Genomic DNA, 113,597 nt, shown 5'->3' on the forward strand with positions numbered 1-113,597 from the left:
ACCGAAGGCGAAAGCAAGGTTCGCATCGTCAAGTCCGGCGGCGTCATGCCGAACCAGGTAATGATGATGCCGCCGCAAGCGCCAACCCATTACGCAGCCGGCGGCGCTCCTGTCGCCGCACCGGTCGCCGCGCCTGCCGCCGCTCCAGCTGCCGCCGAGCCAACCGGCCACGTTGTGAAGTCCCCGATGGTGGGCACCTTCTACCGCGCTTCCGCACCTGGAAACCCAGCCTTCGTTGAAGTGGGCGCCACCGTGAAAGAAGGCGACACCCTGTGCATCATCGAAGCGATGAAGCTGCTGAACGAGATCGATGCCGACAAGTCCGGCACCATCACCCAGATCCTGGTCGAGAACGGCCAACCGGTCGAATTCGGCCAGCCACTGTTTGTGATCGGCTAAAGCCGGGCCATGGCTGCGATGGATACCCAGGCAGCCAGCACACACACATCCCACACCGAATCTGCCATGTTTGAAAAAATCCTTATTGCCAATCGCGGCGAAATCGCCCTGCGCATCCAGCGCGCGTGCCGCGAACTGGGCATCAAGACTGTGGTCGTGCACTCCGAGGCCGACCGTGACGCCAAGTATGTGAAGCTGGCCGACGAATCCGTCTGCATCGGCCCAGCACCTTCGGCCCAGTCCTACCTGAATATGCCGGCCATCATTTCCGCGGCCGAAGTGACCGACGCCGAAGCGATCCACCCGGGCTACGGCTTCCTGTCCGAGAACGCGGACTTTGCCGAGCGCGTGGAAAAATCCGGTTTCGTCTTCATCGGCCCGCGCGCCGAGTCGATCCGCATGATGGGCGACAAGGTGTCGGCCAAGCACGCGATGATCAAGGCCGGCGTACCTTGTGTGCCAGGCTCCGAAGGCGCCCTGCCGGATGACCCGAAAGTCATCGTGCAGATCGCACGCAAAGTCGGCTATCCGGTCATCATCAAGGCCGCAGGCGGCGGCGGTGGCCGCGGCATGCGCGTGGTGCACACCGAGGCTGCCCTGCTGAACGCCGTCACCATGACCAAGTCGGAAGCCGGCGCCGCCTTCGGCAATCCGGAAGTCTATATGGAGAAGTACCTGGAGAATCCACGCCACGTGGAAATCCAGATCCTCGCCGACGAACACAAAAACGCCGTCTGGCTGGGCGAACGTGACTGCTCCATGCAGCGCCGCCACCAGAAAGTGATCGAAGAAGCGCCGGCACCAGGCATCCCACGCAAGCTGATCGAAAAGATCGGCGACCGCTGCGCCGAAGCCTGCCGCAAGATCGGCTACCGCGGCGCGGGCACCTTCGAATTCCTGTACGAGAACGGCGAGTTCTATTTCATTGAAATGAACACCCGCGTGCAGGTTGAGCATCCGGTGACCGAAATGATCACCGGCATCGACATCGTGCAGGAACAGATCCGCATCGCCTCCGGCGAGAAGCTGCGCTTCCGCCAGCGCGACGTGATGCTGTCCGGCCACGCCATCGAATGCCGTATCAACGCCGAAGACCCGTTCAAGTTCACCCCGTCGCCAGGCCGCATTACCGCATGGCACGTACCAGGTGGCCCAGGCGTGCGTGTTGACTCGCACTCCTATGCAGGTTACTTTGTACCACCGAACTACGATTCGATGATCGGCAAGGTCATTACCTACGGCGCAACGCGCGAGCAGGCGATCCGCCGCATGCAGATCGCGCTGTCGGAAATGGTGGTTGAAGGAATTTCGACCAACATCCCGCTGCACCGCGAGCTGATGGTTGACGCGCGCTTCATCGAGGGTGGCACCAACATCCACTATCTGGAACAACGCCTGGCAGAGATGCCTAAGGCGGGCAAGTAAATAAGGCAGGTAAGTAATCAATGAGCTGGACTGAAATCGTCATCGAAGTAGCACGTGAACACGCCGAGGCACTGTCCGAGGCGCTGATGGACGCGGGCGCGCTGTCGGTGTCGGTGGAGGATGCCGACGAGGGCACCGACGCCGAAAAACCCCTGTTCGGCGAGCCGGGCATGGAGCCGACCGAAGCGGCATGGGATCATAGCCGCGTGGTCGCGCTGACCGATGACGAGGAAGACCAGGCCCTGATCGTGGCGGCTGCCGCCGGCGCGATCGGGCTGGCTCACCTGCCCAAGTTCACCACCCGCAAGGTGGAGGACGCTGACTGGGTGCGCCTGACCCAGTCGCAATTTGAGCCGATTCACATCGGCAAGAACATCTGGGTCGTGCCAAGCTGGCACGAGGCGCCGGATCCGTCCGCGCTGATCCTGGAACTGGACCCGGGCCTGGCCTTCGGTACCGGTTCCCACCCGACCACCAAGCTGTGCATGGAGTGGCTGGAAGCCCATCCGGCGCCGGGCAAGTCCGTGCTGGATTACGGCTGCGGTTCGGGCATCCTGGCCATGGTGGCACGCAAGCTGGGTGCCACCACCGTTGCCGGTGTGGATATCGATCCACAGGCTGTCGTGTCGGCCAACGACAATGCGCTGCGCAACCGCGTGGAAGACATCCAGTACTTCGTGCCGGACGATTTCGCCGAATCCGCGTTCGCCGCGCAGCGTTTCGATATCGTGGTCGCCAACATCCTGTCCTCGCCGCTAAAGCTGATGGCGCCGATGCTGTCCGGCCGCGTGGCGCCGGGCGGTTCGCTGGTGCTGTCCGGCGTGCTGGCGCGCCAGGCGGAAGAAGTTGCCGCGGCTTACGCGCCGTTCATCAAGCTGAGCGTCTGGGCTGAGCACGAAGGCTGGGTGTGCCTGTCTGGCACGCTGGCATAAGGTTTCTTCCCGACTGATGGCGCTCGCCACTAAATGCCCCCATTGCAATACGATCTTCAGGGTCGCGGCTGACCAACTGAAACTGCGCGGGGGCATTGTCCGTTGTGGCTCTTGCGCGCTGGTTTTCGATGGCAATGCTGCGCTGGTCGAACCTGCTGCCAAGCCGACTCCTGTCATTCCTGATGTAGTTGCCGGAACGCCGACTGCGAAGCCGGCGGTTTCTGACTACGTCCAGGGCTCGCCGGTCGATTTCGAAATTGACTTTAGCGAGGAGCCGGCTGCGGCCGCGCCACCGCCTGTTGCTTCTCCGGCCGAGGCTGCCCCTGAGGATGCCGCTCCCTCGCCCGCCGTTTGGCGCACGGCAAGCGCGCCCGCAGCTGAGCCGGCATCCGCTGCTGCCCAGCCACAAGTCAAACCACCCTCGCCCGACGACATCGCCATAGCCGCGGTGTCCCGTGCATTCGCCGCCGTGACTGCGCACCCGGCCCAGGCGGCGGCGCCGCAACAAGTCGTATCGTCGCGCGCAGCCGAACCTTCGCCAGCTCCGGCGACGGCCCCCGTTGCCGCTCAGCCAACAGCCAGGGCACCGGCATCGCCTGCCACGCGTTCGCTGATCGACGTCGTGTCGCCAGATGCCGCTTTCACGGCTGCGGCCGAACCATCACCGCCACTGGTGCCCGACGCGGCGGCCATGCCGCCGAACACCAAGGCAGGTTCGCCTGCTGCGCCGTCTTCGCTGGCTGACCTGGTGGCGCCTGATGCCATCTTCTCGGCTACCGCGGAACCGTCGCCGCCACTGGCGCCTCCGCCGGGCAGCAAAGCACCATCCCCAGCCCGCCCGGCCCCGCTTCTGGATGTGCTGTCGCCGGATGCCACTTTCTCGGCAGCCACCGAAACAACACCTGCCGCCGCACCGGCGGCTGCCCCAGTCGAACAAGCAGCAACGCCAGCGGATGCCGTACAGCCTGTCGCCGCCACCGAGGAAAACGCGCTTCCATGGGCGAGTGCCCCAGCGATCGAAACGCCATCGCCCGTCGGCCCCGAGGATGAGCACGTCGACTTTGAAGTACAGCCTCTTGGCGAAGAGAAGTCCGCCGAGCCTGCACAAACGGCCGAAGAGTCCCCGCTCCCGCCGCAGGACGCTCTCGCATTTGAAGCCCCATCGCCGACCGGCCACGTGGATGCGCCTGCCGACTTTGAAGTGCTGCCGCCTGGCGACGAAACCCCAGCCGAACTTGTGCAAGCCGCGGAGGAGCAAGCCCTCCCATCCGAGGCAATCGCATTGGAAGCGCCATCGCTCGCCGGCCACGTGGATGCGAATGTCGACTTTGAGGTGCCGCCGCCTGGCGAAGAAAAGTCACCCGAGCCTGAGCAAGCTGCCGCGGAGCTCGCCCTTGCGCCGGAAGCTCGTGCACTCGAAGAGCCGCTGCCGGCTGGCCAGGTGGACGTGCCTGTCGACTTTGAAATACTGCCGCTGGAAGAAGATCAAGCAGTCGAGCCAATGCAAGCGGCCGAAGAGCCCACGCTTCCGCCGGAAGACGTTCTCGCAGTTGACACGCCATCGCCGGTCGAGCACCTGGCTTCGACTGTCGACGAAGCGCACACTCCAGAGCAAACCAGCGAACAGGCCGGCGCCTCCCTGGTGGATGCGATCGACCAGTGGTCCGCCGACAATACGCCCCCTGACGGCCGCCTCGAGCCCTCCCTCGACACGCCACAAGAACACCTGGTCGTTGCCGCCCTCGATGACGCGCACCACTTTGAAGACTTGCCATCGGGCGAACAGCCCGCACCCGACGCGCCGGCCGCCGCGGCGGATGCAAACGGCCTGAGCGAACCCTCGCTGGATGCAGAACCCTGGCCCGCGCCCAACGCGGAGACCGCCAGCACGCTCTCGCCGGCCAACGAGCCATGGAGCCTGTCCGAGCCGGACGAAACCGCCCTGCACGCCGTAGCAGCCGTCAACACCGACGCCCCGGACGACGGTGCATCGGTGACCGATGACGAGCAGGCAGCCGAGCCGCCAGCCAAATCCCGCCGCGAACGCGCCCTGAAACGCGCCAAATCGCGCCGCGACACCAGCGCCCCGGCCGCTGAACACGAAGTCTTCGCCATCGAAGAGAACGGCCCCGCACAAGACACCAGCGAAGAAGACGCTGCGGCCCGCATGCGCGCCATCGCCGGCGTCGATGAAGCTGCAGCCGAGGACCTCGACCACTCCGACCTGAGCTTCGTGAAGCGCGTCGACCGCAGCCAGAAGTACGGCAAAGCCCTCACCATCACGATGGCAGTTGGCGTACCGATCCTGCTGGCCGGCCTGGTGGTGCAGGCCGCCACCACTTTCCGCGACACCCTGGCCGCCAATTATCCGCAATTGAAGCCGGCCCTGGCGGCAGTCTGCCAGCCGCTCGGCTGCAAGATTGCCCTGCCAACCCAGCTCGACGCACTCAGCGTCGAACCAGGCGAACTGGCCAGCATGACTGAAAACACCTTCAGCTTCAGCACCGTCCTGCGCAACCAGTCCAAGACCCCGCAAGCCTGGCCGCATATCGAGCTGACCCTGAACGACAACGCCGACAAGCCGGTGCTGCGCCGCGTGTTCGCCCCGCGCGAATACCTGCCGTCGCCAACCGAAACCGATAAAGGCTTCGGGCCACGCAGCGAGCAAAGCATTAAACTGTACTTCGAGCTGAAAGAGCTCAAAGCTTCCGGCTATCACATCGCCATTTTCTACCCTTAAAAATACTATGACTAAAACCGCGCTTGTCTGTGGCTCGCTGGCCATCGACATCATCATGCAGTACGAAGGCCGTTTCGGCGACACGCTGCTGGCAGACCAGCTGCACAAGGTCAACGTGTCCTTCCTGGTGCCGACCATGCGCACCGAGTTTGGCGGCTGCTCCGGCAATATTGCCTACTCGCTCAAGATGCTGGGCGGCGACCCACGTATCGTCGGCGTGCTGGGCCAGGATTGCGCGGCCTACCTGGAACGCTTCCAGAAGCTCGGCATCTCGACCGACAATATCCTGATCAAAAAAGATGCCTACAACGCGCAGTGCTTTGTCACCGCCGATGCGGACCACAACCAGATCAACGCCTTCCACCCTGGCGCGATGTCCTTCGCGCACGAGAACCCGATCGAGAAGGCCGGCCCGGCCCGCATCGCGATCATCTCGCCGGACGGCCACCTGGGCATGCTGCAGCACGCGGAAGACCTGGCGCGCCTGGGCGTCCCATTCATCTTCGATCCGGGCCAGCAAATGCCGATGTTCACCGCCGAACAACTGATCGGCTTCATTGAGCAGGCTACTTATGTAACCTGCAATGACTATGAAATCGAGCTGCTGATGTCGCGCACCGGGCTGACTATTCCGGCGATCGCCGCCAAGCTGGAAGCGCTGATCGTGACGCGCGGCGAGAAGGGTTCGGAGATTTATACCCAGGGCAAGCGGATCGATATTCCTGCCGTGCTGGTCGATTCGTCGCTGGACCTGGATCCGACCGGTTGCGGCGATGCGTATCGCGCTGGTTTGCTGTTTGGCCTGGTCAACGACCTGGGATGGGAATCGACTGGCCGGCTGGCCAGCTTGCTGGGCGCGATCAAGATCGTCACCAAAGGGGCGCAGAACCATGTGTTCACCCCTGCGGAGATTGCCGACAAATTTGAGGCGGCGTTCGGGTACCGTTTCTAAACCCGGCAATTCCGGGGAGTGTCTGACCCTTGGGTCAGACACTGATTGACCGGTTTAAAAGCCGGCCAACATCGTCCAGCGTCACCCCAGTCACCTCAAGTAGTTTCTTCTTATTGGTCTGTCCATGCGTCAGCGTCACCGCGCTGCGCGACACCCCCAGGGCCCCGGCCAGCCACTTCACCAACGCCTCATTCGCCTTCCCTTCAATGGGTTGCGCGGCCAGCTTGATCTTCAAGGCATCGTCCAGCACCCCGACCACCTCGGTCTTTTTCGCATTCGGCTGGATCTGCACCGCCAGGCGCACGCCGCCCGGCAGTGGGGAGCACCACGAACGGCTCATTCAGAATCCGAACAGCATGCCGACCAGCTTCTGGCAGATCAGCAGCAAGACCATCGCCACCATCACCGACAGGTCCAGGTTTCCGACCAGCGGCACCACCTTGCGGATAGGCCTGAGCAGCGGCTCGTTGAGCGCGTGCACGAACGGCGCCAGCGGCGCGTGGGGATTGATCCAGCTAAAGATGACCTCGATGATCAGCAGCACCATGAAGCCAAACAGTATCCACATCAGGAATTGGTACAGGGCTTTTATCAGCACGAATTCCACCGACCGCCCAATCAGGAAGTCGATCGAGGTGGCCAGGATCACGATCAGGAAGGCCCCAATCAGGCTGGCCCAGTCATAGCCCCCCATGCCGGGGACGATGCGGCGCAGCGGGCGCACCAGCCAGTCCGATAATTGAAAAGTAAACTGTGCCACCGACGAAGGCGGGCGGACGCGGATAGCCTGCATCCAGAAGCGCAGCAGCAGCACGCCGCCAAGGAGGCTCGCTACAACATCGACGATCAACTTCAGAATATCAAACACGAGTTCACTCCAAATAAAAAAACCGCTGTGCGATTGTCTCACACAGCGGTATTTTCGCCATCCGGCACCAAGCGTTTAAAGGCTTAGGCTGGACGGGTGCTGGTCGGGAACGGCCAGGCGGCTGCCGGGGCGATCACGGTTTTAGCTGCCGGAGCGGCGGCCGGAGCTGGAGCGGCTGCAGCAGCAGGTGCTGGTGCGGCGGCTGGCTTCACAGCTTCCTTCTTAGGAGCAGCTGGTTTCTTGGCAGCGGCCTTTTTAGGGGCAGCTGGTTTTGCAGCCGGAGCTGCAGCCGGTGCTACGGCTACTGGCGCAACAGCTGGCTTGGCTGCTGGCTTAGCCGAGGCTTTTTTTGGGGCGGCCTTTTTAGCTGCAGGCTTGGCAGCTGGTTTTGCGGCGGCTTTAGGAGCGGCTTTTTTAGCAGCTGGCTTGGCAGCAGCTTTCTTGGCAGCTGGCTTGGCAGCAGCTTTCTTGGCGGCTGGTTTTGCAGCAGCTTTAGGAGCGGCCTTCTTGGCAGCTGGCTTGGCAGCGGCTTTCTTGGCGGCTGGTTTAGCAGCAGCTTTCTTGGCGGCTGGTTTAGCAGCAGCTTTCTTGGCGGCTGGCTTGGCAGCGGCTTTCTTGGCGGCTGGCTTGGCAGCAGCTTTAGCTACGGTCTTTTTAGCTGCTGGTTTAGCTGCGGCTTTCTTGGCTGCTGGCTTAGCTGCGGCTTTCTTTGCTACTGGCTTAGCTGCTGCTTTTTTAGCGACGGCTTTTTTAGCTGCTGGTTTAGCTGCGGCTTTTTTAGCTGCTGGCTTAGCTGCTGCCTTGGCGACGGTTTTCTTCGCTGCTGGCTTAGCTGCTGCTTTCTTCGCTGCTGGTTTGGCAGCGGCTTTCTTCGCTACTGGCTTAGCTGCTGCTTTCTTGGCGGCTGGTTTTGCTGCTGGCTTGGCAGCGGCTTTCTTAGCTGCTGGTTTAGCGGCTGGCTTGGCAGCTGCTTTCTTGGCGGCTGGTTTAGCAGCTGGTTTAGCTGCGGCTTTAGCGGCCGGCTTAGCGGCAGCTTTCTTTGCTGGAGCAGCTGCTTTAGCGGCTGCTGGTTTCTTCTTAGCGGCGGTTGCCATTTTTAGTTCTCCTTCATCTGGGATGGGAAAAATTCACGCACAAATTTAAAACCCGTCCGGCCCTGCGCTGGACCAGGCGAATTATTCATCGGCACAAACAGGGTTGCGGTTTGCGCTAATGAATTCGGCACCCAGCTGAACTGCTGCACCTCCTCACAAGTGCAGCGCTTCAGCCATCGATTCCTGCGCCGGTGCTTGGCAGCGCAGGACTCAAATTCTTTGTCGCGACGATTGCGCGGGTGGGGCGTAAATTCAGCTCCTCGACCCCTCGTCGGGCCACGTGATACGACCAGCGTTCAAAGAAAAAACCGCCCGGCCTGATCGAGTGATCAGGAGAGCGGCTTTGCTGTCGTCGTGTGGTCTTTAAGCATACTTATGCGTTTTTGGTTCCCATTATTCTTCGATTTTTGCGGTAACAACACACTCAAAAAACAGTGCTTGCAAATTCACGCGATTTCAAGTTCGCAAAGTACACGAAAGCTTGTCGATGCGCAACCAGCACGAATGATTTTCTTCTTCTTTTTTTGCGTCGATCTGCGAGTTCGCGCACATTGAAACGCGCTTCGCGAGCCGCCCGCGCGCTTCGGTCGGCTATCGCGCTGTCGCGCACCTTCGCATAACGCCTTTAGGTAAAGGCTGTATGAAAAATGAAGCGCCCCGGCCCGCGCTTTCGCGCGAGACCGGGGCGGCTGATGGCGGCGTTTGAAATTTTTTTTTCGTCGCGATTACGCGACATGCAAAATTCGCTTCATCACGCGTTCGAGATCGAGCAAACAGGTGCTGTGCGTGCTTCCATCTGTTTGCGGAAGCTCCACCACCTCATGCGATTCGGCCGACAAGCCTTGCGCCGTCACCGAGGTCTTCATCAGCGAGGGCGCGGCGAAACGCTTGCCGTCATCGACAGTGACGATGTCGGCCACCGCGTCGACCAGCAGGCCGTAACGCCCTTCCTCGCGCTCGATGACGAGCACCTTGCCCGTGCCTTCGCCTGCTTCCATGCCGTACAGGCGGCGCAAATCGACCAGGCTGATGAGCTCTTGGCGCAGGTTCAGCACGCCACACAGGTAGTCCGGCATGCCGGGCGGATGGCTGATGTCGCCCGCGTGCTCGATGATTTCGCGCACTTGCTTCAACTCCAGCGCAAACAGTTCAGCGACCCGGAAGCTCAGGTAGACCGTGCGGCCGGTGCGCTGGCTGGCCGCCTTGGCTTGCGCCGAGGTTTGAGCCGAGGTTTGAGCCTGATACAGCTGGCGGTGGCCCAGGTCCATCTCGCCGATCTCGCTGCGCGAGAAGATGCCTTCATGGTCCAGCAGGATCACATCCGCCTCTCCAGCCCGCGCTACGCAACCGGCAAACATGGCACTGCGTTCTTTGCTCAGCAAAGGGATGGGCAGTACTTCATCGCTGGTGAAATGCAGGATGCTTTCCACCTCGTCGACCAGGAATCCGAGCGTTGCCTCGCCGATGCGGGCGACCAGGATGCGCTGGCCGGCCTGGGCTTGCACCGGCTGGCCGCCGGCCAGCGCGGCAAAGTCCACCACCGGCACCTGCAAGCCGCGGAACTGCATGCGGCCGCGGCACAGGGGACCGGCCAGGATCGATTCGGCCAGCTCGGGCACGCGGACGATCTCCTGGATCGCCTTCATCTCCATCGCAAAGCGGGCACCGGATGCGCGAAAGCTGATTGCGTGGCGGCGCTCGCCGGCTACACGCAGCTGGCGCCGCATTTCGGCGCCGCTGGCGCGCATCGATTGCACTTGCGGCACGTTCTCGATCTGCACCAGGCGGTCGACGTCGAGCACTTGCACCAGTCGCTTGCCTTCCTCCAGCAAGATGGTGCCGGCTACTACCCCTTGTGTCGAACCCTCTGCATAACGCAACCGGCTGCGTTGTTCGGGCCGCACGCGCAGGATTTCGCCGGTTGCGTGAACCAGCAAACCGACCTGCACTTCCTGGTAGTCGATGATGGCGATCTTGTTCGACGCTTCGGCCGCCGGCGCCGCCGGGTCGAACAGGCGCCCCAGGTTCACCACCGGAATCACGCTGCCGCGCAAGGTGAACATGCCTTCCAGGTACGGCGGGGCAAGCGGCAGGCAGGTCATGGGTGCAGGGAAGTTAACCACCTCCCGGATGCACAGGGCGGGCAGCGCGAACTCGTCCCCGTCCAGCATGAAGGAGCCGAAAAGTTCGACCGTTGCCCCGGCGTTCGCCTGCGGCGACGCCGGCACCACACGCAAGGCTTCCATGGCTTACACCACGAAACCGGCGACCAGCTTGTTCAGTTCCCCGGCGCGCGCGTTCAGGCTGGCAGTCGACGAGGCAATGCTGTCGCAGCTGCCGGCCGACTGCTCGGCTGCTTCGGCGATATGGTTGATGGCCACGCTCACCTCGCGCGCCGACAGCAGCTGCTCCCGGGCCTCATGCGAGATCTCGGCAATCGCTTCGCTGGTTTTGCCGACGCCCTTTACGATGCGGTCGAAGGCGTCGCTGGCCTGGTGCGAGATGGCCGTGCCGGTATTCACGCGCTTGACCGACTCGCTGATCAGCTTGGAAATCTCCTTGGTCGCCTGCGAGGAACGCTCGGCCAGCTTGCGCACCTCGTCCGCCACCACCGAGAAGCCCAGGCCATGTTCGCCGGCGCGGGCCGCCTCGATGGCCGCGTTGAAGGCCAGCATATTGGTCTGATTGGCAATATCGCTGATCACCTTCACGATTTCGCCGATGTCTTCCGAAGAACGGTTGATCAGGTCCATCGCTTCGATCGAACGCGCCACTGCCTTGGCGCCCGCCTCGGCTTCGTCCTGGGTGGACCTGGCCAGCTCATTGGCATGGCCGGTACTGGTGGCAATCGCATCGATCGAGCGGGTCAGGCCATCGACCGTGGCATTCATTTCCTCCACCGTGGCGCCCAGCTCCTGCGAGCCGCCGGCCACCACGCCGGCGCGGTTGGCGATCTCCCCGGCATCGTCGGCAAAGGCGGTGGCCGACATCACCACCTGCCCGATCACACCGCGCAAGTCTCCCATCATCTTGCCGATACCGGCGCCCAGCTGGTCGAGCGCCTCCTCGCCGGCCAGTGGCACTTCAGCCGTCAGGTCGCCTTTTGCCGCGCGCGCCACCGCATCGAGCAGGCGCTCGATCTTGGCGGCATCGCTGGCGGCCTTGTCCTTGATGCCCTGCTCCATCAGCACCTGCTCGGTGATGTCGCTGGCGAACTTGACGATTTTGAAAGGCGTGCCGTTCATGTCGAGGATCGGGTTATAGGTGGCCTGGATCCAGATCGTCTTACCGCCATTGCCGACGCGCTTGTAGCGGCCGCCGTCGAACTCGCCGCGGTTCAGTTTTTGCCAGAAGCGCTTGTAGTCGACGCTGGAGGCGTAGTCGCTTTCGCAGAACATGCGGTGGTGTTCGCCCTTGATGTCTTCCAGCGTATAACCCATCGCATCGAGGAAGTTGCCGTTCGCGGTCAGCACGTGGCCGCCCATGTCGAACTCAATCACAGCCTGTGCCTTGTCCATGGCGCTGACCTTGCCTTCGTACTCCGCGTTGCGCAGTTTGGTGGCCGTGATGTCGGTGGCGAACTTGATTACTTTATAAGGCTTGCCGTCTGCATCGAACACCGGGTTATAGGATGCATTGATCCAGATCTCGCGCCCGCCTTTGCCGAATCGCTTGTACTCGCCGTGCTCGAAGTGGCCGCCGCGCAGGCGTTCCCAGAATTGCCTGTAGGCGTCGCTGGCGGCAAAGGCACCGTCGCAGAACATCGAATGATGGCGGCCCTGCACTTCATCCAGCGTATAGCCGACCGCACGCAGGAAGTTGTCGTTGGCGTGCAGGATGGTGCCATCGAGCTGGAATTCGATGACGGCCTGGACGCGATTCAGCGCGGCGTTGATGGCCTGCAGTTCGACTTCTTGCAGCTGGCTTTCCTGGATGACTGGGCTGTTCATTTTGGGTGAGCTCCTGAAGGGGATTGTTGCCACTGAGAATTTTCAGTATAGGCAGCGCCCTGCGCGGTAAACTCACCCTTTGTAACCGTTGTCGCCCCACAACGAACAACGCCCGGCGTACCGGGCGTTGTCTGTTTTTTACTCCTCGTGGAAGGCCTCTTCCCTCTTCTTGCGCAAGGACGGCGACAACACCACCGCCAGCGCCAGACCGGCCAGCACCAGCAGAGTGGCACTGATCGGACGGTTGATGAATACCATCGGGTCGCCATGCGACAGCGTCATGGCGCGGCGCAGGTACTCTTCCAGCATCGGCCCGATGATAAAGCCGAGCAGCATCGGCGCCGGTTCGGCATCGAGCTTGGCGCAGATATAGCCGAACACGCCGAACAAGGCCATCAGCCAGACATCGAACTGGGCGTTATTCAGGCTGAACACGCCAATCGCGCAGAACAGCAGGATGGCCGGGAACAGGCGGTGGTAAGGCACGGTGATCATCTTCACCCACAGGCCGATCATCGGCAGGTTGAGCACCACCAGGAACAGGTTGCCGAACCACATCGATACGATCAGGCCCCAGAACAGATCCGGCTTCTCCGTCATCACCGCCGGCCCCGGGGTGATGCCCTGGATGATCATGGCGCCGATCATCAGGGCCATCACGGGGTTGGACGGGATGCCCAGCGTCAGCATCGGGATGAAAGACGTCTGGGCGCCGGCATTGTTGGCCGATTCCGGCGCCGCCACGCCTTCGATGGCGCCCTTGCCGAACTCTTTGGCGTTGGGCGACACCTTCTTCTCCAGCGAGTAGGAAGCGAAGGAAGCCAGCATCGCGCCGCCGCCCGGCAGGATGCCCAGCGCCGAGCCGAGGAAGGTGCCGCGCAGAACCGGCGCCAGGATGCGCTTGAAGTCAGCCTTGTCGAGCATCAGGCCCTTCACCTTGTCCATCAGGATATGGCGCTCCTCGTCGTGCTCCAGGTTGCGCACGATCTCGCCGATGCCGAACATGCCCATCGCCACGATCACGAACGAAATGCCTTCAGCCAGCTCCGGCATATCGTAGGTATAGCGCTGCTGGCCCGAATTGACGTCGGTGCCGATCATGCCCAGCAGCAGGCCCAGGATCACCATGCCGATCGCGTTCAGCAAGGAACCGCTGGCCAGCACCACGGCTGCCACCAGGCCCAGCACCATCAGCGAGAAGTAGTCGGCCGGGCCGAACTTCAGCGCCAGGTCGGCCAGCGGCGGCGCAAAGCACGCCACCACCACGGTTGCCACCGTGCCGGCAAAGAAGGAGCCCAGGGCCGCCGTCGCCAGCGCCTTGCCGGCCTGGCCCTTGCGCGCCATCTGGTAACCGTCGATGGCGGTCACCACCGAGGATGATTCGCCCGGCAGGTTGACCAGGATCGCCGTGGTGGAGCCGCCATACTGCGCGCCGTAATAGATACCGGCCAGCATGATCAGCGCCGCCACCGGCGGCAGGCCGAAGGTGGCCGGCAGCAGCATGGCGATGGTGGCGATCGGGCCCAGGCCCGGCAGCACGCCCACTGCGGTGCCGATAAAGACGCCGATCAGGCAGTACGCCAGGTTGGTCAGGGTGAAGGCGGTTTCAAAGCCCAGACCCAGGTTGCTCAGGATTTCCATGCGTTCCCCTTAGAAACCAAGCCAGGGACCGAGCGCAGGGATCGGCAGGCCAAGCAGTTTAATGAACAGCACGTAGGCAAACACTGCCAGGCCGGCGGCCAGCAGCGCTGCTTCATGCCAGCGGAACTTGGGACTGGCATACGCGCTGACCGGCACCAGCACGACGGCAGCCGGCACCAGGCCGGCGCCGCGCATACACACCCCAAACAGCACCACGGCCAGCGTGACCAGGGCCAGCGGCTTGAGGTGCAGCTTCTCCATCGCTTCGCCGTGGCGGATGAAGGAACGCACCACGCCGACGGCGCCGATCAGGGCCAGCAGGACGCCCAGCACGACCGGAAAGAAGGCCGGCCCCATGCGGAAGGAAGTTCCCATGTTCAGGTCGCCGCGCGTGAACACGGCGCCAAGTCCAATGGCGATAAAGATCACCCCGATCCAGAAATCCTTCGGGTGACGGATTGCGGAAGACATCAGCTACTCCTTGGCCGGCGCTTAGTCAGCGTAAACGCCGGCTTTGCTGATGATCGGGCCCCAACGGTCGATATCGGCCTTCAGGTGGGCACGCAGGGCTTCCGGCGTAGCGCGTTTGGTGTCGACCGGCTCGGTGCCGAGGTCGGCGAAGCGCTGCTTGACGGCCGGATCCTTCAGCGCCACTTGCAACGCGCCGACCAGGGAATCGATCACTGGCTTCGGCGTTCCTTTCGGTGCGTACATGCCATGCCACACCGCCACTTCAAAGCCCGGCAGGCCGGCTTCGTTCAGGGTCGGCACGTCCGGCATCGACGCCACGCGGGTCTTGGTGGTCACGCCATAGACCTTGATCTTGCCGCCCTTGATCTGGCTGGTGGTGTTGGTGGTCTGGTCGCACATGAAGTCCACCTGGCCGCCCAGCAGGTCGTTCATGGCCGGGCCGGTACCTTTATATGGCACGGTGGTCAGGTCGGTCTGGATGGCCGACATGAACAGCATGCCGCACAGGTGGGAAGCCGAACCCAGGCCGGCGTTGGCGTAGGTGACCTTGGCCTTGTTGGCTTTTACATAAGCCAGAAACTCCTTGAAATCCTTGGCCGGGAAATCCTTGCGCGCCACCAGGGTCATCGGCACGTCGGTCACCAGGCCGATCGGCTCGAAGCTGTCGATCGCGTTGTAGCTCAGCTTGCGGTACAGGGATGGCGCGGTGGAATGGCCGATGTGGTGCAGGAAGATGGTGTAGCCGTCCGGAGCCGCCTTGGCCGCGCGCGCCGCGCCAATGGTGCCGCCGGCGCCGCCGACGTTTTCCACGATGATCTGCTGTTTCAGCTTGGTGCCCATGGACTGCGCCAGCAGGCGTGCCACGGTGTCGGTCGGTCCGCCGGCAGCGAACGGCACGATCATGGTGATCGGCTTGGTCGGATAGCTCTGTGCCTGCGCGAGGCCGGCGCCGAACAGGGGCAGGCATGCCATTGCGGTGATGAGGGCGCGTCGTTTCATGTGGTTCTCCAGTTGCTGATTAATTGTTGGATTTGCGCTACTAGTAATGTTGTACCAGCAATTATTGGAGGACACAAGTAAGGCCCTTTACTTTGATTGACTTCGACCGCCAAGGCGCACATGATTTGCTGACCATGCCCTCCAAACTGCAACTTGCCGCATCGATCCTGGCGCTCCCGTTGGCAGCGTCGGCGGGCTCGCTACAGCTGTTTACCGAGTACACGCCGCCCGACATCATGCGCGAAGGTGAAAGGATTGTCGGCATTTCGCCGGACAAGGTGAAAGAAATCATGGCCCGCGCCGGCATTGGCTACACCATGGAGATCATGGCCTGGCGCCGGGCCTACGAACTGGCCTTGCGCACGCCCGATTCCTGTGTGTTTTCGACGTCGCGCACGCCGGAGCGGGAAGCCTTGTTCAAATGGGTGGGGCCACTGCGCGAGGTGGACTGGACGCTGTATGGCCTGGCCAACCCGCCCTTCCATCTTGCCACGCTGGATGACGCCAAACGGCTGCGCATCGGCGGCTACAGCGGCGACGTGCGTGCCCAATACCTGGTGGCGCGCGGCTTTACGGTGGACACGGCGCCGGACAATTTCTCCAACCCGCGCAAGCTGCTCGGCGGGCGCATCGACCTGTGGGTAACCAGCCACCAGTTGGCCAACGGCGTGCTGGCGCAGGAAGGACTGCTCGGCAAAATTGTTCCCCTGCTCACCTTCCACACCTCGCGCGCCTACCTGGCCTGCAACAAGGCGGTGCCGGATGCGCAGATTGCCGCGATGTCGGCGGCCATGACGGAAATGGTGAAAGACGGTACCTCGACTGCGATTGACCGCAAGTACGCCAACTGGCGGCCCTCCACTCGTTGAAGAATTCAAAACCCTTGATGAATTCCTTGGTTGCCTCCGGAGTTCCCTCAATATTGTCGATCAGCGAACCATGGACGCGGCCTGCACACAACTAAATCTAAGTTGCAGCGATGCCATTGTGCTTTTCTTTGGCAGCGGAAGAAGACAGCCATCCGCAGTACATTGCGCACGCGTTGTCGGAAGTTTGACGATGCAAGGCGAGCCGCCTCGATCAAAATTTGGTACGGTCACTGTAACTGATGGCGTGGACGCAGGCTCAGGATTTGGCTGTGCCCCTGCGCACGTACTCATACACAACATCAGCCACAAATGCGATGTCCTCTTTCGGGGACTAATAATCACTTGAACCAAACAAATTTAGGACGAAAAGGCGTACTTCTTCTTGATCTTCATTTCCGAACGCGGCAAGGCGGCCATCGGGTAGTTGCTGCGGGCTGGCCCAACGAAGGATTTTTTGCCGGCGTTGATCGTGATCTTGCCCGGGCATTGAATGGTGATATTGCCGCCGTCGATGGTGATATTCGCGCCGCCCGCAGTGGACAGGCTGAGTTTTTTGGCTGAGGCAAAGTCGACATGCGCGTTTGCGCTCTTCACATCGACCATGCCGTGGGCCTGCACGCCCAGTGTCCCAGCCTGGGCCTGGACGTCAATCGGATCGCGGGCTGCAATGAGCTGCACGCCGATATCCTGCTGGCCGGGTGCAACCGCGCCACCCAGCACGCCCAGCGCCTGACCGGTATGTACGCGAAGCTGGCCGCCAGTGGCGAACTGGCTATCTTGCCCGCTCGCGACAGCGGCCACCTCACCAGCTGCCACTTGCAAGTCCCGTGCAGCCGTCATGGCCATGCCATCCTTGGCCGAAATCGCCACGATCGGATCACTCACATGCGGCAACTGGCCGGTGCCGGCCGTTGTCTTGCGCTTGCCGGCATCGTTGAGCGCAGCGTCGAGGTGCCGCTCGCCGACCATGCCGGACACTGAGGTCAGCAGCGCTTGCAGCGGCGCCTCCTTCCCATCCAGCGCGCTGGCCCTGGACTTGCGCGCGCCCATGTGCGCAGCCATGCCAACCGTCTGGTGTTTAAGGGCAGCATCGCTGAAGGTTTCCGCCAGCTTGACTGCCTGCTTGACCATCGCGATGCCGGCAGCGTTGTCGCCGGCAGGATCGCGCTGGCCGGCGCCATGCTGGATCCGGTAACTGGTGACCAGCAGGCCCGCGCCCGCCCGCACCGCGCCATAAGCATCGCTGCGCAACTCCGCCCCCTGCCCGCGCAGGCTGCCGCGGAAATTGTCGGCGCTGTGCACCAGGTGCCCCAGGTTCAGTTCCGTCGCCGCGAGGGTGGTGCGCATCTGGATGCGGCCCTGGTTGTCGGTGTCGTCGAACAGCAGCTGGTTGTAGCCCTCGCCGCCGAATTCCTTGCTGCGCACGCCCCACTGGGCTGCCGCATTGCGATGGCCGGGAGTGCCGCCGGCCGCGCCATGCCATGCCGGGCTATGGCCGCCCGCCAGGTTGCCCTGCCCTGAAACGGCATGGTCATGCGCCTGGCCGAAGGCATCGGCCGCCTGTGTGCGTGTCTCGCCGCCAGGCGTGTGCGGAACGCCGCCTTCGCCCTGGCCGTTGTACAGGGCACCGACAATCAGTGGACGGTCGATATCGTTTTCCAGGAACTGCACCAGCACCTCCTGCCCAATGCGCGGCAGGAACTGGCTGCCCATGCCGCCACCGGCCAGGCGCTGCGCCACGCGCACCCAGCACGTGGCATCGGCTTCGTCCTGCCAATGGAAGCGGATGCGCACCCGCCCCAGGCTGTCGCAGTAAATTTCGTCGGCGCCGGCCGGCCGGTCGTTGCCATCGGCGCCCACCACGATGGCGCTCTGCGAACCCAGTGCCGTGGGTTTGGCATGCTGGCGGCCCTCGCCGCTGGCGTGCATCGGCCGCCATGGCAAAGCAGCGTCCAGCGCGGTGAAGCTGTTGGCGTAACCGCTGCCGGATGCCTGCGCCAACGTGGCGCTGAAGTCTTCCGGCATGCCGGCAAGAGGCGCACCCAGGTCCTCCAGCAACTCCGGGATGGGGCCGAACAATTCGGCCAGCCCTTGCCTGACCGCCACCGGCAAGTTATTGACGCCGACGCTAATGACGCGCAGCACGACAAAATGCTCGCCGCCGGCGGACGTTTCGAGCGGGCCCTGGGTCAGGGTGAAGCGGGTGCCGGCGCGCAGCGTGCGCACCGTCGAGCGGGCTTGCCATAGCTGGCTATGCGCCTCCAGTGCCTGCATATGGAGCGTGGCATACCGTTCGGCCTCGCCGCCGTCGGCGTAAAAATATTGGCCGGGATAGTCGAAGCTCTCCGGCAACTGGGCGTGCTTGCCGAAGTTGTGCAGCCGGGTCGGCACGCTCTTGCTGACCGCCTTCTTGGCTTTGTAGTCGTAGCTGGTCACAGACACCGTGCCGCTGATCAAGCTGCGCGCACTGTTCAGCGACTGGATGCTGTCCTGCTGCTCCCCAGCGCGGGCGGCATGGTAGCGCAGGCCGCAGCCAGCGGCGCTGCCGGCGTCTTCCGGCGTGGCCTCCTTGAGCGTGCTGTCGGCGAACAGCATCATGGTCTGTTCTTCTTCGCCGTCTTCGAAACGCCAGCCGATGCCCTCTTCCGTCAGCAGCCGCCGCACGAACTCGTAATCGGATTCGCGGTATTGGCAGCAGTAGCTGCGCGGTGGGACCGACTGCATGGCAGTACGCGCGTCTTCGCTCCACTGCCATTTGGCATGCGGGGAATATTCGGAGAAGACGGCGTCGATGATGTCGGCCACGCTCTTGTCTTGCCACACCCGGCTGTTGCGGCGCTGGGTCGCCAGCCAGAGCCAGGGGGTAAGGCGCAGGCGATAGCGCGCCAGGCCGCCTTCGCTGCCCAGCATGGCGGCGCCGCTGATGTAGCCGTGGAAGCGGGTCCGGCTGGCATCGGCCAGGCTGGCCTCGACGGTGGCGCGCTGGCCGAGCAGCGCTTGCAGCGAGACCTTGGCACTGGTGGACAGCACGATGACATCGCGCGCGCCAACCTCCTGCAAGGCGTCGTCGGCCAGGAAGGCTTCCACCAGCAAGCCGCCGGAGCCATATTCCCCATCCGATTCCAGCTTGAGTTCATACAATCGGCTGGCACTGGAAAACTGTGCCAGGCCAGCGTAAACCTGGGTAAGGAGTTCGGTCCGCATCGCTGCAATAATTATCAAAACGAAAACGATAACAGCATTGCAGAAATTCGATCGCACTGTTGGGTTAGTACCGCGCCGTGCGCGTCAGGGCTTCAGCGTGAAGCGCCGGAAGCGGTGGCGCCGATGCTCCTCGTTGTCCAGCGAAAGCGAGGACTTGATCATGTCGCTGCGGCTGATCACGCCCACCAGTTGGCGGCCGGCTGCATCGGCCACCACCGGTAGGCGTTCCACGCCGTGCACCGCCAGCCGCACCGCCACCGTGCGGCAAGTCTCGCCGCGCAGGGCCACGATAGGCGCATTCACGCCATACAGCTCGCGCACGTGGACAGCATGGCTGGCCTGCTCCAGCGTAGCGCGATCGAGCATGCCAAGCACCATGCCGTTGCTGGTGACCGGGTAGGCGCGATGGCGCTGCGTGGCGCCGAAATGCGAGGCCAGCACGTCGGCCACCCTTGCATCTGCGTCGATCGCCACTGGGGCTGCCGTCATCACCTCTTCCACGCTATGCCGCTCCAGGGGATCGATGCCGTATTCGCGGTAAATATGGTGGCCACGGCGGGCAATCTTTTCAGTCAGGATCGAGCGGTGCATGGTGATCACGGTGAAGCCATACGCCACCACCGATGCTGCCAGCACCGGCAGCAGCGCATTCGCATCATGCGTCAGTTCATAGGCAAACACGGTGGCCATGATGGGTGCGCGCATCATGCCGCCCAAGGTGGCGGCCATGAACACCAGCGGCCAGACTGCCGGCGAGCCGCCCGGCAGGTAAGGCCCAAGCACCGTGCCCAGACCGGCGCCCAGCATCAGCAAGGGCGCCAGCACGCCGCCGGAAGTGCCCGAACCCAGCGCGATCAGCCACATGATGGCCTTGGCCACCAGCAGCGTCGCCACCACGCCGGCGGCCAGGTGGTTTTGCAGCAGGTCGCCGATCACGTCGTAGCCAACACCCAGCGCGCGCGGCTGGAGGTAGCCACCGATACCGATGGCAACGGCACCCAGCGCCGGCCACCACATCCAGTGGATTGGCAGTTTGTGGAAGCCGTCTTCCACGCGGTACAGGGCGGTCGACAGCAGCCACGCCATGGCGCCGCACAACACGCCGGCCACCACGCAGGACAGCAAGGCCACCGGCGGCAGCACCGGGCTTTGCTGAGGGAACAGCGGCCCCGCTTCCATCAGCAGCGGCCGCAGGAAGCCGGCCACCGCGCAGGCAATGGCAACCGGCAGCAGGCTGCGCGGGCGCAGTTCGAACAGCAGCAGTTCGACCGCCAGCAGCACTGCCGCAATCGGCGTGCCGAAGACGGCCGTCATGCCGGCCACCGCACCGGCCACCAGCAGTGTCTTGCGCTCGGCATCGCTCAAATGGAAATGCTGGGCGAACAGCGAGCCGACGGCGCCGCCGGTCATGATGATCGGCCCCTCGGCGCCGAACGGTCCGCCGCTGCCGATGGCAATTGCCGACGCCAGCGGCTTGAGCACCGCCACCTTGGGCGACATTGCGCTGCGCTTGAACAGGATGGCTTCAATCGCCTCCGGAATGCCATGGCCGCGGATCTGTTCCGAGCCATAGCGGGCGATCAACCCGATCACGATGGCGCCGATGACGGGCACCACGATCACCCAGGCGCCCAGCCCATGGGCGGCCGGCGATTGCGGCGCAACAGACAGAGACTGGAAGAAGAACAGGTTGGTAAACAGCGCGATCGCCTTCAGCAGCACCCAGGCGGTGCCGGTACTCAGCGTGCCGATAAAGGCGGCCATTGCGCCGATCTGCAACAGGCGCGCGTCGCCGCTGAAGTCGCGGCGTGGATCATACGGTTTCATGGTTTGGGAGGCAGGTTGGGAACAGTGAAAACGCCGTGCAGCGACTGCAGTTCGGCGCGGTGCATGGCTGCCAGGCGCGCCAGCACTTCTTCGCCGGCAGGCAGCAGGTGGACTTCGACCCGGCGCCGGTCTTGCACATGCGGGCGGCGCTGCACCAGCCCGGCCGCCTCGCAGCGGCCCAGCAAGGCGACGACGCCATGCTGCTGCGCCTGCAGCCGTTCGGCCAGCTCGCCGACCGTTGCCCATTCGCGGCCGGGAAAGCCTTTGATATGCAACAGCAGCAAGTACTGCAACGGCGTGATGCCCTCGGCCTGGGCCGCATTTTCGGAAAAGCGCTCGAAGCGCCGCATCTGGTAGCGGAATTCGGACAGGGCCATGAAATCGGCCTTGGCCAGTGAATCTGGTGAAGACGGCATTTTTTATATCATAATATGATGTAATTAGCCGATCATCATACCACCATCAGTAAGCGGACCACTTTTCCGCAATTTGCTGCAATTCGCCGTGCTCGTCGAGATGGCTTAGCGCCTGCCCGATTCTGTCTTCCGTCTCCTTGTCGACATGCCTTCCCAGCACCATGTAAAACACCTGCGTGTCGAACACCGAAGGCAGTATCCGCACCCTGCGTTCCTTGCCGGCCTTCCTGATTTCCGAGTTCAGGCCAGGGACGCGGTAATAGAAAAAGCGCCCCCGGCCCGCCAGCAGCTTGCCGATGTTCTGCGCGGCGGTATTGGCCGTGCTGTCCACTTTCAGCTTGCCCGCTTTCCTGAGCGCCGCGATAGCGCCGCTGCCAGCGTTGACGAGGACGACGCCTTCCTGGTTCAGATCGCGCACGTCGTCGAAGTTCTTCACATTCACCGGATCATCGGCGCGCACCAGCATATGGTAGTTGACGGAAAACAGGGGGGTGTCCGGGATGTTGTAAGCGGCAATGCGCTCATCGCTTCGCACCAGGCCGCAAGCGGCATCCAGCTTGCGGCCCACGATCAGGGCCTCGATGCGCTTGAGCGGCATCCACTGCTGCTCGCCGACGAACTTGAGCCGGGGGTCCACCTTTTCGATCGCGCGGAAAATATCGATGCAGCTACCGGTGACCGCAGCGCCTTGCGCGACAAACTTCGGTTCGGAGTCGGCCTGCGCCGCAACGCGAATCGCAACCGGCTGCGCGGCCCAGCTTGAAGCAACAATCAACATCCATGGAAGCATGGCCAATGCCTTATCTCGCTGGCGAAACGATGTGCGGTTGCTGCGGCTCCTGCGTGAAATGCGGCGACATGATCTGGACGCCCTCGCGATTGAAGACATCGACCACCTTCTGGTGCAGGAGGCTAATCAGCTCGGCACGACTGCTGGGCGAGCTCAATACCGAACAGGCCACGAGCTTGTACTCGATATAGAAATCGGACAGCGCGCTCTGGATCACATACGGCCGCGGCTCGGCAGCAATGCCTTCGGTCATGGCAGCCGCTTCCTCCAGCATGGCGTAGACCTGGCGCCAGGGCGTGTCGTAGCCGATGGTCACGGTGGTATCCAGCACGTAGGCGCCGGGGACGGCGCGCGAGTAGTTGTTGATGGTATTCGACAGCACCCATGCATTCGGCATTGCCACGTCAACGCCCATACCGGTGCGCACGCGGGTATCGAAGATCCCCGGTTCCACCACGGTGCCCTGCACGTTGCCGATGCTGACGTAATCGCCCTTGCGCAGCGCCCGCGTGTACATCAGGATCAGCCCCGCGGCGCCCTGGCCGACGATGCTGGACGCACCAATCGACAGCATCAGCCCAGCCAGCACCGTCACGCCCTGGAATGCCGCAGTGTGCGAACCGGGCAGGTAGGGATAGGCCATGGCCAGCGCAAACAGCCAGATCACCGCAGTTCCCAGCCGGCGCGTCGGTACGGCCGTATCGCGATCGAGCCAGCCGAAATGCAGCTCGCCGCTTTCGATGCGCTTGAAGACGGAAGCCAGCGTGGCGCTGGCAAGACGGGCCAGGACCACGATCACAGCGACCAGCAACAGGCCGGGAATGGCACCCGCCACGTTGTTGCCGATATCCGCAGCGGTATCGAGCAGGAACTGCTGCAGGCGCTCGCCCCAGTTGCGCGCGAAAGGAATCCGCGCCAGGACAAAGGCCAGCCAGACGTAGGCCGCCAACAGCCCGAGAAACCAGACCACAACGTCCATGGTGAGCCGCATGAAGTGAACCAGGTGCTCCGCGTCCAGGACGCGCACGTTGCGGACCCGGACCTGGGCCAGGCGCCGCCCCAGGATCGCCTCCAGCCGCCGCCTGCCCTGCCGGCGCAGCGCCGCGAGCATCCACAGGAAAACCGCAAGCGCGCCGGTTGCCAGGGCGCACAGGGCAAGCGCCTGGGCAATGTAGGCCGGGCTGCGCTGCTCGCGGCGCTCCAGCAGCGCCTTGCCCAGTTGCGCCGCGCTTTCATGGGCGAGGAGATCGGTGGTATCGCCTGCCAGGGCGTTGACGTCGGCGGGGGACACCAGGAACAGCAGTGAACCGTCCAGCAGGACTTGCGTGCCTTCGTTGATCGAGCAAATGCTGGCCTGCTGCGGGCCGCCTTGCGCGAGCGCGCGTTCGAGGCGTTTGTCCGCGGCCTCGGCGCGGTCTTGTGGGGTGTAGCCACTCAACATTGCGCGGAACACGAAGACGGTCCGGTTGCCGACGGCGAGCCGCGCGGCCGGCGCTTCCGGCTGGGCCGGGGGCTTGGCCGCTTGCAGGGCATGGCTTAGCGGGCTAAGCACGAGCAGGAAAAGACAGAAAAGCGTGCGTGGCAGCATGGATTCCTTTGTGTCAATTTGCGTGCCATCATTGCACACAATACTGTACAACTCAATCCGTGCCCTCGCGACCGCCCAGTATGAAACCGCTTCGCCTGCTCGTCCTTGGCTGCCTGCTGCTGTTCGCCCCTGGCGGATGGTGCGAGGAGCTTGTCGTGCTGGTCGACCGTGCGGCCGACATGCCCATGTCGCGTATTGAAAATGGCCGCCTGACCGATGGCGTGCACAAGATGCTGGGAGAAGCGCTGGCCCGCGGCACCGGGCGCGAGCTGCGCTTCCTGCTGTTGCCGCGCAAGCGGATTGCCAGGGCGCTGCAACAAGGCGAGGCAGACATCCTGTGCGGCTATACGCCGGAATGGATCGAAGGGGACTATTTATGGACGGAAACGGTGTTCACGGCGGAGGAAGTCGTGGTCACCGATGCCGGCCAGCCGCAACCGCACGCCATCGCCGACCTGCGCGGACAGGCCATCGGCACCATCCTCGGCTACCAGCATCCTGAAATCGAAAAGATCCTGGGCGCCGGCTTTGTACGCGACGACTCCCCCAATATGGAAACCAACCTCGAGAAACTTGCGCGCGGCCGGGTCCACCATATCCTGATCGCGCGCGGCGTGCTCGAATACCGGCAGCGCCTGCGGGCGATTCCGCTGAAATTGCACCCGCCCTTGTCCGCGGCAAGCTTCAATACCCGCTGCGCAGTTTCACGCAAGGGCCATCTCAGCCTGGAAGAGGCAAATCGCGCGATCGCTGCCGCCGCCAGGGACGGCACGCTCGCACGGATCCTGGCCCAGTTCCGTTAGGTGCCCGTCCGGCTTTACGAGCCCACGTCTTTCAGCTCTTGCGGCATCAGGTAGGTGAAGCTCTTTGGATCGAACATCACCTTCCAGGTTTTCGCTTCGACCTGCGCACCGCCTTGCATGCCGGCCTTGCGCGTGATGTACAGCGGGGTGAAGGTCGAGTCGCTCACCGGATCGGTACGGTACGACCATTGCAGCTGGGTGCAGCGGGGCGGAACGATTTCGTACTCCTCTTCGGCTTCCTCGTTCGAGGCTTCCTGGGCGACTTCCCCTTCGGCCGGCGCAGCCTTCTTTTCACCCTTTGCTTTTTCCCATTCAGCGTACCGGTTTTCGGTTTCCTTGCAGTCGCCCCCACCCAGGACCTGGAATGCCGCGTTGAACTCGGTCAGCACGGCAATCTGTTCGTTGCGCGGCGCCAGCACCACGTTGCTGGTGGTCGTGAAATGTTCGCCCACGCCAGACTCATTGGAGATGGTCTTTACCACCCACCCCCACACATCGGCGCTCAGGGCTTCGAAATGCACGCGCTCCGGGGTGACCGGGTCGACACCGCTCGGGCGGCGCGGATCGCTGTATTCATAAAGCTGTCCGTCGCGGTAGCGCAGTTGGAACACGCCATAGAACGAATCGTCTTCGTCCTTGTTTGCGACGGCACGGCCGCTGGTCACCAGGTAGAGCTCATCACCTTCCTTGCCGTCCACTTTCTTTTGCTGCACAACAGTCACAAGGTAGGTGACGTGGCTGGTTTCATCGACGTAGAGCCAGCCTTGCTGGGTCTCGGAGTACTTGCCATAGTTGCGCGTCATGACGCCGTCGATGGCTTCGTTGGCATCGAAGGTGCGCGCAGCTTGCGGCTTTTCACGCAGCGCCATCACGGCGATCAGCAGCGAGAACAGCAGGCCGACTGCGGCAAAAATGTAGATGGCAATGCGGCCCAGATTCCTGGCGCGCTTCGATTGTTCGGGGTTGGTGGTTTCTTCCATGTTGTATATCTGCAATATTAATAAACGCGCAATTATACAAAAGTTAAGGAAACCTGATTTCAGCCGTGCGCGGCTAAGGACCGCTGTTCGCTCATTGCAAAAAGCAAAAGCCCCTCGGTTCTCACCAAGGGGCCTTCGGATCCATCACGCGACGACGGGCATCGCGTGAGGACGGCGATTAATCCCAGCTCAGCGCGCCGCCGGTCTGGTACTCGGTCACGCGCGTTTCGAAGAAGTTGCGTTCCTTCTTCAGGTCGATCATTTCCGACATCCATGGGAATGGATTCTCGTCCTGGTCGAACAGGGTTTCCAGACCGATCTGGGTGGCGCGGCGGTTGGCGATGAAGCGCAGGTAGCCTTTGAACATGGCGGCGTTCAGGCCCAGCACGCCACGTGGCATGGTGTCTTCCGCGTAGCGGTATTCCAGTTCCACCGCTTGCAGGAACAGGCCTTTGATCTCTTCCTTGAAGGCTGGAGTCCACAGTTGTGGATTTTCCAGCTTGATGGTGTTGATCAGGTCGATACCGAAGTTGCAGTGCATCGACTCGTCGCGCAGGATGTACTGGTACTGCTCGGCAGCGCCCATCATCTTGTTCTGACGGCCCAGCGCCAGGATCTGGGTGAAGCCGACGTAGAAGAACAGGCCTTCCATCAGGCAGGCGAACACGATCAGGGACTTCAGCAGTTGCTGGTCGGTCTCCAGGGTGCCGGTCTTGAACGCTGGGTCGGTCAGCACGTTGATGAACGGGATCAGGAACTGGTCCTTGTCGCGGATCGACGCTACCTCGTTGTAGGCGTTGAAGATCTCCTGCTCGTCCAGGCCCAGGGACTCGACGATGTACTGGTAGGCGTGGGTATGGATCGCCTCTTCGAACGCCTGGCGCAGCAGGTACTGACGGCACTCGGGAGCGGTGATGTGGCGGTAGGTGCCCAGCACGATATTGTTGGCTGCCAGGGAGTCGGCGGTGACGAAGAAGCCCAGGTTGCGCTTGACCAGGCGGCGCTCGTCTTCGGACAGGCCGTTCGGGTTCTTCCACAGCTCGATGTCGCGCTGCATGTTCACTTCCTGCGGCATCCAGTGGTTGGCGCAGCCGGCCAGGTATTTGTCCCAGGCCCATTTGTACTTGAATGGCACCAGTTGGTTGACGTCGGTCTGGCCGTTGATGACGCGCTTGTCGTCGGCGTTGACGCGCAGGGCGACTTGTTCGGCGGTGGCTTCGTCAGCGGCGCCCGGCGGTGGGGTTTGGCGCGGTGCTGCCGCGGCTTCATCATCCCAGGATAGCATTGGTTTTTTCCTCTTTGATTGACTCTTTTTAAACCGGTAAACCGGTGTCTGACCCGCAGGGTCAGACACCGTCTGCTCGACGGCCAGCGGTACCTTTCAGCGCCGCAAACTTTGCACAGACGGTTTTAACTATGACTATTGTATTACTGGCAGGCTTCGCATTCCTCGAAACCTGGGTCACCAGGACGCAGGTAGCAGGCGGCGCCTTCGGTTACCTCGGCAGTCACTGCTGCTGGGGCATCCGGCACGTTCGCGGACACGGCGTTCAGCGCGCCGGTACGGGTGGTGGATTTCTCCATGTGCGACGCAGCGATAGTGCGCAGGTAATAGGTGGTCTTCAGGCCACGCAGCCATGCCAGCTTGTAGGTTTCGTCCAGCTTCTTGCCGGATGCACCTGCCATGTAAATGTTCAGCGACTGTGCCTGGTCGATCCACTTCTGGCGGCGCGATGCCGCTTCCACCAGCCAGGTTGGCGACACTTCGAACGCGGTGGCGTAGATGTCGCGCAGGTCTTGCGGTGCGCGGTCGATCTTGCTCAGCGAGCCGTCGAAGTACTTCAGGTCGGCGATCATCACTTCGTCCCACAGGTCGCGTGCCTTCAGGTCGCGCACCAGGTAGGCGTTGATCTCGGTGAATTCGCCGGACAGGTTGGACTTCACGTACAGGTTCTGGAAGGTCGGTTCGATGCAGGCCGACACGCCGATGATGTTCGAAATGGTTGCGGTCGGGGCGATCGCTACGCAGTTCGAGTTGCGCATGCCGAACTTGGCGATGCGTTCACGCACCGGAGTCCAGTCCATGGAGGAGGACAGGTCCTGCTCCAGGTAGCCGCCGCGCTGCTCTGCCAGCAGGCGCACGGAGTCTTGCGGCAGGATGCCGCGCGACCACAGCGAGCCTTCATACGATTCGTAACGGCCGCGCTCTTCCGCCAGCTCGGTCGAAGCCAGGTAGGCGTAGTAGCACACTGCTTCCATCGAGGTGTCGGCAAACTGCACCGCTTCCATCGAAGCGTATGGCACGCGCATCATGTGCAGGCAGTCCTGGAAGCCCATCACGCCCAGGCCGACCGGACGGTGGCGCATATTGGCGTTGCGCGCTTTCTCAACCGCGTAGTAGTTGATGTCGATCACGTTGTCCAGCATGCGCATGGCGGTGCGGATGGTCTTCTGCAGCTTGACGTGGTCGATCTTGCCTTCCTTCATGTGGGCCGGCATGTTCACGGAACCCAGGTTGCAGACGGCGATTTCGTCGGCGTTGGTGTTCAGGGTGATCTCGGTGCACAGGTTCGACGAGTGCACCACGCCCACGTGCTGCTGCGGCGAACGGATGTTGCAAGGATCCTTGAAGGTGATCCATGGGTGGCCGGTTTCGAACAGCATCGACAGCATCTTGCGCCACAGGTCCAGCGCTTCGATCTTCTTGAACAGGCGCAGTTCGCCGTTGGCTGCCTTGGCTTCGTAGCCCAGGTAGGCTTCTTCGAATTCCTTGCCGAACTTGTCGTGCAGGTCAGGCACGTCCGATGGCGAGAACAGGGTCCAGGTGCCCTTTTCCATCACGCGCTTCATGAACATGTCCGGAATCCAGTTCGCGGTGTTCATGTCGTGGGTGCGGCGGCGGTCGTCGCCGGTGTTCTTGCGCAGGTCGAGGAATTCCTCGATGTCCATGTGCCAGGTTTCCAGGTAGGCGCAGACGGCGCCCTTGCGCTTGCCGCCCTGGTTCACTGCCACGGCGGTGTCGTTCACCACTTTCAGGAACGGCACCACGCCTTGCGACTTGCCGTTGGTGCCCTTGATGTGGGCGCCCAGTGCACGCACCGGGGTCCAGTCGTTACCCAGGCCGCCGGCGAACTTGGCCAGCAGTGCGTTTTCCTTGATGGCGTCGTAGATGCCTTCCAGGTCGTCGGACACGGTGGTCAGGTAGCAGGAGGACAGCTGCGAACGCTGGGTGCCGGAGTTGAACAGGGTCGGGGTCGACGACATGAAGTCGAAGGTCGACAGCAGGTTGTAGAACTCGATGGCGCGCGCTTCGCGGTTGGTCTCGTTCAGGGCCAGGCCCATGGCGACGCGCATGTAGAAGGCCTGCGGCATTTCGATGCGCACATCGCGCACGTGCAGGAAGTAGCGGTCGTACAGGGTTTGCAGGCCGATGTAGCCGAACTGCAGGTCGCGGTCGGCCACCAGGGCCTTGGCCAGCTTGGCCAGGTCGAACTTGCCCAGTTCTTCGTTCAGCAGTTCAGCGGCGATACCTTTGGCGATGTACTGCGGGAAGTACTCGATGTAGGCAGCGGCGGCGCCGGCTTGCGGCACTTCCTTGCCGAAGACTTCCTTACGGATGGTGTGCAGCAGGATGCGGGCGGTCACCTGGGAGTACGCAGGGTCCTTTTCCATCAGCGCGCGGGCAGCCAGGATGGCGGACTTGTGCAGTTCTTCGACCGGCACGCCGTCGTACAGGTTCTTCACGGTTTCGGCCAGGATGGCGTCGGCATCGACGTGCTTTTCCAGGCCCTTGCAGGCGGCGCCGATCAGGTCGCGCACTTCCTGCATCACCAGTGGACGGGCTACGCCGTTCTCGGTGACGTTGATCTGTGGCTCAGCGGCGGCGGCGGCGCCGGCTGCCTCTTTCTTCAGGCGGCGTTCTTCCATGTGCTTGGCGCGGTACAGCACGTAGGAGCGAGCCACGTCGTGTTCGCCGGAGCGCATCAGGGCCAGTTCAACCTGGTCTTGCACGTCTTCGATATGGAAAGTGCCGCCGGTTGGCTGGTGGCGCATCAGGGCAGCCACGACTTTCCCGGTCAGTTCTTCCACCAGTTCGCGGATGCGGGCGGAAGCCGCACCCTGGCCGCCGTTCACCGCCAGGAAAGCCTTGGTCATTGCCACAGCGATCTTGGTTGGCTCGAAAGCTACCACGGCGCCATTGCGGCGGATGATGCGGTAGTCGGCCAGTTGGCTAGCGGAAACAGCGACGCCGCCGGCAGTTTCGCCAGCGGAAACAGGCACGTGAGGCGCCTGAGTGGTGGAAATATCTTGATTAGATTGCATTTATGCTCCGCGTATTCAGTATTTGTTTATGACCACTATATCTAGTGAACCATCGAATTCCGTCCACTAATTGTAGTGACGGGATCTGGATACTACAAGGTGAAATTTTTTCGTTTAGACCACGAAATCTATTGACTTTTGATAGCCCCCATCGCTACAGGCGATCGGCGGTGTGCGAGCACTAACACTGCTTTTTGCATGCTGAGTTAATAAGCAATGTTGCAACGCAGCACGGGGTTGTGCGTTGGCGAAAACGCTACATTAACGTGGGGGTTTTTCGCGGCGGACCGGGATTATAGACCATTCGGGCGGCGGCTGCCCCGCCGCCCCGAAGCGCTAACCCGGGTCCTGGATGTTCAGCTTCTGCATCTGGTAGCGCAGCTGGCGGAAGCTGATGCCCAGCAGCTGGGCAGCCTGGGTGCGGTTGTAATTGGTCTGGGCCAGGGCACGGGTGAGGATGTCGCGCTCGACCGCTTCCAGGTAGGCCGGCAGGTTGCTCGGCAGGACGTCGAATACCGGCAGCGGCGGCATGGCCGGCTCGCTCGATGGCGCCACCTCCGGCGCCGCGGCCTCGGCCGCCTCGCTTGCCGCCGGCACGCTGGCAGCCGGGCTGGCGGGAGCGGCCGGCGCGGCCACCGGCACGGCCGGCGGCAGGCTGCCGCCCTTCAGCGCCAGGTCTTCCGCCGAAATCACGCCATCGTTGGAGAATGCCAAGGCGCGTTCCAGGATGTTTTCCAGCTCCCGCACATTGCCCGGGAAGGAATAGCCCTTCAACACCTCCAGCACGCCGGGCGCCAGCACCACCTTGTGCTCAAAACTGCCCAGCCGCGCCAGGATGGCTTCGACCAGTTCATCCAGGTCATCTAGCCGCTCGCGCAAGGGCGCCAGGCGCAGCTCGATCACGTTCAGGCGGTAGAACAAGTCCTGCCGGAACAGGCCCTGCTCCACCAGCTTTTCCAGGTTCTTGTGGGTGGCGGAGATGATCCGCACGTCGACCGGCTCTTCGGCCGTGGCGCCGATCTTGCGCACCCGCCGTTCCTGGATCGCGCGCAGCAGCTTGACCTGCATCGCCAGCGGCAGGTCGGCCACCTCGTCCAGCATCAGGGTGCCGCCATTGGCTGCCTGGAAGAAGCCGTCGCGTTCGTCGGCCGCGCCAGTAAAGGCGCCCTTGCGGTAGCCGAAAAACTCGGCCTCCATCAGTGCTTCCGGAATGGCGCCGCAGTTGACGGCGATGAATGCCTTGTCGGCGCGCGAACTCTGGGCGTGGATTTCGCGCGCTGCCAGCTCCTTGCCGCTACCCGACTCGCCATTGATGGCAATCGGCGCCATCGAACGCGCCAGCCGTGCAATCTGGGCACGCAGCGACTGGATCGCCGCCGAACTGCCGCGCAGCCGGCTTTGCGGCTGTCCGCGCGCCGGGGCGGCAGCCGGGGCGCTGTCGCTCACCTTCAATGCCGACTGCACCAGGATGCGCAACTGCTCGAGCTGCACCGGCTTGCTCACATAGTCGAAAGCCCCCGCTTTCAGCGCCACCACCGCATTTTCGGCGCTGCCAAAGGCCGTTACCACGGCAATCGGGATATTCTTGCCGCTGGCCGTCACCTCGCGCACCAGGTCCAGCCCAAGGCCGTCGGGCAGGCGCATGTCGGTCAGCACCAGTTGATAATCTTTTTCGGCAAAGTGCTGGCGCGCTTGCTGAAGGGTTTCGGTGCTGTCCACGTCCAGCCCCATCTTCAGCAGGGTAATTTCCAGCAATTCGCGCAGGTCGGCTTCATCGTCAACGACCAGGACACGTGGAGAAGTCATGTGTTTTTCGCAAATGTAATGACAAAGCGGCCGCTCGACTTGCGCGCGCCGCCCTCTGTCACACTGGCTTCGAAGCGGTGTTCGTAATCCAGCATGGCATCGTTATTCAAGCACAATTCACGCGCCAGATACAGGCCCAGGCCCGTGCCCTTGCTTGATGTTGTGTAGAACGGCTCGAACAGGTGGGCCCGCACCTGCGGCGAAATGCCGGGGCCATCGTCCTGCACGTGCAGCTCCAGCGGCCGGCCGGCCACCTGCACGATGAAGACGCGGATGCTGGCCGGCGTGCCGCTGGCATAGCGCACCGCGTTGTTGAGCAGGTTGATCAGCACCTCGCGCAGGTGCAGCGGATCGAAGCGCACCATCACCTGGGTCATGCCGCCCAGGCAGACGATCTTGCGGTCGAGCTTATGGGTTTCGTCGAACTCCGCCTTCAATTCATTGAGGAAGGATTCCAGTTCCATCGGGTCGTGGTGGCTTTGCGCCTTGCGCGACAATTGCAGGATGTCTTCCACCATGCGGTTCACGCGCGCCACATTGTCGCTGATGATCTTCAGCAGGCGCTTTTGCACCGGCGTTTGCAGATCCTCTTCCAGCAGGGAATTGGCGTGGCCGATGGCCGACAGCGGGTTGCGCACCTCATGCGCGATGCTGGCCGTCAGGCGTCCCATCGAGGCCAGCTTGAGCTGCTGCGCCTTTTCCTCGATGCCGGTCACGTCTTCCAGGAAGATCACGTTGCGTTCCACATCCAGGCCGTTGGTGTCGGCGGCGGCAAAGCGCAATTTCAGGTGCAAGGCCACGTCGCGCCGAGAATTCCAGGCCGCCGTCAGGTCGGCCTGCCCGGGATCCTCGAACGGCTTGATGGTGATGAAGGCACTGGCCTGTTCCGGGTCGCCGCGCCAGGCTTCGTAGGCGACTGCGATTGGCTGCAGGGTAGCGCCATCGAGCATCTGTGCCGCGCCGCCCAGCATTTGCTGGGCGGCCGGGTTGCTCATATGGATGGTGCTGTCCGCCCCGACCACCAGGATGCCGTCGGCCGAATGGGCGATCACCAGGCGGTTGACGGCCTGCTGCACGCCGATTTCGATGCCGCGCTGCGCCGCCAGTTCTTCCTGGCCGATCAGGCGTGCCGCCATGCGGTTCACGATCAGCACCACGGCAAACCAGGCAACGCCATACAGGCCAGCCTGCAGAACCAGCGACTCGCCGCCGGATATGGCGAGGTAGGTGCTGTCGGCCAGCATGAACAGCGTGGCCAGCGAAGCGCTGAACAGCGACAGCACCAGCGGCGCCAGGATGGCGCAGCCGGCCAGCGGGAACAGGTACAGGATGGCCAGCCCCGAGCGCAAGCCGCCAGCGGCAAGGTAGAGCAGCGAAATGCAGGTCAGGTCGACGGCCACCTGCGACATCAGCTGCAGCATGAAGTGGCGGCGCCAGCGCATGGCCAGCACCTGCATGGCCACCGCCGCCAGCAGGTAGGCCGCGCATACCTGCACCGTCAGTTCATGGAACGACAGCTTGCCGGCGCTGAAGTACAACGCCAGCACCAGGGTAATCACGATGCGGGTGGCGCCGAGCGCCTTCAGCGAGCGCCAGAAGGTGTCGCGCGAGGCGGCCGACAGGGTATGGAGACGGGCAAACACGCTGGGCTTAATGCGGGGCGTGCGCCGCGCAGCAGTAGTCACGGCCGTTGGCCGGCACGTTTTCGGAGGCAGGGAAATGCACGCCGCAATGGGCGCATTGCAGCATCTTCTCGGCCTGCTGCGGCTCGGCCGCGCGCGGCTGCTGCGGCGCCGGCGAGTGGCCGCCTTGCTGCGGGCCGCTCATCTTGCGCAGTTTGCTGCGGATGGCGGCGATCACCAGGAAGACCAGCGCCAGCCAGAACAGGAGTCGTGTCATGCCAAACCTCGATGTAAAACCACTTCCAGGACAAAACGGCTGCCGACATAAGCCAGCAGCAGGGTCGCAAAGCCCGCCAGCGTGAAGCTGAGGGCCGTCTTGCCGCGCCAGCCGCGGAAGTGGCGGCCGGCCAGCAAGGCGGCGAACAGGACCCAGGACAGCAGGGTGAAGACCGATTTATGGTCCCACTTCAGGGCCCGGCCAAACAATTCTTCGCTGAACACGATGCCCGACAGGACGGTCAGGCTAAGCAGCACGAAGCCGAAGCCGATCAGGCGGAACAGCAGCTTTTCCATCGTCAGCAAGGCCGGCAACTGGTCCAGCGCCGTGGCAAAAAAGCCCGGGCTGTCGCTGCGCGTATGCAGGCGCGACTCCTGCAGCGCCATCAGCACGGCGTGGAAGGCGGCAATGGTCAGCGTACTGTAGGCCAGCGTGGCGATGGCAATGTGCCAGCCCAGCATGACGGAGCGGCCGGCAGTCGGGATCAGCGAACCGGGGAAGCCGGCCTGCAGCGCCACCGCCAGGGCGGCCACCGGCATCACGATGCGGCGCAGGCCGTCCAGCGGGAAGTTCTGGTTTTCCAGCCAGTAGGCGCCGACCGAAATCCACAGCGCCGACGACAGCATGGTGGCAAAGCCGATGCGCAGCGAGCCGGGCACCATGACGTCGACCCACAGCGCGGCCCCGTGCAGCAGCCAGGCGCCGGCCGTCAGTGCGGCGATAGGCACGGCTTTGCGCGACGGGAGGAAGCCACAAATCAGGTAAAGCAGCGTTGCTGCGAGCAGGAAATAAGTTTGCATCCGGTAAGTTTAACACCCGAACACCGTGGGGTCAGGCACACAACATGAAACACGCTGCGCGTGTCTCATGTCGGAGCCAGACCCCGGCTAATCGACTGCCGCCGCACGCAGCTCGGCGGTGTGGTGGCGTTGTTGTTCTTCCATCACCAGCTGCCCCAGTTCGCGCTTCAGGGCATTGAACTCCGGTGCCGACGGGTCGCGCAGGCGCGGCATGTCGACCAGGATGTCGCGCTTGACCGTGCCGGGGCGGTAAGTCATGACCACGATACGGTCGGCCAGGTAAATCGCTTCCTCGATGCTGTGGGTGACGAAGATGATGGTCTTTTTCTGTTCTTCCCAGATGCGCAGCAGTTCGTCCTGCAGGTCGCGCCGGGTCAGCGCATCAAGTGCGCCGAACGGCTCGTCCATCAGCATGATCGGCGAATCGAGCGCCAGCACGCGGGCGATCGCCACCCGCTGCCGCATGCCGCCCGACAGGTCTTTCGGGAAGCGCTGGCGGAAGTCCTGCAGCGACAGGGTCTTGAGCAGCTTGTCCACCGTGGCTTCGATCTGCGCCTTCGGCATGCCCTTGATTTCCAGCCCGAAGGCCACGTTGTCGGCCACCGTCATCCAGGGGAACAGCGCATACTCCTGGAATACCATGCCGCGCTCAGGGCCCGGGTCGGCCACCGGCTTGCCGTCGGCGATGATACTGCCGCTGGTGGGCGGCGAAAAACCGGCGATGGCGTTCAGCAGGGTCGACTTGCCGCAGCCGGAAGGCCCCAGCAGGCAGACGAACTGCCCGCGCGGGATTTCCAGGTTGATGTCCTGCAGCGCCACCACCGAGGTGCCGAACACCTTGCTGACACCCTTCACTTCAATATGTGCAGCGCTCATTCAGCCCTCCAGGCCGCGGTGCCAGCGCAGCAGGTGGTTGTTCAGGCGGTCCATGGCGACGTCGATCGCCAGGCCCAGGAGGCCGATGGTGATCATGCCGGCAATGATCTTGTCCGACCAGAAGTACTCGCGCGCTTCGCTGATGCGGAAGCCAAGTCCGTTATTCACCGCCACCATCTCCGCCACGATCACCACGATGAAGGCGGTGCCGATGCCGATCCGCACGCCGGCCAGGATCGAAGGCACGGCCGCCGGCAGTATCACACGCAGGAACATGGTGGGGCCCGAAGCGCCCAGGTTGCGCGCCGCGCGCAGATAGATGCCGTCCACCTGGCGCACGCCGGCGATGGTGTTGATCAGCACCGGGAAGAAGGCGCCCAGCGAGATCAGGAAGATGGCCGGCGGGTTGCCCAGCCCGAACCACAGCATCGACAGCGGGATGTAGGCAATCGGCGGCACCGGGCGGATGATCTGCACCAGCACATTGAACAGGCGGTAGGCGTGGGCGCTGGCGCCCATGGCCAGTCCCATGGGTAGCGCCAGCCCGGCGCCGATGGCGAAACCAAGCAGCACGCGGTACATGCTGCCGATCGCATCGTGGATCAATTCACCGGAAAAAGCCCATACCAGCCAGCTGCCGTTGCCGTCATATGGCTGCAGCGGCAGCAGGTATTCCACCCACTTGCGCGCCACCGCCTCCGGCGATGGCAGCGCCTGCGGATTCACCCAGCCATGATAAGTCACGAAATGCCAGACCAGCACCAGCGATGCCGGCACCAGCAGGCCGACGCCAACATCCCGCCACGCGACCTTCATTTGACGCCCAGCGATTTCTTGGCCTGCTCCAGCAGGTCGGTCTTGACCCAGTCCTTGGCCAGCGGCGGTTTGGCCATCTTGCCGACGCCGGTTTTTGCCATGATGTCGGTGGTGACCTGGATATGCTCCGGCGTCACGTCATACGAATATGGCGAATTGCCGATCGCATCCTGGAAATCGTCGCTGGTGATCTGGCCCTTGAACACGGTCTCGCGCACATATTTTTCGGCGGTGGCCGGCTGGTCGATGAAGGTCTTGGTCGCCTCCACGAAGCAGCGCATGAACTTTTCCGCCACCGGGCGGCGCTCCTTGTAGAACTTCTCGGTCATCACCATGGTCCGGATCGGCTCGCCGATCGGGGTGTTGTAGGGCTTGAGGATCTCGACCCCGTAGCCTTTGTTGATGGCCTGCGAGGATTGCGGCTCCGACTGCATCATGGCGTCGATATGCTTGCCGAGCAGGGCCTGGTTCAGGTCCGCGTAAGCCAGCAGCACGGTCTGCACGTCCTTGCCCGGCTGCTCGGAGACGGTCAGGCCGGCCTGCTGCAGCTCCGCCAGCAGCAGCACTTCCTGGATGCCGCCGCGCGTGACGCCGACTTTCTTGCCCTTCAGGTCCTTGATCGATTTGATATTCAGGTCGCTGCGGCCCACCAGGCGCGCGCCGCCTTTGGCGAAACCGGCCACCACATAGATCGGCGCCCCGCCGGCGCGGCCGGAGATGGCCGCTTCGGAAGCGGTCGCGCCCACGTCAAGCTCGCCGGCCAGCACGGCGGACATCACGTCCAGGCCCTTGGCGAACACGCGCTCTTCGACCTTGATGCCGCACTTCGGGGCGATCTCCTTGATATAGGACACGGCACCGTAGTGGGCGAATTTCAGGTTCCCCAGCCGCACCACTTCCTGCGCCTGCGCGCCGCCAGCCAACATCAGCGCCGCGAGGGCCGCAGCCTTGCCGATACTTTTCAGTTTCATCCAGCTCTCCTTAATGAATAGTTGGCCTGCGCGGCCGCGCCCATCATACATTGAAGGCAGTGGCGCTTAAAGAGCGCTGCGTTCGCGCTGTTGCGCCAGGCGTTCCGCGCACGGCGGATGGATCGAGAGGTAGGCGCGCTCGGCGCCGGTGGTGCCGGCCGCGCCGCCCAGCGCCTCCTGCACTTCGGCCAGGAGACGCAAGGACAAGCCGTTATGTTCCAGCAGGTCGGCCGCATAGTTGTCGGCTTCGATTTCCGCCTGCTGCGGCCACTTCAGGTGCGGGGCTCGCGCTGCCATGCTGGAAACCAGCCAGCTGGTGTCGCCCAGCACCACACCGGCCACCGCCGGCAGCAAGGCTTCCTGCACCAGGCGGCGCAGCATGTGGCGCTGCTGCTGGTGACCCAGTTCGTGCGCCAGTACCGCCAGCACCGCCCCGTCGTCGGGCAGCGCCAGCACCAGGCTGTCGGTCAGGATGATGTCGCCCGAGGGCAGCGTGAAGGCTGCCGCCCCCAGTTGGCTGCTACGGAACAGCAGGCGGTGGCGCGGCGCTCCCTCGTGCGGCGCCTGCAGGCTGGAGAACACCGCGCTGATGCGGGCCCGGTGCGTTTCCGACAGCTCGCTGGGCTTCAGCGCCTGCAGCTCCAGTTGCTGCAGCATGCCCTGCCCCAGCTGCATCTGCAGCGCCGGCGGGAAGGCGTCGGCCAGCTGGTCGACCACAGCCGGGCGGGCCAGGTGCCAGCCGCCGTACAGCGCAAGGCAGGCTGCTGCCGCTGCCGCGGCCAGTCGCCAATGGCGCAGTGCGCGCCGCCGGCCGGGCGCGAATAAATTGATCAGGTTTGGTACGGCCAGCGTTTGCACAAGTTCATCCATAAAATTAATTTATGAACAAGATGCATGGAGGTCGCATCTCTTGTCAAGAAGAAACTTTGTTTATTTCGCAAATTTGTGCACGACAGTGACATTTCGTGAGAGACCGGCGGTCACCGCCCGCGCCTGCCGCCGACGCCAGCTACTAAGGTAGAATGGCGGGATTTTCCGCATATCGCACCACTCTTATTAATTAGTAGGCCACCAATGCTAGACAACCTGACTACGCGCCTTGCCAAAGTCGTCAAGACGATGCGCGGCGAGGCCCGCCTGACCGAATCCAACACCGCCGAGATGCTGCGCGAGGTACGCATGGCGCTGCTGGAGGCCGACGTCGCCCTGCCGGCCGTGCGCGAATTCATCGCCAAGGTCAAGGAAAAAGCCCTCGGCGAAGAAGTGATTTCCTCGCTGACCCCGGGCCAGGCCCTGGTCGGCGTGGTGCAGCGCGAACTGGGCGCCCTGATGGGCGCGGACCTGGGCGCGGAAGCTTCACAGCTGTCGTTCGCCCAGCAGCCGCCTGCCATCATCCTGATGGCAGGCCTGCAGGGTGTGGGTAAGACCACCACCGTCGGCAAGCTGGCCAAGTACCTGAAAGAACAAAAGAAGAAGAAAGTGCTGACCGTATCGGCCGACGTGTATCGTCCTGCCGCTATCGCCCAGCTGCAATCGGTAACCGGCCAGGTCGGCGCCGATTTCTTCCCGTCCAGCGCGCAGGACAAGCCGGTCGACATTGCGCTGGCCGCCTTGGACTGGGCCAAGAAGCACCACCATGACGTGCTGATCATCGACACCGCCGGCCGCCTCGGTATCGACGAAGAGATGATGAAAGAGATCGCCGCCGTGCACGGCGCGGTCAAGCCGATCGAAACCCTGTTCGTGGTCGACGCCATGCTGGGCCAGGACGCGATCAACACCGCCAAGGCCTTCAACGACGCGCTGCCGCTGACCGGCGTGGTGCTGACCAAGCTCGATGGCGATTCGCGCGGCGGCGCGGCGCTGTCGGTGCGCCACATTACCGGCAAGCCGATCAAGTTTGCCGGCGTGTCGGAAAAGCTGGACGGCCTGGAAGCGTTCGACCCGCAGCGCATGGCCAACCGTATCCTGGGCATGGGCGACATCCTGGCCCTGGTCGAGGAAGCGCAGAAAAACGTCGACGCCAAGGCGGCAGCCGAGTTGGCCGCCAAGGTCAAGTCGGGTGGCAAGTTCGACATGAACGACTTCAAGGCGCAACTGGCGCAGATGAAGAAAATGGGCGGCATGAGCGGCCTGCTCGACAAGCTGCCGGCCCAGTTCCAGCAAGCGGCGGCCGGCGCCAACATGGACCAGGCCGAGAAGCAGGTGCGCCGCATGGTTGGCATCATCGACTCGATGACGCCGCAGGAACGCGCCAAGCCGGAACTGATCAAGGCGGCCCGCAAGCGCCGTATCGCGGCCGGCGCCGGCGTCCAGGTGCAGGAAGTGAACCGCATGCTGACCCAGTTCGAACAGATGCAGACCATGATGAAAAAGCTGTCCGGCGGCGGCATGATGAAGATGATGCGCTCGATGAAGGGCATGATGCCGGGCATGCGCTAAGCCCCGCCAAGCCGCAAAAAGCCGCCTCCGGGCGGCTTTTTTTGTGTTTAAGTCTTGTTTCCCTTAAAAAACCCACAAAAACACTTGCACAAGCTGCAAACCCCCGCCAATATTAGCCGTGCGATAGTATTGCGCAATTATCCATTTGTTTGTTAAGGAGGCTCGAATATGGCAACAGCCAAGAAAGCAGCACCAGCAGCAAAGAAAGCCGCCGCCAAGCCAGCAGCAAAAAAAGCTGCTCCAGCAAAGGCAGCCGCCAAGCCAGCAGCAAAGAAAGCAGCAGCACCAGCCGCACGTAAGCCTAACGCAGCCTTCATGAAGGCGATGACACCATCGAGCGCACTGTCCGCCGTAGTCGGTTCCGCACCGCTGCCGCGCACCGAAGTGACCAAGAAAGTCTGGGACTACATCAAGAAACTGAACCTGCAGGACGCCGCAAACCGCCGCATGATCAATGCGGACGACAAGCTGAAAGCTGTCTTTGGCGGCAAAGCCCAGGTTTCCATGTTTGAAATGACCAAGCTGATTTCCGACCACCTGAAATAAGCTGCTTCTGGCTGTTGCAGCCATTCGAGGTAAGAAGTCGGGGTCAGGTCTGGCAATCGGACATTTTGCTGCGCAAAATGTCCGATTGCCAGACCTGACCCCGACTTTTTTTTAATTTATGCATCCACGCCTGCACCTTACCCTGTCGCTCGCCAGCNTCAGGAAGGCAGGGTAGGGTTCCTGCTGCTTCAGCATCGCGTCGATTGCGCGCCGCATCGGGACATTTTGCTGCGCAAAATGTCCGATTGCCAGACCTGACCCCGACTTTTTTTTAATTTATGCATCCACGCCTGCACCTTACCCTGTCGCTCGCCAGCCTGGCCGCCCTTGGCCCGCTGGCGTTTGACGCTTTCCTGCCGGCGCTGCCGGCACTCGGCAAGGAGTTCGGCCTGTCGCTTCCCGCCGCGCAGTCCTTGCTGGCCGTGTATATGGCGGCCCTGGCTTCGGCCCACCTGCTGTCGGCCTGGGCTGCCAATGCCTTCGGCAAGCGCGCGGTGCTGATGGCCGGTGCCCTGCTGCTGGCTGCCGGCAGCGCCATCTGCGCACTGGCGCACGCACCGTGGGAACTGCAGGCCGGGCGCATCCTGCAGGGCCTTGGCGTCGGTGCGCCGGCCGCACTGCTGCCACTGCTGATGCGAAGCCATTCGAGCCGCGGGCTGCGCCTGCTGGTCAACGGCGCGATCCCGATCCTGGCGCCGGCCATCGGGGCGCTGTCGGTGCTGCTGGCGAGCTGGCGCCTTGGCTTCTGGCTGGCGGCAGCAGCCTGCCTGCTGGTGCTGGTCCTGCTTGCCATCGCCCCGGCCGCCAACAACAAGGCGGGCGACAAGTTCCAGTTCGGCGAGTTGATGGGAAACCTCACTTATTTGCGCTATACCGCCTGCCATGCCTTGTGCTTCGGTGCCATCATGGCCGGGGCCGCCACCCTGCCAGTCATGGTCGCGCTGGACCTGGGACTGGGCGCGGGCCATATCGCCTTGCTGCAGGCGCTGGGCGCCTCGATCATGCTGATGCAGTCGTTCAGCACAGCGGATTCGCCGACCAGGCAACAGGTCACTGGCGGCATCGCTGCGATGATCTTCTCCGCCGCCGTCATCATCGTATGGCGCGCACCGGAAAGCGAGGCCGATCCCTTCTACCTCCTACTCGGCTGCTGGGTGGTGCTGTGCGGCGGTTTCTCGGCGTGCGCGATGCCGCTGGCTGCCGGCGCCCTGAAAGCAGCCGGCCAGCATGCGCGCGCCGGCCTGTCGCTGCTGCAGTTTGCCAGCCATGCTGCGGCCGCTGCTGCCATCCAGTTCACCGCCAAGGGCAATGTGGAAGACGCCGCGCTCATCACCTTCGGCAGCGCGGCCCTGATGGTGATCGCCGGGGCAGCGCTGCTGCCTCTCTTTATCTGGCGTTCAACCTACGTCGAACATTAGCGAGCCGCCATGCAAGCACTGCACCGCCTTGCCATTCCCCTCGCCAGCCTGACAGCACTGGGCCTGCTGGCCTCGGACTTGTACCTGCCTGCGATCCCGGTCATGGCAGCGGAGCTGGGCGCATCCATCCCCGCCGCGCAGGCGACCATGGCCTTGTTCATGGCGGCACTGGCCCTGTCGCAGCTTGCATGGGGCTGGGCGGCCGACCATTTCGGCGACCGCCGCACCATCATGGCAGGCACCGCCCTGCTTGGCGGCGGCAGCCTGGTGTGCGCCATGGCGCCGGGAATCGACTGGATGCTGGCGGGCCGCCTGCTGCAGGGACTGGGGGCCGGCGCGGCCACCGTCGCCGTCCCGGCGCTGATACGGCGCCGCTTCAACGAAGCCGATGCGGTGAAGGCGCTGGCCATGGTCGCCATCGCCGAATCCACCATTCCCGCACTGGGCCCGGTGGCCGGCGCCGCGATCGTGCTGTATGCCGACTGGCGCACCACGTTCTGGCTGATCGCCGCCATGTCGCTGCTGCTGTTGCCAATGGTGGCGCGCATCGTCGGCCGCGCGCCGCATGCCGCCCCCGCCGCAGCGCCTCCCCGGCGCGGCTACGCCCCGCTGCTGCGCAACCGCCTTTACCTGCGCTACGCCTTGAGCTACGCCGTCATGTTCGGCGCCCTGCTGATGTACGTTGCCAGCGCGCCAGTCCTGGTCACGCATGCCCTCGGGCTGGGGATCGAGGCCTTCGCCATCCTGCAGATTTGCGGCGTGCTGGCCTTCATGATCGGCGCCTCGGCCGCGGTGCGCATGGTGAAGCGGCTTGGCCAGCAATGGCTGGTGCGCAGCGGGACACTGCTGCAGTTCCTGGCAGGCGCGGGTTTGATGGGAATGGCCTTGGCCGGCTTGGCCGGCAACCGCGGCCTGGTGGTACTGGCCGTGCTGGCGGCGCTGTTCTGCGGCGGCCTGGGCCTGCGCGGATCCGCCACCATGGGCGGCGCGCTGCATGCGGCCGGGGATGATGCCGGCAAAGGCGCGGGACTGCTGATGTTCCTGGCCTTTGCCTGCGTTGCAGGCGCCACGCAACTGGTGGCGCCCTTCCTGCATTACGGCTTGCTGCCGCTGGGCGGGCTGCTGTTCGCGATGGTCAGTGCCAGCGCAATGCTGCTGCCCCGGTAAGACTTACTTCGCTTGCTTGCGGCGGCGAACGCCGGCCAGCGCCAGCAGGCCCAGGCCGAAGACCGCCACCGATGCCGGCTCCGGAACGAATTGCGCGGTACCGCCGGTGGCGTCGGCAATGTAGTCCAGGTAGCTATGCAGCAGCATGCCGCCGAAGTAGCTGCCGAACGCGCCCTTGGTCAGGCCGCGCGGCGTGCCGCCGAACGTGTTGGTGGCGATCAGCATCAGTTCGCCATACATTTCCACAAACGATGGGCCGCCCGAATCGCCGCCGCCGATATTGGCTTCCACGTCGTTCGGCAGGACCGGCGTGCACACGCCTGCGTTCTGGCACCAGAAGTCCTTGCCAGCGCCATCGAAGTCGCCGTACCAGACCTCGCGGCGGCCGGTGTAGCCGTGCTCGTCGTCCGCATCAAAGACGTCGGCATAGTTTTCGCCACTGCGCTTGACGCGGAACTGCGGGGAAACCGTGTAGCCATTGATGCCGTCGCCGGACGTACCGTAGCCTGCCATGATGAGACGGCTGCCGGCCTGCAGTTCGGTGGTCGCGATCTTGTAGATTTTCGCTTCCTTCGGCGCGTCCTGGCTCAGGGTTACCACCGCCACGTCGTCATTGACGCACTGGTCGTTGGGGCCATAGCCGGCTGGGCAATTACCGAAGCCTGCGTAGTCGCCATGCATCGAAATCTTCGAGGCGGCGATGACCTGGGAGCCCGGACCAGACGAGGTAGCGTTGAAGACCACGCGCACAGAATTGCCCGGCTTGTTCAGGTCGATCAGGACGCCATGGTCGTTGGAGTCGACGCAGTGGCCGGCGGTCACCACCTGGCGCTTGCCCACCAGCGTGCCCGAGCAGATGAACAGCTGGCCCTCGTTCTCGATGGCCAGGCTCACCACGCCCGAGAAGCGCGACGAAGCGACGTTGGAATCAACGCGCGCTTCCGGCGAATCCGGCGGCGCGCCAGCGCTGATCATTGGCTTGACCCCGGTCATCTGGGCCACTGGCCCCGCGGATGCGCTGCCGACAGCGCCAATTGCCAGTACGATGCCAAGCAGCTTCTTGATTACGGTATTACCCAAAATTACTTTCTCCCTTGATGGTTATGTTTAACTACTACAACATTTCCAAGCAGGAATCATGCCAAAAAGAAAATTATCTTTACTTTCAGTTATTTAGGGTAAGGGCCAATGTTCAGAATTAGACAAATGTAAAGATTTCCGACAAATCAATACATTTTTAAATACTTTAAGACTTTAGGTTATTTGCCAAACGAAATATTCTTGATGAACTGGAAGCGCTCGTCATCATCCGGTCCCGCGATGCGGCCGGCATTGCGCTCGGTCGCGATGGTGGCGGTAACCGGCTTGCCTTTCAGCTTGGGGTTCAGCTTGACGGACTCGCCTTCACCAGCCTCAACGAACCAGTCGCCGCACTTGCCGACGCAGTAAGCCTCGATTTTCTTGCCCTGGTCGGAGAGGATGGTCACGGACACATCGTCATTGCCGCCGCCGCCCACCAGCTTGCCCTTGACCAGCTCGCCAGGAGCCGCCCCTGCGTTGAGTGCAACGGCCAGGCTGGCCAGGGTGAATGCTAATTTCATGGAAGGCATAATTCCTCAGTCATAAGTCGATTGGGTTCGGGCGTGCGTGCCCCATGCAAGCCGCGCCACCACCAGCAGAAAAGCGAAACGCGGCAGCAGCAGGAACCAGCCGAACTGGCCCACCTTGGCCAGGGTCTCGCTCCGGGTCGGGTTGTGCCGCTCCGGAAAGGCATATTCCGCATGGGTGATTTTCAGTGCAAAGTACTTCCCTGGCGAGATGTCCGGCGCCGTCATGCCATGGCTGAACATCCATGCCAGATAGGGGCTCATTTCGACTGCGAATTGCACGGCAAGGCAAACCAGGATCAGGAAAGCAAAGTCGATGCTGTCGCCATAACGCTGCACCCGGTGCGGCGACAGCACATAGCCCGACACCGCACAACACCCGACCACGGCCGCGCCCACCGGTATCAAGGCATACATCTGGAGGGAAAAGATGCTCAGCCCGGTCTTGTCCAGGATCAGCTGATGGAGAACCAGGGTCAGCACAAAGCTGGCAAGACAGGCTCCCCAAAGTTTGAAACGTAACTGCAGCGACGAGGAATCCATGGCGAAAAAACGAGCGTTAAAAAATCGCTAATTCTAAAGCCTGGGCAGCGGACTTCAAAGCTTCCACTTATTCCACGCCGCCAGCACCGCGTTCGGATATTCGGGCCGACCGCGGCTGCCGTTGTAACGACCGAGGGCGAGGTAGAGGTTGCCCTGCTCCATGTCTATATACATGCGCAGGATCGAGCAGCCATAGCGCAGGTTGGTCTGCATATTGAACAGCTTGGCGCGGTCGCGGTCGCCGATCACATTGGTCCAGAACGGCATCACCTGCATATAGCCGCGCGCGCCGACAATCGACACCGCGTATTTGCGGTAGGCCGATTCAACCTGGATCAGTCCCAGTACCAGGCCCGGGTCGAGGCCGGCGCGGCGCGCCTCGTACCAGGCGGTTTCGAGGAATTCGCGGCGCGTGAATTCGTCCGGCAGCTTGCGCTTCAGGCGGTCCGACATGGCACCATACCAGGCGTCGTACTGCGCACGATCGGTAGGCGTGAGCAAGACCGGCTTGGGCGGCCGGGCATCCATGATGGCGTTGGACAGCGCCAGCCGCACGCTGTCGGCCAGCGCCTCTTCTTTCTGGTTGCCGGCAAAGCCGAACGGCGCGCACAGCACGCCGCTGGCAAAGGCCAGCGTATGCCACCAGCGCAGCGGACGCGCCCACCAGCGGCGGCGGTCACGTCCCTGCTTTGGCAAATGACTTGCCATCGCGATCACTTCTGGATTTTGCCCTTGATGAAGGCCAGGGCATCGGCCACCGGTACGGCAGTCGCTTCGGTATCGCGGCGGCCCTGGTATTCCAGGTTGCCTTCCTTCAGGCCACGCTCGCCGATCACCACGCGGTGCGGCACGCCGATCAGTTCCCAGTCGGCGAACATGGCGCCTGGGCGCTGGCCGCGGTCATCCAGGATGACGTCGATGCCGGCTTCCAGTGCCGCGTTGTACAGCTTTTCGGTTTCGGCTTTTACCAGCTCCGAGCGGTCCATGCCCATCGGGCACAGCACCAGTTCGAACGGCGCCAGGGAGGTCGGCCAGATGATGCCCTTGTCGTCGAAGTTCTGCTCGATGGCGGCGCCCAGGATGCGGGTGATGCCGATGCCGTAGCAGCCCATTTGCAGCGGGGCCGGTTTCTGGTTCTCGTCCAGGAAAGTGGCCTGCATCGATTCGGAGTACGCGGTGCCCAGCTGGAAAACGTGGCCCACTTCGATGCCGCGCTCGATCGCCAGCACGCCTTTGCCGTCCGGCGAAGCATCGCCTTCCACGACGTTGCGCAGGTCGGCCACCAGGGCTGGTTCGGCCATGTCGCGGCCCCAGTTGGCGCCGGTGAAGTGGTAATCCTCTTCATTGGCGCCGGTCACGAAGTCGGCCATCAGCGCCACGGTGCGGTCGGCCACCACGGTCACCGCACCCTTGGTGCCGATCGGGCCCAGGTAGCCAGGCTTGCAGCCGTAGACTTCCAGGATTTCGGCTTCGGTCGAGAAGCGGTTCTGCGCCAGGCCCGGTACCTTGCTGGCCTTGATTTCGTTCAGTTCATGGTCGCCGCGCAGCAGCAGCATGAAGTGCTGCTTGGAGCCGTCTTCCTTGTCGGCGGTCAGGGCGATGGTCTTGACGGTCTGCTTCAGGTCGATGCCCAGCAGCTTGGCCACGTCTTCGCACTTGGCTGCTTTCGGGGTCGAAGTCTTGGCCAGGGCGGCGCCGGCGGCGGCGCGAGCGCCGGTGGCGACCGCTTCCGCCGCTTCCATATTGGCCGCGTAGTCGGAGGTCGGGCAGTACACCAGGGCGTCTTCGCCGGTGGAGGCGATCACGTGGAATTCATGCGAGCCGGTGCCGCCGATGGCGCCATTGTCGGCTGCCACCGCGCGGAACTTCAGGCCGAAGCGGGTGAAGATGCGGGTGTAGGCGTCGAACATGATCTGGTACGACTTCTGCATGCCTTCCAGGTCGCGGTCGAAGGAATAAGCATCCTTCATGGTGAACTCGCGGCCGCGCATCAGGCCGAAGCGTGGGCGGCGTTCATCGCGGAACTTGGTCTGGATGTGGTAAAAATTCAACGGAATTTGGCGGTAGGATTTAATCTCGCTACGCACCACATCGGTGATCACTTCCTCGGAAGTCGGCTGGATGGCGAACTCGCGGCCATGGCGGTCTTTCACGCGCATCAGTTCCGGGCCCATCTTGTCCCAGCGGCCGGTTTCCTGCCACAGCTCGGCTGGCTGCACCAAAGGCATCAGCAGCTCAATAGCACCGGCATTATTCATTTCTTCGCGAACGATTGCTTCGACTTTTCGGATCACTTTCAGGCCCATTGGCATATAGGTATAAATGCCGGAACCGAGGCGTTTGATCATGCCCGCGCGCATCATCAACTGGTGGCTGACGATTTCCGCGTCAGATGGAGCTTCCTTGAGGGTTGAAATAAAAAAACGAGATGCACGCATATCGGTGAATTCTTTTTAAAAAGAGAGAGTTATAATCAACCTAATTTTAAAGGATTAGCTGGCCCGATGCGTCCAAACTTTATACAAAGAGCGCTATTGCAGTTGGATTTGTAGTCAAAAATATAAGAGGACGCCTCGGCCACAGAAAGTTTGAGGTGCAATATGCTCGATCGTGAAGGGTTTCGCCCCAACGTCGGCATCATCCTGCTGAACTCGCACAACGAGGTCTGGTGGGGCAAGCGGGTGCGCGAGCACTCGTGGCAGTTCCCGCAGGGCGGGATCAAGTACGGTGAAACGCCGGAGCAAGCGATGTATCGCGAGCTCGAAGAGGAAATCGGACTGCGTCCGGAGCACGTCAAGATTATCGGCCGCACGCGCGACTGGTTGCGTTACGAGGTGCCAGACCACTTCATCAAGCGGGAAATCCGCGGCCATTACCGTGGCCAGAAGCAGATCTGGTTCTTGTTGCGCATGTGCGCGCGCGACAACGACGTAAACCTGCGCCTGACCGACCATCCCGAGTTCGACGCCTGGCGTTGGCATGATTACTGGGTTCCGCTGGACGTGGTGATCGAATTCAAGCGCGAAGTCTACCAACGCGCCTTGCAGGAGCTATCGCGCTTCCTGACCTGGCCGGCGCATGGCGACCGCCGCCATTCCTCGCGCTACCTGCGCCAGCCACATGGCCAGCGTGGACAGCGCAGCAGCGACAAGCCGCAGCAACCAGCGGTGACGCCGCCGCCGACGGAACTGGTAACAAAGGAATAACAGAAGGGGCAGCCTGCGAGGGCTGCTCCTTTTGTCTATATAATGCCGGGCTATGTTTACACCGTCTTCCCACGACGTCCGCCGCTTCTTCTGCGACGTCTACCGCAAAGCCAACGCCAACGAAATCATGGATCCGATCGAACTGATCGCCCGTGACTGGATCATGGCGCACCCCGAGTACCACGACCAGTTGCAGGACGTGGAGGCCGCCATTGCGCGCGACTACTCGGTGGAGGGCAGCGAGGCCAATCCCTTCCTGCACCTGTCGATGCACCTGTCGATCACCGAGCAGTTGTCGATCGACCAGCCGCGCGGCATTCGCGAGGCCTTCGTAGGCCTGGCGCGCAAGCTTGGCACCGAACACGCGGCGCACCATGAAATCATGGAATGCCTGGGAGAGATGATCTGGAATTCCCAACGCCGCGGCGTGCCGCCGGACGGCGCCGCCTACGTGGAAGCGGTCAAACGCCGGATTTGAGCAGCAGGCGCACGGCGCCCGCCAAGCCATAGCCCGCAGCCAGCAGCAGCGCATAGCGCACGTCGGACATGGTTCGCGTCAGCTGCCACACGATCGCGGCCAGCACCAGCATGATCCCTGCCGTTCCAAACAGCCCCAGGACAGCACGTTTTCGGCTGACCGTCCGCGATTGCCAGATCCCCAAGGCTGCCAGGCAGAAGGCAGTCAGGTAAGCCATCACACCTCGTCCACGCGGACAATGGGCATGTGCCAGATCAGAGCGAATACCAGCGGGCTGGCGACGGCCGCGAAAATCACTGAGCGCATCAGGTGGTCGGAGCCCACCGCCAGGGCCGGGCCAACGTTGATCAGCCATGGCAGCGTGGCTGCCAGCAAAGCTTGCGATTTGCGTCCCAAGCGGGCGATCAGGCACAGCATCAGCACTGCCACACCGGCCAGCAATGCAGTAAGCAAGTACATCATCTGTCGGCACCTCCGCGATTTCTTGATACGGCCATCATAGACCAATAGTTCTACCGGGAAACTATCCAAAAATCGCGAAGTGGCAAATATTTATGCCGGCTTCCTGAACACGCAATAACCGCCTGCCAGGCGTGCATCCGGCGTCGCAGCCAGATGGCCGTCCGACAACAGGTAGATGCAGGAGCCCGCGCAAACTTCCAGGTGCGCCAGCATTTCGGGCAGCGTCGCGTCGGCCGCAAAGTCCTGCCACGCAGCCCCGGCACCGGGACCGCCGCGCGGCGCGACGATCGCATGACTGGATCCAAATGCCGACGCCAGCCGCAGCGCAAGCCCTGCCAGGGCGGCGCGGCTGCCGACCCGCTGCAGCACACACGGCCAGCAGAACGCATCATCGCGCAGTTCAAGCGCCACCATATGCTGGCTGGCTTGGCGCACACTGGCCGGCAATCCCCCTACCCGGCCCAGCGCCTTGTCAACTCGCCGCTGCAAGCCTCGCGGCGGCAATGAATGGCTGACGTAGATTGTCGAAGTTTCCATGTTCGTTTCCTCCATGCATCTAGCTTTACTTCAGCATAGACCATGGATGCCACACAGAAACTATCCAATCATTGCAGCCGCACCCCCGCTTTGATCAATGGCAAATCGGTGAAGCGCTTGCCGGTGGCGGCGAACAAGGCATTGGCAAGGGCTGGTGCCAGCGGGCCAACCGCTTCCTCGCCGACGCCGCCGGGCGCTTCGTTGCTGTCGATGATGGCGACCTCGATGGCCGGGGCTTCGGCCAGCGACAGCAGTTTGTAATCGCTGAAGTTCGACTGCTCCACCGCACCATCCTTGACCGTGATTTCGCCGTAGAAGGCCGCGCTCAGGGCGAAGATGATGCCGCCTTCCATCTGCCCGCGCACATTGCGCGGATTGACCGTAATGCCGCAATCGAGCACCGTGGTAACGCGGTGCAGCTTGACGCGAGATGCCGCGTCGACCGACAGCTCGACCACCTGGCCGATGTAGGTGCCGTTGGCCCAGGTGAAGGCCATGCCGCGATGGCGTCCCTCTGGCAGGTCGCGACGCCAGCCGGAACGCGATTCCAGCTGGTCCAGCACGGCGCGCTCGCGGCTGCCGGGCTTCACCAGGCTGCGCCGGTAATCGAGCGGGTCTTGCCCGGCGCGCAGAGCCAGTTCGTCCACAAAGGACTCGGTGGCGAAAATGTTCTGCGATGCCGCGACCGAGCGCCAGTAACCCAGCGGCACGCCAGCTTCGACGGTATTGGTGCGGTGGACGTAGCCCGGCAAGCCGTAGTAGCGGGTGAACAGGACCCCGACTGCGCTGCGGTCGAAGGGCTTGGCGTACTCCTTGTCCGCGCCGAAGCGCGAATAATTGAACAAGGTGTCGCTCGCGCTGTCCATGCGCACGGCCGTCACGGCGCCGCCGGCGTCAAAGCCTGCGCGCAGGCGCAATACCGCTGCCGGTCGATGGTAGCCGTGACGCATGTCTTCTTCGCGGCTCCACAGCAGCTTGACCGGCACTCCGGCTTCCCTGGCAACCAGGGCTGCCTGCACCGCGAAATCGGCCTCGATGCGGCGTCCGAAACCGCCGCCGGAGAGCGTAGTGTGGATCGTGACGGCGCCCGGCTCGATGCCCAGTGCCTTGGCAACGCAGGTGCGGGCCGTGTCCTGCGCTTGCGTGGGAAGCCAAAGCTCCGCCTTGCCATTCTTGACGCTGGCGGTGCCGTTCATCGGTTCCATCGTGGCGTGCGCCAGCAGCGGCACAGTGTAAGTGCGGTCAAGCCAGGTGCTGGCTTTGGCCACGCCGGCTGCGTGCGCTGCGCTGATGTCTTCCGCCTTGCCGTTGCGCGGCACCACGAGATCGCCCTCTTTCTGCACGGCCTCATGCAGCATGTCGCGGTAAGGGGCGCTGGAATGCTTGCTGGCGGAGGCAAGGTCCCATTGGGGCTTGAGTGCATTGACTGCTTGCTGCGCGCGCCAATAGCTGTCGGCCACAACCGCCACGGCATCCGGCAGGCGCACGACTTTTTTCACGCCGCGCTTTGCCAGCGCCGGCTGCGGATCGACTGCCGCCAGCTTGCCGCCGAAATGCGGGCATTGCACGATCGCGGCGTACAGCATGCCGGGCACTTTCACGTCGATGCCGTACACCGCGCTGCCATCGGTCTTGGCCGGCAGGTCCAGGCGCGCCACGTCCTTGCCCATGTGGCGCCAGCGTTCCTTCGGCATCAGCGGCGGATCGGCCGGTACCGGCTGCACCGCTGCCTGTTGCACCAGCTTCGCGTAGGGCAGCTTGCGGCCGGTGGGCTTGTGCAGCACCGTACCGGATTGCGTGTCGCATTCGGCCGCGGGGACTTTCCATTCGGCCGCCGCTGCGCTTACCAGCATCGCGCGCGCCTGGGCGCCAGCCTTGCGCAATTGCGGGAACTGGCGCGCCACGCCGCCGCTGCCATAAGTGGCATATTCTCCCCAGCCGGCGTTGATGAACTGCTTTTCCACCGGCGCCATTTCGATGCGCACGGTTTTCCAGTCCAGGTCCATTTCATCGGCCAGCAACTGGGCGATGGCAGTGCCGGTGCCTTGCCCGATTTCGCTGGTGTTGGAGAGGATGGTGACGCTGCCGTCCGGCGCAATGCGCACCCAGCCCGGCGGGGGCGGAACCGCCGCTGGCGCCGCGCCCGCAACTGGCGCATCGGCAGCAGCAACGACCGGGCCGACCGCCACCAGCAGGCCGCCGGCCGCCAGCGCCTTCAGGAAATTGCGACGATTGCTCATGCCACCTGCTCCATTTGCATGCCGGCAGCGCGCCTGATCGCACGCCGCACACGCGGATACGTGCCGCAGCGGCACAGGTTCGTCATGGCTTCCTCGATCTGCGCGTCGCTCGGCTTGGGATGGGATTTGAGCAGCGCGGCTGCCGCCATCAGCATGCCAGACTGGCAGTAGCCGCACTGCGGCACCTGCTCCGCAATCCACGCCTGCTGCAAGGCGTGCGAACGGTCCGGCGACAGCGATTCGATGGTCCGCACCTTGCCCTTGCCCACTGCGCTGACCGGCATCACGCAACTGCGCACCACCTGACCATCGACGTGCACGGTGCAGGCGCCGCAAATACCGGCGCCGCAACCGTACTTGGTGCCGGTCAGGCCCAGCGTATCGCGCAAGACCCACAGCAGCGGCGTATCGCCCTCGACCTCGGCGCTCCTGGCCGCACCATTGATATTCAGTTTGTAAGCCATGTCTCCCCCATAAGGTGGAGGAAGCTTAACAGCGGCCCGGCGGCGTGGATTGCGGCTGTGACGAAAGCCGGCAACGGCGGTTTAAGCGAGGCCTTGCCCCAGGGCCGGCGGCAATAAAAAAAGCCCGCACATCGGGCGGGCTTCTCTCCAATCGGCGCTGGATCAGCGCTTCAGGACCAGCGAACCTGGCAGCGAATGCAGGTAAGCGGCGATGTCCTGGATGTCCTTGTTGGTCAGTGCCTTGACCTGGCCGGTCATGATCGCGTTGGAGCGGCCGTTCGGTGCGTCGCCGCGCTTGTAGGCGGTCAGCGCATGCTGCAGGTAGTCCTTGTGCTGGCCAGCCAGCTTGGGATAGCTCGGGTCGATCGGGGAGTTGTAGTCCTTGCCGTGGCAGGCGAAGCAGCTGTATTTTTCCGTCAGGGCCTTGCCATTTTCGATGTTGCCGCCAGCCAGGGCGCTGAACGAGACTGCGGAGCAGAACAGAGCAATAATCAGTTTTTTCATGGTTCAGGGCCTTATTTCTGCTGGGAGTAGAACGCGGCGATGTCGGCGATGTCCTGGTCGGTCAGGCTGACAGCGATACCCTTCATGGTCGGGTGCTTACGCTCCCCCTTCTGGTAGCCCTTGAGCGCGTTTTCAATGTATTTGGCAGATTGGCCGCCGATCATCGGCACCTGGAAAACTTCGGGGAAAGTCGCTTTGTAGCCTGGAATTGCATGGCAACCGATGCACATCTCGATCTTGCCTGTTGCTTTCTTGGCGTCGCCGACGATGTCCGCGGCGATGGCTGCCTGCGCAACTGCGGTCAGCGCGAGGAGTGCGAAGATTTTTTTCATAGGTGTGGGCTTTAGTCAGTTGAAATCGGACACTGCATTGCGCAACAAAACCGCTCCTTTGCGCCCTCAACCTGCGATTTTACCTTAGGAGTTGGCCAATCGTCCATAAGATGGATCAGGGTTCGAGCACTTCTTTCGCATGAGTTTCGAAAATGTGTTGTATGGCTTCCGCTTTTTTGCAGGTCGAAAGCAGATACTTTTTGTTTCCATATGGCAATTGATGGTAAATTGGCCAGCCAAATTTAACTAGCTTGCCTTTCCACCACTTTTACCATGCCCTTTTACCTGTCTGAACAACGCCGGCCCCTGCTGGCGACCATGGCTCTGGCCTTGCTGCTGACCGCCTGCGGCGGCGGTGGCGGCGACAACAAATCCGGCGATTCCAGCGCCGGCACGCCACCCGCCCAAACCTCGCCGGATGCGAAATCGTCGCTGGATGCCGCCCTGCCAAACGGCGATGTGAGCAAACTGAACGACAACAACGTCGAACTCTTGAAAGCCATCAAGGCCGAATTCTCGCTGCGCGAAACCGAACAGTCGGACTTGCTGGCCCAGGTCTGGGGCAGCGAAGCCATCGCCTACGCGCCTGGCGCCAACAGCCAGTTGCTGGTGCCGCAGACCACGCGCGAATCGGCACGCACTTATCCATTGGTGGTCGGCAGCGGTGGTGAAAGCCTGGCCATGGCCGGCAAAGTACAAGGTGCCCGCGTGGCCGCCTTTGGCGCCAATGTGATCGGCGGCGACTTCCCTGCCATGGTGGCGCCGGTGCGCCGACTGCTGTCCTGGCTTCTGTCAGGCCAGCAGAAAGACATCGGCGGCGCGCGCGAAATCACCCTGCTGCGCTATTCCTCCGGCGAGCAAACTGCCCTGAAGGCATGGTTCAAGACCCAGTTCCCGAACTGGACCGTGACCACCTGCGCCGACGACAACCAACTGGCCACCTGCACCCAGAACAGCCAATTGCTGCTGGTTGGCAGTAGCGGCACCAGCCTGAATGATGGCAATGCCGCCCTGCTGGCCTTCCTGAACAAATCGCTGGCAGCCGGCAAACCCCTGCTGTACCAGCACACCGGAAGCTGGGGCGACGGCGGCTTGCCGCAAATCGCCGACCTGCTGGGCCAGGCCGCCTTCCCTTACGCCGGCAACTACTTCGACAAGGACAGCGCCAACTGGGCCAACAGGGACGCCATGATCGCCGCCCAGCCGGGCGCGCTGAAGCCGATGCAGTCGATCAGCCGCGTGGTCGACCACCTGGCGGCAGGGGATTACAACTTCGACCTGGGCGCTTGCGAAGACGACCGCCGCTGCGCCGCAGTGCCTGCGCTGAACACCGATTTCTTCCAGGGCGCGGAACAATTGCAATCCTGGATCGCCAAGGTGGAAACCGCCGGCAAGCGCCCATTTGATGCGGATGCACCGAAACTGTTGAAATACCTGGTGCTGCTGGGCGATTACTTCCGCAGCCACGCCAGCTACCCGATGGCGAAGGGCACCACCCCAGTCAACACCTTCCTGAGGGCGCTGTTTGCCGACCACGCGCTGGCCAACAGCCGCGACATCCAGCCGGCCAGCAACCTGCAAGGCAGCAGCTTCCCTTCGCTGTCCGGCAGCACCGCCGACAGCACGGTAAGCCGCAGCTTCTCGACGCGCAAGATAGCGTTCACCACCAGCGCAGCCACCTATGCACTGCCCGGCAGGACCTTCAGCGTGACGCGCAGCGACACCAGCGCCGCCAAGGTCACGGTGTTCGTCAACCAGATCCGCAACGGTTCCGCCCATATCTTCGACAAGCAGTATGACCGCCCGCAATTCCTGTGGAGTAATGAGATCCCGCTCGAACCGGGGCAGACGCTCAAATTGAGCAGCCCGACCGGCGGCATCATCTACGTGCGCATGCAGGGAACCGATACCCCCCTGGGTGTCGCGCTGCAGTTCAGCAGCGTCGGCCAGCAAGCGGCTTACACCGGGCCGGAAAGCGCCGCTACTTTCGCCAGCGCGGTACGCAGCAGCACGATCGGCTGGTCTGAAATCATGACGCCGGAATTCCAGGTCCACTCCACCACGGAGAAGATGCGCGACACCCTGACCGAATACAACGACAACGTCGGCAAGCTGCTCAGCGACTTCGACACCTACCTGTACAAAGACATCTACAACCTGGCCGCCTTCAATGGCCGCGACCTGGCCCTGCCGGCTGCCGTCGCCAGCTTCTGCCAGAACAAAGGCTGGGATTGCACGAACTGGGATATCCACGGACTGGGCGGCGTGCAGCACTTCAATGCCGACCGCGCAAACTGCGGCTATATGTGCTCCGGCCAGCCGATCGACAGCTATGGCGCCTTCTCGCCATTGGGCTGGGGCGAATCGCACGAAGTGGGCCACAACCTGCAGCGCGGCCGCCTGAAGATGTACGGCAGCCAGTCGACCGAAGTATCGAACAACATCTTCCCGGTCCACAAATGGCTGCACTACAACCGCGACAATCCGGCGGCCAAGCAGTACGGCCGCGACCTGCAGCAGAAGACCACCTTCGACCTGCTGCAGGCAGCCCAGAAACAGGCCGACCCGGCCAACCACGTCAAGACCAATATGTGGTTCAACGACGACCTGCTGTGGGGCCGCCTGATGTTCTACTGGCAGCTCGCGATGGATAACAGCACCGCCTTCGGCGACAACGGCTGGGACCTGTACCGCCTGCTCTACCTGCACGACCGCCTGCTTGCCAAGGCACTGGACAGCGACGCCGCCTGGAGCAGCGAGCGCGCGAAACTGGGCTTCACGGATGCCGGCTACGCCAGCCGCAGCACCGTGCAGTCCATTACGGCCGAAGACAGCATGCTGGTCGTCACCTCCTTCATCACGGGCCGCGACCAGCGCAGCTTCTTCGATATGTGGGGCATCAAGTACAGCGCCACCGCCTCCGCCCAGGTGGCCGCCTACGGCTTCCCGGCGACCGCCAAGCGCTTCTGGGTGGTGCCGTGCGAGAAGAACGGCTTCAAGGCCCCGCTGCCGGCACCGGTCGCCGTGGACGGCGTGAGCGCCTGGCCAGCCGCAGGCAGCTGCACACCGTAAGCCGCTCTGGCATATACTTCCGGTGATACCCTCACCGGAAGTATTTACCATGCACGCACCGCAACGATTTGAAGGCTCCGACAACTACGTCGCCACCAATGACCTGAAACTGGCCGTCAACGCCGCCCTGACCCTGCAGCGCCCTTTGCTGATCAAGGGCGAACCGGGCACCGGCAAGACCATGCTGGCCGAAGAAGTCGCCGCCGCACTCGATATGCCACTGATGCAGTGGCATATCAAATCCACCACCAAGGCCCAGCAAGGCTTGTACGAATACGACGCCGTCTCCCGCCTGCGCGATTCCCAGCTGGGCGACGAACGCGTGCGCGACATCCACAACTACATCGTCAAAGGCGTGCTGTGGCAAGCCTTTACCGCGCCGGAACCAGTCGTCCTGCTGATCGACGAGATCGACAAGGCCGACATCGAATTCCCGAACGACCTGCTGCGCGAGCTGGACCGCATGGAGTTCTACGTCTACGAGACGCGCGAAATGGTGACCGCCAAGCACCGCCCGCTGGTGATCATCACCTCCAACAACGAGAAAGAGCTGCCGGACGCCTTCCTGCGCCGCTGCTTCTTCCACTACATCAAATTCCCGGACAAGGACACGATGGAAGCCATCGTCAAGGTCCACTACCCGCACCTGAAGCAGGAATTGCTGGCCACCGCCCTGCAAACCTTCTACGAAGTGCGCGACGTGCCGGGCCTGAAGAAAAAGCCTTCCACCAGCGAATTTCTCGACTGGCTGAAGCTCCTGATGGCCGAAGACATCCCGCCGGAAGTCCTGCGCGGCAAAGACCAGAAAGCCGCGGTGCCGCCGCTGCACGGCGCCCTGCTGAAAAACGAGCAGGACGTGCACCTGTTTGAACGCCTGGTATTCATGTCGAGGACCAACCGCTGATGGACGCACCAATCCCGGTCACGCTGGAAGCCAACGGCCTACGCCTGGAGCCGCTCGGCCCGCAGCACGCCGACGCCCTGCGCGCAGCCGCGCAGGACGGCGAGCTGTGGAAGTTGCGCATCACCTCCGTGCCGGAACCGGACAAGGTGGAAGCCTATATCGCCACCGCGCTGGAAATGCGCCCTGCGCGCCTGGCCTTCGCCGTGGTGGAAGTTGCGACCGGCATAGTACTTGGCACCACCAGCTACCACGACATTGTGCCGTCCATCGACCGTGCCGAAATCGGCTACACCTGGTACCGCCGCAGCGTGCAGCGCACGCATGTCAACACCACCTGCAAGCTGCTGTTGCTGACGCACGCCTTCGAAACACTGGGCTGCGCCGTGGTCGGCTTCCGCACCGATAATTTCAACCACGCTTCGCAAGCCGCCATCGAGCGCCTGGGCGCGAAAAAGGACGGGGTGCTGCGCCATCACGCCGTGCGCCGCGACGGCACCGTGCGCGACACGGTCATGTACAGCATCGTGCGCGGCGAGTGGCCGGAAGTGAAAGCGCAGTTGCGCTACCTGCTGGCACGGAGGGCCTGAGATGCTGATCGATTTCTTCTTCACGCTGAAAGACGCCAAGATCCCGGTCACGATCAAGGAATTCCTCACCCTGCTGGAAGCCATGCAAAAGCAGGTGCTGGAACCCTCGCTGGACGACTTCTACTACATGAGCCGCCTGTGCCTGGTGAAGGACGAAGCCAACTACGACAAGTTCGACCGCGCTTTCGGCCAGTACTTCAAGGGCATCAACGCCGTTTTCGACACCACGAAAGAGATTCCGCTCGACTGGCTGCTGCAGCGCATGAAGCGCGAACTGACGCCCGAGCAGATCGCCGCGCTGGAAAAATTCGGCTACGACAAGCTGATGGACCGCCTGAACGAGCTGCTGAAAGAGCAGAAGGAACGCCATGAAGGCGGCAACAAATGGATTGGCAGCGGCGGCACCTCCCCTTTCGGCAACGGCGGCACCAATCCGGAAGGCATCCGCATCGGCGGCAAGGGCGGCAACCGCACCGCCGTCAAGGTGTGGGAGCAGCGCACTTATAAGGATTATGACGGCGACCGTGAACTGGGCACGCGCAATATCAAGGTCGCCCTGCGCCGCCTGCGCAAGTTCGCGCGCCAGGGCGTGGCGGAAGAACTGGCGCTGGACCAGACCATCCGCGCCACCGCCAACAACGCCGGCTACCTCGACATCAAGATGCAGCCCGAGCGCAAGAACAACGTCAAGGTCCTGATGCTGATGGACGTGGGCGGCACGATGGACGACCATATCGAACGCGCGGAAGAACTGTTCTCGGCCGCCAAGACCGAGTTCAAGAACATGGAGTTCTACTACTTCCACAACTGCGTGTACGACTACCTGTGGCGCAGCAACCGCCGCCGCAACGCCGAACGCTTCGCCACCTGGGACGTGCTGCGCAAATACCCGCCCGACACCAAACTGATTTTCGTCGGCGACGCCACCATGAGTCCCTATGAAGTACTGCAGCCTGGCGGCTCGGTCGAGTACAACAACGAAGAAGCCGGCGCCGAATGGCTCGGAAGATTCACTTCCCACTTCCCCAAATTCATCTGGCTCAACCCCGAACCGGAAGGCCTGTGGCAATACCGCCAATCGATCTCCGTGATCCGCCAGATCATGCAGAACCGCATGTTCCCCATCACCATCGAAGGCCTGGAACGCGCCATGCGCACCCTCTCGAAATAAAAGTCGGGGTCAGCTCCGGCAATCGGACATTTCGCTACGCGAAATGTCCGATTGCCGGAGCTGACCCCGACTTTCAAGTTAGCTGGAGGCGGTAGCCGACGGCGGTTTCAGTCAGCAGGTATTGCGGCTGGGCCGGGTCGTCTTCCAGCTTGTGGCGCAGGTGGCCCATGTAGATGCGCAGGTAGTGGCTGTTGTCGGATTGTGCGGGGCCCCAGACGGCGCGCAGCAATTGCGGCGCCGTCATGACACGGCCAGCGTTGGCGACCAGCACGGACAACAAGCGGTATTCGGTGGGCGTCAGGTGCACGTGCTCGCCGCGCTTGGTCACGCGCCGGTTGGGCAGGTCTACCGCTACTTCGCCGAATTGCACCTGGCCGGCGCTGTCGGCTTGCGGTTGCCGCTGGCGGCGCAGTGTGGCGCGCACGCGGGCCAGCAGTTCGCCGGTGCCAAAGGGCTTGCTCAGGTAATCATCAGCGCCGGCGTCCAGCGCCTTGATCTTGTCTGCTTCGTTGACGCGCGCCGACAGCACGATGACCGGCACGTTCGACCACTTACGCAAATCGGCGATCAAGTCGATGCCGTCTCCATCCGGCAAGCCCAGGTCGAGGATCACCAGGTCAGGACGCCGCGTGCCAGCATCGATCAGGCCGCGCTGCATGGTAGCCGATTCGTGGACATGCCAGCCCTCCTCTTCCAGCGCGGCACGCACGAAACGGCGGATCTGCGGCTCGTCTTCCACCAGCAAGGCTGTCGGGGCGACGTCAGTCTGTTGCATGTTCATGCTTCCTCAATCTCGGGCACTTGCGGCGGCATGCCGACCGGCAGCGTGAAGACGATGGCGGCGCCACCCAGCGGCGACTTGTCGGCCGCGATGGTGCCGCCGTGGGCTTCAACAATTGCGCGGCAGATCGCGAGGCCAAGGCCGACGCCGGGCTTCGACGATTCCTTCTCGCCGCGCGTGAATTTTTCGAAAATCGCTTCTTCACGGCCGCGCGGCAAACCTGGGCCGTTATCGTACACCATCACGCGCACGAATTCGCCGCGCCGCACGGCATAGATCACGATGGACGATCCGGGCGATGTATACTTCGCCGCATTCTCCAACAGGTTGCACAGCACGCGCTCGATCAGCACGGCGTCGAAGCGCAATAGCGGCAGTTCCAGCGCGAGCTGCGTGCTGACCTTGTGTTCCTTCAGCTGCAGGCCGCTGTGGCGCAGCGCGCTGCCGACCACTTCTTCCAGCGGTTGCCATTGCAGGTTGATTTTCAACTCGCCGCTTTCGATGCGGGCCATGTCCAGCAGGTTGGCTACCAGGGCACTCATGCGCAGCGCTTCATCGTGCAGCGATTGTGCGGCTTCGAGCTGTTGCTGCGCCAGCGGCGGGCGAGAATGCGCCAGGGATTCTGACAGGCCGACCAGTGACGTCAAAGGCGTGCGCAAGTCGTGCGATAAGGCGGCCAATAGCGAATTGCGCAGTCGTTCCGATTCCATATTGACCAGCGCTTCCTGCGCCACTTCGATATAGTGCACCCGTTCAAGCGCGATGGCTGCCAGTGCCGCGAAGGTGTCCAGGTGCTGCCTCTGCTCGGGGATCAGGATCCAGCGCCGCTGCGCCGGTTCGATCGCCAACACGCCGCGCGTGCGCATCGGCGCCACCAGCGGCATGTAGAAAAGCGGGCTGGCGGGCAGCGTGTCCGTGCCAAGGCCCGCGCTTTCGGCGTGGTCGAAGGCCCATTGCGCCACGCCCTGGTCTAACGCTGCGGGAACTGCCACGCCGGACGGCAAGTGCAGCCGCCCTTCCGCATCGGGCACCAGCAAGGTGGCCTTGGCGCGGAATGTCCCCTGCACGAAGCGGGCGGTAGTCTCGAAAATCTGCTCGGTCTGCAGGGCGCCGGACAGTTCGCGGGCGAATTCGTACAGGGCACGGGCCCGCGCTTCGCGGTAAGAGGCGACACGGGCCTGGAAGCGCAGGCCGGCAGTCAGGTGCCCGGTGATCAGGCCAACCGCCAGCATGACGCCGAAGGTGATCAGGTACTGCAGGTCCGAAATGGCAAAAGTGAAGCGCGGCGGGACGAAGAAGAAATCGAAACAGGCCACGCTGACGCATGTGGCCAGCACTGAGGGCGCTCGGCCGTAACGCACCGCGACCAGCAGCACAACCAGTAGGAACAGCATGGCAATATTGGCCAGGTCGAAGTATGGCAGAAGCGGGGTCGCCAGCAGCGCCATGCCAAGGCTGGAGCCGGCGGCCACGGCATAGCCGGCCAGCCGTGACTTCAGGCGTTGGGCGTCTTCCTCGGCGTCGACCGCAGCTTCCGGGCTGGGCAAGGCTTCGCGCTCGCTGACGGCGACCTCGATCAGATCAATGTCGGGCGCGTGCGCAGCCAGGCTGCGGATGTGCGAACGGCGCCATGGCCAGGTGCGGTGCGCCCGGCCTATCGTGATCCTGGACAGGTTGTGCTCGCGCGCGTATTCCACGGCGGAGGCGGCGATGTCGCTGCCGGACAGCACGGCGGTGGTGGCGCCCAGGTCCTGCGCCAGCTTCAGGGTTTTCAGGATGCGTTCGCGCTGCGCGGCGAACAGACGTTGCAGCGCAGGCGTTTCGACATAGATGGCATGCCATTCGGTGCCAAGCTGGCCGGCCAGGCGTGCCGCGCTGCGCACCACTTGCTCGCAGCCGGAGCGCGGGCCGACCAGGGCCAGGACCGAGGCACCGGTTTTCCATATGACGTCGATCGATTGTTCGACGCGGTAGGCGCGCACGTCGTCTTCAATGCGGTCGGCGGTGCGGCGCAGCGCCAGCTCGCGCAGCGCGATCAGGTTTCCCTTGCGGAAGAAGTTTTGCGCGGCGCGCTCGGCCTGCTGGGCGTGATAGACTTTGCCGCCCTTCAGGCGCGCCAGTAGTTCGTCGGCTGGGATGTCGACCAGCACTACCTCGTCGGCGGCGTCGAACACGGTGTCGGGCACGGTTTCGTTGACCTGGATGCCAGTGATGCCGCCCACGACGTCATTCAGGCTTTCCAGGTGCTGCACGTTGACGGTGCTGAAGACGTCGATGCCCGCTTCCAGCAGTTCCTCAACATCCTGCCAGCGCTTGGGATGGCGCGAGCCGGGCGCGTTCGAGTGCGCCAGTTCGTCGATCAGGATCAGCGGCGGGCGCTGGGCCAGCGCCCCGTCGATGTCAAACTCATTCAGAGTTTTTCCGCGATAGGCGACGGCGCGCAGTGGCAGCAGGGGCAGGCCCTCCACCAGCGCGGCCGTCTCGCTACGGCCGTGGGTCTCGATGACGCCGACCAGCACCTGCTGCCCGGCCGCCTGCAGCTTGCGGGCAGCCGACAGCATGGCGTAGGTCTTGCCTACACCAGCCGAGGCGCCGAAGTAGATGCGCAGCTTGCCGCGTGCTGCCTTGCGCTCCTGCTCCTGCATTTGCGCCAGCAGCGCGTCGGGGTCCGGCCGGTCGTCGTCGAGTGGAATCATATCAGCGAGTATGCGGCGTTTTTCCGTCCAGCGCCAGATTCAGCGCCAGTACGTTCACGCGCGGCTCGCCGAAAATACCCAGCACGGTGTGGGACGCGTGCTTGTCGATCAGGTCCCGCACCTGCTCGGGCGCCATGCGGCGCTCGGGGGCCACCCGCCTGGCCTGGTAGTAGGCCGCCGCCAGGCTGATTTCCGGATCGAGGCCGCTGCCCGATGCCGTCACCAGGTCCACCGGGATGGGCGCGGTGTTGCCTGGATCGGCAGCTTGCAGTGCTTCCACGCGGCCCTTCACGGCGTCGGTATAAGCCGGATTGAGCGGTCCCTGGTTGGAGCCACTGGAACCGTTGGCGTTGTAAGGCATTGGTCCGGTGGCCGATGGGCGGCCCCAGAAATACTTCGGCGATGTGAATTGCTGGCCGATCAGGGCCGAGCCGACCGGCTTACCGTTCACTTCCAGGATGGAGCCGTCGGCCTGGCTTGGGAAAGCAGCCGAGCCGACGCCGGTGACAGCCAACGGATAAATCACGCCGCAGGCCAGCGTCAAGGCGCCGAACAGTACCAGCGCGGGACGAATAGTCGAAATCATCTTGTTCTCCAGCTTAAACGAGGTTGAACGCAGCCAGCAGCATGTCAATCAATTTGATGCCGATGAACGGCAGGATCAGGCCGCCCACGCCATATACCAGCAGGTTGCGTCGCAGCAGCGCAGTAGCGCCAATGGCGCGGTAACGCACACCTTTCAGGGCCAGGGGAATCAGGCACACGATGATCAGCGCGTTGAAGATCACGGCGGACATGATGGCCGAATTAGGGCTGGCCAGGTGCATCACGTCCAGCGCCTTCAGCTGCGGGTAGGTGCCGACAAAAGCTGCCGGAATGATCGCGAAGTACTTGGCGATATCGTTCGAGATCGAGAAGGTGGTCAGCGAGCCGCGCGTCATCAGCATCTGCTTGCCGATCTCGACGATCTCCAGCAGCTTGGTCGGGTTGGAGTCCAGGTCGACCATATTGCCTGCCTCCTTGGCGGCCTGGGTGCCCGAGCTCATGGCGACCGCCACGTCGGCCTGGGCCAGTGCCGGTGCATCATTGGTGCCGTCGCCGGTCATGGCGACCAGGCGGCCGTCGGCCTGGTAGCTGCGGATAAGTTTCAACTTATCCTCAGGCGTCGCCTCTGCCAGGAAGTCGTCCACGCCCGCTTCGGCCGCAATCGCGGCGGCGGTCAGCTTGTTGTCGCCGGTGATCATCACAGTCTTGATGCCCATGCGGCGCAGTTCCGCAAAGCGCTCCTTGATGCCGCCCTTGACGATGTCTTTCAGCTCCACCACCCCCACCACGCGGCCATTATCTGCCACCACCAGCGGCGTGCTGCCACGGCGCGAGACATCTTCCACTGTGCGCGCCACTTCGGCAGGCCACTGCTGGCCGGCCGCTTGCACATGCTTGCGCACGGCGTCGGCCGAGCCCTTGCGCACTTCACGGCCCTCCAGGTCCACGCCGCTCATGCGGGTATTGGCCGAGAAAGGAATGAAGACGGCATGCAAGGGTGACAGTTCACGCTCGCGGATATTGAACTTCTGCTTGGCCAGCACCACGATGCTGCGCCCTTCCGGCGTCTCGTCCGCCAGCGAAGCCAGTTGCGCGATGTCGGCCAATTCCCGCTCGGTCACACCCGGTGCGGCAAAGAAGGCTGAAGCCTGGCGGTTGCCGAGGGTGATGGTACCGGTCTTGTCCAGCAACAGCACATCGACGTCGCCCGCTGCTTCCACCGCACGGCCGGAAGTGGCGATCACGTTGGCCTGCATCATGCGGCTCATGCCTGCTACGCCGATGGCCGACAACAGGCCGCCGATGGTGGTCGGGATCAGGCACACCAGCAGTGCGATCAGTACGGTAATGGTGATCGGCGAACCTGATTGCGCGGTCTCTACCGAGAACAGGGAGAATGGCAGCAAGGTCGCAGTCACGATCAGGAACACGATGGTCAGCGCCACCAGCAGGATGGTCAGCGCGATCTCGTTCGGCGTTTTCTTGCGCTTGGCGCCTTCCACCATGGCGATCATGCGGTCGAGGAAAGTCTCGCCTGGATTCGCCGTCACCTGCACCACCAGCCAGTCGGACAGCACGCGGGTGCCGCCGGTGACGGAGGAAAAATCGCCACCCGATTCCCGGATGACCGGTGCGGATTCGCCGGTAATGGCGCTTTCGTCCACCGACGCCACGCCTTCGATCACGGTGCCGTCGATCGGGATCACGTCACCGGCTTCCACCAGCACGTAATTGCCCTTGCGCAGATCTGTGGCGGGGCATGGCAGCCAGGCCGTGCCGTGCTTGGCCACCTCCAGGCGCTTCGATGTCACGCTCTGTTTCAGGCTGCGCAGCGAAGCCGCCTGGGCCTTGCTGCGTCCCTCCGCCAGTGCTTCGGCGAAGTTTGCGAACAGCACGGTGAACCACAGCCAGATGGTGGTGGCGAGGATGAAACCGGAACTGGCCTCCCCCACGCCATTCAGCGACTGGATGTAAAGCAGCGTAGTGATGATGCTGCCGACATAGACGACGAACATCACGGGGCTGCGCAGTTGGACCGCAGGACTCAGCTTGCGGAACGCATCGGTAATGGCCGGCACCACCAGCTGCGAATCGAGCAGCTTGAGGCGCTTGCCAGGTTGGGCGACTGGAATCGCCTGGGATTGCGACATGATGTGCACTCCTTACTTATACAGTTGCAGGTGTTCGATCACCGGACCAAGCGCCAGCGAAGGAACATAATTCAATACGCCTACCAGCAGCACCACGGCCACCAGCAGGAACACGAACATCGGGCCATGGGTCGGCATGGTTCCGGAGTTGGCTTGCAGGCGCTGTTTGGACGCCAGCGAGCCGGCAATCGCCAGCACCGGAACGATCATGGCGAAGCGGCCAAACCACATGGCGATAGCCAGCATGACGTTATAGAACGGCGTATTGGCTGAGAGGCCGGCGAAGGCGCTGCCGTTGTTGTTGGCGGCCGAACTGAAGGCGTACAGGATCTCCGAGAAACCATGCGCGCCCGGATTGGCAACGCCTACCTTGCCCACGTCCAGCATGACAGCGATGGCGGTACCCGCCAGCACCAGGGTCGGCGTGACCAGGATGGCGATCGACGTCATTTTCATCTCATACGACTGGATCTTCTTGCCCAGGTACTCCGGCGTGCGGCCGATCATCAGGCCCGCGATGAACACCGCCATGATGGCGAAGATCAGCATGCCGTACAGGCCGGAGCCGACGCCGCCGAACACCACTTCGCCGAGCTGCATCAGCAGCATCGGTCCTGCGCCGCCCAGCGGCGTGAAGGAATCATGCATGCCGTTTACAGCGCCACAGGATGCGGCTGTGGTCACGGTCGCGAACAGGCCGGTGGCGGCAATACCGAAGCGCGTTTCCTTGCCTTCCATATTGCCGCCCGCTTGCAGCGCCGTGGCCGCCTGGTCGACGCCCATCGCCTGCAATGCCGGTTGCGCGCCCTGTTCCGCTGCAGTGATGCCGATGGCAGCGACCACGAACATGATGGCCATCGCCCCCAGCACGGCCCAGCCCTGGCGGCGGTCGCCCACCAGGCGGCCAAAGGCGAAACACAGTGCTGCGGGAATCAGGAAGATGGCGAGCATCTGCGCGAAATTGGACAGCGCGGTCGGGTTCTCATACGGATGTGCCGAGTTGGCGTTGAAGAAGCCGCCACCATTCGTGCCCAGCATCTTGATCGCTTCCTGCGATGCGACCGGTCCCATGGCGATCAGCTGCGTGGCCGCGGTCCGGGTCAGTGCCGGCGCCTCGGGCGTGGCGCCCGGTACGGCGTAGGTCACCGGTTCCACCAAAGCCACTTCCTTATAAGCAGAAAAGTTCTGGATCGCGCCCTGGCCGACCAGGAACACAGCAAACACGAAGGACAACGGCAGCAGCACGTACAGCATGATGCGGGTCAGGTCGACCCAGAAATTGCCGATGGATTTGGCCGAGCGGGCTGAGAAACCGCGAATCAGGGCAAATGCCACGGCAATGCCGGTGGCCGCCGAGAAAAAATTCTGGCCGGTCAACGCCAGCATCTGGCTCAAATAGCTCATGGTCTGCTCGCCCGCATAGCCCTGCCAATTGGTGTTGGCGACAAAGCTAACGGCGGTGTTGAAGGAGGAATCGGGGCCGACACCTGGCAGGCCTTGGGGGTTCAATGGCAGCCACGCCTGCATGCGTTGCACGGCATAGACAAACAGGGTACCGACGAGGTTGAAAACCAGCAGCGCCATGGCGTAGGCTTTCCAGCCCATGCCGCGCTGCGTTTCGCCGGCCGGCACGCCGGCGGCGCGGTACAGCAGCTTTTCGAGTGCTGCCAGCCAGCCGAGGCCTGGGATCTTGCGGCCATCGGCCACGCGTGCCAGCAAACCGCCCAGCGGCCACGCGGCGGCAACCAGAACCAGCAGGAATACAGCCAGCAACAGGAAGGATTGGGTGGTCATGTTACAGGTCCTCCGCTTTCAGCAGGGCCACCAGCAGGTAGACCAGCAGACCGGCCGTGGCGACGGAGCCGATTAGATAAAAGATGTTCATTGCTGGCCTCCCAGCTTGTCGCAACCAGCCACCATAGCGACAACCAGCACGAAAAAGGCGACGATTGCGCCGATAAAGACGATGTCCATTACGTTCCCCGAAAGGTCTTGTTTGTCTGTGAACCAGCTTATCGAGCCACGCCTAAAATCGGTGTAAAGACCGGGCGAGCGGGTGTAAACAAGCTGTAAAAATTCAGAAGGTCCGGCTGACAGTGAGCTGCAGGGCGCGCTTGCCCAGGAACTTGCCGTTGGCCGGCGACGCATAGGCAGTCTTGCCGGCATCGGTGCCGACAGCAGCCAGTTGCACGCTGGCCAAGCCCAGGTTCCTGGTCACGCCCAGCTTCCAGTCGCTGTAGTCCGATGCACTGTTGTTCTGCACGCGCTGGTGGCCGGCGTGCAGGTTGACGGTGTAGCCGGCGCCAGCGTCGATATTCGCACCCAGGTCCAGGTAGCCGGAGTTCCTGCTGTCGACGAAGCCGAACAGGTTGGTCACGCAATGCGAGTACTTCAGGGTGGCCGGTCCGTATCCAAGCTGGGCGTAGAGTTCTGTCGTATCGGGATTGTCGAGGCCAGGGAGGCGGCCCTTGTAAACATAGGCCAGCACGCCGGCGTCGTAGCTGATGTCTTCCGTCAGTTGGCCGCGCTTGCCGGCGTAGACGTCCAGTTCCACACGGCCGGAGCCGCCCGCATCACGCGTCCAGTGGATGGTTGAGGCCCAGGCGCCCACATACCAGCCGGTAGCGGCGCTGGCAAAATCGGCGCCGCCCTGCACTGCGGGCAGCAGGCGCGATTGCGAGATCCCGCGATAGCGGTAATCGCTGGTCAGCGAAGCGTTGAAGCTCAGGTCATCGGCAAAGGCAGGAGCCGCCAGCATCGCGGCAGCCAGGAAAAATGCGCTCTTCATAAATCCACTTTCGTCAAAAAAAAGAAGGTGACGAAAGCGTATCCAGCGGCGCGTAAAAACGGTCTAAAGAGAAGGCAGCAGCCAATCAACGCCGCGTAAAAGTCTCATAGCCGCATGAATTTACGCAGCACGGCCTGGAGCTGGTGTTCGGTGAGCGGCTTGTCCAGCATGCCGGCGGCGCCGGCGGCGCGGCCACGCGTGAGGTCATAATCGTGGGCCGATTGCACCAGGAAGACCACTTCGGGATGGGCCTCCAGGCTGCGCAACTGGGCGCACAGCAGGTAGTGGTCCAGGATCGGGGCAGCAAAGTCGATCAGTATCACGGCCACCGTGTGTTGGCGGCATAGCGCCTGCGCAGCCACGCCGTCCACCGCCCACAGCACCGGGGTGCCGAACTGTTTCAGCGATTTCCCGAGCTGCTCGCTGAAACTGGCATTGGCATCCACGCACAATACGGCCCCTTCGCGGCGCGGCTTGCGCATCTTTTCATAAACGTCAGGGTCGGTCAGGTCCAGGTCGAGCCGTTCGCGGCGCCGGCGCTCGGGCACCAGCGAGTCGACCGAAGCCGACAGGCCGGCCAGCACTTCGGCACGGCGCTCGACCAGGCGTGCCAGCTCGGCATACATGGCACTCCACTGCACCGGCAGCGGCAAGTTCGGGTAAGGCAGAAGGACACCGGTCGCGCCCAGCACCAGCGCTGGCCGGATGTCGCCTGCAGCCAACGACGCAATGACGGCCAGTGCCTTCAATTCGGTGCCGTTGGCCAGGTAAATATCAGGGTCCTGCAAGCTGTCTTCGGACAGGCAAAGGTAGGCCGGCCCGTCGGCTGGCGCCCGTGACAGGCCATGCGCGAGCGCGCGCTCGGCCTCCGGCAGGAAGCCAACCAGCCTGACTGCGAACGGGCGCCGATCTGTGGTCATAAACCCATTTTACCGCCGTGATTCCCTTGCGCGACCGGCCGTAGCGGATAGAATGCGCAAGCATGCGATCCGTCAAAGCGGAAAATACTGTATATAATCACAGCACTTTGCATTACCAATAACACGTATGGCCACTAAAAAACCAGTTTCCGACTACAGCGAATCATCCATCCGCGTCCTCAAAGGACTGGAGCCCGTCAAGCAGCGCCCGGGCATGTACACCCGCACCGAGAACCCGCTGCACATCATCCAGGAGGTGATCGACAATGCCTCCGATGAAGCATTGGGCGGCCATTGCAAAAATATTATCGTGACGCAGAATGCCGACGGTTCCATCAGCGTCGAAGATGACGGCCGTGGTATTCCGGTCGGCTTGCATCCTGAAGAAAACGTGCCGACGGTGGAAATCGTCTTCACCCGCCTGCACGCGGGCGGCAAGTTCGATAAAGGCTCGGGCGGCGCTTACGCCTTCTCGGGCGGCCTGCACGGCGTCGGCGTTTCGGTCACCAACGCCCTGTCCAAGCGCCTGGAAATCGCAGTGTGGCGAAAAGACGACGCCGGCAACGGTTTCCACCAGATCGCCTTCGAACATGGCGACCTGGTCGAGCCACTGAGCTCGCAGCCTGCACCAAAGGACGGCAAGAAGTCCGGTACCCGCGTCACCGCCTGGCCGGATGCGAAGTATTTCGACTCGCCGCTGATTTCGCAGGTCGAGCTGCAACGACTGCTGCGCTCCAAGGCGGTGCTGCTGCCGGGCGTGACCGTCACGCTGAAAAACGCCAAGAACGGCGACGAGCAGACCTGGATGTACAAGGACGGCCTGCGCGGCTACCTGAACGAACAACTGGCGCAGACCACCTCCGGCGGCGAGACCCTGATCCCGCTGTTCGAGGGCGAGCAGTTCGCCACCCCTGATGCGGAAGGCTTTGCAGAGGGCGAAGGCGCATCGTGGGTGGTGGCATGGACCGAGGAAGGCGCCGTGGTGCGCGAGTCCTACGTCAACCTGATCCCGACCCCGAATGGGGGCACCCATGAATCGGGCCTGCGCGAAGGCCTGTTCGGCGCGATGAAGAACTTCGTCGAACTGCACTCGCTGCTGCCGAAGGGCGTGAAGCTGCTGCCGGAAGACGTGTTTGCACGCGCTTCCTTCGTGTTGTCGGCCAAGGTGCTGGACCCGCAGTTCCAGGGCCAAATCAAGGAACGCCTGAATTCGCGCGACGCCGTGCGCCTGGTGGCCACCTTCTCCAAGCCTGCGCTGGAACTGTGGCTGAACCAGCACATCGACTTCGGCAAGAAACTGGCGGAGCTGGTCATCAAGCAAGCGCAGTCGCGCCTGCGTTCGGCCCAGAAGGTCGAGAAGAAGAAGTCTTCCGGCGTGGCCGTGTTGCCGGGCAAGCTGACCGATTGCGAGTCGGACGATACGGCGCGCACTGAAATCTTCCTGGTCGAGGGCGACTCGGCGGGCGGCTCGGCCAAGATGGGCCGCGACAAGGAATTCCAGGCCATCCTGCCGTTGCGCGGCAAGGTGCTGAACTCCTGGGAGACCGACCGCGACCGCCTGTACGCCAACAACGAGATCCACGACATCGCCGTGGCGATCGGGGTCGATCCGCACAACCACGGCGATTCGCCCGACCTGAGCGGCCTGCGCTACGGCAAAATCTGCATCCTCTCCGATGCGGACGTCGACGGCTCGCACATCCAGGTGCTGCTGCTTACGCTGTTCTTCCGCCACTTCCCTGCCCTGATCGACAAAGGCCACATCTGCGTGGCGCGTCCGCCGCTGTACCGCGTCGACGCGCCGGCACGCGGCAAGAAGCCGATCCAGAAGCTGTACGCGCTGGACGACGGCGAACTGGTGGCCATCGAGGACAAGCTGCGCAAGGACGGCCTGAAAGAAGGCTCGTGGACCATTTCCCGCTTCAAGGGCCTGGGCGAGATGAACGCCGAACAGCTCTGGGAAACCACCATGAATCCGGACACCCGCCGCCTGCTGCCTGTGTCGCTGGGCGATTTCGACCACAGCTACTCGTCCTCGCGCTTCAATATGCTGATGGGCAAAGGCGAAGCCGCCGCCCGCCGCGCATGGATCGAAGAACACGGCAACGAAGTTGAAGCAGACATCTAATACAAGTACCGAACATGACTCAAGCAAACCTCTTTGACGAACCAACCCCGGAACTGCCGCCGAGCGGTGGCAGCGGCGGCGATGAGGGCGGCGAATCGCTGACCCTCTCGACTTTTGCCGAACGCGCCTACCTGGATTACGCCATTTCCGTGGTCAAGGGCCGCGCCCTGCCGGACGTGTGCGACGGCCAGAAGCCGGTTCAACGCCGCATCCTGTACTCGATGAATGAACTGGGCCTGGGCCCGACCGCCAAGCCGCGCAAGTCCGCTACCGTGGTGGGCGACGTGCTGGGTAAGCTGCACCCGCACGGCGACCAGTCGGTGTATGACGCGCTGGTGCGCATGGCGCAGGACTTCTCGCTGCGCTATCCGCTGATTGACGGCCAGGGTAACTTCGGTTCGCGCGACGGCGACGGCGCCGCGGCAATGCGATACACCGAAGCCCGTTTGACCCCGATCTCGCGCCTGCTGCTGGACGAAATCGACGAAGGTACCGTGGACTTCGTCCCGAACTACGACGGCTCGTATCAAGAGCCGGCCCTGCTGCCGGCACGCCTGCCGATGGTGCTGCTGAACGGCGCCTCCGGTATCGCGGTGGGCCTGGCGACCGAGATCCCTTCGCACAACCTGACCGAGGTGGCCAAAGCCGCCGTGGCGATGATCCGCAATCCTAAGATCACCCACGCGGAACTGATGGAGCTGATCCCGGGCCCGGACTTCCCGGGCGGCGGCCAGTTGATCACCCCGCGCGCGCAACTGGACGATATGTACGCGTCCGGCCGCGGTTCGATGAAGGTTCGCGCCCGCTGGAAGATCGAAGAGCTGGCGCGCGGCCAATGGCAAGCCGTCGTGTACGAACTGCCGCCAGGCACTTCGGCCCAGAAGGTGCTGGAAGAAATCGAAGAACTGACCAATCCAAAGGTCAAGCTGGGCAAGAAAGCGCTGTCGCCGGAACAGGTCGCCCTGAAAGGCCTGATCCTGGGCCAGTTGGACAAGGTGCGCGACGAAGCGGGCCGCGAAGCTGCCGTGCGCCTGGTATTCGAACCCAAGTCGAAGAACCAGAACCAGACTGAGTTCATGCACATGCTGCTGGCGCATACCTCGCTGGAGACTTCGGCCTCGATGAACCTGGTGATGATCGGCGGCGATGGACGTCCGCGTCAGAAGGGTATCGGCGATATCCTGGGCGAGTGGGTCGAGTTCCGCTTCGCCACCGTGACCCGCCGTACCCAGTTCAAGTTGAAGAAGGTCGATGAGCGCATCCATATCCTGGAAGGCCGCCAGATCGTCCTGCTGAACATCGATGAAGTGATCGCCATCATCCGTAATTCGGACGAGCCGAAGGCGGCGCTGATCGAGCGCTTCAAGCTGTCGGATCTCCAGGCGGAAGACATCCTGGAAATCCGCCTGCGCCAGTTGGCGCGCCTGGAAGCGATCAAGATCGAACAGCAACTGGCTGAGCTGCGCAAGGAGCGCGAAGGCCTGCTGGACGTGCTGGAAAATCCATCCACCATGCGCCGCCTGGTGATCAAGGAAATCGACGGCGACGCCAAGACCTACGGCGACGCGCGCCGCACCCTGATCGAGGAAGCGCAGAAGGCTGTGGTCGAACAGAAGGTGGCCGACGAACCGGTGACCGTGATCATTTCGGAAAAAGGCTGGGTGCGTGCGCGTACCGGCATCGGCCACGATACGGCGCAGTTCACCTTCAAGGCCGGCGATTCGCTGTACGGCGCGTTCGAGTGCCGCACGGTGGATACGCTGCTGGGCTTCGGCGACAACGGCAAGGTGTACTCGGTGCCGGTAGCCGCACTGCCTAACGCGCGCGGCGATGGCGTGCCTATTACCACGCTGGTGGACCTGTCGGGCGGTGCGCGACTGCTGCATTACTTTGCTGGCAATGGCGACAAGCAGTTGCTGCTGGCGTCCGACGCGGGTTACGGCTTTATCGCCAAGGCTGCCGACATGGTGTCGCGACTGAAGGGCGGCAAGTCCTTCATTACGCTGGACGAAGGTGCCAAGCCGCTGCCGCCAACCGTGGTTGCCGACGGCGCGAGCGCGGTGGCGGTTATTTCGGAAAAGGCCAACCTGCTGGTGTTTGGCATGGACGAGATGAAGGTGCTGTCCAACGGCGGCCGTGGCGTGATCCTGATGGACCTGGCGGACAAGGAGAAGCTGGTTGCTGCCTGCGCGATCACCGACAAGGGTGTGACCGTGCTGGGTATCGGCAATGCCCAGAAGGCCAAGGAAGACCGCATGGGGCCGACGGCCCTGGCGCCACACTTTGGCAAGCGCGCGCGCAAAGGCAAGCCGATGCCGGTGCGCATCAAGCCGACTGGCCTGGCGCCGAACACCTAGAACCGGCGGTGACGCGGCCGCCGCAGGCCAAGTGTCAGACCCTGCGGGTCTGACACCGGTTTAGCGCGGCGCGTACAGGTCGATGGTCTCCTGCACCGCATCACTGCAAACCGCACAAAACTCCTCGCTACGGTCAAACATCAAGCACTGCTGCTGCGAACGATAGTAGCCAGTCGCCTCGTAATTAGCCCCCTCAAACGCTCCCACAGCCTTGCGATTCGGTGCCTTCGAGAACAGCGCATTGGTCCAGGCCAGGTCGTCCTTGAACAACTTGCTCATCTCCGATTCCGGACGATTATCCTTGCGCAGTTGCGCGCGGATCTTCTGGTACTCTCGTGAATGCGCCTCATACTCCGCCTTCGGCCAGGTCGTCGGCAGCGAAGTACCCGACGTCACAAACTTCTTCCACTTCAGATTGGCCGGGTCCAGCAAGGCCGTCACGTTCGGCTCCCAAGGCTCCATGCGCACGCCGCCTGTCGCGTAAGCCACCGGCGAGGTGTAATACTCGTCCGCCAAACCCGCGAAGTGGTGGCCGAATTCGTGCACGAACAGGTAGTTCGCCCAATCGTTATCCGCCGCCGCGGTGCTGAACTGGCCGTAAATCCCGCCACCGCCATAGGTGTCGTTATTGACCAGGATCTCGATGAACTCATACGGCGCATGCTGCGCAATCTCGCGCAGTGCGCGGTTGTCGATGGTCAGCACATAGCGCTCGCTGCCGAAAATGTCATAACGCGTGCCCAGCTTCGACGCATGGTGAGAGTTGGTCGATGGACGGGATACACCGCTTTCCTGGGTCGGCACCGCCATCGCCCACACGTTGAAGTCCTTGGCCCGCTCCTTGAACGGTGAAACAGTGAACAGGTAATCGGACAGCTTGCGTGCGCGGGCTTCGAACTTGGCCATATCCGCCTTGGTATAGCCATCGCCCAGGATCAGCAAGTCCACCTTCTTCTCGCTCGGGCCATTGACGCGGATCGGGATCGGCTTGGCAGGCGCGGGGTCCTGCTTGCGCACCACATCCATTGCATCGGTATCGACATCCAGGCTCCATACCACGGAAAACTCATTGCGTTCGTCGCGTTTCAGGATACGCACCTTGACTGGACGGTCAGGCTTGGGGAAGCGCACCGACTCATGGAAGCCGCGCGTCAGCCTGGCCGCTTCCTCGGTCGACTTCCACTCAACGAAAATGGTGGAGAAAGTACGGGTGTACAGCAGCTTGCCGGTCTTTGCATCCGCCACTTCGACCTTGTTCACGCCGCGATTGGTGGTGTCGATTGTCTTGGACATATCGCCAGCCCATGGCAAAGGCTCAATCACAACTTGTTCGATCGCATAACTTTCGTTTAGCGCGTTACCCGTATGCATATAGTCGAGGCGCACGGTCGCCGGTTGCGCCGCCAGGGCCAGCCCGGCCACGGTGCTGAGCGCCGCTCCCGCCAGCAGTCGATTCAGGTACGACATGAAGTCTCCAGTGTGGTTTTGGTGGCGGCTATTGTAGCTTTGCTTTGCGGAATACAGTAGACCGCCCCAAAAGCCAGGCATAAGATGGCCGCTATGCCTATCGAACCCGAACAGCTAAGAACATGGCTCGCTGCAGCCGGCCGCCAGGACGCCGTGGCGTTCCGCGCGCTGTACGATGCAGCCGCGCCGAAACTGTTTGGCTTTGCCATGCGTATATTGCGTAAGCGGGAACTGGCCGAAGAGGCGCTGCAGGAAGGCTTCGTGTCGATCTGGCACGCAGCGCCCCATTACCAGCCCGGCTTGGCAGCGCCGCTGACGTGGATGGCTGCCATAGTCCGCAACAAGGCGCTGGATATCCTGCGCCGCACGGACGATACGGTGGAACTTGACCATGAAGCACTTCGCGACGAATACACAAACTCACCTGCCGAGGCGAGTGAAATGAGCAGCGACGCGCGCGCGCTGGCTGCCTGCATGGCGCGGCTGGAAGGCTTGCACCGGCTGGCGATCGGCCTGGCCTTCTTCCACGACCTGTCGCATACCGAGGTGGCGCAGCGCATGTCGCTGCCGATCGGCACGGTCAAGACTTGGATCCGGCGGGGCATGGATAAGCTCCGGCTTTGCCTGGCGCAGGGAGAAGCGCCATGAACATCCGTGGCAATGACGCCTTGCGCGACAAACTGGCTGCCGAATACGTGCTGGGCACACTGCGTGGCGGCGCGCGCCGCCGCTTCGAAGCCTGGATGTACAGCGATGCCGCCTTGCGCATGCTGGTCAAGGAGTGGGAGCGCCGTTTGCTGCCGATGCATGAATTCGTGGGGGCGCAGCAGCCCTCGCCCCAGGTCTGGCGAAATATCGAAATGCGCCTGCACCTCAAGCCAGAACGCAGCAGCTGGCATTTCTGGCGTGGCTTCGGGCTCGGGACCGCATCTGCCGCGGTGGCTGCCGCATTGGTGGTGGCAATCAGCCTGCATCAATGGCGCCAACCATCCTATGACCTGGTCGCAACGTTAACCGACCAGCAAGCGCAACCCGCCCTGCTGGTGAAAGCCGATACCGGCAAGCGGCTGCTGCAGGTCCATATCGTCGGAGGTGCGCCGGTGCCGGTCGACCGCTCTTTGCAGCTGTGGGCCATTCCGAAAAAAGGCGCTCCGCGCTCGCTTGGCGTACTGGGGGCCGAGGGACGCGGAACGTTCTCGCTGGCCTCGGGCGCCGTCGGTGAGGATGTTGTGGTGCTGGCGATCTCGCTGGAGCCGCGCGGCGGATCGCCTGATCCGAATGGACCGACCGGGCCGGTGTTGTACAAAGGCCCGTGGGTACGGGCCATGTAATCAGGCAGTGGCTCGTTCGACGAGCCACACCATTGCCAACAAGGCGATGCCGGCCGAACCTGCTTTCACCATGAGCTGTTGATAGACCCAGGTCTTGCGCATGGCGTAAGCCAGAGGAGCGAAAGCAGCAACGATGGCAAGCTGCCCCAGTTCGACGCCAATATTGAATGCGGCCAGCGCCAGCGCCGTCGCACCCTGCGGCAGGCCAAGGTCACCCAGCACGCCGGCGAAACCAAAGCCGTGCAGCAGCCCGAAGGCGAAGGCCGCCAGCCAGCGCTTGCCCCGCACTAGTGGCCAGACGTTGTTCAGGGCTGCGATGGCCACCGAGGCGGCGATGGCGGATTCGATCAAGCGGCTTGGCAGCGCGAGCACTTGCAGCGCGGCCAGCGAAAGCGTGATCGAGTGGGCTAGCGTGAATGCGGTGACGACCCGCAAAACGTCCGCGCTCGCGGGACGCCAGCCCGCCGCCAGCACCGCTGGCAGCAGCAGTGAGAGCAGGAACAGGATGTGGTCGTAGCCGGTCCAGATGTGCCAGATGCCGTGGCGCAGGTAGCCGGAAGCCTGGTGCCACGCGCTGCCAGCGCCGGCGCCGGCAGCGAGGCGCGTGCGGTCGCCGCCCAGCACGGCCGATTGGGTGCGGCCATCGACCGTGAGGCTGGCCATGCCGCGGTGCTGGGCATCGAGATCGGCAAACAGCTTGTAGTCGATGGAAAACACGGCGCCGGGTTCGCATTCGCCTTGCAGCAGCAGGACGGTGTAAGCGCCGTCGGTGTGCCGGTCGACTTCCTGCCCTGTCACGCGCAGGCGGCAGCCCTTCCCCAGGCCCAGGCGCGGCATGGCGTAGGCCGCAATGTCGGCGTGGCGGGAACGCACCTCATCCCAGGTTAGCTGGCCGTCGCCATCGGCATCAAGGCCAATGGCGAAGTCGACGTCGCGCAAGGCGATGTCCCAACGCCCGTCGATGACTTGCCGCTCGCGCGACGCCACCTGCAGCGACGAAACGCCAAGCGTCAGGTAGCTGTCGCTCGGCTTGTGCGCTTGGGCCGCGCCGGCTGCGAACAGCAACGGCAGGAAGGCCAGCGCCGCCAGTTTGCGCGCAACGCTTTGCAAGAGGATCATAAGGCGCCTCCTTCGAGTTGGCGCGCCAACGAGGCGGCTTCTGCATCTTCAAGACCCTGCTGGCGGCGCCATGCCAGTGCCGGATGGGCTGCAGCGGGATCGCGCGCTGCGAGTGCCGCTTGCAGCAGGATGCGCAGGTCTGCCGGCTCCTTCTGCACCTGCCAGTTGGCCAGTGCAAGTTCCAGTGCGGCCCGCGCGTTATGGCGCAACTTCAATTCAAAGCGAGCCTGCTCGCGCTGGTGGATTGCGTCGCCACGGCGCGTGGCCGCATCGAAGCGCGCTTGCAGTTCAGCGATGGCGCTGGCCACCTCCGGTGCGCGAGGCGACGGCGCAGCTTGCGCAGCGATCGTATGCCGCAGCAGCAGGCCATCGACGCGCAGATGGTCGCGCAGCAGCGCCAGCACTTCGGCGGAGCGGCCCTGGTCCAGCAGAAGGTCGGCATAAGCGCCAAGCACGTAACTCTCGCCGGGCGCCAAGGCAAGTACCTGGCTGAAGCGCAATTCCGCGCGCGCGGCATCGCCGCGCCGCGCTGCCAATTCGCCAAGCAGGGTCAAGGCCCAAAGCCGCAGGCCGGCATTCGACGCGTCCGGGGCGCCGGCGCTGTCCGAGCGCTCGATAGCCAAGGCCAGCAAGCGCTCGCTGGCCGCAAGCTCGCCATTGGTGGCGCGGGCGTTGGCCAGGCAGGTCATGCTGGCCAACTGGCCGGCCAGCGACGACAGGCGCCCACAACTGTGAACAGCCGCATCATATTCGCCGCGCACTACCTGCACCGTCGCCAGCGTCAGCCACGCCTGGGCATTCCCCGGATCTGCGCGCGTCACGGCGTCCAGGTCGCGGATAGCCTCCACGAAGCGGTGGCCCGATTGCAGCAGTGTCGCCCGCATCAGCAGCACCGGCACCGGCGGCGCGGCCGCCTGCCACCAGGGAGCCAGCGCAGCCTGCGCGTATCCCAAGTAACGTGGATCGCCCGACGCGCGCCCAAGCTCGATGTAGCGCCGCGCTGCGTCGGCGGCAACCGCCGGATCGCGCGGCGCCGCCGCCAACTGCGCGCGCTGGCGGCGCAAGGCTGCATCGAACGCACTACCACGGCGTGGCAGCGTCTCCAGTACTTCGGCACCGGACTGCGGCACGAACGCCGCTGCCAGGCCTGGCAGCGGCAGGGCCATCGATGCGAAGGCGGCAAAGGCCAACGCATCGGCTGCGGCCGCAGCGGCGCGAATGATACAGCTGACGGGTTTCATGGCCGCCCTCACTCTACCGCCACCGGTTCGCCGCCATCCGGCGCGGCGAGCGCTGTGCCGTCAACATCGGCCGGCTCGGTGGTCTCGGGTGCGTTGCGGACCAGCACCAGCAGCGCCGAAGTGAACGTGTCGCCCGGTGGCGGCGGGACCGGCGCCTGGTCGGGCATCGAGATCGCCGCAGCGGAATCGCCACCACCGCCGCCGCAGCCGGCCAACAGCGCGGCCGCAAAAGCAAGACATAGACGTTTCATGATCGCGCCCTCCTATTGCTGCGGCGAGCCGGCAATCGGCGTTTTCAGGTAAGGGAAGCCGGCGCTGAAGTAGCTGTCGTCCAGGTAGGCGCCATCGGTGAAGCGAATCGCGCCGGCTGGCGCATCGGCAGGCGCGCAGCCGATATTCAGCGTGCACAGCTTACCCATCACCACGCGCAAGGCAATATCCACCACGTCATCGCCCGGCCGGCGTCCATTCGGGAAGCCAGCGTTGTCGCCATCGATCACACCCAACCGCTTCTGAGCCCCCTTGGCAACCGGCGCAATCGAGGTATTCAGGCGCAGCATTTCGGATGCCTTCACATGCGAAGGCTGGTTCAATCCCGGCACGCCGGTAAGGAAGGTTGTTACCAGGTCGTTGCGTGGGAAGTTGGTGGGCGCCTTGGCGCCCGCGCTGCCGAACAGTACTTCCACCAGCGCCGGCAAGGTCGGGTTGGTCACATAATCCGCGAACTGGCCGTCCTGCACAGGCTTGCTATGGTTGAAGCGGTCCTTGTCCTTTAGGCCGATCACCACCTCGTTCACCAGCGGCATGCCGAGCCGCGACACCTGCGTCCACGCGCCGCCCTCCTTCGAGCCGCCGTTTGGATTGAGCAAACGCCCCTGCCGCAGGCTGGCCGTGGTCCAGCCGCCGATCACCGCCTCCGTGCCGGAGGTGAGGCAGGATGCAGCCACCTCCAGTTCTATCGACGTTACGTTCTTGTCGTCCAGGTCATCGCGCGCATTCTTCTCCGCATTGGCAAGGAATTCCACCGCCGGCGCCTTGATGTTGATCAAGTCAAAAGTCTCGCCCAGGTTGACCACGAACGAATCCTTGCGCTGCCCGACAAACATGCGCCCCGGCACCGCGCAGCCGGGAATATTCACGGCGTACACGTGCTTGCCCGCATACCCCGCGTAATCGGGAATCGACTTGTTGCCGATATTGTCGATCGGCTTGTCGAACACCGTGGCGCCGTTGCCCGCCATGCGCACCGGCTGCCGCACGCCGCGCCGGTCGCCGCGCACCACGTCCACCGTGTAGGTCTCGCGCACATTCAGGCCGGCGGCATTGACGTCGTTGACCGGCCCGCCATTGATCACCAGCGGAATCGGCACCTTCTTGCCGCCCACCGTGAACGCGGCATTCTTGAACGTGTTGGTGAAGCGGAACTGGAAAGTCAGGTCTTCCCGCGCATCGCCGTTGTTATCGATATGGATCTCGTACAGCGCATCCGGATCCATGGTGAAGAAATTCGGTCCGCCATATGCATCCTGCAAAGGCACGTAGTTGGCGATCAGGGTCACGAATTGCTCGCGGCCCGGCTCGTAGCTACGGAACAGGTAGAAGTCTGTCCCGTCGACCTTGGGTTGACGTGTGATGAACGGTGCTTCGCGGTGGCTGGACGCCTGCGCCGCCGGCGCCAGGGCCGACAGCAGGGCTAACTGGACAGCAGCTTGCTTGATGAGTGCCATGGTTTCCTCCCGTGTGGTTGGTTGCCATGGCATATACGCGGCGGATTCGCCGCCGGATTCAAATCCTCATTTATATTTGTATAGCGGCCGCGTGATTTCGATAGGCCTGATATCCAGGCGGATGTTCAGCACCGAATACGCTTCAGCCACGCTGGACACGTAGCCCACCGTGTCAGCCGTCTTGGTGAAGCGGAATTCGAAGCCGACTTCGGTTCCGCTGGCGCGCGGGTTGCCGCTGGCGATCCCGATCGCTTCTTCCTGGTTGCTGTCGATCAGGCGTTCCATCAGGTCGATTACCGCGCTATTGCCCAGCACATCATTGCTGAACACAGCGCCGCGCCCAAGCGTGCGCGTGGGGTCGATGCGGCCGCCGGCCTTGTCGTTGGACGGCATGAACATATGGGTGCCGATATTGAACTTGTCGCCGCGGTCGAGATAACTGATCACGGCATTGCGCACGCCGAAATGCGGCGCTTCCTTGTCCCATTCGGCGCGCGACAGGTCGATCAGCAGTGCGCCTTTATAGCCGATGATCTCCACCTCGCGCTGGGCATTCACCACCATGGCGCTGTCTTCGTCGATGCCAAGCCCGATCTGGTAGCCCTTGGCCAGCATGGCCGGAATCATGCGCGCAAAGCGGCCCCGCACCAGCAGGTGCTGGTCCACGAACACGTCGTCGCCGATGAAGCCAAGGCCAGGGCCCAGTTCACGGCCGTCGGCAATGCCGGTCTGCAGCATCGACAATACCGCCTTGGGATTCGCGAACATGGTACTGCTCATGATGGCCGCACCGGCCGAGGAGCCGGCAACCACGCCGCCACGGCGATACACATCCCACACCGCCTCCAGCACTGCGGTCTGGGTGCCGTCCTCGCGCAGCAGCGCCTTGGTAATGCGCCCCTGGTCGCCGCCGGCGAAATAGACGCCGTCCGACTCGCGGATCTTTTTCGCGAGCGCGGCGTCGTCCGCATTCTTCTTGTAGTCGCTGCCGGCCAGGCGCACGGCAACCGGCACCAGGAAGGCATCCGCGCCCCACTTGCGCAGGTAGCCGATGATGGTCTGGGCCGAACGCTCCGGATTGCCGGCCGCCGATGGGAAAACTGCGATGCGCGAGCCCTTGCCGCCGGCCAGCTTCACCACGCGCTGCCAAACGTCCGCATTGTCCCCGCGCAGGCCGCCGCCGATGATGACCAGGGATCCCTGGTGTGACGCAACCGGCGAAGGGGCGATCGCCGCCGAGCCGCCGCTGACAGTCGCACTGGCGCCGGCCACGATGCGCACCGGGGCAGCCGTATCGGGCAGCGGTGGTGTCAAAGGCGGCGCAGTGGGAGGCCTGGACGGCGCGTCCGGCGGCGGCGTGGTACTGGTGCGGGCAGGAATGGGGTTCTTGGGCGGCGCTTCGCGGGCATGGATCGGAAGGCCGCATGCGGCTAGCAAGGCCAGGCCCAAACGGGCCAGGCCGGCGGGGGAGTACAGCTTCACGATGGCCTCCTGTTCTGCTTGCTCACTGGCATCGCTGCTAGACATCTGGGTAATACCTTTCCGACAGTGTAGCCGGACGCAACGGCGGAGTAAAACCCTTTCGTGCGTCCTGCCACACGGTGTTATTGCGCCTTCAGGTAGCGCTCCGGCAGCGGGGTCTTTTCTCCCTCCGGCTGCCACAGGAGTTGCAAAATCCACCAGCGCGTGCCGTCATTGACCAGCTGGATGGAATTGATGCCGCGCACAAAAGGCTTGTCCGCCGGGGCATGGCGCGCTTCATAGGTGCTGAAAACCTGGGCAATCTGTCCATATTCCTCGCCCTTGCGCGCGAGTTCGGACTCGTAGAAGCCCTCCTTCGCGAACACCGGCGTCACGCGGGTGATGTAGTCTTCCAGCGACAGTACGCGGGTGTTGATCGCGCCATCCTTGCCGGTGCTGTGCACCACCATACGGCCGTCGTTGCGGAACAGGGAACGCAGGCGGTCCCAGTCGCGCGCCTTGCCGGCCGGGCCGGAGATGGTGTCGTACAGGGCGGCCACGATGCCGTCCACGGATGCCACGTCGGACGGGCGCGCGCCCTGCGCGAACGCACTACCGCTGGCCAGCACCAACAGTAGCAAACTTGCTAACTTCTTCATTGACTCTCCTACTAATTTATAATCGTTTGAATTTCCCGTGCAAATCTCACCGCAAAAGCCACTATGACAGATCAATTCTCCAAGAAGGCGGAAGCCTGGTCCGCTCGTTTCTCCGAACCTGTTTCCGACCTCGTGAAACGTTACACCGCCTCGGTGTTTTTTGACAAGCGCATGGCCAAGGCCGATATCGAAGGTTCCCTGGCCCACGCCGACATGCTGGCTGCGCAAGGCATCATCCCGGCCGCCGACCTGGCTGCGATCCAGAAGGGCCTGGCCCAGGTCAGCGCCGAAATCGACGGCGGCCAGTTCGAATGGCAGCTCGACCTGGAAGACGTGCACCTGAATATCGAAAAGCGCCTGACCGAACTGGTTGGCGACGCCGGCAAGCGCCTGCACACCGGCCGCTCCCGCAACGACCAGGTGGCCACCGACATCCGCCTGTACGTGCGTTCCGCCATCGACGACATTACCGGCCTGCTGCAGCAGCTGCGCGGCGCCCTGGTCGACCTGGCCGAGAAGAACGCCGACGTGATCCTGCCTGGCTTCACCCACATGCAGGTGGCGCAGCCGATCACCTTCGGCCACCACATGCTGGCTTATGTTGAAATGTTCGGCCGCGACGTCGAACGCATGCAGGATTGCCGCAAGCGCGTGAACCGCCTGCCGCTGGGCGCCGCCGCACTGGCCGGCACCACCTTCCCGATCGACCGCCTGCGCGTTGCCAAGACCCTGGGCTTCGACGACGTGTGCCACAACTCGCTGGATGCGGTGTCGGACCGCGACTTCGCGATCGAATTCACCGCTGCGGCGTCGCTGGTGATGATGCACGTGTCGCGCATGTCGGAAGAGCTGATCATCTGGATGAGCCCACGCGTTGGCTTTATCGACATCGCCGACCGCTTCTGCACCGGCTCCTCGATCATGCCGCAGAAGAAAAACCCGGACGTGCCGGAACTGGCGCGCGGCAAGACCGGCCGTGTGTACGGCCACCTGATGGGCCTGCTGACCCTGATGAAGGGCCAGCCGCTGGCTTACAACAAGGACAACCAGGAAGATAAGGAACCGCTGTTCGACACCGTCGATACCGTGGTCGATACCTTGCGCATTTTCGCCGACATGGCCGGCGGCATTACCGTCAAGCCGGAAGCCATGCGTTCGGCTGCACTGCAGGGTTACGCCACCGCGACCGACCTGGCCGACTACCTGGTGAAGAAAGGCTTGCCATTCCGCGATGCGCACGAAGCGGTGGCGCATGCCGTGCGCGCCTGCGACGACTTGAAGATCGACCTGGCCGAAATGTCGCTGGAACAACTGCAGGCGTTCTCGCCGCTGGTAGGCGAGGATGTGTTTGCGGTGCTGACGCTGGAAGGCTCGGTGGCGGCGCGTGACCACGTTGGCGGTACTGCGCCGAACCAGGTGCGCATGGCGATTGCGCGCGTGCGGGGGCAGTTGGCCTAAAACCGGTAACCCGGTGTCTGACCCGCAGGGCCGGACACCAATGCCAGCAGCGGCCGCGTGTCAAGTGTCAGACCCCGCGGGTCTGACACTGGTTTACCGGTTTTCGCCGCGCGCAGAATCCGCTAATATCCTTGCAATAACTATTCCAACTATGGAGACAAGTAATGCAAGGATTCCTCCGCCTTTCCGGCTGGCTGGACCGCATCAGCTACCGCTGCGGACAGTTGGCCAACCTGATGATACTGGCCTCCTGTTTCATCAGCGCCTCCAATGCCATGATCCGTTATGGCTTCGACTGGAGTTCCAACGCCCTGCTCGAAATGCAGTGGTACCTGTTTGGCGCCGCCGTGATGCTTGGCGCCAGCTACACCTTCCAGCGCAATGAACACGTGCGTGTCGACCTGGTCTACGGCCACGTCTCCGAACGCAAGCAATTGTGGATCGACGTCTTCGGCATCATCTTCTTCCTGTTCCCAGCCTGCATCCTGTTTGCCTGGCTGTCGTGGGAATCGCTGTTCCTGCCGTCCTGGGCCATCATGGAACAATCAAGCAACGCCGGCGGCCTGCCGCGCTGGCCGATCAAATTCGTGGTACCTATCGGCTTTGCCCTGCTCACGCTGCAAGGCCTGTCCGAGCTGATCAAACGCATTGCCCACCTCACCGGCCAGGCCCTGCTGGACAGCAAATACGAAAGGCCAGTGCAATGATTCCATTGGAGATGATGCCGCCGCTGATGTTCGGCGGCCTGGTCGTATTCATGCTGGTGGGCTTTCCGGTAGCGTTCTCGCTGCTGGCGGTCGGCCTGTTCTTCGGCTTTATCGCGATTGCCGAAGGCTTCTTCGGCGTGCCCTTCCTGCAAGCGGTGCCGCAACGGATTTTCGGCAGCGTGCTGGCCAATGACCTGCTGCTGGCGATCCCCTTCTTTACCTTCATGGGCGCGGTACTGGAAAAGTGCCGTCTGGCGGAGGACATGCTCGACTCCATGGGCCGCCTGTTCGGCGGCGTGCGCGGGGGCCTGGGCTACTCGGTGATCATCGTCGGCTTCATCCTCGGCGCGATCACCGGCACCGTGGCGGCGCAGGTGATCGCCATGGCCATGATCTCGCTGCCGGTGATGATGCGCTACGGTTACCACATGCGCTACGCCACCGGCGTGCTGGCCGCTTCCGGCACCATTACGCAACTGGTGCCGCCGTCCCTGGTACTGGTGGTGCTGGCCGACCAGCTCAAGACCCCGACCGCAGCCGCCGACGTGGGCAGCATGTACCTGGGTGCCTGGGGTCCTTCGCTGGTGCAGATCGGCCTGTTCGCGCTGTACACCTTCATCCTGTCGCGCGTGAAGCCGGAATGGTTGCCGCCAGCGCCGCAGAACGAATTGGGCCCGCGCGGCTGGGCGCTGTGGAAGCAGTGCCTGCAGGGCATCGTACCGGCCGCCGTGCTGATCTTCATGGTGCTCGGCACCATGATGTTGGGCGTGGCCACGCCAACCGAGTCGGGCGCCATGGGTGCGCTGGGCGCGGTGATCCTGGCGGCGATCCGCCGTCCGGAATTCCAGGGCGCCGACAAGATCTTCTTCCGCGTCGGCATGGCGGCGCTGCTGTGCGCAGCGCTGGTGGGGGCGCTGGTCCCGGGCACCAAGCCTGCCGTGCAGGTGACGCTGGCGGTGCTGTACGTATGCGTGGCCTGGGTGGTATTCCGCGCCAGCCATATCAAGCCGCTGCGCGAACTGATCCAGCTTAGCTACCAGTCCACCATGCGCCTGACCGCGATGGTGGTGTTCATCCTGATCGGCTCCACCTGCTTCTCGGTGGTGTTCCAGGGCGTGGATGGCGGCCTGTGGGTCGAGCACCTGTTCAACGGCATCCCGGGCGGCTGGATCGGCTTCCTGCTGGTGGTGAACCTGTTTGTGTTCTTCCTGGCCTTCTTCCTCGACTTCTTCGAAATCGCCTTCATCGTGGTGCCGATGCTGGCCCCAGTGGCGCAGAAGGTGCTGGCGCCGCAACTGGAGCCGCTGATGGGCAGCCCGGAAGCGGCGGCATCGGCGGCCCTGGTGTGGTTCGGCGTGATGCTGTGCGTGAACATGCAAACCTCGTTCATGCATCCGCCGTTCGGCTTCGCACTGTTCTACCTGCGCGGCGTGGCGCCGAAGGAAGTGAAGTCTTCGGATATCTACTGGGGCGCCTTGCCGTGGGTTGGCCTGCAAATGCTGATGGTGCTGCTGGTGGCTGCGCTGCCGCAAACCGTTACTGCCTTCCTCGACCGCAGCACGGGCGGTAAAGTCGAATCGGGCGACCTGCGCATCGAGCAGCCGGCGCTGCCGGATTCGCTGCCAGCGCAAAAGCAGGACGACGAACAGCAGCCCGAGCTGAACTTCTCGCAGCCGGAAGAAGAGAAGAAAAAATGATGGCTACGTGCCGGCGCAGGCTGCGCCGGCACACCTGGCTGGATCAGTCCAGCGGGCCGCAGGCGTTCTTGGTGTACTCGGATTCCAGCTTGTCGATATCGTTCTGGGTCCTGGACATCGCATCGAGCTGGGAATTGCGGCGGTTTTCGTTGCGCTGGCCGTACAGCTCTTCGCGGCGGGTGCGCAGCGAATCGCAGCTCTGTTTTGGCGCGGGCTTGCTGGCAGCAACGTCGCGCGCTGCCTCTGAATCTTCCTTGGCTTTCTTCTCGCGCGCTTCGCGGTTGCGCGCGGCCAGTTCGTCGGCGCGCTCGCGGTCTTCCTGCGCACGCGTCTGGGCAGCTTTCACCTGGGCGGCAGTGGGCGGCGGCGGATAGTCGATGGCTGCGCCGATTTTGGGACACGGCATGGACTGGTAAGTTACCTTGCCATCCACCGTGCACTTGAATAGCCCCTGCGCGCCGGCCTGCGATGCGGCGGCCATGCCAAGGACTGCGAACAACAGCGCTTTCTTCATTGCGCTTACTCCCAATGGGTCTGGGTCAAAAATTTGAGCCGGTTATTGTCTGGATCGAGAACGGACATGACACGCAGGTCCGCTCCCAGGTCATTGTTCGGCGCTTGCTCGACGTTCACGCCGTACTCCAGGAAGTCGTCATACAGGGCATCGACGTCCGGAACATAAAAGTGTACCAGCCCGCCGGGCTGGCAGTCGCCCGAATGTTCCGATAAGAAAATTTCCATGCCATCGAGCATCATCGAGGCAAAGCTCGGCATGCCCGGCTCGAAGTGGTGCGTCCACTCCTCGCGAAAGCCAAGCGACTCATAGAAAGGCTTGCTGGCGGCGTAGCTCGCCACCCGCAATGCCGGCACTACCCGCTGCGTGTCTTTCAAGCCCATGCTGACTCCCTGTAGGTTTGCCCTACAGGGGAGTGTACATCAGTGCTTGTGCGCGATCATGTTGGAGAGGACGCTGAAGGCGGCGCCTGTGTGTTCCTTCTCCAGCAGCAGGGTGAGCTCGGTGTGGGTCGAGATCAGGTTGATCAGGTTGACCTTGTCCCATGCCAGCTTCTTCAGGATGGCGTGGTAGATGCCCGGCGTGCGCCAGGAATCGGCAGTCAGCTGCAGCGTGACGGCATTCAGGTTCTCCAGCCGCGCCAGCAGGCGTTCGCCGGCGAAGATCTGTTCGACCAGCCCGATGAACGGACGGCTGCAGATCACCACCACTTCTTCGCTGCCGCGGGTCACGGTCAGGTACAGGCCGTGGCCGGTGCCCGAACGCTCCAGCAACTGGCGGTGGCATTCATCGATGCGGTCCGAACGGCGGAACGTGAACTCGACAAGATCGGTGCGTGCGGTCAATTGGCCGGACTGCTGGGCCAGTACCAGTTCCTGTGCATCCTTGTCCGGCAGGCGTCCGGCCACGCGCCGCAAGGCCATGACCACGGCCGCCTGGCCGACAGGCTTCCACAGGTCGTTCTGGAGCTGCGGTTGCAGCTGGCGCGCCAGTTCCGACAGGTTGATCAAGCCACGACGCAGTCCTTCGCTCAGGAAGGGCGACTCCGTGACGATCCTTTCGACTTTCGTAGATATAGACAACATGAGTGATGCGCCCTCACTAAGTGGTACGTCAAACAAATGACGGGCTAGTGTAAAACGCAAAATTCAACTAGTGCAACATGAGTGTGACAATTAGATACATATTTGTGTTGCGTCCAACACGAAACTAGAAAAACCCCTCTATTTCGTTGTAACTTCCCTACAAATCGCGCCAATCGTGCGCCATTTGGTCGCGAGGCCGGCTAGTTCGATAACCACATAAATGTAATCAAATGTCTAAAACTGAACAAAAAGTGTAGAAGCGACTTATTTCGCAACTTTTTTGACTTGCATAAAGAACAGGCATAACTTCCGGCTCTCCCAACAACCCCAACGCTCATAGGAGAGCTGATGAAACTTCGCAAAAGCCTGCTGGCTGCAGCAGTAGCCGCCTCTTTCGCCCCCGCATTTGCAGGCGTTCTGCCAGAAACCATGATGGCCGCACCGGCCCAGCCGATGAGCCTGGAAGCCAAGGCCAACCTGGTGTCGCGCCTGGAGTCCCGCCGCGCCGCTGCCGGCCTCGATAGCGAACATGGTTACAAGCTGCGTGAACAGCACCCGGGTGCCAACGGCCAGCGCATCCTGCGCGCCGACCACACCTTCCAGGGCCTGCGCGTGTTCGGCTCCGAATCCGTGGTCGTGACCGATGACAACGGCGACATCGTCAGCGAGTCCGCTTCCGACCGCCGCAATGGCCTCGATGCACATCGCTCGGCCAAGGCTTCCGGCAAGGGCGCTCCAGAAACCACCGCAGCCTTCAGCGCCGACGAAGCGATCCGCATCGCCGTCTCGCGCACCAGCGGCAAAACCCACCGTGTCAAGCCGGAAGCCGAACTGCTGATCTGGCCAGTGGTCAAGACCCAGCGCACCGCCGCTGCCGCCAACAAGGCTGAAAGCGCACTGAACGCGCTGGACGTGGAAGACGTGGTCGACCACTACGAGCTGGCCTACCTGGTCAAGACCCGCATGAACAAGGATGGCCGTCCAGTATTCCGCGACACCGTGATCAACGCCACCACCGGTGCCGTGATCAAACAGTGGGACGCACTGCAGTCCGTGGTCGGCGTTGGCCACAGCCAGTACAACGGCGACGTGCCGATCCAGACCACCCTGTCCGGCTCCACCTACAAGATGCTGGACGCGACCCGCGGCACCGGCGGCACCTTCGGCGGCATGGCGATCACCAACGCCAACCACTCGCCGGAATCCAACCCGCAGGCCGGTTCGATCTACACCAACAGCACCAACACCTGGGGCGACGGCCAGCAGTACGTCAGCGGCGGCAGCACCACCAACGCCAACGGCCAGACCGCCGCAGTGAACGCGCTGTGGGGCCTGATGAACACCTACGACACGCTGAAGAACGTGGTGGGCTGGTCCTCGCTGGACGGCAACAACACCGCGACCTACATCGCCGTCCACGTCGACAACAACTACGACAACGCCTTCTTCGACCCGAACTGCAAGTGCATGTACATCGGCGACGGCTCCAGCTTCTACAGCCTGGGTTCGATCGACGTGATCGGCCACGAGATGGGCCACGGCGTGACCGATGCCACTTCCAACCTAACCTACTCCGGCGAATCGGGCGGCCTGAATGAGTCGAACTCTGACATCACCGGCGAAATGGTGGAAGCCTATGCCCGCAACGGCGGCACCGGCACCACCGTCCCATCCGGCAACGACTGGATGATGGGCAAGGAAATCAGCAAGTCCGGCCAGCCGCTGCGCTGGATGTGGAAGCCATCCAAGGACGGCTCGTCCAAGGACGCCTGGAGCAGCACCCTGGGCAACCTGAACGTGCACTACTCCTCGGGCCCGAACAACCGCATGTTCTACTTCCTGTCCCAGGGTTCGAACTCCTCGTCCTCCAGCGAGATGTACAGCCAGTACCTGACCAAGCAGCCGCTGGCGATGACCGGTATCGGCAACGACAAGGCATTCCGCATCTGGTTCAAGGCCAACACCACCAAGTTCACCGCGTCCACCAACTATGCTGATGCACGCACCAAGACCATCCAGGCTGCGGAAGAACTGTACGGCGTAGGCAGCAAGGAATCGATCGCAGTCAAGCGCGCATACGCTGCAATTAACGTCGGCACCGACGTGGACGAAGCTGGCGGCACCGGCGTGTCGATCACCACCCAGCCTAACAACATCACCGTGGCTGCCGGCGGCACCGCGACCTTCAGCGTTGGCGCAACGGGCGGCACCTCGCCTTACAGCTACAAGTGGTACCGCAACGGCAGCCAGATCTCGGGCGCCACTTCGGCTACCTACTCGTTCACCGCGCAGACCGCCGACAACGGCGCCGTGTTCAACGCCGTGGTCACCGACTCCTCGTCGCCAGTGAAGACCGCAACCTCGAACAACGCCACCCTGACCGTGGGCACTACCCAGCAATCCGAGCTGGTAGTCAACGGCGGCTTCGAGTCCGGCACCTCCCCATGGGCTGGCAGCACCGGCGTGATCGGCAACTACAGCGGCCAGTCCGCATACGAAGGCACCCGCTTCGCATGGCTGGGCGGTAACGGCACCACCGCTACCGAAACCCTGTACCAGAGCGTGGCCATCCCATCGACCGCTACGTCGGCGAACTTCTCGTTCGCGCTGCATATCGACACCGCGGAATCGGGCAGCACCGCCTACGACAAGCTGGTCGTGACCGTGAAGAACAGCTCCGGCACCACCCTGGGCACCCTGGCAAGCTACTCCAACGCGAACGCCGCCAGCGGTTACCAGATCCGCAGCTTCAACCTGCTGCCGTACAAGGGCCAGACTGTGCGCCTGCACTTCAACATGACCGAAGACTCGTCGCTGCAGACTTCCTTCGTGGTGGATAAAGTCAGCCTGCAAGTCCAGTAATCCGCAGTAGGCAGGACAGAACGGGGGGCGGCTTTCAGGGCCGCGCCCCGTTATTTTTTGTGACTATGGATATGTAATCTATTGTCTAAAAATATACAAAATCTGTAAAACTGACTCATTTCATAAGTTTTTTGACTTGCACAAAAAACAGGCATAACGTCGTCTCTCCCACCAACCCAAGTTCCCCAAGGAGAGTCGATGAAACTTCGCAAAAGCCTGTTGGCCGCAGCCGTTGCCGCCTCGTTCGCCCCTGCATTCGCAGGCGTCCTGCCCGATACCCTGATGGCCTCTCCAGCTCAGCCGATGAGCGTTGAAGCCAAGGCGAACTTGGTATCGCGCCTGGACTCGCTGCGCGCCGCAGCCGGCCTGGATAGCGAGCACGGATACAAGCTGCGCGAACAGCACCCGGGTGCCAACGGCCAGCGCATCGTGCGCGCCGACCACACCTTCCAGGGCCTGCGCGTGTTCGGTTCCGAGTCCGTCGTTGTCACCGATGAAAACGGCAATATCGTCAGCGAGTCGGCCTCCGACCGCCGCGATGGCCTGGACGCTTCGCGCGCCGCCAAGGCCGCCGGCAAGGGCGTCCCCGAAACCACAGCCGCCTTCGGCGCCGACGAAGCGATCCGCATCGCTGTTTCGCGCACGCCAGGCAACCAGCACCGCATCAAGCCGGAAGCCGAACTGCTGATCTGGCCAGTGGTCAAGACCCAGCGCACCGCAGCCGCCGCCAACAAGGCGGAAAGCGCCCTGAACGCGCTGGACGTGGAAGATGTGGTCGACCATTACGAGCTGGCCTACCTGGTCAAGACCCGCATGAACAAGGACGGCCGTCCGGTATTCCGCGACACCGTGATCAGCGCCAAGACCGGCGCCGTAATCAAGCAGTGGAACGCCCTGCAGACCGTGGTCGGCGTCGGCCATAGCCAGTACAACGGCGACGTGCCGATCAACACTACCCTGTCCGGCTCCACCTACAAGATGCTGGATTCCTCGCGCGGCACCGGCGGCACCTATGGCGGCATGGCGATCACCAATGCCAACCACTCGTCGGCCAACAATCCAAGCCCAGGCTCGATCTACACCAACAGCACCAACACCTGGGGCGACGGCCAGCAGTACATCAGCGGCGGCAGCACCACCAACGCCAATGGCCAGACCGCTGCAGTGAACGCGCTGTGGGGCCTGATGAACACCTACGACACGCTGAAGAACGTGATGGGCTGGTCCTCGCTGGACGGCAACAACACCGCGACCTACATCGCCGTCCACGTCGACAACAACTACGACAACGCCTTCTTCGACCCAAGCTGCAAGTGCATGTACATCGGCGACGGTTCAAGCTTCTACAGCCTGGGCTCGATCGACGTGATCGGCCACGAAATGGGCCACGGCGTGACCGATGCCACCTCCAACCTGACCTACTCCGGCGAATCGGGCGGCCTGAATGAGTCGAATTCCGACATCACCGGCGAAATGGTGGAAGCCTACGCCCGCAACGGCGGCACCGGCACCACCATCCCGTCCGGCAACGACTGGATGATGGGCAAGGAAATCAGCAAGTCCGGCCAGCCGCTGCGCTGGATGTGGAAGCCATCCAAGGACGGCGGATCGCGCGATGCCTGGAGCAGCACCCTGGGCAATATCGACGTGCACTACTCCTCGGGCCCGAACAACCGCATGTTCTATTTCCTGGCCAACGGCTCCAACTCCTCGTCCTCGAGCGAGATGTACAGCTCCTACCTGAACAAGCAGCCGCTGGCCATGACCGGTATCGGCAGCGACAAGGCATTCCGCATCTGGTTCAAGGCCAACACCACCAAGTTCACCGCCTCGACCAACTATGCCGATGCGCGCGCCAAGATGATCACGATGGCGGAGCAGCTGTACGGCGTGGGCAGCGCAGAATCGATCGCAGTCAAGCGTGCCTATGCAGCCATCAACGTTGGGGCCGACGTCGACGAAGGCACTCCGGGCGGCGTGTCGATCACCACCCAGCCGAACAACGTGACCGTGGCTGCCGGCGGCACTGCCACCTTCACCGTCGGCGCGACGGGCGGCACCTCGCCTTACAGCTACCAGTGGTACCGCAACGGCACCCAGATCTCGGGCGCCACTTCGGCCACCTACTCGTTCACCGCGCAGACGGCCGACAACGGCGCCGTGTTCAAGGCCATCGTCAGCGACTCCTCGTCGCCAGCGAAGACCGCCACCTCGAACAACGCTACCCTGACCGTGGGCACGATTCCTCCGCAGAGCGAATTGATCGTCAACGGCGGGTTCGAGTCCGGCACTTCGCCATGGGCTGGCACCACGGGTGTGATCGGCAACTACAGCGGCCAGACGGCCTACGAAGGCAGCCGCTTCGCATGGTTGGGCGGTAACGGCACCACCGCTACCGAAACCCTGTACCAGACCGTGACGATTCCGTCGACCGCAACCTCGGCCACCCTGTCGTTCGCGCTGCATATCGATACTGCAGAAAGCGGCAGCACCGTGTACGACAAGATGGTCGTGTCCGTGAAGAACAGCTCCGGCACCACCCTGGGCACCCTGGCGACCTACAACAACACCATGCCTGCCAGCGGCTACCAGATCCGCACCTTCAACCTGCTGCCGTACAAGGGCCAGACTGTGCGCATCCACTTCAACATGACGGAAGACTATTCGCTGCAGACTTCCTTCGTTGTTGACAAGGTAAGCGTGCAAGTTCAATAAGCATCAGTTTCATCATCAGCGCCGGTATGCGGCTATCGTCATCCCCGGATACGATAGCTGCATAGCCGGCTTTTTTTCATCTTTGCGGTGCTATGATGTCCCCCTTGTTTTTGAGGAGGCAGCATGGGCATTGGCATTGGCGGCAAGACTATCGAAGAGGCATTGGCATCCCTGTCGGACATGACGGCGGGCGCCACGCCCATCGGCAAGGATGAGCACCTGGCGCGCATCGAAAAGGCGCAAGCCTTCATGCGCCAGCAAGGCATCGCGGCCATCTACATCAATGCAGGTTCCAGCCTGCTCTACTTCACCGGCACCAAGTGGTACCCGAGCGAACGCATGGTCGGCGCCATCTTGCCGGCCCGTGGTGCAGTGGAATACATCGCCCCCGCGTTCGAGGAAAATACCCTGCAGGACTTCATGCTGGTGGAAGGCGCGGTCAACTGCTGGCACGAGCACGAAAGTCCATACGCCCTGTTCATCGCGGTCCTGAAAAAAATGGGCATTATGCCGAATGCCGCACAGCCTCCGCGCATCGGCATCGACGAAAGCGCCGCCTTCTTCATCTTCGACGGCATCCGCCCGCTGGCCGAAGGCTATGCGCTGGAGAACGCACGCCCGGTGACCGCACACTGCCGCACCCGCAAGTCGAAAGCGGAAATCGCCCTCATGCAGCGCGCCAAGGACATGACCCTGGCCGTGCATGTCGCCACCGCCAGCATCCTGCGCGAAGGCATCACCACCACCGAGGTAGCGGAATTCATCGACAAGGCGCACCGCAAGGTCGGCGCGCCGGCCGGCTCCTATTTCGTGATCGTGCTGTTCGGCGTGGCCAGCTCCTTCCCGCACGGCGTGTCGTATGTGCAGACGCTGAAGCAAGGCGACACGGTGCTGATCGATACCGGCTGCAAGCTGCACAACTACATTTCCGACATCACCCGCACCTATGTGTACGGCGAAGCGAGCGAACGCCAGCGCGCGGTGTGGAATGCGGAAAAGGCGGCGCAACTGGCCGCGTTCGAAGCAGCCCAATTGGGTGTGCCATGTGAAGAAGTGGACCAAGCCGCACGCCGCTCGCTGCAGGCGGCCGGTTTCGGGCCGGAATACAAGCTGCCAGGCCTGCCGCACCGCACCGGCCACGGCATCGGCCTCGACATCCACGAATGGCCCTACCTGGTGGGTGGCGACAAGACCCCGCTGGACGTCGGCATGACGTTCTCCAACGAGCCGATGATCGTGGTGCCGGGTGAATTCGGCGTGCGCCACGAAGACCACTTCTACATGGCGGAAGACGGGCCGCGCTGGTTCACAAAGCCTTCGCATTCCATCGACGATCCGTTCGGTTTGCGGGCCGCCGCTTAACGCCTGAAAGCCTTGCTGCACTGGGAGAAATGGCCCCGGAACGCATGATTTTGCGCGACCGGGGTTAAATGCTAACCTGCCTCCGGAATTAAAAAACTACGGAGGCGGTGATGAAGTACGTGCTTGCAGTTTGCTTGTGTTTGATCCAGTTCTGCGCATCCGCGACACCGATCAACTTGCAGGTCAAGATGGTGGTCGACAATGTCCTGTTGAACGGACAGCCGCCTGAGACTTTCACCTCGCCACCGGTGATCGGCTCAACCTACTTCGCCAACATCGTGATCGACGACGGCATCCTTGGCAGCGATGGCGGTAACAAGCCTGGCAAAGTGCTGGGCTTCCATGCCAAGGTAGGCGACTCGGTCTGGGATCCGTCGCTGCCCCAATCCTTCCTCACCGATTTCGCAGGCTTCCGCGGCCCATGCTATGGCCCGATGGTGTGTACCCCTGCCGAATGGGACGTATGGGGGCTGGGTTCGGAATACCTTGGCTTCGATGTCGTTGGCGGCGAGGTGACAAGGGTCTACGGCGGCGTCTTTGGCCAGCTCGATGATCCGTTCATCGACTTCCTGTCCACCGGCCGCTTCGGCTCCAACGCATGGTACCAATGGCAGGGTGTCGGCGAACCTTTGCCGAGCTACTGGCTGGTGGGGGTGCAAGGCAACCTGAGCGTGGCCCAGGTGCCTGAACCAGCGACCGCGCTGCTGCTGGCTGCCGGCTTCATGGCACTGCAGCTTTCACGATGCCGCCGTCGCGTTTGATCAGTTGGCCTTTGCTGCGCCGGTGAAGTTCAACGCAGGCAGTTCCCTGCGGGCTTCTTCGGCGCTGACCAGTTCCGGCACCACGCGGCCGACTCTCTCCTCAAACTGGGCCTTGGTGCGCACGTACTTGGTCTCTCCCGGCTCCAGGACGAAGTTGAGTTTCCTGGTGACCCTGGTGGCGGCGGATGCTTCATGCTTGCCCGGAGCGGCATCGACATAGAAATAGCCGCCAGGCAGCGAGTCGCCTACCACTTCCCCATCCAGCTTGACCGGGGCACTCATGCCGCCGCCGGTGAGGGCATCAACGCGGTAAAAATACACGCGGCCATGGTCGGCAGACAGCTTTGGCATGACAGCTTCCTGCTGCGCGAACCTGGTGCCCGATACCGAAGTGCAGCCCGTGAGCAGGGCCATGGCGGCAACGGCCGCCAGCGATACAAATTTCATTACGAACCTTAGCCAGCAGTATGGATTTTTATTTTAACACCCGCAGTTGCGGTGGCAACGGATCGCCGACTTCTCACCCGCTTCATACTCGCCGCACACTGGCTCGCTACAGTGCAGGCCATGGACATCTCTACTTCCCTGCAGCGCGTCATGTACGCCCACCTTCTTGCGGTAAGCTGCGCCGCTGTCACTTTCGTCTTCGGCAATGAGCTGTGGGACTTCGTCGTAAACGGCGACAAGACGTTCCGATTTCCGCTGGCGACACTGGTACTGGCATGGGTCATGGCGTTCGCAGCCTCGGTCCTGCCCTATGCCGGCGCCATGACGCTGGCCGTTCGCCGCGGCATCCGCAGCCCCGGCTTCTTCATTGGCGGCGCAGTGTTGACCGCCCTGGCGTTCCTCCCGCTGCTGGCCTGTGCCTACTCGCCGCGCCATCTGGTGCGGCTGGGCCCCATGCTGTTCCTGGCGGGGCTGGTGGCGGGTAGCGCATGCTGGCTTGTGCTAAAGTCGGCGCACAATGAAGATACTGTTCCTGCTATTTAGTGCGCTGCTGGTGGCGGCGCTGGTGACCGACCGGCTGCGGCAGTGGCGCGGCGGAAGGCGCAATGAACGCGGCGCCTGTGCCTTGTGTGCCGCTGAAATCAACTGGAATACCTACGAGGAGCTGCCGCTGGCCAGCGGCGGCGGCGCGAAGATGCGGGTCTGCCAGCGCTGCCACGCGCGGCATTACAAATTGAAGTGGACGGCCGTGGCGCTGATCGTCCTGGCGTTTGCAGGCGTCGTGTATGTGATGTTGTAGCGGCGCCCCAGGCGGCACCGCTTGCCGGAACGTGTCGCAGCGTCAGGCGCGCTTGGATACCAGTGTCAGGATGTCGTAGCTGGCAACCAGTTCGTCGTTCTGGTTGGTCACCTGCACATCCCACGCGACGACGCCCTGGCCGCGGCCCTTGTCATCGGTGCGGTTGCGGTCGACCTTGCGCTTGCAGGTCAGGCGGGCGCGGATGGTGTCGCCAATCGCTACAGGAGTAATGAAGCGCAGGTTATCCAGGCCGTAGTTGGCCAGCACTGGACCCGGCGCCGGCGACACGAACAGGCCGGCCGCTGCCGACAGCACGAAGTAGCCATGGGCGATGCGCTTGCCGAACTGGGTATCTTTGGCCGCGATCTCGTCGAAGTGCATGTAGAAGTAGTCGCCCGAAATGCCGCCGAAGTTGACGATGTCCGCTTCGCTCACGGTGCGGCGATGGGTCAGCAAGGAGTCCCCGATCTCCAGGTCTTCGAAGCACTTGCGGAACGGGTGAACATCGCCTTCCTTGACGGCACCGCCACGCACGTATTCGCCGGTGATGGCAGTCAGCATGGTCGGCGAGCCCTGCACCGCAGCGCGCTGCAGGAAGTGGCGCACCGCGCGGATGCCGCCCAGCTCTTCGCCGCCGCCAGCGCGGCCAGGGCCGCCGTGCTTCAGTTGCGGCAGCGGCGAGCCGTGGCCGGTGGAATCGACCGAGGACTCCCGGTCCAGCACGTGCACGCGGCCGTGCGAGGCAGCGGCGATCGGTACGGCGTAGGCGGCGATGGCCGGGTCCTTGGTGATCAGCGAGGAAACCAGGGAGCCTTTGCCGCGTGCAGCCAGTTCCAGCGCCTCGTCGATCGAGTCATAGGTCATCATGGTGCTGACCGGGCCGAAGGCTTCCACGTTATGCACCGCATCGTTGTTCAAGGCATCGCGGCACAGCAGCAGGGTTGGCGCAAAGAAGGCGCCGTTTTCGACACCCTCGCCCACCAGTTTCAGGGCGCCCGCGCCGCCAAACAGGATCTCGTTGCCCTGCGCCAGCTGCGCCACGCGTTCAGCCACGTCGCGTTGCTGGTCTTTGGAGGCCAGTGCGCCCATGCGCACGCCTTCCACCGACGGGTCGCCCACCACAACCTTGGCCAGGCGCTCGCGCAGCTTTTCGGCCACGGCATCGGCGCGCTCGCGCGGCACGATGATACGGCGCACGGCGGTACATTTCTGGCCGGCCTTGGTGGTCATCTCGCGCTGAACTTCTTTCACGAACAGGTCGAACTCGGGATCCTCGGGCGTGACGTCCGGCGCCAGGATGGCACAGTTCAGCGAATCGGCTTCGGCGGTGAACGGCACCGAGTTGGCGATCAGGTTGCGGTTGGAGCGCAGCTTGGCGGCGGTATCGGCGGAACCGGTGAAGGTCACCACGTCCGCGCCGCCCAGGCGGTCCAGCAGGTCGCCGGTGCTGCCGATCACGAGCTGCAGCGAACCTTCCGGCAGCAGGCCGGACTCGTTGATCATGCGGATCAGGGCTTCGGTCAGGTAGGACGTCGCGCTGGCAGGCTTGCCGATGCAAGGCATGGCGGCCAGGAAGGACGGCGCGAACTTTTCCAGCAAGCCCCAGATCGGGAAGTTGAAGGCGTTGATGTGCACTGCGATGCCGCCGCGCGGCACCAGGATGTGGGTGCCGGAGAAGCCGCCGCGCTTGCCCAGCGCCATGGCCGGGCCTTCGTGCAGCACGTTCGACGACGGCAGCTCGCGGCTGCCCATGCTGGCGTAAGCGAACAGGGTGCCAATGCCGCCTTCCACGTCAACCCAGCTATCCGGGCGGGTAGCGCCGGTCAGGTGCGAGATCGCATACAGCTCCTCCTTGCGCTCCATCAGGTACATCGCCAGGGCTTTCAGGCGCTGGGCACGAGTCTGGAAGTCCAGCTTCATGAGGGCCGGGATGCCGGTCTTGCGGCCGTAATGCACGGCTTCGGCGAAGTCCAGCTTTTCGGCGTGGGTGTGGTAGATGACGCGGTTATCCAGGGCGCTGTGCAACGCGGTTGCCGCTTCCTTGCCTTGCCAACGGCCGCCGATGAAGCTTTGCAGGGTGTGTACCATTTGTAGTCTCCGATTACGATTTATTTTCGAATGCTTGCTTGTGCAGGTGCATCGGCAGCGAAGTGTCCCATTGCATGCGCTGGCGGCCAGGCGACGCCTCGCTGTCTGGCTGGCACTCCACCATCGTTTGCATCGAACGCACGGCCAGCTCATGGTACTGGCCGGTGCCCAGGGTCTTCCAGGCGATCTCGCTGTCGCTGACCTGGCGCAGGATCTTGGCCGGCGCACCGACCACCATGCTGCGCGGCGGAATTTGCATGCCGGCTTTGACAAAGGCTGCGGCGCCGACGATGCTTTCCGCACCGACGACCGCGTTATCCATCACGACCGCATTCATCCCCACCAGCGCATTGCGGCCGATGCGGCAGCCATGCAGTACCGCGCCATGCCCGATATGGCCATCCTGCTCGACGACCGTGTCGCCGCCGGGGAAGCCGTGCATCACGCAGGTATCCTGCACATTGGCGCCTTCTTCCAGGATCAGGCGCCCGAAGTCGCCGCGCAGGGATGCCAGCGGCGCCACATAGCAGCGCGGCCCGACGATCACATCGCCGACCAGCACTGCGCTAGGGTGCACATAAGCGGTCGGGTGCACCACCGGCCGCACGCCATTGATTTCGTAGCAGGGCATGATCAGACCCGCTCGATCACGAGAGCAATACCCTGGCCGACGCCGATGCACATGGTGCACAGCGCATAGCGGCCGCCGGTGCGTTCGAGCTGGTTCAGCGCCGTGGTCACCAGGCGTGCGCCCGAAGCACCCAGCGGGTGGCCGATGGCAATAGCCCCCCCGTTCGGGTTGACGCGCGCATCGTCATCTTTGAGCCCCAGGTCGCGGGTCACCGCCAGGCCTTGCGCAGCAAAGGCTTCGTTCAACTCGATCACGTCCATCTGCCCGATGGTCATGCCCAATTGCGCCAGCAGCTTCTTGCTGGCCGGCGATGGACCGAAGCCCATGATGCGCGGCGCCAGGCCGGCAGTCGCCATGCCAAGCACCTTGGCGCGCGGCTTCAGGCCGAATTTGTCGACCGCAGCGGCCGACGCCAGCAGCAGCGCGCAGGCACCGTCGTTGACGCCGGAAGCATTGCCGGCAGTGACCGTGCCATCCGGCTTGACCACGCCCTTCAGCTTGGCCAGTGCCTCGACGGTGGTGTCGGGACGCGGGTGTTCGTCGGTGTCGATGACTTTCGGGTCGCCTTTCTTCTGCGGAATGGTGACCGGCACGATCTCGCCCTTGAAGAAACCGGCCGCGTGGGCGGCGGCCCAGCGCTGCTGGCTGCGGATGGCGAAGGCATCCTGGTCGGCACGGGCGACCGACCATTGCTCTGCTACGTTTTCCGCCGTCTCCGGCATGGAGTCGATGCCGTACTGCGCCTTCATCAGCGGATTGACGAAACGCCAGCCGATGGTGGTGTCCTCGATCTTCGCGCTGCGCGAAAAGGCGCTGTCGGCCTTGCCCATCACAAAAGGCGCGCGGGTCATGCTCTCCACGCCACCGGCGATCACAAGTTGGGCTTCGCCCGCTTTGATGGCACGCGCCGCGATGCCTACGGCGTCCAGCGAGGAGCCGCACAGGCGGTTGATGGTGTTGCCTGGCACCTCCACCGGCAAGCCAGCCAGCAGGCCGGCCATGCGGCCCACATTGCGGTTGTCTTCGCCGGCGCCGTTGGCGCAGCCGTAGTAGACATCGTCCACCTGCTTCCAGTCGACGGAAGGATTGCGTGCCATCAGGGCGGCGATCGGGATCGCCGCCAGGTCGTCGGCGCGCACGCCTGCCAGTGCGCCGCCGTAGCGGCCGAACGGTGTGCGAACGGCGTCGCAGATGAATGCTTCGGTCATAACTATTCCTTAGGTCGTTTATCGATTACTCGTTTGGCCTTGCCGGTCGCGGTGCGTTCGATGCCGCCCACGCCGACCAGCGTGACGGTCGTGCTCACGCCGACATTGGTCTTGATGCGTTGTTCCAGTTCGCGCGCCACCTCGCCGGCATCGGCACGGGCCAGCCCGGCGCGCAGCTCCACCAGCACTTCCAGCTTGTCGAGGTGGCCGTCGCGGGTCACCACAAGCTGGTATTGCGGTTCAAGCCTGGGCAGCTTGCAGATCTGTTCTTCGATCTGGGTCGGGAAGACATTCACGCCGCGGATGATCAGCATGTCGTCGGAGCGGCCGGTGATCTTTCCGATGCGGCGCATGGCGCGCGATGTCGGCGGCAGCAGGCGCGTGAGGTCGCGCGTGCGGTAGCGGACCACCGGCATGGCTTCCTTGCTGAGGGAAGTGAACACCAGCTCGCCCTCTTCGCCATCGGGCAGTACTTCCCCGGTCTCCGGATCGATGATCTCCGGGTAGAAATGGTCTTCCCAGATCACCGGGCCGTCTTTCGATTCGATGCATTCGCTGGCCACGCCGGGACCGATCACTTCCGACAGGCCGTAGATGTCCACCGCGTCGATGCCGGCGCGCCGTTCGATCTCGCCGCGCATGGCATTGGTCCAAGGCTCGGCGCCGAAGATGCCTACCTGCAGCGAGGATTTGGCGCAATCGAGGCCCTGGCGCTGGAATTCCTCCACGATGTTCAGCATGTAGGACGGCGTCACCATGATGATCGAAGGCTTGAAGTCCTGGATCAACTGCACCTGCTTTTCGGTCTGGCCGCCGGACATCGGAATCACGGTGCAGCCCAGGCGCTCAGCGCCATTGTGCGCACCGAGACCACCGGTGAACAGGCCGTAGCCGTAGGAAATGTGCACCATATCGCCGGCGCGGCCGCCCGCGGCACGGATGGAGCGCGCCACCACGTCGGCCCACATATCGATATCGCCCTGGGTGTAGCCGACCACGGTCGGCTTACCGGTGGTGCCGCTGGAAGCATGCACGCGCACGACCTTCTCGCGCGGCACGGCAAACAGGCCGAAGGGATAGTTGTCGCGCAGTGTCTTCTTGTCGGTGAACGGGAACCTGGCCAGGTCGGACAGCGACTTCAGCTCGTCCGGATGCACACCCTTCTCGTCAAAGGCCTTGCGGTAATGCGGCACGTTCTCATAAGCGTGCATCAGCGACCATTTCAGCCGCTCAAGCTGGAGCGCCTGCAATTCGTCGCGGCTGGCGCGCTCGATCGGCTCCAGGTCGGAAGCGGCGGGATTGCGTTGGACCACGGTGCTACCTCCATCAACTAGCTATGGGTTGGAACCACCTCTCCGGCCACGCGGTGCGACTTGCCGCGGAAGGTGGCGATCATCTTGCCCTCCTGGTTGCAGACGGTGACATCGTAGATGCCGGTCTTGCCGACCAGGGTGCGTTCGACCGCCTCCGCCGTCAGCAAATCATCCATCCGCCCGGGGGCGAGGTAGTCGATCGTGCAGCCCGCGCCAACCGTCGTGTGGTTATGGCTGTTGCACGCGAATGCGAAAGCGCTATCGGCCAACGCAAAGATAAAGCCGCCGTGGCAAGTCTGGTGCCCGTTCAGCATATCGCTCCGCACCGGCATGGTCATGCGCGCATAACCGGGGCGGATTTCTACCAACTTCATACCCAGACCCTGGCTGGCGGCATCGCGCGAGAACATGGCCGCGCCGGCCGCTTCGGCCAGGGCCTGCGGGTGCATCTTGGGGTTATGCATGGATCCTGGCTCCGCTTTGCTCGCGGCGGCGCAACAGCGGCGACACGCGGTAGCGGTCCTCGCCATAGCTGCTTGCCAGGTTCTCCAGAACGGTAACGATATGCTTGACGCCCACCAGGTCCGCCCACGCCAGCGGCCCGCGCGGATAGTTGACGCCTTTCTGCATCGCCACGTCGGCGGCCTGCGCGCTGCACACGCCCTGGTTGACGGCATCGGCGGCTTCGTTGGCCAGCATTGCGACGGTACGCATCACTGCCAGGCCAGGCACATCGTCCAGGCGCGTGACTGTGAATCCGGCCGCCTGGAACATGCCGATGGCCGATGCCATGGCGCGCGGGCTGCATTGGTCGCTGCACGCGATGGCGATGCGCGGCGATGCATTGAAGTCGAACACCAGGTCGTACACCACCATATCGGCATGCTTGTCATCGCGTGCGCGCTGGGTCGCAGTGCGGCCGTCAGTCAGGTAGATGGCCGCACCATTGCAGTGGAAGGCAGGCGCTTCCGACGAACGGTGCCCTTCGGCCGAGTTGCGCTTGGTCACGCTGACGCCGCGCGACTTCAGGCGTTCGATCAGCATCGTCGCGATGGAGGTGTGGTCGCCCGGCTCGAAGCTGTAGCCAATGTATTCGGGCAGCGGTTGCGGCGCTTCAAAACGCGGTTGCTGGGCAGAAGCGCCTTCGCTGTAGTCATAGAAACCGCGGCCGGACTTGCGGCCCAGGAAGCCGGCGTTCACCATCTCCTGCTGCATCACGGACGGCGTGAAGCGCGGGTCGTTGTAATAGGCGCGAAAGACGGATTCGGTAACGGAGTAGTTCACGTCGTGGCCGATCAGGTCCATCAGCTCGAAAGGTCCCATGCGGAAGCCGCCGCCCTCGCGCATCACGGCGTCGATGGTGGCGGCATCGGAGGCCTGTTCGTTCAGCAGGCGCCAGCCTTCGGCGTAATAAGGGCGCGCTACGCGGTTGACGATAAAGCCCGGCGTGGACTTGGCATGCACCGGGTTCTTGCCCCAGGCAATGGCGGTGTCGTACACGGTTTCGGCCACGTCGCGACCCGTGGCAAGGCCGCTGATTACTTCCACCAGCGCCATCAGCGGCACCGGGTTGAAGAAATGCATGCCGACCAGGCGCTGTGGCTTGCGCAGTTTGGCCGCGATGGCGGTAACAGAAATCGAGGAGGTGTTGGTGGCGAGGATGGCGTCATCGGCGACGATGCCTTCCAGGTCGGCGAACAGGCTGCGTTTGACGTCAAGGTTTTCGACAATCGCTTCAACCGCCAATCCCGCATCGGCCAAGTCGCCCAGGCTGGCAACGGCTTGCAAGCGGGCACGCGCGGCATCGGCATCGGTGGCGCTCATCTTGCCTTTTTCAACCAGCTTGCCGTACACCTTGCCGATATCGGCAATCGCCTTGTCGACCGCTTCCGCGCGGGTATCGAACAGCTTGACCGTGTAGCCGGAAGCCGCCGCAACCTGCGCGATGCCGGAACCCATTGCCCCGCTGCCGATGACGGCAACGACACTGCCTTTCGCCAGAGCCGCCATGCTTATTCCCCCTTGAAGTTTGGAGTACGCTTGTTGATGAAGGCGTCCACGCCTTCGCGGTAATCATGGCTGTAGCCAAGTTCGCGCATCATTTCGCCTTCCAGCTTCAGTTGGTCGGCCAGTGTGTTGCCGTAACTGGCTTGCAGCGCGTGCTTGGTGAAGGCCAGGCCCTTGGTCGGCGCGCTGGCGAAGTGCCTGGCCATGGCCATGGCTTCGTTCATCAGCTCTTCGTCCGGAACAGCTTTCCAGATCAGGCCCCATTGTTCGGCGCGTTCGGCGGACAGTTTTTCGCCCAGCATGGCGAGGCCGGTGGCGCGCGCGTGGCCAATCAGGCGTGGCAGGTGCCAGGTGCCGCCGGTGTCGGGAATCAGACCCAGTTTGCAGAACGCTTCGATGAAGCTGGCGGATTTGGCGGCCAGCACGATGTCGCAGGCCAGTGCCAGGTTGGCGCCTGCGCCGGCGGCCACGCCATTCACGGCGCAGATGACGGGCATCGGCAGTTCGCGCAGCGCCAGCACCAGCGGAGCGTAGAATTTTTCGACCGATTCGCCCAGGTCCACGGTGGCACCGCCTGGAGCGACGGCGCGGTCGCCCAGGTCCTGGCCGGCGCAGAAGCCGCGGCCGGCGCCGGTCAGCACCAGTACGCGCACCGATTTGTCGGCACGCAGTTGGGCCAGCGCTTCGCGCACTTCCAGGTGCATGGCCTGGGTGAAGCTGTTCAGCTTGTCGGGACGGTTCAGGGTCAGTTTTGCGACACCTGCTTCGATTTCAAATTGGATGTTCTCGTAGCTCACACTTGTCTCCTCTTAAAACCGGTAAGGCGGTGTCTGACCCGCAGGGTCAGACACCGATACGCGGCGGCCGCAGGCCGGTTTTATTCTGCCTGATCGAAATCGACAACCACTTTATCAGTGACCGGGAAAGCCTGGCAGCTCAATACAAAGCCGCGTGCAATCTCGTAGTCTTCCAATGCATAGTTGACGTCCATGTCGACCTTACCTTCCACCATCTTGCAGCGGCAGGTAGAGCATACGCCGCCTTTGCAGGAATAGCGCATGTCAAGGCCAGCGCGCAGGCCGGCATCCAGGATCGACTCCTTGTCCTTCTCCATGGTGAACGAAGCGGCATTGCCGTCCATGATCACGGTGACTTCGGTCAGGTGCGGTGCGGCATCCGCCTGCACGCGCGGCTTGTGCTGGTGCTTGGGAATGCTGGCTGCGAACAGCTCGACCTTGATATTCGACTTCGGCATGCCTGCTTCCTGCAAGGCAGCGGAGACGCCGAGCATCATGTCTTCCGGGCCGCAGATAAAGGCGGTGTCGTAATCCTTGATATCGATCCAGTGCTGCAGGAATTGCTCGGTCTTTTCCTTGGTGATACGGCCGTTGAACAGCTCAATATCCTGCTGCTCGCGCGACATCACGTAGACGATGTTCAGGCGCTCGAGGTAAGCGTCCTTCAGCTCCATCAGCTCCGTCTTGAAGATCACCGAAGAGGAAGCGCGATTACCGTAGAACAGGGTAATTCGGCTGGTCGGCTCGGTCAGCAGCGTGGTCTTGATGATCGACAGGATAGGCGTAATGCCGCTGCCTGCGGCAAAGGCCAGGTAGTTCCTGCACTGCGCCGCATCCAGCGGAACATTGAAGTGCCCCATTGGCGGCATCACTTCAACGGTCGCACCAGGCTTCAGCGACTCGTTGGCCCAGGTAGAGAACATGCCGCCCGGGGTGCGCTTGATCGCCACGCGCAGGGCGCCGTCCTGTACGGCGGAGCAGATCGAGTACGAGCGGCGCACGTCTTCGTTGTTGATGCTGGTGCGCAGGGTCAGGTGCTGGCCCTGCTGATATTTGAAGCTTTCCTGCAGTTCGGCAGGCACGGCAAAGGTGACGGCGATGCAGTCGCGGGTTTCCTGCTGCACCTTGGCGACGGACAATGGATAGAATTTGCTCATGGTGTCAGTGGCACTTGAAGTAGTCAAAAGGCTCGCGGCAATCAAGGCACTTGTACAGCGCCTTGCAGGGCGTGGAGCCGAACTGGCTGGTGATTTGGGTGTGGCTGGAGCCGCAATGGGGGCAGATCACCTTTGGCGCCGGCACGGCGCCGCGCGCAACGCCGGCCTTGAGCGCATCGACCGGTGCTGCCGATGACCGCGGGGTGCGCAATCCGCTGATGTCGACCACGCGCTGCGCCGGCGGAGCGATGCCGTAGCCTTTCAGCTTGGCCTTGCCGGAATCGCTCATCCAGTCGGTCGTCCATGCCGGCGACAGGCGGGTGATGATGTCGACCTGCTTGATGCCCGCATCGTGCAGCGCACCTTGCACTGCGTCGGCGATCACTTGCATGGCCGGGCAACCGGAATACGTAGGCGTGATCGTGACCGCGCACGACGATGCGCCGGTGACCTGGACATCGCGCACGATGCCGAGGTCCACCACCGAGATCACAGGGATTTCCGGGTCGGACACTTGCTCCAGCAGCGACCAGACACGCGCTGCGTCCATCACCACTCCGAATCCGGGTAAGCGCGCTGCAGGAACTGCATCTCGGCCAACAGGTAGCCCAGGTGCTCGGTGTGGCGGCCTTGCTTGCCCCCCTTCTGCATCCACGCGTCGGCCGGCGGCATGGTCAAGGTCGCTTCGCCCAGGATATCGGACACGTGCGACAGCCACTGCTCGCGCAGCATGGCAGCCGGCGGCGCAATGCCTTCCGCCACCATGGCGTCATCCACCGCGTCGTAGTTGAACACCTCGCCGGTGTACATCCACAGTTCATCGACCGCGGCCTGCGTGAACTGGTGCGACACGTCGGTGCCGTCGCCCAGGCGCACGATCAGGTCGCCGCTGCGGCGCAGGTGGTAGGTGACCTCCTTCAGCGACTTCTCGGCGATTTCCGCGATGCGCGGATCGCTGCACCTGGTCAGCGCACCGATCAGGAAGTAATGCCAGGTATCGAAGAAGAACTGGCGCACCAGGGTGTGCGCGTAGTTACCGTTCGGCTGCTCGACCAGCAGCACGTTCTTGTAATCATGCGCATCGCGCAGGTAGGCCAGCTTGTCCTCATCGCGGCCCGCGCCTTCCAGTTCGGCGGCGTAGGTGTACCACATGCGCGTCTGGCCCAGCAGGTCCAGCGACACATTGGACAGCGCCATATCCTCTTCCAGCGCAGGGCCCTTGCCGCACAATTCGCACAGGCGCTGGCTCAGCACCATGGCGTTGTCGCCCAGGCGCAGCAGGTAATTGACCTTGTTATCCATGGAGATAGCCTTACAGGTTCTTCACTTCTTCCGGCATCGGGAAGAAGGTCGGGTGGCGGTACACCTTGCTGTTGGACGGCTCGAACAGCGGTCCTTTGTCGGCCGGCGCGCTGGCGACGATATCGGAAGCGCGCACCACCCAGATGCTCACACCTTCATTGCGACGCGTGTAGACGTCGCGCGCGTTGTTGATTGCCATCTCCGCGTCCGGAGCATGCAGGCTGCCCACATGCTTGTGCGCCAGCCCGTGCTGGCTGCGAATGAAGACTTCCCACAGTGGCCATTCTTTGCTCATCTTGTCTCCTCTCAGGCCGCAGCCTGCTCCTTATTGTGTTTGTCGGCGTAGGCCACCAGCGCATCGCGGAACCATGCGCCGTCTTCATAGGCTTTGACGCGGGTACGCAAGCGCTCGCGGTTGCAAGGGCCGTTGCCCCTCAGGACGTCGTGGAACTCGGCCCAGTCGATTTCGCCGAAGTCGTAGGAGCCGCGCTCCTCGTTCCATTTCAGGTCAGGGTCGGGGATGGTCAGGCCCAGGAATTCGGCTTGCGGCACGGTCTGGTCGACCATGCGCTGGCGCAGTTCATCGTTGGAGAACAGCTTGATGCGCCAGGCGCTCGATTGCGCGCTGTTGACGGAAGCGGCGTCGGACGGACCGAACATCATCAGCGACGGCCACCACCAGCGGTTCAATGCGTCCTGCGCCATCGCCTTCTGCTGCGGCGTGCCTTTGGCCAGCGACATCATGATGTCGTAGCCCTGGCGCGCGTGGAAGGATTCCTCCTTGCAGACGCGGATCATGGCGCGCGAGTACGGGCCATACGAGCAGCGGCACAGCGGGATCTGGTTGATGATGGCTGAGCCGTCGACCAGCCAGCCGATGGCGCCCATGTCGGCCCAGCTCAGGGTCGGGTAATTGAAGATGGACGAGTACTTGGCTTTGCCGCTATGCAGGGCCGCCAGCAGTTCGTCGCGCGACACGCCCAGGGTTTCGGCGGCGCTGTACAGGTAGAGGCCATGGCCCGCTTCGTCCTGGATCTTGGCCAGCAGGATCGATTTGCGCTTCAAGGTCGGCGCGCGGGTCACCCAATTACCCTCAGGCAACTGTCCGACAATTTCGGAGTGGGCGTGCTGGGAGATCTGGCGGATCAGGGTCTTGCGGTAAGCCTCCGGCATCCAGTCCTTCGGCTCGATCTTGATGCCGGCGTCGATGCGTGCCTGGAATTCGCGCTCCTGCGCGTCCATATCTTCTGCGGTCTGGACCTTCTTCAGGCCGGTTTCCACCATTTGAGCGTACATAAGGAGGGCCTCCTTGTTCGGGATAGCTTCATAATACGATACAAAAACAGCTTTGCAAACGAATTTTGTGTGTCATTTAAAAATTCTGTATCTAGATCAATGACAGTGTATAAACTGTGGTCTATGCAAAAAAACCAGAAAATCAATGGCTGGATTGAAGAATTCCTGGCCAGCGACCCGCCGCGCTCCAAATCGCTGGTGATGACCATCTTCGGCGACGCCATCGTCCCGCACGGCGGCATGGTGTGGACCGGCAGCCTGATCGAACTGCTGGCGCCCTTCGGTGTCAACGACCGCCTGCTGCGCACCTCCGTCTTCCGCCTGGCGCAGGAAGGCTGGCTGGGCGCCCAACGCGACGGCCGCCGCAGCAGCTACGCCATCACGCCCGATGCCATGCGCCGCTTCAGCCGCGCCTTCCGCCGCATCTACGCCCCGTTGAACGTGCACTGGAACGGCCAGTGGACCCTGGTGCTGGCCGCCGATGGTCTGGACGCCCCGGCCCGCGGCCAGTTGCGCAAGGAGTTGTTGTGGGAAGGTTACAGCGTGATCGCGCCCGGCATTGCAGGCCATCCCGCCGGCGATATGGAAGCGCTGGAAGCCCTGCTGTCGCGCCTTGGGCTGCTGCAGAAGGTCTACGTGGTGCAGGCCAGCGAAGTCCCCGGCCTGCGCGCGCGGCCGCTGGGCGAGATGGTGGCCGAAGGCTGGGACCTCAGCGAAGTGGCGGCAGGCTACGGGAAGTTTGTCGCCGCCTTCAGCGCCGTGCCTGGCCTGCTGGCGGAAGCGGGCGACATCGATCCCGAGCAAGCCTTTGTGCTGCGCACCCTGCTGATCCACGCTTACCGCCGCGTGCAACTGCACGACCCGCAACTGCCGATCGAACTCCTGCCCGAGTCCTGGCCCGGCGCCCGCGCCTACGAACTGGCCAGCCAGCTCTATCGCCAGCTCAGCGCCCCCGCCGAGCAGCACATCCTCACTGCCCTGCGACGCGAAGACCCAAGCGCCCCGCAACCCGAAACCAGCTTCCACCACCGCTTCGGCGGCCTGCAGTAGAGCCCGTGTCACACCTGGGGTGTGACCCCATGGTGTGACACGGGCGCGGCTGTGGGGGCTGGTGTATCATGTCGGCCTTCGCGCACAGCGCTTCATTTCCGACAGGACACACAATGTCTATCAAGATCAGCAGCCAGTTCGATGCTGGCGCCATCGATGTGGTCAGCGTTACCTCCGCTGGCGATATCGACGTCAATATCCGCAAAGACTCCCACGCGGACATCATCCAGTGGTTCTATTTCCGTGTGCAGGGCGCGCAAGCCGTGCCGCTGACCATCCGCTTCCTGAATGCTGGCAAGGCTGCCTATGCTGAAGGCTGGAAGGGCTACAACGCGGTAGCTTCCTATGACCGCGACAACTGGTTCCGCGTCCCGACTTCCTTCGATGGCGAAGTGATGACCATCGAGCACGCGCCGGAACACGATTCGGTCTACTACGCCTATTTCGAGCCGTATTCGTGGGAACGCCACCTGTCGCTGCTGGACTCCGCGCAAATGCACCCGTTGGCCGAACTGGTCGACCTGGGCAGCTCGGTCGAAGGCCGCGACATGAACCTGCTGGTCATCGGCGACCAGCAGGCCGAGAAGAAGGTGTGGGTCATCGCCCGCCAACACCCGGGCGAAACCATGGCAGAATGGTTCGTGGAAGGCATGGTCGAGGCCCTGCTCGACGCCGCCAACCCATACGCCCGCCAGTGCCTGCAGGACGCCTGCTTCTACATCGTGCCGAACATGAATCCGGACGGCTCCGTGCGCGGCAACCTGCGCACCAACGCCGCCGGCGCCAACCTGAACCGCGAGTGGAACGAGCCAACCATGGAACGTTCGCCGGAAGTCTTCCTGGTCAAAGAAAAGATGAAGGAAATCGGCTGCGACCTGTTCCTGGACGTGCACGGCGACGAAGGCCTGCCTTACGTCTTCGTGGCCGGCAGCGACGCCCTGCCGAACTTCACCAGGGAGCAGAAGGCTGCGCAGGACAAGTTCATCGCCGACTTCAAGCTGGCATCGCCGGACTTCCAGTCCGAGCACGGGTATCCCGACTCGCCATACACCCCGGAAGTGCTGACCATGGGTTCGCCGCACATCACCCACCTGTTCGGCTGCCTGTCGCTGACCCTGGAACTGCCGTTCAAGGACAACGCCAACGATCCGGACGAAGTGGTGGGCTGGAACGGCGCCCGCTCGGCCAAGCTGGGCGAAGACGTGCTGCCGCCAGTTCTGCGCGCCCTGCGCAACTTCTAAGCCTTCTTCAGCGCAGCAGCGCCCGGAATGCCTTGGGTATCCACGGGCGCGCTGCCAGCATGATGGTCACGGCGCGGCGCTGCTCCCACGGCAGCCGCGCATCATCCTGGTGCTGCAGCGAGAATTCGTCCGCCACCTGCTTCAAACGCTCCAGCAAGGCGCGCGTCGATTGCTGCGACAGCATCACACTCACCAGCCGCTGCACTTCATGATGGCCGTCGAACCGGCTATCGAAATAATCGCTGTATGCCTCGTCGCGGAAGAAGCCCTGGATCGGGCCATTCGGCAGCCAGCTGAAAGTGCGCGACACCAGCAGCTTGACCTTGTTGTTCGGCTTGAGCATCAGGAAGCCGATCTTGTCGAGCCTTAGCAGGCAAGCCGTCGCTTCGGCGGCGCTGATCTTGTAGTTGGCCACCACTTCCTCCATTGGCACCTGGTTCAGCGCAAGTACGGCCACCACCAGCAGCTTGGTGTCGCTGATGATTTCCTTTTCCTGCGCATAGGTGAGTTGCGAGATCAGTTGCGGCGTGTCGGCGCTGGCCAGCGCCAGTTCGGCGAAGTCCATCTCCAGCACGGCCAGCACCTGTTCCAGCCGGTCGAGCGTGAAATTACGGGCGGCGAACATGCGCTTGATGCTGGGCTCCGACAGGCCGATCTTCTGCCCGAGGACGGCGTAAGTGATGCCGCGCGCCTTGAGCTGGCGTTTGAGCGCGTCGACCAGGCGGATGACGTTGGACATGCATTAATCCTTAGCAATAAAGTATCGAAATATGATACCACCAGCATGCCCCTGCGCTACAGTGCGCATACGGATTGCCCCGCCGCAGGGAGCGCAGCAAGATGGCCGCTCCTTTAATCTGTGGAGCAAAAAATGAAACGCACCCTGATCGCCGCCCTGCTTGCTGTCGCTTGCGCCAGCAGCCAGGCGGCGGATGGTTCGCAAACTTTGAGCAAGGGCGTGGGCGGCTTGTCCGCCGTGGTGGTGGCGGGTTCCGTGCTGACGGTGTTTGCGGGCGGCTCGCTGGTGGTGGAATCCGTCGAAGTCGTTGGCGAAGGCGTGGTGGTGGTACTGAAGGCCGTCGGCGACGGCAGCAAGGCAACCGTGGAATTCAGCGGCAAGGCGCTGGAAGGCGTCTCGGTGGTGGCCGGCACCGCGGTCAGCGCCGTGGCCATGTCGGCCGGCCACGCCCTGGTGGTATCGGGCAAGGTGATCGCTTTCGTGCCGAACGAATTGGGCAAGGCCCTGCTGCATCACAGCCGCGTGAGCTAAGCCATGAAACGCTTGCTCCTTTCATTTTCGCTGGCCTGCGCAATGGTGGGCAGCGCCCACGCAGGCCAGCATTGCGAACACAAGCCGCTGTCGGTGGACGAAGTGCAACGTTCGTTGGACCTGGCCCGGCGCAGCATGCGCAAGCTCGATGACAGCGACGCACAGGTTGCGATCATCGCCCGCGCCGGACAGGACCTGTCGCAATATGGCCTGCGCTATTCCCACGTCGGCCTGGCGTGGCGCGACCATCCGGCCGGGCGCTGGGTGGTGGTGCAGTTGCTGAACGATTGCGGCACCGCCAATTCCGCGCTGTACAACGATGGCCTGGGCAACTTCTTCCTGAGCGGCTTGTATCAATACAAATCGCAGCTGATCCTGCCTTCGCCCGAAGTGCAGGAACGGCTGGCGCAAGTGCTGGCCTCGCGCACGCCGCTGCGCCTGCACGAGCCGAAATACAGCATGCTGTCGTATGCCTGGTCCACGCGCTACCAGAACTCCAACCAGTGGGTGCTGGAAACGCTGGCCGCTGCCAGTGCCGCACCGGGCCGGGTTGAAACCCGCGCCGAGGCGCAGAAATGGCTGAACGAAGCCGGCTTCCGCCCTTCCGGCATCGATATCGGCCTGGGTTCGCGCGTCGGCGCCCGCCTGTTCCGCGCCAACGTCGCCTTCGACGACCACCCGACCGGCCTGCGTATCCGCGGCCACTTCGACACCATCACGGTGGACGAGATCGAGAGATTCGTGCGCAGCTACGACAGCGGCGCACGCGTGATCGAACTGTGATTACTTGCGGTTGAGTTGTCGCACGCGGGTGACGTGTTTGCGGCGCAGCCGTTCAAGCTCGCGCGCCTGCGGGTAGCCCGGCTGGCCAGGTGCGCGCAGGTGCGGCGGAAGGATGGATGGCGCCTCCGGCTCGAAAAACAGCGCAGGCAGGCGTTCGATTTGGCGTTTGCTGGTCATGCTTCATGTTAGGCTCGGGTCCAGGAAGTTGCCAGTTTTGCGCCGGCGCAAAGGCTGTGCTGCGATCTGCGCCGATCATGGGCCTTTATGGAGGCGAATATGAAGCTATTTATTCCCCTGCTGGCTTGCGCCTTGCTCGTCGGCTGCACGTTCCTGCCCTATCGCCCGCCGCAACAGGATGGCGCCTTTCCCGGACTGGTGGACTTTGTCGCCCAAGCCCCGGACCACCGCGTCGACGTGCTGCTGGTGCATGGCATGTGCACCCACGACGCGCGCTGGGCCGACGAAACGGTGGCGCAATTGGGCAGCGCGCTCCATGCCGAGCCGGTGCGCCCGGCAGGCGCGGCGCCCGCCGCCATGGCTGCGGATGGCATAGAAAT

General features: G+C 63.1%; 105 protein-coding genes and 1 pseudogene (2 of these 106 cut by a window edge). 37 read left to right on the forward strand and 69 right to left on the reverse strand.

Annotation, left to right across the window (positions count from 1 at the left end):
* The 6 genes and pseudogenes from accB to ASD58_RS09360 form a co-directional block, all read left to right on the forward strand.
* On the forward strand, positions 1 to 399 hold the 3' portion of the coding sequence (accB, locus tag ASD58_RS09340; protein ID WP_057260841.1) for an acetyl-CoA carboxylase biotin carboxyl carrier protein. 69 nt of this gene lie to the left of the window's left edge; the window shows 399 of its 468 coding nt (coding positions 70-468); its start codon lies beyond the left edge, outside the window; the stop codon is at positions 397 to 399.
* Between the two features lie 66 nt (positions 400 to 465).
* A complete protein-coding gene (gene accC, locus ASD58_RS09345; RefSeq protein ID WP_057261034.1) occupies positions 466 to 1,824 on the forward strand; it encodes an acetyl-CoA carboxylase biotin carboxylase subunit in 1,359 nt (452 codons plus the stop codon).
* 20 nt (positions 1,825 to 1,844) lie between these two features.
* Positions 1,845 to 2,756, forward strand: coding sequence for a 50S ribosomal protein L11 methyltransferase (gene prmA / locus ASD58_RS09350; protein WP_057260842.1), 912 nt, complete (start codon positions 1,845 to 1,847; stop codon positions 2,754 to 2,756).
* A 16-nt stretch (positions 2,757 to 2,772) separates the two neighbouring features.
* Positions 2,773 to 2,874 (forward strand): annotated as a pseudogene (locus tag ASD58_RS32520) (MJ0042-type zinc finger domain-containing protein); the annotation flags it as partial.
* Positions 2,875 to 3,204: 330 nt separating this feature from the next.
* A complete protein-coding gene (locus tag ASD58_RS32145) occupies positions 3,205 to 5,496 on the forward strand; it encodes a DUF3426 domain-containing protein (RefSeq protein WP_229209950.1) in 2,292 nt (763 codons plus the stop codon).
* 7 nt (positions 5,497 to 5,503) lie between these two features.
* The gene (locus ASD58_RS09360) at positions 5,504 to 6,448 is read left to right on the forward strand and encodes a carbohydrate kinase family protein (protein ID WP_057260844.1); all 945 of its coding nucleotides are present in this window, start codon (positions 5,504 to 5,506) and stop codon (positions 6,446 to 6,448) included.
* Positions 6,449 to 6,482: 34 nt separating this feature from the next.
* Here the strand turns inward: ASD58_RS09360 and ASD58_RS09365 are convergent, their stop codons facing one another.
* From ASD58_RS09365 to ASD58_RS32525, 3 genes are all read right to left on the reverse strand, one after another.
* Positions 6,483 to 6,788, reverse strand: coding sequence for a DUF167 domain-containing protein (locus ASD58_RS09365; RefSeq protein ID WP_057260845.1), 306 nt, complete (start codon positions 6,786 to 6,788; stop codon positions 6,483 to 6,485).
* Positions 6,789 to 7,316, reverse strand: a complete 528-nt coding sequence (locus ASD58_RS09370; protein WP_229209944.1) for a YggT family protein — start codon at positions 7,314 to 7,316, stop codon at positions 6,789 to 6,791. It lies immediately after the preceding gene.
* Positions 7,317 to 7,399: 83 nt separating this feature from the next.
* The gene (locus ASD58_RS32525) at positions 7,400 to 7,528 is read right to left on the reverse strand and encodes a hypothetical protein (protein WP_255357324.1); all 129 of its coding nucleotides are present in this window, start codon (positions 7,526 to 7,528) and stop codon (positions 7,400 to 7,402) included.
* Between the two features lie 109 nt (positions 7,529 to 7,637).
* On the opposite strand from ASD58_RS32525, the gene ASD58_RS31820 reads away from it, so the two are divergent.
* A complete protein-coding gene (locus tag ASD58_RS31820; RefSeq protein WP_200951594.1) occupies positions 7,638 to 8,459 on the forward strand; it encodes a hypothetical protein in 822 nt (273 codons plus the stop codon).
* A 676-nt stretch (positions 8,460 to 9,135) separates the two neighbouring features.
* Here ASD58_RS31820 and ASD58_RS09380 read toward each other — a convergent pair.
* From ASD58_RS09380 to ASD58_RS09400, 5 genes are all read right to left on the reverse strand, one after another.
* A complete protein-coding gene (locus tag ASD58_RS09380; RefSeq protein WP_082565320.1) occupies positions 9,136 to 10,656 on the reverse strand; it encodes a chemotaxis protein CheW in 1,521 nt (506 codons plus the stop codon).
* A gap of 3 nt (positions 10,657 to 10,659) precedes the next feature.
* Positions 10,660 to 12,360 (reverse strand): methyl-accepting chemotaxis protein, encoded by a 1,701-nt coding sequence (locus tag ASD58_RS09385; RefSeq protein WP_057260847.1) that lies wholly within the window; start codon positions 12,358 to 12,360, stop codon positions 10,660 to 10,662.
* Positions 12,361 to 12,498: 138 nt separating this feature from the next.
* Positions 12,499 to 14,001 carry a tripartite tricarboxylate transporter permease gene (locus ASD58_RS09390; RefSeq protein WP_057260848.1) on the reverse strand — a complete coding sequence of 501 codons (1,503 nt, stop codon included), beginning with the start codon at positions 13,999 to 14,001 and terminating at the stop codon, positions 12,499 to 12,501.
* Positions 14,002 to 14,010: 9 nt separating this feature from the next.
* Positions 14,011 to 14,472, reverse strand: a complete 462-nt coding sequence (locus ASD58_RS09395) for a tripartite tricarboxylate transporter TctB family protein (RefSeq protein WP_057260849.1) — start codon at positions 14,470 to 14,472, stop codon at positions 14,011 to 14,013.
* A gap of 21 nt (positions 14,473 to 14,493) precedes the next feature.
* Positions 14,494 to 15,471, reverse strand: coding sequence for a tripartite tricarboxylate transporter substrate binding protein BugD (locus ASD58_RS09400; protein ID WP_057260850.1), 978 nt, complete (start codon positions 15,469 to 15,471; stop codon positions 14,494 to 14,496).
* 134 nt (positions 15,472 to 15,605) lie between these two features.
* On the opposite strand from ASD58_RS09400, the gene ASD58_RS09405 reads away from it, so the two are divergent.
* Positions 15,606 to 16,340, forward strand: a complete 735-nt coding sequence (locus ASD58_RS09405; RefSeq protein WP_156401212.1) for an ABC transporter substrate-binding protein — start codon at positions 15,606 to 15,608, stop codon at positions 16,338 to 16,340.
* A gap of 357 nt (positions 16,341 to 16,697) precedes the next feature.
* Here ASD58_RS09405 and ASD58_RS09410 read toward each other — a convergent pair whose 3' ends face one another.
* The 5 genes from ASD58_RS09410 to ASD58_RS09430 form a co-directional block, all read right to left on the reverse strand.
* On the reverse strand, positions 16,698 to 19,544 hold the full coding sequence (locus ASD58_RS09410; RefSeq protein WP_057260852.1) for a type VI secretion system Vgr family protein: 2,847 nt from the start codon (positions 19,542 to 19,544) through the stop codon (positions 16,698 to 16,700).
* Positions 19,545 to 19,628: 84 nt separating this feature from the next.
* Complete coding sequence (locus tag ASD58_RS09415; protein ID WP_057260853.1) at positions 19,629 to 21,371, reverse strand: chloride channel protein; 1,743 nt, start codon at positions 21,369 to 21,371, stop codon at positions 19,629 to 19,631.
* Positions 21,368 to 21,787, reverse strand: a complete 420-nt coding sequence (locus tag ASD58_RS09420; RefSeq protein ID WP_057260854.1) for a MarR family winged helix-turn-helix transcriptional regulator — start codon at positions 21,785 to 21,787, stop codon at positions 21,368 to 21,370. The genes ASD58_RS09415 and ASD58_RS09420 overlap by 4 nt, the downstream gene beginning before the upstream one ends.
* Before the next feature lie 46 nt (positions 21,788 to 21,833).
* The gene (locus tag ASD58_RS09425; RefSeq protein WP_057260855.1) at positions 21,834 to 22,577 is read right to left on the reverse strand and encodes an ABC transporter substrate-binding protein; all 744 of its coding nucleotides are present in this window, start codon (positions 22,575 to 22,577) and stop codon (positions 21,834 to 21,836) included.
* 10 nt (positions 22,578 to 22,587) lie between these two features.
* Positions 22,588 to 24,165, reverse strand: coding sequence for a mechanosensitive ion channel family protein (locus tag ASD58_RS09430; RefSeq protein WP_082565345.1), 1,578 nt, complete (start codon positions 24,163 to 24,165; stop codon positions 22,588 to 22,590).
* Between the two features lie 80 nt (positions 24,166 to 24,245).
* On the opposite strand from ASD58_RS09430, the gene ASD58_RS09435 reads away from it, so the two are divergent.
* The gene (locus ASD58_RS09435; protein ID WP_057260857.1) at positions 24,246 to 24,968 is read left to right on the forward strand and encodes an ABC transporter substrate-binding protein; all 723 of its coding nucleotides are present in this window, start codon (positions 24,246 to 24,248) and stop codon (positions 24,966 to 24,968) included.
* A gap of 14 nt (positions 24,969 to 24,982) precedes the next feature.
* On the opposite strand, the gene ASD58_RS09440 is transcribed toward ASD58_RS09435, so the two are convergent.
* The 11 genes from ASD58_RS09440 to ASD58_RS09490 form a co-directional block, all read right to left on the reverse strand.
* On the reverse strand, positions 24,983 to 25,948 hold the full coding sequence (locus ASD58_RS09440) for a hypothetical protein (RefSeq protein ID WP_057260858.1): 966 nt from the start codon (positions 25,946 to 25,948) through the stop codon (positions 24,983 to 24,985).
* Positions 25,949 to 26,126: 178 nt separating this feature from the next.
* Positions 26,127 to 27,233 carry a ribonucleotide-diphosphate reductase subunit beta gene (locus ASD58_RS09445; RefSeq protein ID WP_057260859.1) on the reverse strand — a complete coding sequence of 369 codons (1,107 nt, stop codon included), beginning with the start codon at positions 27,231 to 27,233 and terminating at the stop codon, positions 26,127 to 26,129.
* Positions 27,234 to 27,376: 143 nt separating this feature from the next.
* On the reverse strand, positions 27,377 to 30,271 hold the full coding sequence (locus ASD58_RS09450) for a ribonucleoside-diphosphate reductase subunit alpha (RefSeq protein WP_057260860.1): 2,895 nt from the start codon (positions 30,269 to 30,271) through the stop codon (positions 27,377 to 27,379).
* 336 nt (positions 30,272 to 30,607) lie between these two features.
* Positions 30,608 to 32,077: a sigma-54 dependent transcriptional regulator gene (locus tag ASD58_RS09455; RefSeq protein ID WP_057260861.1), complete on the reverse strand. Its 1,470-nt coding sequence runs from the start codon at positions 32,075 to 32,077 to the stop codon at positions 30,608 to 30,610.
* Positions 32,074 to 33,720 carry a PAS domain-containing sensor histidine kinase gene (locus tag ASD58_RS09460; RefSeq protein WP_057260862.1) on the reverse strand — a complete coding sequence of 549 codons (1,647 nt, stop codon included), beginning with the start codon at positions 33,718 to 33,720 and terminating at the stop codon, positions 32,074 to 32,076. Before ASD58_RS09460 ends, ASD58_RS09455 begins: the two co-directional genes overlap by 4 nt.
* Before the next feature lie 7 nt (positions 33,721 to 33,727).
* Entirely contained in the window at positions 33,728 to 33,976 is a 249-nt protein-coding gene (locus ASD58_RS09465) for a PP0621 family protein (protein WP_057260863.1), read from the reverse strand.
* On the reverse strand, positions 33,973 to 34,776 hold the full coding sequence (locus ASD58_RS09470; RefSeq protein ID WP_057260864.1) for an inner membrane protein YpjD: 804 nt from the start codon (positions 34,774 to 34,776) through the stop codon (positions 33,973 to 33,975). Before ASD58_RS09470 ends, ASD58_RS09465 begins: the two co-directional genes overlap by 4 nt.
* A gap of 87 nt (positions 34,777 to 34,863) precedes the next feature.
* A complete protein-coding gene (locus ASD58_RS09475) occupies positions 34,864 to 35,652 on the reverse strand; it encodes an ABC transporter ATP-binding protein (protein WP_057260865.1) in 789 nt (262 codons plus the stop codon).
* The gene (locus ASD58_RS09480) at positions 35,653 to 36,468 is read right to left on the reverse strand and encodes an ABC transporter permease (protein ID WP_057260866.1); all 816 of its coding nucleotides are present in this window, start codon (positions 36,466 to 36,468) and stop codon (positions 35,653 to 35,655) included.
* Positions 36,465 to 37,439: an ABC transporter substrate-binding protein gene (locus ASD58_RS09485; protein WP_057260867.1), complete on the reverse strand. Its 975-nt coding sequence runs from the start codon at positions 37,437 to 37,439 to the stop codon at positions 36,465 to 36,467. Before ASD58_RS09485 ends, ASD58_RS09480 begins: the two co-directional genes overlap by 4 nt.
* A gap of 66 nt (positions 37,440 to 37,505) precedes the next feature.
* Positions 37,506 to 38,309, reverse strand: a complete 804-nt coding sequence (locus ASD58_RS09490) for a M48 family metallopeptidase (RefSeq protein ID WP_057260868.1) — start codon at positions 38,307 to 38,309, stop codon at positions 37,506 to 37,508.
* Positions 38,310 to 38,513: 204 nt separating this feature from the next.
* Between ASD58_RS09490 and ffh the strand changes: the two genes are divergently transcribed.
* The 4 genes from ffh (at position 38,514) to ASD58_RS09510 (ending at position 43,012) form a co-directional block, all read left to right on the forward strand.
* Entirely contained in the window at positions 38,514 to 39,881 is a 1,368-nt protein-coding gene (ffh, locus tag ASD58_RS09495; RefSeq protein WP_057260869.1) for a signal recognition particle protein, read from the forward strand.
* Positions 39,882 to 40,049: 168 nt separating this feature from the next.
* Positions 40,050 to 40,427: an SWIB/MDM2 domain-containing protein gene (locus ASD58_RS09500; protein ID WP_055929217.1), complete on the forward strand. Its 378-nt coding sequence runs from the start codon at positions 40,050 to 40,052 to the stop codon at positions 40,425 to 40,427.
* A 278-nt stretch (positions 40,428 to 40,705) separates the two neighbouring features.
* Positions 40,706 to 41,845, forward strand: coding sequence for an MFS transporter (locus tag ASD58_RS09505; protein ID WP_057260870.1), 1,140 nt, complete (start codon positions 40,706 to 40,708; stop codon positions 41,843 to 41,845).
* Positions 41,846 to 41,854: 9 nt separating this feature from the next.
* Positions 41,855 to 43,012 carry an MFS transporter gene (locus tag ASD58_RS09510; protein WP_057260871.1) on the forward strand — a complete coding sequence of 386 codons (1,158 nt, stop codon included), beginning with the start codon at positions 41,855 to 41,857 and terminating at the stop codon, positions 43,010 to 43,012.
* Between the two features lie 3 nt (positions 43,013 to 43,015).
* Here ASD58_RS09510 and ASD58_RS09515 read toward each other — a convergent pair whose 3' ends face one another.
* From ASD58_RS09515 to ASD58_RS09535, 5 genes are all read right to left on the reverse strand, one after another.
* Positions 43,016 to 44,092: a trypsin-like serine protease gene (locus ASD58_RS09515; protein ID WP_057260872.1), complete on the reverse strand. Its 1,077-nt coding sequence runs from the start codon at positions 44,090 to 44,092 to the stop codon at positions 43,016 to 43,018.
* Between the two features lie 179 nt (positions 44,093 to 44,271).
* Entirely contained in the window at positions 44,272 to 44,613 is a 342-nt protein-coding gene (locus ASD58_RS09520) for a hypothetical protein (protein WP_156401213.1), read from the reverse strand.
* A 15-nt stretch (positions 44,614 to 44,628) separates the two neighbouring features.
* Positions 44,629 to 45,162, reverse strand: a complete 534-nt coding sequence (locus ASD58_RS09525; RefSeq protein WP_156401214.1) for a hypothetical protein — start codon at positions 45,160 to 45,162, stop codon at positions 44,629 to 44,631.
* A gap of 54 nt (positions 45,163 to 45,216) precedes the next feature.
* Entirely contained in the window at positions 45,217 to 45,870 is a 654-nt protein-coding gene (locus tag ASD58_RS09530; RefSeq protein ID WP_082565322.1) for a lytic transglycosylase domain-containing protein, read from the reverse strand.
* 5 nt (positions 45,871 to 45,875) lie between these two features.
* Positions 45,876 to 47,600 (reverse strand): proline--tRNA ligase, encoded by a 1,725-nt coding sequence (locus ASD58_RS09535; RefSeq protein ID WP_057260875.1) that lies wholly within the window; start codon positions 47,598 to 47,600, stop codon positions 45,876 to 45,878.
* A 162-nt stretch (positions 47,601 to 47,762) separates the two neighbouring features.
* Between ASD58_RS09535 and ASD58_RS09540 the strand changes: the two genes are divergently transcribed.
* Positions 47,763 to 48,368 carry an RNA pyrophosphohydrolase gene (locus ASD58_RS09540; RefSeq protein ID WP_057260876.1) on the forward strand — a complete coding sequence of 202 codons (606 nt, stop codon included), beginning with the start codon at positions 47,763 to 47,765 and terminating at the stop codon, positions 48,366 to 48,368.
* 52 nt (positions 48,369 to 48,420) lie between these two features.
* Positions 48,421 to 48,846, forward strand: a complete 426-nt coding sequence (locus ASD58_RS09545) for a DUF1841 family protein (protein ID WP_057260877.1) — start codon at positions 48,421 to 48,423, stop codon at positions 48,844 to 48,846.
* Here ASD58_RS09545 and ASD58_RS09550 read toward each other — a convergent pair.
* The 7 genes from ASD58_RS09550 to ASD58_RS09580 form a co-directional block, all read right to left on the reverse strand.
* Positions 48,830 to 49,063, reverse strand: a complete 234-nt coding sequence (locus tag ASD58_RS09550) for a hypothetical protein (RefSeq protein ID WP_057260878.1) — start codon at positions 49,061 to 49,063, stop codon at positions 48,830 to 48,832. The genes ASD58_RS09545 and ASD58_RS09550 overlap by 17 nt on opposite strands.
* Positions 49,063 to 49,308 (reverse strand): hypothetical protein, encoded by a 246-nt coding sequence (locus ASD58_RS09555; RefSeq protein ID WP_156401215.1) that lies wholly within the window; start codon positions 49,306 to 49,308, stop codon positions 49,063 to 49,065. The genes ASD58_RS09550 and ASD58_RS09555 overlap by 1 nt, the downstream gene beginning before the upstream one ends.
* Positions 49,309 to 49,398: 90 nt before the next feature.
* Positions 49,399 to 49,845: a hypothetical protein gene (locus tag ASD58_RS09560; RefSeq protein WP_057260880.1), complete on the reverse strand. Its 447-nt coding sequence runs from the start codon at positions 49,843 to 49,845 to the stop codon at positions 49,399 to 49,401.
* A gap of 68 nt (positions 49,846 to 49,913) precedes the next feature.
* A complete protein-coding gene (locus tag ASD58_RS09565; RefSeq protein ID WP_057260881.1) occupies positions 49,914 to 52,085 on the reverse strand; it encodes a molybdopterin cofactor-binding domain-containing protein in 2,172 nt (723 codons plus the stop codon).
* On the reverse strand, positions 52,082 to 52,549 hold the full coding sequence (locus tag ASD58_RS09570) for a (2Fe-2S)-binding protein (RefSeq protein ID WP_057260882.1): 468 nt from the start codon (positions 52,547 to 52,549) through the stop codon (positions 52,082 to 52,084). The genes ASD58_RS09565 and ASD58_RS09570 overlap by 4 nt, the downstream gene beginning before the upstream one ends.
* 162 nt (positions 52,550 to 52,711) lie before the next feature.
* Positions 52,712 to 53,053, reverse strand: coding sequence for a cytochrome c (locus tag ASD58_RS09575; protein ID WP_057260883.1), 342 nt, complete (start codon positions 53,051 to 53,053; stop codon positions 52,712 to 52,714).
* Between the two features lie 11 nt (positions 53,054 to 53,064).
* Positions 53,065 to 53,385: a cytochrome c gene (locus ASD58_RS09580; protein ID WP_057260884.1), complete on the reverse strand. Its 321-nt coding sequence runs from the start codon at positions 53,383 to 53,385 to the stop codon at positions 53,065 to 53,067.
* A 273-nt stretch (positions 53,386 to 53,658) separates the two neighbouring features.
* Between ASD58_RS09580 and ASD58_RS09585 the strand changes: the two genes are divergently transcribed.
* Genes ASD58_RS09585 through ASD58_RS09600 form a run of 4 tightly spaced genes read left to right on the forward strand, consistent with a single transcriptional unit; the run spans position 53,659 to position 59,119 of the window.
* Entirely contained in the window at positions 53,659 to 56,457 is a 2,799-nt protein-coding gene (locus tag ASD58_RS09585; RefSeq protein WP_057260885.1) for an ImpA family metalloprotease, read from the forward strand.
* A 49-nt stretch (positions 56,458 to 56,506) separates the two neighbouring features.
* A complete protein-coding gene (locus ASD58_RS09590; protein ID WP_057260886.1) occupies positions 56,507 to 57,361 on the forward strand; it encodes a MoxR family ATPase in 855 nt (284 codons plus the stop codon).
* Positions 57,361 to 57,948, forward strand: coding sequence for a GNAT family N-acetyltransferase (locus tag ASD58_RS09595; protein ID WP_057260887.1), 588 nt, complete (start codon positions 57,361 to 57,363; stop codon positions 57,946 to 57,948). The genes ASD58_RS09590 and ASD58_RS09595 overlap by 1 nt, the downstream gene beginning before the upstream one ends.
* 1 nt (position 57,949) lies before the next feature.
* The gene (locus ASD58_RS09600; protein ID WP_057260888.1) at positions 57,950 to 59,119 is read left to right on the forward strand and encodes a VWA domain-containing protein; all 1,170 of its coding nucleotides are present in this window, start codon (positions 57,950 to 57,952) and stop codon (positions 59,117 to 59,119) included.
* A gap of 73 nt (positions 59,120 to 59,192) precedes the next feature.
* On the opposite strand, the gene kdpE is transcribed toward ASD58_RS09600, so the two are convergent.
* The 8 genes from kdpE to ASD58_RS09640 form a co-directional block, all read right to left on the reverse strand.
* Positions 59,193 to 59,894, reverse strand: a complete 702-nt coding sequence (kdpE, locus tag ASD58_RS09605) for a two-component system response regulator KdpE (RefSeq protein ID WP_057261038.1) — start codon at positions 59,892 to 59,894, stop codon at positions 59,193 to 59,195.
* A gap of 2 nt (positions 59,895 to 59,896) precedes the next feature.
* Entirely contained in the window at positions 59,897 to 62,596 is a 2,700-nt protein-coding gene (gene kdpD / locus ASD58_RS09610) for a two-component system sensor histidine kinase KdpD (protein ID WP_057260889.1), read from the reverse strand.
* Position 62,597: 1 nt separating this feature from the next.
* Positions 62,598 to 63,182, reverse strand: coding sequence for a potassium-transporting ATPase subunit KdpC (gene kdpC / locus ASD58_RS09615; protein WP_057260890.1), 585 nt, complete (start codon positions 63,180 to 63,182; stop codon positions 62,598 to 62,600).
* 13 nt (positions 63,183 to 63,195) lie between these two features.
* On the reverse strand, positions 63,196 to 65,292 hold the full coding sequence (gene kdpB, locus ASD58_RS09620; protein ID WP_057260891.1) for a potassium-transporting ATPase subunit KdpB: 2,097 nt from the start codon (positions 65,290 to 65,292) through the stop codon (positions 63,196 to 63,198).
* Between the two features lie 12 nt (positions 65,293 to 65,304).
* Positions 65,305 to 67,086, reverse strand: a complete 1,782-nt coding sequence (kdpA, locus tag ASD58_RS09625; protein WP_057260892.1) for a potassium-transporting ATPase subunit KdpA — start codon at positions 67,084 to 67,086, stop codon at positions 65,305 to 65,307.
* 1 nt (position 67,087) lies between these two features.
* Entirely contained in the window at positions 67,088 to 67,177 is a 90-nt protein-coding gene (locus ASD58_RS09630; RefSeq protein WP_057260893.1) for a potassium-transporting ATPase subunit F, read from the reverse strand.
* A 192-nt stretch (positions 67,178 to 67,369) separates the two neighbouring features.
* Complete coding sequence (locus ASD58_RS09635; protein ID WP_057260894.1) at positions 67,370 to 68,080, reverse strand: TorF family putative porin; 711 nt, start codon at positions 68,078 to 68,080, stop codon at positions 67,370 to 67,372.
* A gap of 104 nt (positions 68,081 to 68,184) precedes the next feature.
* A complete protein-coding gene (locus tag ASD58_RS09640) occupies positions 68,185 to 69,000 on the reverse strand; it encodes a response regulator (RefSeq protein WP_057260895.1) in 816 nt (271 codons plus the stop codon).
* A gap of 127 nt (positions 69,001 to 69,127) precedes the next feature.
* Here ASD58_RS09640 and ASD58_RS09645 point away from each other — a divergent pair, with 127 nt between their 5' ends.
* Positions 69,128 to 71,128: a DNA topoisomerase IV subunit B gene (locus tag ASD58_RS09645; RefSeq protein ID WP_057260896.1), complete on the forward strand. Its 2,001-nt coding sequence runs from the start codon at positions 69,128 to 69,130 to the stop codon at positions 71,126 to 71,128.
* A 14-nt stretch (positions 71,129 to 71,142) separates the two neighbouring features.
* Positions 71,143 to 73,485: a DNA topoisomerase IV subunit A gene (parC, locus tag ASD58_RS09650; RefSeq protein ID WP_057260897.1), complete on the forward strand. Its 2,343-nt coding sequence runs from the start codon at positions 71,143 to 71,145 to the stop codon at positions 73,483 to 73,485.
* A 60-nt stretch (positions 73,486 to 73,545) separates the two neighbouring features.
* Here the strand turns inward: parC and ASD58_RS09655 are convergent, their stop codons facing one another.
* The gene (locus ASD58_RS09655; RefSeq protein WP_057260898.1) at positions 73,546 to 74,952 is read right to left on the reverse strand and encodes an IgA Peptidase M64; all 1,407 of its coding nucleotides are present in this window, start codon (positions 74,950 to 74,952) and stop codon (positions 73,546 to 73,548) included.
* Between the two features lie 93 nt (positions 74,953 to 75,045).
* Here ASD58_RS09655 and ASD58_RS09660 point away from each other — a divergent pair, with 93 nt between their 5' ends.
* Both ASD58_RS09660 and ASD58_RS09665 read left to right on the forward strand, forming a co-directional pair.
* A complete protein-coding gene (locus ASD58_RS09660; RefSeq protein WP_057261039.1) occupies positions 75,046 to 75,600 on the forward strand; it encodes a sigma-70 family RNA polymerase sigma factor in 555 nt (184 codons plus the stop codon).
* Complete coding sequence (locus ASD58_RS09665) at positions 75,597 to 76,283, forward strand: anti-sigma factor domain-containing protein (RefSeq protein ID WP_057260899.1); 687 nt, start codon at positions 75,597 to 75,599, stop codon at positions 76,281 to 76,283. The genes ASD58_RS09660 and ASD58_RS09665 overlap by 4 nt, the downstream gene beginning before the upstream one ends.
* Here ASD58_RS09665 and ASD58_RS09670 read toward each other — a convergent pair whose 3' ends face one another.
* The 6 genes from ASD58_RS09670 to ASD58_RS09695 form a co-directional block, all read right to left on the reverse strand.
* Positions 76,284 to 77,402, reverse strand: a complete 1,119-nt coding sequence (locus ASD58_RS09670) for a HupE/UreJ family protein (protein WP_082565323.1) — start codon at positions 77,400 to 77,402, stop codon at positions 76,284 to 76,286.
* Complete coding sequence (locus tag ASD58_RS09675) at positions 77,399 to 78,643, reverse strand: hypothetical protein (protein ID WP_082565324.1); 1,245 nt, start codon at positions 78,641 to 78,643, stop codon at positions 77,399 to 77,401. The genes ASD58_RS09670 and ASD58_RS09675 overlap by 4 nt, the downstream gene beginning before the upstream one ends.
* Before the next feature lie 8 nt (positions 78,644 to 78,651).
* Complete coding sequence (locus ASD58_RS09680) at positions 78,652 to 78,894, reverse strand: hypothetical protein (RefSeq protein WP_156401218.1); 243 nt, start codon at positions 78,892 to 78,894, stop codon at positions 78,652 to 78,654.
* A gap of 12 nt (positions 78,895 to 78,906) precedes the next feature.
* The gene (locus ASD58_RS09685) at positions 78,907 to 80,370 is read right to left on the reverse strand and encodes a DUF4331 domain-containing protein (protein ID WP_057260901.1); all 1,464 of its coding nucleotides are present in this window, start codon (positions 80,368 to 80,370) and stop codon (positions 78,907 to 78,909) included.
* A gap of 66 nt (positions 80,371 to 80,436) precedes the next feature.
* Positions 80,437 to 81,852 (reverse strand): cyanophycinase, encoded by a 1,416-nt coding sequence (locus ASD58_RS09690; protein ID WP_307177255.1) that lies wholly within the window; start codon positions 81,850 to 81,852, stop codon positions 80,437 to 80,439.
* Between the two features lie 122 nt (positions 81,853 to 81,974).
* Positions 81,975 to 82,490, reverse strand: coding sequence for a hypothetical protein (locus tag ASD58_RS09695; RefSeq protein ID WP_229209945.1), 516 nt, complete (start codon positions 82,488 to 82,490; stop codon positions 81,975 to 81,977).
* Positions 82,491 to 82,553: 63 nt separating this feature from the next.
* On the opposite strand from ASD58_RS09695, the gene argH reads away from it, so the two are divergent.
* From argH to ASD58_RS09710, 3 genes are all read left to right on the forward strand, one after another.
* The gene (gene argH, locus ASD58_RS09700; RefSeq protein ID WP_057260902.1) at positions 82,554 to 83,948 is read left to right on the forward strand and encodes an argininosuccinate lyase; all 1,395 of its coding nucleotides are present in this window, start codon (positions 82,554 to 82,556) and stop codon (positions 83,946 to 83,948) included.
* 164 nt (positions 83,949 to 84,112) lie between these two features.
* The gene (locus ASD58_RS09705) at positions 84,113 to 84,655 is read left to right on the forward strand and encodes a TRAP transporter small permease subunit (RefSeq protein WP_057260903.1); all 543 of its coding nucleotides are present in this window, start codon (positions 84,113 to 84,115) and stop codon (positions 84,653 to 84,655) included.
* The gene (locus ASD58_RS09710) at positions 84,652 to 86,352 is read left to right on the forward strand and encodes a TRAP transporter large permease subunit (RefSeq protein ID WP_082565326.1); all 1,701 of its coding nucleotides are present in this window, start codon (positions 84,652 to 84,654) and stop codon (positions 86,350 to 86,352) included. The genes ASD58_RS09705 and ASD58_RS09710 overlap by 4 nt, the downstream gene beginning before the upstream one ends.
* Positions 86,353 to 86,395: 43 nt before the next feature.
* On the opposite strand, the gene ASD58_RS09715 is transcribed toward ASD58_RS09710, so the two are convergent.
* The 3 genes from ASD58_RS09715 to ASD58_RS09725 are packed head-to-tail and all read right to left on the reverse strand — an operon-like array spanning position 86,396 to position 87,951.
* Positions 86,396 to 86,866, reverse strand: coding sequence for a hypothetical protein (locus tag ASD58_RS09715; protein WP_057260904.1), 471 nt, complete (start codon positions 86,864 to 86,866; stop codon positions 86,396 to 86,398).
* 5 nt (positions 86,867 to 86,871) lie between these two features.
* Positions 86,872 to 87,249: a glyoxalase superfamily protein gene (locus tag ASD58_RS09720; protein WP_057260905.1), complete on the reverse strand. Its 378-nt coding sequence runs from the start codon at positions 87,247 to 87,249 to the stop codon at positions 86,872 to 86,874.
* Positions 87,250 to 87,288: 39 nt separating this feature from the next.
* Entirely contained in the window at positions 87,289 to 87,951 is a 663-nt protein-coding gene (locus tag ASD58_RS09725; RefSeq protein WP_057260906.1) for a hypothetical protein, read from the reverse strand.
* Positions 87,952 to 88,299: 348 nt separating this feature from the next.
* On the opposite strand from ASD58_RS09725, the gene ASD58_RS09730 reads away from it, so the two are divergent.
* The 4 genes from ASD58_RS09730 (at position 88,300) to ASD58_RS09745 (ending at position 95,651) form a co-directional block, all read left to right on the forward strand.
* Positions 88,300 to 90,813, forward strand: a complete 2,514-nt coding sequence (locus tag ASD58_RS09730; RefSeq protein ID WP_057260907.1) for a M4 family metallopeptidase — start codon at positions 88,300 to 88,302, stop codon at positions 90,811 to 90,813.
* Between the two features lie 198 nt (positions 90,814 to 91,011).
* A complete protein-coding gene (locus ASD58_RS09735) occupies positions 91,012 to 93,528 on the forward strand; it encodes a M4 family metallopeptidase (protein WP_057260908.1) in 2,517 nt (838 codons plus the stop codon).
* Positions 93,529 to 93,651: 123 nt separating this feature from the next.
* Positions 93,652 to 94,890 (forward strand): Xaa-Pro peptidase family protein, encoded by a 1,239-nt coding sequence (locus tag ASD58_RS09740; RefSeq protein ID WP_057260909.1) that lies wholly within the window; start codon positions 93,652 to 93,654, stop codon positions 94,888 to 94,890.
* A 110-nt stretch (positions 94,891 to 95,000) separates the two neighbouring features.
* Positions 95,001 to 95,651 carry a PEP-CTERM sorting domain-containing protein gene (locus tag ASD58_RS09745; RefSeq protein ID WP_057260910.1) on the forward strand — a complete coding sequence of 217 codons (651 nt, stop codon included), beginning with the start codon at positions 95,001 to 95,003 and terminating at the stop codon, positions 95,649 to 95,651.
* Here the strand turns inward: ASD58_RS09745 and ASD58_RS09750 are convergent, their stop codons facing one another.
* Positions 95,652 to 96,098: a DUF2846 domain-containing protein gene (locus ASD58_RS09750; RefSeq protein ID WP_057260911.1), complete on the reverse strand. Its 447-nt coding sequence runs from the start codon at positions 96,096 to 96,098 to the stop codon at positions 95,652 to 95,654.
* 120 nt (positions 96,099 to 96,218) lie between these two features.
* Here ASD58_RS09750 and ASD58_RS09755 point away from each other — a divergent pair, with 120 nt between their 5' ends.
* Positions 96,219 to 96,641, forward strand: coding sequence for a hypothetical protein (locus ASD58_RS09755; RefSeq protein ID WP_057260912.1), 423 nt, complete (start codon positions 96,219 to 96,221; stop codon positions 96,639 to 96,641).
* Positions 96,616 to 96,897 (forward strand): hypothetical protein, encoded by a 282-nt coding sequence (locus ASD58_RS09760; RefSeq protein WP_057260913.1) that lies wholly within the window; start codon positions 96,616 to 96,618, stop codon positions 96,895 to 96,897. The genes ASD58_RS09755 and ASD58_RS09760 overlap by 26 nt, the downstream gene beginning before the upstream one ends.
* A 42-nt stretch (positions 96,898 to 96,939) precedes the next feature.
* Here ASD58_RS09760 and paaZ read toward each other — a convergent pair whose 3' ends face one another.
* The 12 genes from paaZ to paaA all read right to left on the reverse strand — a co-directional run bounded on the left by paaZ (position 96,940) and on the right by paaA (position 108,696).
* On the reverse strand, positions 96,940 to 98,985 hold the full coding sequence (gene paaZ / locus ASD58_RS09765) for a phenylacetic acid degradation bifunctional protein PaaZ (protein ID WP_057260914.1): 2,046 nt from the start codon (positions 98,983 to 98,985) through the stop codon (positions 96,940 to 96,942).
* A gap of 13 nt (positions 98,986 to 98,998) precedes the next feature.
* Positions 98,999 to 99,616: a phenylacetic acid degradation protein PaaY gene (paaY, locus tag ASD58_RS09770; RefSeq protein WP_373994443.1), complete on the reverse strand. Its 618-nt coding sequence runs from the start codon at positions 99,614 to 99,616 to the stop codon at positions 98,999 to 99,001.
* A 2-nt stretch (positions 99,617 to 99,618) separates the two neighbouring features.
* Positions 99,619 to 100,824 carry a 3-oxoadipyl-CoA thiolase gene (gene pcaF / locus ASD58_RS09775; RefSeq protein WP_057260915.1) on the reverse strand — a complete coding sequence of 402 codons (1,206 nt, stop codon included), beginning with the start codon at positions 100,822 to 100,824 and terminating at the stop codon, positions 99,619 to 99,621.
* 2 nt (positions 100,825 to 100,826) lie between these two features.
* A complete protein-coding gene (gene paaK / locus ASD58_RS09780; RefSeq protein ID WP_057260916.1) occupies positions 100,827 to 102,137 on the reverse strand; it encodes a phenylacetate--CoA ligase PaaK in 1,311 nt (436 codons plus the stop codon).
* 17 nt (positions 102,138 to 102,154) lie between these two features.
* Positions 102,155 to 102,601 (reverse strand): hydroxyphenylacetyl-CoA thioesterase PaaI, encoded by a 447-nt coding sequence (gene paaI, locus ASD58_RS09785; protein WP_057260917.1) that lies wholly within the window; start codon positions 102,599 to 102,601, stop codon positions 102,155 to 102,157.
* Complete coding sequence (paaH, locus tag ASD58_RS09790; RefSeq protein WP_057260918.1) at positions 102,594 to 104,147, reverse strand: 3-hydroxyacyl-CoA dehydrogenase PaaH; 1,554 nt, start codon at positions 104,145 to 104,147, stop codon at positions 102,594 to 102,596. The genes paaI and paaH overlap by 8 nt, the downstream gene beginning before the upstream one ends.
* A 2-nt stretch (positions 104,148 to 104,149) precedes the next feature.
* A complete protein-coding gene (paaG, locus tag ASD58_RS09795; RefSeq protein WP_057260919.1) occupies positions 104,150 to 104,941 on the reverse strand; it encodes a 2-(1,2-epoxy-1,2-dihydrophenyl)acetyl-CoA isomerase PaaG in 792 nt (263 codons plus the stop codon).
* Positions 104,942 to 105,021: 80 nt separating this feature from the next.
* A complete protein-coding gene (gene paaE / locus ASD58_RS09800) occupies positions 105,022 to 106,098 on the reverse strand; it encodes a 1,2-phenylacetyl-CoA epoxidase subunit PaaE (protein WP_057260920.1) in 1,077 nt (358 codons plus the stop codon).
* A gap of 4 nt (positions 106,099 to 106,102) precedes the next feature.
* Positions 106,103 to 106,648: a 1,2-phenylacetyl-CoA epoxidase subunit PaaD gene (gene paaD, locus ASD58_RS09805; RefSeq protein ID WP_057260921.1), complete on the reverse strand. Its 546-nt coding sequence runs from the start codon at positions 106,646 to 106,648 to the stop codon at positions 106,103 to 106,105.
* Positions 106,648 to 107,400 (reverse strand): 1,2-phenylacetyl-CoA epoxidase subunit PaaC, encoded by a 753-nt coding sequence (paaC, locus tag ASD58_RS09810; RefSeq protein WP_057260922.1) that lies wholly within the window; start codon positions 107,398 to 107,400, stop codon positions 106,648 to 106,650. Before paaC ends, paaD begins: the two co-directional genes overlap by 1 nt.
* Before the next feature lie 10 nt (positions 107,401 to 107,410).
* On the reverse strand, positions 107,411 to 107,695 hold the full coding sequence (gene paaB, locus ASD58_RS09815; protein WP_057260923.1) for a 1,2-phenylacetyl-CoA epoxidase subunit PaaB: 285 nt from the start codon (positions 107,693 to 107,695) through the stop codon (positions 107,411 to 107,413).
* A gap of 11 nt (positions 107,696 to 107,706) precedes the next feature.
* Positions 107,707 to 108,696: a 1,2-phenylacetyl-CoA epoxidase subunit PaaA gene (gene paaA / locus ASD58_RS09820; protein WP_057260924.1), complete on the reverse strand. Its 990-nt coding sequence runs from the start codon at positions 108,694 to 108,696 to the stop codon at positions 107,707 to 107,709.
* A 123-nt stretch (positions 108,697 to 108,819) separates the two neighbouring features.
* Here paaA and paaX point away from each other — a divergent pair, with 123 nt between their 5' ends.
* Together paaX and ASD58_RS09830 are read left to right on the forward strand one after the other, a co-directional pair.
* The gene (gene paaX / locus ASD58_RS09825) at positions 108,820 to 109,746 is read left to right on the forward strand and encodes a phenylacetic acid degradation operon negative regulatory protein PaaX (protein ID WP_057260925.1); all 927 of its coding nucleotides are present in this window, start codon (positions 108,820 to 108,822) and stop codon (positions 109,744 to 109,746) included.
* Between the two features lie 113 nt (positions 109,747 to 109,859).
* Positions 109,860 to 110,987: a M14-type cytosolic carboxypeptidase gene (locus tag ASD58_RS09830; RefSeq protein WP_057260926.1), complete on the forward strand. Its 1,128-nt coding sequence runs from the start codon at positions 109,860 to 109,862 to the stop codon at positions 110,985 to 110,987.
* A 7-nt stretch (positions 110,988 to 110,994) separates the two neighbouring features.
* On the opposite strand, the gene ASD58_RS09835 is transcribed toward ASD58_RS09830, so the two are convergent.
* A complete protein-coding gene (locus tag ASD58_RS09835) occupies positions 110,995 to 111,726 on the reverse strand; it encodes a helix-turn-helix transcriptional regulator (protein WP_057260927.1) in 732 nt (243 codons plus the stop codon).
* A 132-nt stretch (positions 111,727 to 111,858) separates the two neighbouring features.
* Between ASD58_RS09835 and ASD58_RS09840 the strand changes: the two genes are divergently transcribed.
* Positions 111,859 to 112,257: a hypothetical protein gene (locus tag ASD58_RS09840; protein ID WP_057260928.1), complete on the forward strand. Its 399-nt coding sequence runs from the start codon at positions 111,859 to 111,861 to the stop codon at positions 112,255 to 112,257.
* A gap of 3 nt (positions 112,258 to 112,260) precedes the next feature.
* A complete protein-coding gene (locus tag ASD58_RS09845; protein ID WP_057260929.1) occupies positions 112,261 to 113,040 on the forward strand; it encodes a DUF2145 domain-containing protein in 780 nt (259 codons plus the stop codon).
* Here the strand turns inward: ASD58_RS09845 and ASD58_RS31155 are convergent, their stop codons facing one another.
* Positions 113,041 to 113,217: a hypothetical protein gene (locus ASD58_RS31155; protein ID WP_156401219.1), complete on the reverse strand. Its 177-nt coding sequence runs from the start codon at positions 113,215 to 113,217 to the stop codon at positions 113,041 to 113,043.
* A gap of 99 nt (positions 113,218 to 113,316) precedes the next feature.
* Here ASD58_RS31155 and ASD58_RS09850 point away from each other — a divergent pair, with 99 nt between their 5' ends.
* Positions 113,317 to 113,597: the 5' portion of a hypothetical protein gene (locus tag ASD58_RS09850; RefSeq protein ID WP_057260930.1), read on the forward strand. The gene runs 781 nt beyond the window's last position; the window shows 281 of its 1,062 coding nt (coding positions 1-281); its start codon is at positions 113,317 to 113,319; its stop codon lies beyond the right edge, outside the window.

Source organism: Duganella sp. Root1480D1, assembly GCF_001427305.1.
Taxonomy (GTDB): Bacteria; Pseudomonadota; Gammaproteobacteria; order Burkholderiales; family Burkholderiaceae_D; genus Rugamonas.

Bases quoted from the DNA above. Each gene is read 5' to 3' on its own strand.
- accC (WP_057261034.1), top strand. From the start codon at position 466: ATGTTTGAAAAAATCCTTATTGCCAATCGCGGCGAAATCGCCCTGCGC.
- prmA (WP_057260842.1), top strand. From the start codon at position 1,845: ATGAGCTGGACTGAAATCGTCATCGAAGTAGCACGTGAACACGCCGAG.
- ASD58_RS09360 (WP_057260844.1), top strand. From the start codon at position 5,504: ATGACTAAAACCGCGCTTGTCTGTGGCTCGCTGGCCATCGACATCATC.
- ASD58_RS09365 (WP_057260845.1), bottom strand. From the start codon at position 6,788: ATGAGCCGTTCGTGGTGCTCCCCACTGCCGGGCGGCGTGCGCCTGGCG.
- ASD58_RS09380 (WP_082565320.1), bottom strand. From the start codon at position 10,656: ATGGAAGCCTTGCGTGTGGTGCCGGCGTCGCCGCAGGCGAACGCCGGG.
- ASD58_RS09385 (WP_057260847.1), bottom strand. From the start codon at position 12,360: ATGAACAGCCCAGTCATCCAGGAAAGCCAGCTGCAAGAAGTCGAACTG.
- ASD58_RS09390 (WP_057260848.1), bottom strand. From the start codon at position 14,001: ATGGAAATCCTGAGCAACCTGGGTCTGGGCTTTGAAACCGCCTTCACC.
- ASD58_RS09395 (WP_057260849.1), bottom strand. From the start codon at position 14,472: ATGTCTTCCGCAATCCGTCACCCGAAGGATTTCTGGATCGGGGTGATC.
- ASD58_RS09400 (WP_057260850.1), bottom strand. From the start codon at position 15,471: ATGAAACGACGCGCCCTCATCACCGCAATGGCATGCCTGCCCCTGTTC.
- ASD58_RS09405 (WP_156401212.1), top strand. From the start codon at position 15,606: ATGCCCTCCAAACTGCAACTTGCCGCATCGATCCTGGCGCTCCCGTTG.
- ASD58_RS09410 (WP_057260852.1), bottom strand. From the start codon at position 19,544: ATGCGGACCGAACTCCTTACCCAGGTTTACGCTGGCCTGGCACAGTTT.
- ASD58_RS09415 (WP_057260853.1), bottom strand. From the start codon at position 21,371: ATGAAACCGTATGATCCACGCCGCGACTTCAGCGGCGACGCGCGCCTG.
- ASD58_RS09420 (WP_057260854.1), bottom strand. From the start codon at position 21,787: ATGCCGTCTTCACCAGATTCACTGGCCAAGGCCGATTTCATGGCCCTG.
- ASD58_RS09425 (WP_057260855.1), bottom strand. From the start codon at position 22,577: ATGCTTCCATGGATGTTGATTGTTGCTTCAAGCTGGGCCGCGCAGCCG.
- ASD58_RS09430 (WP_082565345.1), bottom strand. From the start codon at position 24,165: ATGCTGCCACGCACGCTTTTCTGTCTTTTCCTGCTCGTGCTTAGCCCG.
- ASD58_RS09435 (WP_057260857.1), top strand. From the start codon at position 24,246: ATGAAACCGCTTCGCCTGCTCGTCCTTGGCTGCCTGCTGCTGTTCGCC.
- ASD58_RS09440 (WP_057260858.1), bottom strand. From the start codon at position 25,948: ATGGAAGAAACCACCAACCCCGAACAATCGAAGCGCGCCAGGAATCTG.
- ASD58_RS09445 (WP_057260859.1), bottom strand. From the start codon at position 27,233: ATGCTATCCTGGGATGATGAAGCCGCGGCAGCACCGCGCCAAACCCCA.
- ASD58_RS09450 (WP_057260860.1), bottom strand. From the start codon at position 30,271: ATGCAATCTAATCAAGATATTTCCACCACTCAGGCGCCTCACGTGCCT.
- ASD58_RS09455 (WP_057260861.1), bottom strand. From the start codon at position 32,077: ATGACTTCTCCACGTGTCCTGGTCGTTGACGATGAAGCCGACCTGCGC.
- ASD58_RS09465 (WP_057260863.1), bottom strand. From the start codon at position 33,976: ATGACACGACTCCTGTTCTGGCTGGCGCTGGTCTTCCTGGTGATCGCC.
- ASD58_RS09470 (WP_057260864.1), bottom strand. From the start codon at position 34,776: ATGCAAACTTATTTCCTGCTCGCAGCAACGCTGCTTTACCTGATTTGT.
- ASD58_RS09475 (WP_057260865.1), bottom strand. From the start codon at position 35,652: ATGAGCGCTGCACATATTGAAGTGAAGGGTGTCAGCAAGGTGTTCGGC.
- ASD58_RS09480 (WP_057260866.1), bottom strand. From the start codon at position 36,468: ATGAAGGTCGCGTGGCGGGATGTTGGCGTCGGCCTGCTGGTGCCGGCA.
- ASD58_RS09485 (WP_057260867.1), bottom strand. From the start codon at position 37,439: ATGAAACTGAAAAGTATCGGCAAGGCTGCGGCCCTCGCGGCGCTGATG.
- ASD58_RS09490 (WP_057260868.1), bottom strand. From the start codon at position 38,309: ATGGATGAACTTGTGCAAACGCTGGCCGTACCAAACCTGATCAATTTA.
- ffh (WP_057260869.1), top strand. From the start codon at position 38,514: ATGCTAGACAACCTGACTACGCGCCTTGCCAAAGTCGTCAAGACGATG.
- ASD58_RS09500 (WP_055929217.1), top strand. From the start codon at position 40,050: ATGGCAACAGCCAAGAAAGCAGCACCAGCAGCAAAGAAAGCCGCCGCC.
- ASD58_RS09505 (WP_057260870.1), top strand. From the start codon at position 40,706: ATGCATCCACGCCTGCACCTTACCCTGTCGCTCGCCAGCCTGGCCGCC.
- ASD58_RS09510 (WP_057260871.1), top strand. From the start codon at position 41,855: ATGCAAGCACTGCACCGCCTTGCCATTCCCCTCGCCAGCCTGACAGCA.
- ASD58_RS09520 (WP_156401213.1), bottom strand. From the start codon at position 44,613: ATGAAATTAGCATTCACCCTGGCCAGCCTGGCCGTTGCACTCAACGCA.
- ASD58_RS09525 (WP_156401214.1), bottom strand. From the start codon at position 45,162: ATGGATTCCTCGTCGCTGCAGTTACGTTTCAAACTTTGGGGAGCCTGT.
- ASD58_RS09530 (WP_082565322.1), bottom strand. From the start codon at position 45,870: ATGGCAAGTCATTTGCCAAAGCAGGGACGTGACCGCCGCCGCTGGTGG.
- ASD58_RS09535 (WP_057260875.1), bottom strand. From the start codon at position 47,600: ATGCGTGCATCTCGTTTTTTTATTTCAACCCTCAAGGAAGCTCCATCT.
- ASD58_RS09540 (WP_057260876.1), top strand. From the start codon at position 47,763: ATGCTCGATCGTGAAGGGTTTCGCCCCAACGTCGGCATCATCCTGCTG.
- ASD58_RS09545 (WP_057260877.1), top strand. From the start codon at position 48,421: ATGTTTACACCGTCTTCCCACGACGTCCGCCGCTTCTTCTGCGACGTC.
- ASD58_RS09550 (WP_057260878.1), bottom strand. From the start codon at position 49,063: ATGGCTTACCTGACTGCCTTCTGCCTGGCAGCCTTGGGGATCTGGCAA.
- ASD58_RS09555 (WP_156401215.1), bottom strand. From the start codon at position 49,308: ATGATGTACTTGCTTACTGCATTGCTGGCCGGTGTGGCAGTGCTGATG.
- ASD58_RS09560 (WP_057260880.1), bottom strand. From the start codon at position 49,845: ATGGAAACTTCGACAATCTACGTCAGCCATTCATTGCCGCCGCGAGGC.
- ASD58_RS09565 (WP_057260881.1), bottom strand. From the start codon at position 52,085: ATGAGCAATCGTCGCAATTTCCTGAAGGCGCTGGCGGCCGGCGGCCTG.
- ASD58_RS09570 (WP_057260882.1), bottom strand. From the start codon at position 52,549: ATGGCTTACAAACTGAATATCAATGGTGCGGCCAGGAGCGCCGAGGTC.
- ASD58_RS09575 (WP_057260883.1), bottom strand. From the start codon at position 53,053: ATGAAAAAACTGATTATTGCTCTGTTCTGCTCCGCAGTCTCGTTCAGC.
- ASD58_RS09580 (WP_057260884.1), bottom strand. From the start codon at position 53,385: ATGAAAAAAATCTTCGCACTCCTCGCGCTGACCGCAGTTGCGCAGGCA.
- ASD58_RS09585 (WP_057260885.1), top strand. From the start codon at position 53,659: ATGCCCTTTTACCTGTCTGAACAACGCCGGCCCCTGCTGGCGACCATG.
- ASD58_RS09590 (WP_057260886.1), top strand. From the start codon at position 56,507: ATGCACGCACCGCAACGATTTGAAGGCTCCGACAACTACGTCGCCACC.
- ASD58_RS09595 (WP_057260887.1), top strand. From the start codon at position 57,361: ATGGACGCACCAATCCCGGTCACGCTGGAAGCCAACGGCCTACGCCTG.
- ASD58_RS09600 (WP_057260888.1), top strand. From the start codon at position 57,950: ATGCTGATCGATTTCTTCTTCACGCTGAAAGACGCCAAGATCCCGGTC.
- kdpE (WP_057261038.1), bottom strand. From the start codon at position 59,894: ATGCAACAGACTGACGTCGCCCCGACAGCCTTGCTGGTGGAAGACGAG.
- kdpD (WP_057260889.1), bottom strand. From the start codon at position 62,596: ATGATTCCACTCGACGACGACCGGCCGGACCCCGACGCGCTGCTGGCG.
- kdpC (WP_057260890.1), bottom strand. From the start codon at position 63,182: ATGATTTCGACTATTCGTCCCGCGCTGGTACTGTTCGGCGCCTTGACG.
- kdpB (WP_057260891.1), bottom strand. From the start codon at position 65,292: ATGTCGCAATCCCAGGCGATTCCAGTCGCCCAACCTGGCAAGCGCCTC.
- kdpA (WP_057260892.1), bottom strand. From the start codon at position 67,086: ATGACCACCCAATCCTTCCTGTTGCTGGCTGTATTCCTGCTGGTTCTG.
- ASD58_RS09630 (WP_057260893.1), bottom strand. From the start codon at position 67,177: ATGAACATCTTTTATCTAATCGGCTCCGTCGCCACGGCCGGTCTGCTG.
- ASD58_RS09635 (WP_057260894.1), bottom strand. From the start codon at position 68,080: ATGAAGAGCGCATTTTTCCTGGCTGCCGCGATGCTGGCGGCTCCTGCC.
- ASD58_RS09640 (WP_057260895.1), bottom strand. From the start codon at position 69,000: ATGACCACAGATCGGCGCCCGTTCGCAGTCAGGCTGGTTGGCTTCCTG.
- ASD58_RS09645 (WP_057260896.1), top strand. From the start codon at position 69,128: ATGGCCACTAAAAAACCAGTTTCCGACTACAGCGAATCATCCATCCGC.
- parC (WP_057260897.1), top strand. From the start codon at position 71,143: ATGACTCAAGCAAACCTCTTTGACGAACCAACCCCGGAACTGCCGCCG.
- ASD58_RS09655 (WP_057260898.1), bottom strand. From the start codon at position 74,952: ATGTCGTACCTGAATCGACTGCTGGCGGGAGCGGCGCTCAGCACCGTG.
- ASD58_RS09660 (WP_057261039.1), top strand. From the start codon at position 75,046: ATGCCTATCGAACCCGAACAGCTAAGAACATGGCTCGCTGCAGCCGGC.
- ASD58_RS09665 (WP_057260899.1), top strand. From the start codon at position 75,597: ATGAACATCCGTGGCAATGACGCCTTGCGCGACAAACTGGCTGCCGAA.
- ASD58_RS09670 (WP_082565323.1), bottom strand. From the start codon at position 77,402: ATGATCCTCTTGCAAAGCGTTGCGCGCAAACTGGCGGCGCTGGCCTTC.
- ASD58_RS09675 (WP_082565324.1), bottom strand. From the start codon at position 78,643: ATGAAACCCGTCAGCTGTATCATTCGCGCCGCTGCGGCCGCAGCCGAT.
- ASD58_RS09680 (WP_156401218.1), bottom strand. From the start codon at position 78,894: ATGAAACGTCTATGTCTTGCTTTTGCGGCCGCGCTGTTGGCCGGCTGC.
- ASD58_RS09685 (WP_057260901.1), bottom strand. From the start codon at position 80,370: ATGGCACTCATCAAGCAAGCTGCTGTCCAGTTAGCCCTGCTGTCGGCC.
- ASD58_RS09695 (WP_229209945.1), bottom strand. From the start codon at position 82,490: ATGAAGAAGTTAGCAAGTTTGCTACTGTTGGTGCTGGCCAGCGGTAGT.
- argH (WP_057260902.1), top strand. From the start codon at position 82,554: ATGACAGATCAATTCTCCAAGAAGGCGGAAGCCTGGTCCGCTCGTTTC.
- ASD58_RS09705 (WP_057260903.1), top strand. From the start codon at position 84,113: ATGCAAGGATTCCTCCGCCTTTCCGGCTGGCTGGACCGCATCAGCTAC.
- ASD58_RS09710 (WP_082565326.1), top strand. From the start codon at position 84,652: ATGATTCCATTGGAGATGATGCCGCCGCTGATGTTCGGCGGCCTGGTC.
- ASD58_RS09715 (WP_057260904.1), bottom strand. From the start codon at position 86,866: ATGAAGAAAGCGCTGTTGTTCGCAGTCCTTGGCATGGCCGCCGCATCG.
- ASD58_RS09720 (WP_057260905.1), bottom strand. From the start codon at position 87,249: ATGGGCTTGAAAGACACGCAGCGGGTAGTGCCGGCATTGCGGGTGGCG.
- ASD58_RS09725 (WP_057260906.1), bottom strand. From the start codon at position 87,951: ATGTTGTCTATATCTACGAAAGTCGAAAGGATCGTCACGGAGTCGCCC.
- ASD58_RS09730 (WP_057260907.1), top strand. From the start codon at position 88,300: ATGAAACTTCGCAAAAGCCTGCTGGCTGCAGCAGTAGCCGCCTCTTTC.
- ASD58_RS09735 (WP_057260908.1), top strand. From the start codon at position 91,012: ATGAAACTTCGCAAAAGCCTGTTGGCCGCAGCCGTTGCCGCCTCGTTC.
- ASD58_RS09740 (WP_057260909.1), top strand. From the start codon at position 93,652: ATGGGCATTGGCATTGGCGGCAAGACTATCGAAGAGGCATTGGCATCC.
- ASD58_RS09745 (WP_057260910.1), top strand. From the start codon at position 95,001: ATGAAGTACGTGCTTGCAGTTTGCTTGTGTTTGATCCAGTTCTGCGCA.
- ASD58_RS09750 (WP_057260911.1), bottom strand. From the start codon at position 96,098: ATGAAATTTGTATCGCTGGCGGCCGTTGCCGCCATGGCCCTGCTCACG.
- ASD58_RS09755 (WP_057260912.1), top strand. From the start codon at position 96,219: ATGGACATCTCTACTTCCCTGCAGCGCGTCATGTACGCCCACCTTCTT.
- ASD58_RS09760 (WP_057260913.1), top strand. From the start codon at position 96,616: ATGAAGATACTGTTCCTGCTATTTAGTGCGCTGCTGGTGGCGGCGCTG.
- paaZ (WP_057260914.1), bottom strand. From the start codon at position 98,985: ATGGTACACACCCTGCAAAGCTTCATCGGCGGCCGTTGGCAAGGCAAG.
- paaY (WP_373994443.1), bottom strand. From the start codon at position 99,616: ATGCCCTGCTACGAAATCAATGGCGTGCGGCCGGTGGTGCACCCGACC.
- pcaF (WP_057260915.1), bottom strand. From the start codon at position 100,824: ATGACCGAAGCATTCATCTGCGACGCCGTTCGCACACCGTTCGGCCGC.
- paaI (WP_057260917.1), bottom strand. From the start codon at position 102,601: ATGCATAACCCCAAGATGCACCCGCAGGCCCTGGCCGAAGCGGCCGGC.
- paaH (WP_057260918.1), bottom strand. From the start codon at position 104,147: ATGGCGGCTCTGGCGAAAGGCAGTGTCGTTGCCGTCATCGGCAGCGGG.
- paaE (WP_057260920.1), bottom strand. From the start codon at position 106,098: ATGAGCAAATTCTATCCATTGTCCGTCGCCAAGGTGCAGCAGGAAACC.
- paaD (WP_057260921.1), bottom strand. From the start codon at position 106,648: ATGGACGCAGCGCGTGTCTGGTCGCTGCTGGAGCAAGTGTCCGACCCG.
- paaC (WP_057260922.1), bottom strand. From the start codon at position 107,400: ATGGATAACAAGGTCAATTACCTGCTGCGCCTGGGCGACAACGCCATG.
- paaB (WP_057260923.1), bottom strand. From the start codon at position 107,695: ATGAGCAAAGAATGGCCACTGTGGGAAGTCTTCATTCGCAGCCAGCAC.
- paaA (WP_057260924.1), bottom strand. From the start codon at position 108,696: ATGTACGCTCAAATGGTGGAAACCGGCCTGAAGAAGGTCCAGACCGCA.
- paaX (WP_057260925.1), top strand. From the start codon at position 108,820: ATGCAAAAAAACCAGAAAATCAATGGCTGGATTGAAGAATTCCTGGCC.
- ASD58_RS09830 (WP_057260926.1), top strand. From the start codon at position 109,860: ATGTCTATCAAGATCAGCAGCCAGTTCGATGCTGGCGCCATCGATGTG.
- ASD58_RS09835 (WP_057260927.1), bottom strand. From the start codon at position 111,726: ATGTCCAACGTCATCCGCCTGGTCGACGCGCTCAAACGCCAGCTCAAG.
- ASD58_RS09840 (WP_057260928.1), top strand. From the start codon at position 111,859: ATGAAACGCACCCTGATCGCCGCCCTGCTTGCTGTCGCTTGCGCCAGC.
- ASD58_RS09845 (WP_057260929.1), top strand. From the start codon at position 112,261: ATGAAACGCTTGCTCCTTTCATTTTCGCTGGCCTGCGCAATGGTGGGC.
- ASD58_RS31155 (WP_156401219.1), bottom strand. From the start codon at position 113,217: ATGACCAGCAAACGCCAAATCGAACGCCTGCCTGCGCTGTTTTTCGAG.